The following is a 115343-nucleotide window of genomic DNA, read 5'->3' as shown; positions in this document are numbered from 1 at the left end:
ATGGGCGGCGTATCAACTCTTGTCTTACCCTCGCGGTGATGCACCAGGGCGCCGAGATCACCACCATCGAGGGACTCGGCCAGCCCGAGAATCTACACCCAATGCAGGCGGCCTTCATTAAGCATGACGGTTACCAGTGCGGCTACTGCACCCCGGGCCAGATCTGTTCCGGCGTGGCCGTGCTCGCCGAGATCAAGGCCGGCATCCCCAGCCACGTCACCGCCGATCTCAATGCCACCCTCCAGGTGACAGAGGCCGAGATCCGGGAGCGCATGAGCGGCAACATCTGCCGCTGCGGCGCCTATTCCAACATCGTCGAGGCGATGACCGAGGTTGCCGGGAGGCCCGTATGAAGTCCTTCACCTACGAGCACCCAAGCTCGCCCCACGAGGCGGCCGCCGCCGTCGCGCGCACCCCGAACGCGAAGTTCATTGCCGGCGGCACGAACTTGCTTGACCTGATGAAGCTACAGATCGAGACACCGGCGCACCTCGTCGACGTGAACGGCCTAGGCCTGGACACCATCGAACCGACGCCCGAGGGCGGCCTCCGGGTCGGTGCCCTGGTGCGTAACACGGATCTGGCCGCCGATGCCCGGGTCCGCAAGGACTACGCCGTGCTCAGCCGCGCGCTCCTGGCGGGCGCGTCGGGCCAGCTGCGCAACAAAGCCACCACCGCCGGCAACTTGCTCCAGCGGACCCGCTGCCCATACTTTTACGACACGGCCCAGGCCTGCAACAAGCGCCAGCCCGGCTCTGGCTGCTCGGCCCTGGACGGGGTCTCGCGCCAGTTAGCGGTGATCGGCGGCAGCGAGGCCTGCATCGCCACCCACCCGGGTGACATGGCGGTGGCTATGCGGGTGCTCGACGCTACCGTCGAGACCGTGGATGCCAACGGCTCATCGCGAAAAATCCCGATGGCGGAATTCCACCGCCTGCCCGGCGACCGGCCCGAGATCGACACGACCCTCAAGGCCGGCGAGCTCATCACCGCCGTTACCCTGCCGAAGCCGTTGGGCGGCACGCATGTCTACCGCAAGGTCCGCGACCGGGCCTCCTACGCATACGCCCTCGTCTCGGTCGCTGCAGTGCTGCAGCCGGACGGCACGGGTCGGGCAGCATTCGGTGGCGTCTCGCACAAGCCATGGCGCGTCGAGGCGGCAGAGGGTGATCTGCCACGCGGCGCCAAGGCCGTGACCGACAAGGCCTTCGCCGGGGCCAAGCCTACTCACCAGAACGCCTACAAGCTGAAGCTCGCCGAGCGTACGCTCATGGCGGCGATCCACGAAGCGAGGGCCTGAGCCATGAAGTTCGACACCCCCGCAGGCCAGAACCCCATCGACCGTCTTAAGGTCGTTGGCCAGCCGACCGACCGGATCGACGGCAAGTACAAAACCACTGGCACCGCGCCCTACGCCTACGAACGCCATGACGTGACGCCGAGCCAGGCCTACGGCTACGTGCTCGGTGCCGGCATTGCCAAGGGCCGCATTCGCGGCATGGACACCTCCATTGCCAGGACGGCCCCAGGTGTCCTCGCCATCGTGACGACGCTCGAAACGCCCCGAATGGAACGGGGCACAATGAACACGGCCTACTTGTTCGGCGGCGACCAGGTTCAGCACTACCACCAGGCCATCGCCGTGGTGGTGGCCGAGACCTTCGAGCAGGCCCGCGCGGCCTCCTTCCTGATCACGGTCGATTATACCCCTGAAACGGGGAAGTTCGACCTGGCCGCCGAAGCGAAGTCTGCGAAGCCGGTGAAGGGCGACAGCGGCGAGGGCAGCGGTGGCAACGGCGAGGAGCGTGTCGGTGATTTTGAGGGTGCCTTCGCAAAGGCACAGGTCACGTTCGACGAGATCTACGCGACCGCCGACGAGAGCCACGCGATGATGGAGCCGCACGCGACCGTCGCGGCATGGGAGGGCGACAAGGTCACGCTCTGGACCTCGAACCAGATGATCACCTGGGCCCATGAAAGCATGGCCAAGACCCTTGGTATTCCGAAGGCGAACGTGCGGATCGAATCTCCCTACGTGGGCGGCGGATTCGGCGGCAAGCTGTTCGTGCGCGCCGACGCGGTCCTCGCGGCGCTCGGTGCCAAGGCGGCGGGACGGCCGGTGAAGGTCGCACTGACCCGTCCCCTCATCGCCAACAACACCACCCATCGGCCCGCCACTATCCAGCGCGTGCGCATCGGGGCGACGAAGGACGGCACCATCACGGCCATCGCCCACGAGAGCACCTCCGGCAACCTGCCCGACGGCGATCCCGAGACGGCGGTGAGCCAGACGAAGCTTCTCTACGCGGGCGCCAACCGGCTCACGGCGATGAAGCTCGCACTCCTCGACCTGCCCGAGGGCAACGCGATGCGCGCGCCCGGCGAGGCTCCGGGCCTGATGGTCCTGGAAGTCGCCATGGACGAGATGGCAGAAAAGCTAGGGATCGACCCCGTGGAGTTCCGCGTTCGCAACGACACCCAGGTCGACCCCCACGCCCCGGATCGCCGCTTCTCGCATCGTGACCTCGTCGGGTGCCTCAAGCTGGGGGCTGTTAGGTTCGGTTGGGCGAAGCGCAATGCCAAACCTGGCTCCGTCCGGGACGGGCAGTGGCTCGTTGGTGTCGGGGTCGCCTCCGCGTTCCGCAACAACATGGTGATGAAGTCCGGCGCACGCGTTCGTCTGGATGAACAAGGGACGGTCACGGTTGAAACCGACATGACCGACATCGGAACGGGTACCTACACCATCATCGCCCAGACGGCCGCCGAGATGATGGGCGTCCCGCTGGACAAGGTCGTGGTGCGGCTGGGGGACTCCGATTTCCCCGCCTCGGCGGGATCGGGTGGCCAATGGGGCGCCAACTCCTCGACGTCCGGGGTCTACGCGGCCTGCGTGAAGCTGCGCGAGGCCGTGGCGCAGCGTCTTGGCATCAACTCGGCCGACGCAGTCTTCGAGGACGGCCAGGTCCGCTCCGGAAACCGCGCAGTGCCGCTCGGCGAAGCGGCGCGGGGAGGGCTGACGGTCGAGGACGCCATCGAGTTCGGCGAACTCTCTAAGACCTATCAGCAATCAACGTTCGGAGCCCATTTCGTCGAGGTGGGCGTCGATGTCCACACGGCGGAGATCCGGGTCCGGCGCATGCTTGCGGTCTGCGCCGCCGGTCGCATACTCAACCCGAAGTCGGCCCGCAGCCAGGTCATTGGCGGCATGACTATGGGTGTTGGTGCTGCGCTGATGGAGGAGCTTGCGGTCGACACTAAACGCGGCTTCTTCGCTAACCACGACCTCGCCGGATACGAGGTGCCGGTACATGCCGATATCCCGCACCAGGATGTGATTTTCCTCGACGAGGTCGATCCAATCTCTTCGCCGATGAAAGCCAAGGGCGTGGGCGAGCTCGGCATCTGCGGCGTCAGCGCGGCGGTGGCAAACGCCGTTTACAACGCGACGGGTATCCGGGTGCGGGAATACCCGCTTACCCTCGACAAGTTCCTTGACCGCATGCCCGACGCAGCCTGAGCTACGGGGAACGGCAGGGACAATGTACGGATATGCGACCTTGTTCGGGCTCGCCTCCGTAGCCGGAATGCACAGCATGTCGGCTTGTGCCGCAGTGACGTGGGCCACCTCGGAGGGCGGGACACGGGGCGCCTCGATCCCGGCCGGCGCGGGAGCACGAGCCATTGTGACGACACTGCCGCGTGGTGAGATGGCAAGGGACAAGATGTCGTTCCCAGCGGATTGCCGCATCCCGCCCTCGTTCGCATTTCGGCTCGCAATCGGCGGATGAGCGTTGGTCGGCCGTCAATCGTCACCCAGGACCGGGGCCCAGGCCGACGCCGTCGCGGGTACACGTATCGGCCGAGCGGCCCGGGGACCGGACTCGCGCAAGTTCCCTGGTCGTGCCCAGGGGCCTTATCGAAAATGCCGCTGCCATAGGGCTTGCGGTTCTCGTCGTTTCTACGGCCGAACGGCATCATGAGCCTATCAGTGCCTATCCCGAAGCTCGTAGTTGGTAAGGCCTTGATGCCCCACTGTAAGGATTCATAGAGACCATCGCGGTCGAAGATGCCCCATCGTGTGGCCGTCATGATGCGGCATGCCGGAACCCGCGTCGCATCTAACCGTGGTGGCTCGCCCGTCCATCGATCTCACGGCCGGATGGCACGCCCCTTCGACGATAGGCCCACTAGGCTGGCCGCCTGCGAACCATCTGCCGTGCCGGAACGGAGAACGGTACGGGCGCCAGGACAGTCCGCCTGCTTCCGGGCGGTCAATTGGTTAAGTAGATCTTATTAGTCGGCCGAAGCTGACCCTTCTCAGACCTTAGGAACGTCCGCTACCGGGCTATTCAATTTATCAGATGGCTATGAAGGGAATGGACAGCTTTCTGCTCATCCGCTTTCAGGCGGATGATAGGCTAATTAAACGTTGGAGGAACCAGTATGCCAATGGTCAAGCTCGCGCCACGCATCCTGCGGGAAACATTCACATCCTGGTAGCGGCCGAGGCAGCTGCCCGTTATCCGTTTGGGCCGAAACCGCGCTTAGGCGGGGATCTTCGAACCGTCCCAAGCGAAAACGCTGCCGGAGTCGGCCGCGCTTAGGCCGTTCAACACGCGCAGGAGATGAGCCGCGCTCACTTCGGGCGAGAAGACGCCGTCGGCCGTCGGGTCCGGCCGGAAGGGCCGCGACAGGCCGGAGGCGACCGTGCCGGGATGCAAGCCCACGACGATCGCCTCCGGTCGGCTTCGGGCGACCTCGATCGCGAGCGTTCGCAGGATCTGGTTCAGTGCCGACTTTGAGGCACGGTAGGTATACCAGCCGCCAAGTCGGTTGTCGCCGATCGATCCGACCCGCGCCGACAGGGCCGCGAACACGCATCGCTCCCGTCGCGCAAGCAGGGGCACGAAATGCTTGGCGACAAGCGCAGGGCCGATCGTGTTGATCGCGAAAATGGTGGCCATCGCGGCGGGGTCGAGCGCCCTGACCGTCTTCTCAGGCGAGACGCCCGCCCTGTGAAGAAGGCCGGTAGCGACGATAACCAGACCCACCGGTCCGGCTTCGCCGACCCTGGCCGCCGCCGCAGCAACCGTTGTCTCATCGCTCAGGTCGATCGGGAGGGGTCGGACACCCGCGGGAACAGATGGTCCCGAGCGTGAGAGCGCGAAGATCGGCGCGTAGGCTTCGCCCTCGGCGAGCGCGCGGACCACGGCCCCACCGATGCCGCCGGACGCACCGATGACAACCGCGCTGGTTGGGCGTGAAGCGGTCAAGGCGCGGCCTCCCGGTCAACGGCGGAGCCTCGGCGCCCTCGGCGAAAGATCAGACTGAGGTTATTGGCCAGCATCGTGATGCGCTCTGCCAGATGAAGATCATGCGCTTTTGCAGCAGCCACGACCGCCTCGATGTCGCGGACCCCCCAGGAGGCATTCCTCGCGCGCAGGCTGTTGTCGAACGTGGCGTTGCTTGGCGCGGTGTGCGCGCCATGCTCCCGGAAAGGACCGTAGAGGTACAACACACCACCCCCCGCTAGCGCCGCTTCTGCGCCAGCCATCAGCCCGATGGTCGCATCCCAGGGTGCGATGTGGATCATGTTGATCGCGACGACCGCGTCCACCCGCGGCACCGGCCACGGCTGACGAATCGCATCGGTCGCCAACGGCGACCGGATGTTGGCCAGCCCGGAGGCGTGGGCATGGGCGACGATGCTGCGACGGGCCACTTCATTGGGATCGCTTGGCTGCCAGTCGAGGGCGGGCAGCGCACGGGCGAAATGGACGACGTGCTCGCCCGATCCGCTCGCGATCTCGAGCACGAGACTGCTGGGCGGGAAGACGCGTTCGAGGACCTCGGCGATCGGGGCGGCGTTGCGGGCCGCGGCCGGCGAGAACAAAGCATCGCGCATGGGTCACTTCTAAGCGCGGCCGATGCCGAGTGCATGCCTTTCGTGGCAGCACGCCTACTTCGGGGAAAAGACGCGTCTTCAGCCCATAGCGCGCAGCTGCGGCGCGGGCCGATCGCGATGAGATGCTGATGGCTCCTCAAACGGAGTTCAATCATGACTTCGACCAACGACACCACCCGCCGACCGTGGAATCTCGGCCGCCTCATCGGCCCTAAGCCGCCGTTAAAGCCCGAGCTCATCTATTCGATCCGCACTCTCCTGCAGCACGAGAGCCGCACGCGCGACCTCGCCTTGTTCAACACCGCCATCGACAGCAAACTGCGTGGCTCCGATCTCGTCCGCCTGCGCGTGGCCGATGTCCATCTCGGCGACGGCGTCCGCCTGCGCACCACCATCGTCCGGCAGAAGACTGGCCGGCCTGTACCCTTCGAGCTGACCGAGACTACCCGTGAGACCCTCGCGGCTTAGCTCAATCTGCTTCTATAGTAACAGATGAGTTGCGCTTTGAGATAAATTTGGGGATAATCTTGCGACGCGATTTCTGCGGGAGTTAATTCAGGAGCCGCCGAATGTTTCGCTCTTCAGCTCTCGCATTCCTGCTTCTGACCAATATCGCTGCACTGGCTGGCGAGCTTCCGCGCTACAACGTGGAAGCCACGTGTCGCGCCGCTCCGAGCCTGGAGGTTGGTGACCGGAACACCGACCAGACCTGCGTGCGTGATGAGACGCAGGCCCGCACGCAACTCGGGCAGCAATGGGCCGGCTTCGATGAGAAGCGCCGCGACCAGTGCATCCAGGAGGAGAGTATCGGGGGCACGCCAAGCTACGTCGACCTGCTGACTTGCCTGCAAATGTAAGCTGGCTCGCCCTCCCAAGGAGCACACCGGCACCGAAGCGCACTGACGGGAGGGGACATGTCTACCTGGCTCTTCGAAGAAGTCGCTCCAGCGACGAAGCCCAAGACCTGCTTGGGCATGCGCTACATCCCCGGCGGGACGTTCCGCATGGGATCGGACAGGCACTTTCCGGAGGAAGCACCGGCACACCGAGTGACGGTGGACAGCTTCTGGATCGACGAGACCCCCGTTACGAACCGGCAGTTCAAGACGTTCGTTCAGGCCACCTCCCATCGTACCGCCGCCGAGATCACGCCGGATCCCAAGGACCATCCCGGCGCGATGCCGCACATGCTCTACGCCGGCTCGCTCGTGTTCGTACCGCCTGACCTACCAGTCGATCTGCGGCTCTGGGGCGAGTGGTGGACCCTGCTCAAGGGGGCCAACTGGCGACGTCCCTACGGCCCGAAGAGCAACATAAACAGCCTCGACAACCATCCCGTGGTGCACGTGACTTACGCCGACGCACTCGCCTATGCGCGGTGGGCGGATAAGGACCTACCAACCGAGGCTGAATGGGAGTTCGCCGCCCGCGGCAGCCTCGACGAAGCGGAGTTCGCCTGGGGCGAGGTCTTCACTCCGAACGGGCAGCATATGGCCAACACCTGGCAGGGTCAGTTCCCCTGGCAGAACCTGGCGCAGGACGGCTTTGAGCGCACCTCGCCGGTCAAGGCCTTCCCACCTAATGGGTACGGCCTATACGACATGACCGGCAACGTCTGGGAGTGGACGAGCGACTTCTACACCGATCGTCACTCGGCCGACGCGCCGAAGGCCTGCTGCATACCGACAAATCCGCGCGGTGGCCCGGTCGAGCGAAGCTACGATCCGAGCCAGCCCGAGAGCCGGATCCCCCGTCGGGTCCTGAAGGGCGGCTCGCACCTGTGCGCGCCCAACTTCTGCAGCCGCTACCGACCGGCAGCGCGCCTTCCAGAGCCCGTCGATACCTCCACGAGCCATGTCGGCTTCCGCTGCATCATCAGGGAAAGGAGCGTTCCATGACCCGTGACAAAGCATTTACGCCGGGTACCGTAGGCCGAAACCGCAAGCGGTCCATGAGGGCGGCGCTGATCGGGGCGACGGCCTTGATCACGACGATGCCGGCGGTGCCGACCTTCGCCCAGGCGCCGCAGCAACAGAGGCCCAACATCCTCCTCATCGTCTCAGACGACACCGGCTATGGCGACCTCGGACCTTATGGCGGTGGACAGGGGCGCGGCATGCCGACGCCGAACATCGACCGCCTCGCCGATGACGGGCTGACCTTCTTCTCCTTCTACGCCCAGCCCAGCTGCACCCCGGGGCGCGCCGCGATGCAGACCGGGCGCATCCCCAACCGCAGTGGCATGACCACGGTCGCGTTCCAGGGTCAGGGCGGTGGCCTGCCTGCGGCCGAATGGACGCTCGGTTCAATGCTGAAGCAGGGCGGCTACAAGACCTACTTCACCGGCAAGTGGCACCTCGGCGAGGCGGACTACGCGTTGCCCAACGCCCAGGGCTACGACGTGATGGAGTATTGCGGCCTCTACCACCTCAACGCCTACACCTACGCCGACCCGACCTGGTTCCCCGACATGGACCCCGAGCTTCGAGCCATGTTCCAGAAGGTCACCAGGGGGGCGCTGTCGGGGAATGCCGGCGGGACGGTGACCGAGGAGTTTAAGATCAACGGCCAGTACGTGAACACGCCCGTGCTGGACGGCAAGGAGGGCGTCGTCGGCGTGCCCTTCTGTCCGACGTCAGCACCTGTGGGACAGATTGAGGGTCTTCACGAACGGAGGATGGCTGGTTCATCGTAGCCCCTGAGGAGCGAAGATGAAGCAGACATCCGGACCGGCCAAGAAGCCGGTAGAAGCGGTGATCAAGGACATCCGTCGGGCCACACGTCGGCAGTTCTCGTCCGAGGAGAAGATCCGCGTGGTTCTGGAAGGCTTGCGTGGCGAGGACAGCATCGCCGAGTTATGCCGACGTGAGGGGATCGCCGCCTCGATGTACTACGGCTGGTCCAAGGAGTTCCTGGAGGCTGGCAAGAAGCGCCTGTCGGGCGATACGGCTCGTGCGGCCACCACGGATGAGGTGCGGGATCTACGTCGCGAAACGGGGGCGCTGAAGGAGGTCGTAGCTGATCTCGTCCTGGAGAACCGTCTGCTTAAAAAAAGCATGAGCGGGGCTGGGGGCGACGAGGCATGAGGTACCCGGCCCCCGAGAAGCTGGAGATCATCCGACTCGTCGAGCAATCCCACCTGCCGGTGCGTGCCACCCTGGACAAGCTCGGCATCACGCGCTCGACGTTTTACCGCTGGTACGACGCTTACCAGCGCGGCGGCCCCGAGGCGTTGAGCGACCATCCCTCGCGGCCGAGCCGGGTCTGGAACCGCCTACCTGCGGAGATCCGCGAGCAGATCGTTGCCCTGGCCTTGGAGCAGCCTGAACTCAGCCCGCGTGAACTGGCGGTACGCTTCACCGACGAGCGGGGCTACTTCGTCTCGGAAGCGACCGTCTACCGGCTGCTCAAGGCTCAGGACCTGATCACCAGCCCGGCCTATATCGTCATCAAGGCCGCCGACGAGTTCCACGATAAGACCACCGCTCCCAACCAGCTTTGGCAGACGGACTTCACCTATCTGAAGGTCGTTGGCTGGGGCTGGTACTACTTGTCGACCGTATTAGACGACTTCTCGCGCTACATCGTCGCCTGGAAGCTGTGCACGACGATGCAGGCCAGCGACGTCACCGCCACGCTCGACCTGGCGCTGGGTGCGGCTGGACTCGATCAGGCGCGGGTGATGCAGCGGCCCCGCCTGCTCTCCGACAACGGGCCGAGTTACGTCGCCAGCGACCTGGCTGACTGGCTCGGCATTCGGGGCATGACCCACATCCGCGGTGCGCCATGCCATCCTCAAACGCAGGGCAAGATCGAGCGTTGGCATCAGACGCTCAAGAACCGCATCCTGCTCGAACACGCCTACTTGCCCGGCGAGCTGGAGACGCAGGTTGCCGACTTCGTCGAACACTACAACCATGCCCGAGCCCATGAGAGCCTGAGCAACCTCACGCCCGCTGACGTCTACTTTGGACGCGGCGAAGGGATCCTGGCCGAGCGCGAACGCATCAAGCGCCAGACCCTGATGGATCGCCGCTTGCGCCACCACGCGCAGGCCGCCTAACCTCTCACCCCAGATGGACCAGAACCTCCGCTCCTGAACACCGCAGACTGTCCCAAATCATCTGACGACGGACAAGCGCGGGCAGACGCGCCGTCATCGCGCCGCGACGGGTTGCGCGACCGCCTCCTCGGCACGGGGCACGTGGTACTCGGCCAGAATCGCGTCGATCTGCTGGCGACGCCCGGCGAGGGACGCGCCGACTTCCTGGCGGAGCGCCTCGTCCTCCCGACGCAGGCCCATGACGATGTCGAAGACCATCGGACGCATCGGGCCGTCGATCAGCGGCGAGACCGGTGTGACTCGCAGCCGGACATCGGATCGCGCCGCGAAATACCCGGCCATCGGCCCCCAGGCGATCGCCACATCGATCTCGCCCTTCGCCACAGCGTCGATGATCCGAGCCGGCGGGTTGGGCTCGGCGTAATCGCCGGTCAGCACGAAGCCGCGGACGTTGTCGGTGAGGCCGCGCCGGGCGAGGGCTAGGCCGGGCGGAGTGGTCGCCGCATCGTTGCCGGCCAGCTGCACCCCGATCCGGAGGCGGGCCAGGGTCGGGTCGTCCAGGGAGGCGACCGCCGGCCCATCCGCACGCGACACGAAGACGTAGGCGGAACGATAATATGGCCGCGTCGGACGCAGTCCCCCGAGCCCCACCGGCATGCCGGGAACGAGATCGCATGTCCCGGCGCGGATCGTGTTGCGCAAGAAACCGCGCCGCTGCGCCCACCACGTATAGGCGACGGTCGCCTTCAGATCCCTGGCGATGAGTTCGACGATGCGGTTCTCGAACCCTTCACCGCGCTCGTTCGAGAAGGGCAGGTTGTTAGGATCCGCGCAGACCCGCAGCTCACGCGCCTGTGCGCCGGATGCAGCAACCATCGCCAAGCAGCACAGGAGGGCTGCCCCGCTCTTATGGAAGGGCGAAATCATAGAGCATTCCCCCCTTGGTGGTGGCCTCCTTGAGGTCTCGCATGGCGTTGAGGAAGCCGAGGGCACCGGTGCCGTCGCGCGGGTCGAGATCGGCGGAAACGACGACGCCCGGCCAGCCTCCGACGCCGGACAGGATCGCCACGTGCTGGCGCCCGTCCGGACCCCGATAGGTGGTCGGCTGCCCGATGATCCCGGAGCCGGTCTTGAACTGCCAGACGACCTCGCCCGTCCTGGCGTTCACGGCTTTGAACCAGCCGTCCATGGTCCCGTAGAAGGAGACGTCGCCGGCGGTGACGAGGGTTCCGCTCCAGACCGGGAAGTTTTCCTTGATCGACCAGGCCGCACGTTCGTTGGCGACGTCCCAGGCGGTGTAAACGCCCCGGTGGCCACCGGGCCCCGGCTTCATCCGCGTCTCGGAGCCGAGATAAGGCGTGCCGGCGATGTAGTTCGCCTGCATGTGCTCCTCGTCCATGCAGAGATTGGTATGCGGCATGTAGAGGAGGCCGGTCTTGGGAGAGTAGGCCGAGGGGCTCCAGTCCTTGGCACCGGAGGCGTTGGGGCAGATGTCGCGCATCACCTTGCCCATCTCGGGCTTCTTCTCGGGAATGTATTGCAGACGACCGGTTTTCAGATCGACGCCCGTCGTGGTCGTGATGGCGTGGAAGGGCTTTGCCGAGAGAACCTCGCCGGTCACCCGGTCGAGGATATAGACGTAGCCGTTGCGCTCCGGCCGGACGAGCACCTTCCTGGGCTGCCCTTGCCAGGTCATGTCGAGCAGGATCTGCTCGTTGATCCCGTCCCAATCGTAGAGATCGTGCGGGCTCCACTGGTAGAACCAGCGCGCCTGACCCGTTTCCGCCTCGCGCGCGAAGATGCCGGACGTCCACTTGTTGTCGCCGGGCCGCTGGTCGGCGTTCCAGGGACCGGGATTGCCGGTGCCGTGATAGAGGAGATCGAGATCGGGGTCGTAGGAGAGCCACCCCCAGACCGTGCCGCCGCCCTGCTCCCAGGCCTGGGGCGGCCACGACGTCACCCCGAGATCCTGGCCCTTGTCCATGTCGTAAAATGGCTTGAACGCAGGCCCGATCAGCACGTCCTTGTCCGGCCCCGTATTGAAGGCCTTCCAGGCGACCTTGCCGCTTTGCTGGTCGAGCGCCTGGATCCAGCCGCGCACACCGAATTCGCCGCCCGAATTACCGACGAAGACTTTGCCCCTGGCGACGAGAGGCGCCATCGTCATGGTCTCGCCGATGTGGATGTTACCGACCTTCGTCTTCCACGCCTCACGCCCGGTCTCGGCATCGACCGAGACGACGTTGCCGTCGAGGGTGTTGAAGAAGACATGGCCATCCGCGAAAGTCGGCCCGCGATTGACCACATCACAGCATGCGACGCCCTGGGCCGCAGCCTCGGGCTTCGGATTGTACTGCCATTTCAAGGGCGCGCCCGGCTTCGTCAGGTCCAGCGCGTAAAGGATGTTGGGGTAGGGCGAGAGGACGTACATCGTCCCGCCGATCACGAGCGGTGACGATTCCTGACCGCGATTGACGCCCACCGAGAAGGTGAACGTGACGCGCAGGTTTCCGACGTTCTGCGGCGTGATCTCGGAGAGTTCACTGTAACGGGTGCTCGCGACATTCTTGGCCGGCATCGTCCATTGGCCGTCTTCGGGAGGCGCTGCGGACGAAGGCGGAACCGGAAATACCTTGGCGGAGCCACTCGGTTGAGCCGATGCGATCGTACCCTGGGCTGATCCAGGCGTCCCCGGCGTCCAGAGGGACACAAGAAGCAGAGCCGAAACGATGCACCTGTTCACTTCAAACTCGCGGGTCTCACGGCGCAAAGAGTATGAGAGATCCTTATGAACGCTGATATTATAGCCTGCATTGACCTTGGTTAATGCCGTTGATGGCGTCTGGAAGGCACCGCTCTCGATTCGCCGGCTCGACGGAGGGCTCCTTCGTGAAGGCCGCTCCATCCGGTAATCCGGTCCGGCCCGCCATGCTGGGTGCCAGATACAGATAGGTGGGATCGAACCCGACGAGTTCGCTCAAGGCTCGCCAGTTCTCGATGACGAGTTCATTACCGGCCAAAGAAATCAGGCCGCGGGCTCTCAAGTCTCGCAGGACCTGACCGGCATCGCCCGCCGTGAGTCCGGTGGCATCGGCAAGATCTCCCGTGGTCAGGGGAAACCTGCAGCGACCATCCTGCGCCAAGTCGATGGCGGTGAGCTTCGTGTAGATCTCACAGAGCAGATGGGCGATCCGCCCCGTCGAGGAGCGTCGGCCGATATTGACCATCCATTCGCGGAGGATCGCAGCGTCGAGCAGAGTATCCCGCCAAAGGGCCGCCGCGATGGCAGGAAAATGCTCTGTCAGACCACGCAGAGCGTGATGGGGAATGAAGGCAACCGTGCATTCCGTCAGGGTGCCGAGGTTATGCTCCATCGCCGGCAAATGGAGCTTTTGTAGATCGGGGATATCACCTGGGAGATGCAGGGACAGGATCTGTCGCCGACCGTCCTGCAGGGTTTTGAAACGGCACGCCCACCCGTCGAGGATGACGGAGCATTGCGATGAACCGTGACCCTCGGACGTGATCTCCTGGCGAGCAGCGAGGCGGCGGTATGTCCTGGGTAACCCTTGGATGGCATGGCGCTCATCCTCGGACAAAGTCATGACATTCATGAGCTTGCGGATCAGCGGCATCGGATCACTGGCGGTTTTGACGCTCGACGGAGCGCCGCCTCTGCCACCCGCGGAGAGACAGCGAGCCTGCACGCACGACCACGCACCGTCGGCGGACAATCTCTACCGACTATCACCCCCGATCCGGCCGAGCGTTAAAATAGATTGGCATCCGCGCAAAATCATCCCTCAACAATGATAAGAACATATTTTAATAAGTGTTGTCGTCATCGAATTTTCGTCGCGCAACCCGTCTCGGTCGCGAGACTCTGCGATGGTCGACAGGGCGCACGATCCTCCATCGCCCCTTTCGTCATACGGGCGCCAAATCAGGGCTTCCTCCGTCACGCGGCATACAACGACATCTCAACGTGACAGCATTCGTCGCCACCGATCTTTTACCAAGCTTCGCCGCGCCGATTGATTCAGGTTGTTGTTCTGCCCCCCGCACCTCCGGAGAATGGCGTTACTTCTCGTGGGCAGGGCTCGGCGATGGCCTGCGATGGAGCCGTGAACCCCTCTCGAATGTGCGGCGACAATGGGGAATCGAGCGGCGCGGCGCGTATCGGGGGTAACTTTCAGGACGGATGACGGGATGACGATAGCATCACCGGTGAGCCGGGATACTTGCCTCGATTGCCTCGTGATCGGCGGTGGTCCGGCAGGATTGACGGCGGCCTTGTACCTGGCCCGATTCGAACGCCGCTTCCTGGTCGTCGATTCCGGTCAGGCGCGAACGTCCTGGATCCCGACGAGCCACAATATTCCGTTCTTCAGCGCAGGAATATCCGGCCCGGAGATCCTGATCCGCCAGCGCGAGCATGCTTTCCGGTTCGGTGCGAAGATCGTCGACGGGACGGTCACGAAGCTGGAAAGACACAACGGCCGTTTCATCGCTACGGTCGAGGGCGGGGGCGCCCAACACCAGATCCGCGCGCACCGCGTGCTGCTCGCCACGGGTGCCGACGACATCGAGCCGAACCTGCCGGACCTGCCCAACGCGATCCGGCGCGGGCTCGTGCGGTATTGCCCGATCTGCGATGGCTACGAAGCGAAGGACAAGCGGATCGCCGTCATCGGCTATGGCGATCGCGGCCTCGGCGAGGCCGTCTTCGTCGCTCGAACCTATTCCCGGGACGTCACCCTCCTGACCCTCGGCCAGGGCATGGCGCTCGACGCGCGCCAGCGCGAGCAGGTGGAACAACATGGGATCACGGTGGTGCACGAGCCGGTGCTCGGCCTCGACATCGGGGACGGCCGGATCACCGTGCTGCGAACGGCGGACGGCGCGGAGCACCGTTTCGAGGTGCTCTATTCGGCCCTGGGTTTGACGATCCGCTCCGAACTCGCCCTCGCCATGGGTGCGCGCCATGACGGGACGGGCGCCCTGATCGTCGACGAGCACAACCGGACCACGGTGCCGGGTCTCTATGCGGCCGGCGGCGTGGTGCGGGGCCTCGATCAGGTGGTCGTCGCCATGGGCCACGGAGCCATTGCGGCCACCGACATCCACAACCGCTGCGAATTGCCGACCGAAGAAGAAGCGGATGGCGGCGCAGCGGTCTCTGATTGAGCCTCCCGTCGGAGGTCGCGATCCGGCCCCTCAGGCGGGGCTCGGCGCGGCCAGTTCATGGCCCGCCGACGGGCGCGCTCGCCCGTCGCGCCGCGACACCTCCGCATCGATCCGTCGGAACGTGGCCAAAGCCTGCCCGACGATCTGGTCCATGTTGTAGTAACGATAGGTCGCCAGGCGTCCGACGAACCAAACCCTCTGCTCTTCCAAGGCTCGGCGCTCATACCGCTTGTAGAGCGCGTGATGCTCGGGGCAGGGGATCGGATAGTAGGGTTCACCCTCCGCGACCGGATATTCGTAGGTCAGCGCAGTATGAGCGTGCTGCTGCCCCGTGAGATGCTTGTACTCGGTGACGCGCGTGTAATCCTCGGTCTGGGGATAGTTGACCACGCCGACGGGTTGGTGCCAGGGCACGTCTCGCGTGACATGCTCGAAGCGCAGGCTGCGATAGGGCAGCGGGCCGTAGCAGGTGTCGAAGAAGGCGTCGATCGGTCCCGTGAAGATCGTGCGGCAGGCCCGCACGGAACGGCTGAGGCTCCGGTAATCGGTATCGAGAGCCAGGGTGATGTTCGGATGATCGAGCATGGCGGTGAACATTGCCGTGTAGCCATGCTTCGGCATCGCCTGATAGATGTCGTTGAAGTAGCGGTCGTCTCGGTTCGTCCGTGTCGGCACGCGTGCCGTCACGGATTTGTCGAGCTGTGAGGGATCGAGCCCCCATTGCTTGCGCGTGTAACCACGGAAGAACTTTTCGTAGAGTTCGCGCCCAACTGTGGAGACAACGACATCCTCCGCCGTCCGGATCTCCTCCACCGGCTCCGCCCGTGCCGCGAGCCACGCTTCGAGCTGTGAGGAATCGAGATCGAGCCCGTAGAGCCGGTTGATCGTGTCGAGGTTGATAGGGATCGGTACGCGCTGGCCATCTACCTCCGCGAGTACACGGTGCTCGTAGGGGCGCCACGCGGTGTAGCCTGAGAGATAGTCGAACACGGATTTCGCGTTGGTGTGGAAGATATGCGGCCCGTATTGGTGGATCAGCAAGCCATCTTTATTCAGGCAATCATAGGCGTTGCCGCCGATGTGGTTGCGCCGGTCGACGAGGAGGACCCGCTCGTCGCGCTCCCGTGCGATCCTCTCGGCCAGGACACTGCCCGCGAAACCCGCTCCAACGATCAGCCAGTCATACATCGCTTTCAAGCCCTCATGCAGCGGCCCGACGCCGTCGCCCGGGCGGCGGCGTGGAGAGGCGCGCGACAAAGTGGAAAAGGAAGATCAGGCCGTCTCGCGGAGCGGCGGAGAATAGGAAGCAAGTATCGGGATGCCCAGGGCGGCCATGATTTTCGCCTCCATGTCGGCCCAGGTCCGCTCCCAGGAACCGCCCGCGAGGCGAGTATCGACCTGGGTGAGCCAGGGCTCTCGCGGGCGCGCCATCAAGGCTTCGGCTGCGAGGACGGCCTGGATCGGCGTTTCGGCAATCTCGACGAGACCGATCTCGCCGTAGCTGCGTACCACGTCGACGATCGGCGTCGAGACGACCGGCAGTCCGGCGGCCAGGAACTCCGGTGTCTTCGTCGGGCTGATGAAGCGTGTCGAGGCGTTGAGGGCGAAGGGCATCAGGCCGAGATCCCAATGCGCCAAGTAGTCCGGAAGCTCGGCGTAAGACTTCGGCCCGAGCCAGTGGATGTTCGGCCCTCTCGGCAATCCGGCCGGATCGATCTTGACCACCGGACCGAGAATGACGAACTGCCAGTCCGGCCGCAGGTCGGCAAGTTCGGCGAGGAAATCGGCGTCGAAACGTTCATCCACGACGCCGAAGAACCCCAGGCGCGGATGCGGGATCGCAGCCTGATCGGCAGGGTCAGCCGTGACGCTTCCCCGAGCGCGGGCGAAATGCGCCGCATCGACCGAGGACGGGAAGCAATGGATGTTCGGATGCCGGTCGCATTTGGCGGCATGGAGGCTATGCCCGCCGGTGAAGACGAGGTCGGCTTGTCCCAGCAGAGCCGTCTCCTGAGCGACCAGCGTATCCGACGCACCCTTGAAGGCCGACAGCTCATCCATGTTGTCGTAGAGCGTCAGATCGCGCGGTAGTTCGGAAGTGAAGGCGATGGCTGCCGGCGTATAGTACCAGAAGATCCGCGTCGTATGGCCGAGGGCGTCCAGTTCTTGTGCGAGGAGGCCTTGCAGGATCGAGACGGCCTCATGTGCATCCGCGGGATCGATGACCGGGACGAGGAGCTGCAGGGACGGCCCAATCCGCTTGCGATCCAGCCGCGCTACGGCTCCCGCCTCGAAGATGGGCTCCTCGACGAAGACGACATCGAACCGTTCGGACGCATGGCTGAGAAGATGCTGTGGACGCTGCCAGACGAAATTCCAGCGTAGATGTGAGAAACAGACCAGCAATGGGCGAGCATCGCTCTGCGACGCACCCCGATACTCGAAGTCGAGGCGCGAATGCCGCAACGTCGGGATCGCATTGATGGCGGAAAGTCCCTGTCCAATAGATGAAGGCGGCGTCGGTCCAGCTTCTTGCTTCACAGATAAATTCCCTCCTCAACTCCGCCAGCAATCGCTCAAGCGAAGCAGCACAGGCAGATCAGGATCAATAAAAAACCAATATTTTCAGCTAAACATGCCGTCTATCGCATAAGTTAATGATATTACCGTGGCCGATGCATATTATTATTCGAATAACATGTGACATCTTTTCAAATATCGGGTCATGATTAGTATGAAACCCGACAAATGCCTAAACTGGCGGTCGCGGATTGGACGATGAATTCATCAGCCGCACCCCTTGAACTGTGGGGTGGTTTCGAATGTACGGTTGCCCGGATTCAAGACCGGTTCCGCGATCAGATCCGCGAGACCGGCCATCGCTGGCGCATGGGGGATATCGATGCCGTCGCGCGGCTCGGAATCCGTACCCTGCGCTATCCTCTTCTGTGGGAGACGGTCGCCCCGCATGATCCGGATGCGCGGGATTGGTCCTGGCACGACGCGCGGCTGGCCCGCCTGCAGCGCCACGGCATCGTCCCGATCGTCGGCCTGCTTCATCACGGTAGCGGCCCGCGCTACACCAGCCTCCTCGATCCGGCCCTGCCTCGCCTGTTGGCGGATTATGCCGGCTCGGTCGCCAAGCGCTTCCCCTGGCTACGCGACGTCACGCCGGTCAACGAACCGCTGACCACGGCGCGATTCAGCGGTCTCTACGGCCATTGGTACCCTCACCTGCGCAGCGAGGCCGTTTTCCTGCGCATGGTCGTCAACCAATGCAAGGCGACCCTCCTCGCCATGCGGGCGATCCGCCGGGTGATCCCGGATGCCCGCCTCGTCCAGACCGAGGATATCGGGCGGACCTTCAGCACGCCCGCCCTCGCCAACCAGGCGGCCTACGAGAACGAGCGACGCTGGCTCAGCCTCGATCTCCTCTGCGGGCGGGTCGATCCTACCCATCCCTGGTTTCGACGCCTCATCGATCATGGCGTCCCGTTGGACGATCTGGCCCTTCTCGGCGAGGGGGAAGGTGCGCCCGACATCATCGGTGTGAACCATTATCTCACGAGTGAGCGCTATCTCGACGGTCGGCTCGGCGCGTACCCGAAGGATCTGCGGGGCGGAAACGGCCGCCAACGCTACGCCGATGCGGAGGCCGTACGCGTCGCTCTCTGCGACGGCGGTACGGGTCCCGCCGCCCGCCTCACCGAGGTCTGGCACCGCTACCGCACCCCCATGGCGATCACCGAGGCGCATCACGGTTGCAGCCGGGATGAACAACTGCGCTGGCTGGCGGAGCTTTGGAATGCCGCCACGGCTCTCCGTGTGAAAGACATTCCGGTCAAAGCCGTGACCCTATGGTCCCTCATGGGAGCGGTGGACTGGAACAGTCTGCTCGTCGCCCGGGCCGGAACCTACGAGCCCGGCGCCTACGACATCCGGGCACCGCTGCCCCGCGCGACGGCCTTGGCCAAAGCCGCGGCATCGCTCGCGCGCACGGGACGGTTCGATCATCCGGTCCTCGACATGCCCGGCTGGTGGCGCCGACCGTCGCGCTATTACGACAAGCCCGTCGACACCCCTACAGTCGCCCATTCGGAGCGGGCCAGGCCTGTCCTGATCCTCGGTTCCGATGGCGCGCGGGCGCGCGGGCTGGCTCGCATCTGCGAGGAGCGTGGTCTCCGTCACATCGGCGCTCCGGCCGCGTTCGGAGAGGTCTCGGCCCTCGCCGAACTGATCGCCCTGCACGGAGCCTGGGCGGTGATCGACGCCACCGGCCTCGATATTGATGCGGCGGCAAGGCGTTATCCCGGCGGTACGCTTCTCGTCGATGCCGGCCGGGCAGGGCGGGTCGCCTCAGCCTGCACCTCAGCGGACATTCCACTCCTGGTTTTTTCCAGCGACCGGGTTTTCGACGGCAGCCTCGGTCGCCCCGCCTGCGAGGCCGATCCGATCAGGCCCGAGGGCCTCTATGCGCAAAGCGTCGCCGAGGCCGAAAGGCGCATCCGGTCCCACGCCCCGCGCGCCTTGATCGTGCGGCCCGGCCTCGTGTTCGATGCGCCCGAACCGGCCAGCGGATCGGAGCAGTTTCTCGGAGCCCTCGGGGAGAGCGGCGGAAGACTGCCCCGGCCGACCGAGATCCTGTCCCTGAGCTACCTGCCGGATCTCGCCCATGCGGCGCTGGACCTCCTCATCGATGGCGAGGCCGGGCCCTGGCATCTCGCCAATCGCGGTGCGGTCCTGCGAGACAGCTTTGCCGCGGAAATCTCAAGCCTTCTGTCGAGTCCTGCGCCGCCTGCCATCCAGGGTGGAGCGCCGACCACCAACCGAGCCCTGACGAGTTCACGGGGCCTCCTCATGCCGACCCGGATCAGCGCCATGCAGCGCCTTCGCGACGCCCTCGGCGCCACTCCGCCGCTCCCCGCGCGCCAGGCCGCGGAATGACCGGCGCCGTGAGCGTGTTCCGCGAGGAACCGGCATGCGGGAGGGCGCGCGCGATCACCCCGACGCCGTTTCTCGGCGGGTTCGAATGTTCGACCCATCGCCGCGCCGATGGACGCCGCCTCGATCTGATCGCCGCCACCGGCCACGACATCTGGGCGGCCTCCGATTACGCGGCCTTGCGCGCTCGCGGGCTGGGCGGTGCCCGCGATGGCCTGCGTTGGCACCGGATCGAGGTCGCCCCTGGCTGCTACGACTGGTCGAGTGCCCTGCCGATGCTGCGGGCGGCCCGCGACAGCGGCCTGCGGGTGATCTGGGACCTCTGCCATTACGGCTGGCCCGACGACATCGACATCTGGTCGGATGCCTTCGTTGCCCGCTTCGCCGCCTTCGCCTCCCACGCCGCACGGGTCGTCGCTGCCGAGACCGACGGGACACCCGCCTTCTGTACCGTCAACGAGATCTCGTACTGGGCCTGGGCAGGAGGCGACGTCGCCCGCATGGCGCCCCTGGCGCTGGAACGGGGGCCGGAGCTGAAGCGACAACTCGTGCGAGCCTCCATTGCCGCGACGAGGTCCATCCGGGAGGTCGTGCCGGACGCACGCTTCCTCCATGCCGAACCCCTGATCCATGTGATTTCCGGGCATCCCGAGGGCGAGGCGGCCGCGAACGCCTACCGGAGCGTGCAATACGAAGCTTTGGACATGGTGAGCGGACGCCTCTGTCCGGAACTCGGCGGTGATCCTGGCTGCCTCGATATCGTCGGCGTGAACTTCTATCCGGACAACCAATGGGTCCATGGCGGGGGGACGATCCCCCTCGGGCACCACGCCTACCGGCCCCTGCGCCACATGCTGGCCGACGTGCATGCCCGGTTCGCACGCCCCATTCTGGTGGCCGAGACGGGCGCCGAAGGCAGCGCCCGCCCTGCCTGGCTGCATTACGTCTGCGGCGAGGTCCGGGCCGCCCGCCGAATGGGCGTTCCGGTGGAAGGAATCTGCCTCTATCCGGTCGTCGACTATCCCGGATGGGACAACGAGCGGCCCTGCGCGGTCGGTCTGTTCTCGACGCCCGATCCCGATGGACGACGGTCCTGCGACCCGGACTTCGCCGCGGAACTCGCCCGCCAGCAGGGCCTGTTTGCGGACATATCAGGTACCTCATGACGGACGCTCCCTTCGTCTCCCCACACCTGTCCGGTCCCGGCCGGTTCATCCTGCATCACATCTCGCGCTGGCGTTGGCATTTCGGCCTGCTCTTCGCCCTCGTGATCGCCTCGGCGGCCTGCGGCGTCGGCCAGCAATACGTGCTCAAGCGGTTCGTCGATGCGATGACGCTGCCATCCGACGCCGCGTCGGCCGTCACCGGGGTGCTGATGCTGTTTCTCGGCCTGATCGCCGCCGAGAGCCTGCTCGCCCGGCTGACCGGTTGGCTCGCCTGCCGCACGACGGTCGGGGTCGGGGTCGGCCTGCGCCTCGAGCTCTTCGACGAACTCAGCGCGCAATCGATGCGTTACTTCGCCGAGAACCTCGCCGGTTCCCTCGGTCAGCGCATCACGGCCACGGCCGGCAATTTCGGAGCGCTGATCAACACCCTGATCTGGCGGATCATTCCGCCGCTCGTGGATGTCGGCGGGGCCGTGATCATCTTCTCCACCATCGACCTCGCGCTCACGGCGGCCCTCCTCGTCTTCGTCACCGCCGTGACCCTTGGCCTGATCGTGTTCGGGGAGCGCGGCCGGCCGATTCATCGGGCCTATTCTGGGGAGGCGGCGACCGTGGCCGGCGACCTCGTCGACACGATCACCAACATGTGGACGGTCAAGGCCTTCTCGGCGCGCCGCCGCGAATGGATGCGCCTGCGGACCGGCTTCGAGGCCGAGGCCGCCGCCCAGCGACGGAGCTGGATGTATCTCGAGATTGCCCGTCTCCTTCACGACCTCGCCCTCTGGGTGATGGCGGCCGGCATCCTGACCTGGGCGATCGTTCTATGGGGGCGAGGGCAGGCGAGCCCCGGCGACATCGTGATGGTCGCGAGCCTGACCTTGCGCATCCTGCACAGCTCGAAGGACATGGCCCTCTCGCTCGTGGACGTGGCGCAGCAATTCGGCTTCATCGAGGAAACCCTGGCGGTCATCGCCAAGCCCCGGACGGTCCGCGACGCGCCGGGCGCTCCCGCCCTGCTCTGCAGCGCCGGCCGGATCGAATTGCGGGATGTCTCCTTCGCCTATGGACTGGGCGCGCGCGCGCTCGACGGTGTCAGCCTGACCATTCCGGCCGGGCAGAAGGTCGGGATCGTCGGCCCTTCCGGCGCGGGCAAGTCGACGCTGATTCAACTCCTGCAGCGCCTGCACGACGTGCAAAGGGGGGCCATCCTCATCGATGGGACGCCCATCGACTCCATCACGCAGGATTCGCTTCGCGACGCCCTCGCGGTGGTGCCCCAGGACATCAGCCTCCTCCATCGCAGTGTGATGGAGAACATCCGCTTCGCCCGCCCGCATGCCGACGACGCGGCCGTCTTCGCCGCCGCCCGGGCCGCGGCCTGCGACGGTTTCGTCCGGCGCCTGCCGCAGGGCTATCACACGATCGTCGGCGAGCGCGGTGCCAAGCTCTCGGGCGGCCAGCGTCAGCGGATCGGCATTGCACGCGCCTTCCTGAAGGATGCTCCGATCATCCTGCTCGACGAGGCGACCTCCGCCCTCGATACCGAATCCGAGATGGCGATCCAGGCCGCCCTGGTGCGGATCATGCGCCACCGGACGGTCGTCAGCGTGGCCCACCGGCTCTCCACCCTCACGGGTTTCGACCGCATCCTCGTCATCGACCAGGGCCGTGTGGTCGAGGATGGCAGCCCCGCCTTCCTGCGCCACGCCGGCGGCGTCTTCGAGCGGATGTGGCGGCTGCAGGCCGAGGGACTTCCCGACGACCGCCATGACGCCGGCGATGCCGAGGCGGCGGTGGCGGAACACGCCCATCCCGCCTGATAACCAGTCTCGGTGAGGTCCGGCGGACGGGCCTCGACAAATCAGGCTCGTCCAGGCGCTGTGAGAGCCGGATCGTCGAACGCCGACCGGTTCGGGCTCCCTGTCGCTCAGATCAGCATCCAGAGCAAAAGGTCGGCCGCGATCGCGGTCACGACACCGAGCGTGAGGCCGAGGCCGAACTGAAGAGCGGCTATGATGGGACGGTCGCCGTTCACGTCCTGTCCGAACTGCTGCGTGGTTGCGGGATCGGGCGCATGGCCGAGCGGCGGTGGACTTAATGATGCTTCGGCGCGGAATGGGTCTGCGGCATCATGTTGTGGTTCATGTTGTTCATGATCCAGATCGAGCCCCCGAACAGAAGGATGACGATCAGGACGCCGAAGGCCAGGGCCATCACGTTGTTGGTGTTGTCCGGCCCGGTGGTGATGTGCAGGAAGAAGACGAGGTGGACACCCATCTGGGCGATGGCGAAGACGAGGAGCGCCACCGGAATGGCCGGGGCCCAGACGAAGTTGGCACGCAGGATCGCGAAGGACGCGGCGGTCAGTAGCGAGGCCAGGACGAGCCCGATGAGATAGCCGCGCAGGCCCTTGCCGATATCCTCCCCGCCGAACTCGTCCCCGGGCGCGGTGTCCGTCTCGTGGCGATTCTCGGCGCTCATGCGATCGACCCCATCAGGTAGACGACGGTGAATACGGCCACCCAGACGATGTCGAGGGCATGCCAGAACAGGGAGAAGCACATGACCCGGCGCAGGATGTCGGGCCGGAAGCCTTTGGTGGCGACCTGCGCCATCATGGTGAGGAGCCACAGGAGGCCGGCGAAGACGTGCAGGCCGTGGCAGCCCACGAGCGTGAAGAAGGCCGAGAGGAAGGCGCTGCGGGTCGGCCCCGCGCCCCGATCGATGAGGTCCGCGAATTCCCGGAGTTCAAGGGCGAGGAAGGCCGCGCCGAACAGGAACGTCACCGCCATCGCGGCCTGGAACATCAGGTGCCGCTTGGCCGTGAGCGCCAGGCCGGCGACGCCGCAGACGAAGCTGGAGACCAACAGGAAGGCGGTCTCTATCGCGACGTTGTCGAGGTCGAAGAGCTGCGCCCCTGTAGGGCCGCCCGCGGTGCCCGTCTGCAGCACCGCGTAGGCCGAGAAGAAGGCCGCGAACATCACGATGTCGCTGAGGAGGAAGATCCAGAACCCGTAACCGACGACGATCCGCTTGGGAGAAGGGCCGCCGGTTCCCCGGCCCGTGGCCGTCGCGTGGCCTTCGCCCGACCGGGCATGGTGGCCGAGATGGTGAGGGTCCGTCCGGATCCGGGCCTGTGCCGGGAGAGCGAGGCCGTCCGTCATGCGGCTCTCCGCCGTGCGTTTTCCAGGGCCTGCATCCGGGTCGCGCGGTTGGCGCGGTTGATCCGTGCGACGCGGTCGGCCGGGATCTCGTATTCGAGCCGGTCGCGCCAGGCGAAGACCACGAAGGTCGCGAAGGCGCCGGCGATTCCGAATCCGGCCAGCCACCAGATGTGCCAGATCATGGCGAACCCGATCAGCGTCGCGAAGAAGGCGCAGATGAAGCCGGTGGGGCTGTTGAGCGGCATCTCCACCGGCTCGTAATCCGGCTCCTCGCGCAGGCGCGCCTGCTCGCGGGCCCGCTGCTTGATGGTCCAGTAGGCTTCCTCGCCCTCCACCCGGGGCATCACCGCGAAGTTGAACACCGGCGGCGGTGAGGCCGTCGCCCATTCGAGGGAGCGTCCGTCCCAGGGGTCGCCGGTGAGGTCGCGCAGGCTCTCCCGCCGCCGGATGCTGACCACGAGCTGGACGATCTGGCAGATCACCCCGATGAGCATCACCGCGACGCCGAAACCGGCGATCAGGATCCAGGGGCGCCAGCCTTCGATGTCGTAATGCTGCATGCGGCGGGTCATGCCCATCAGGCCGAGCACGTAGAACGGCGTGAACACGATGACGTAGCCCGCCACCGAGAACCAGAACGCGACCTTGCCCCACCATTCGTCGAGCTGGAAACCGAACGCTTTCGGGAACCAGTAGGTGTAGCCGGCGAACGCCCCGAACAGCACGGCGCTGACCATGACGTTGTGGAAGTGCGCCACCAGGAACATGCTGTTGTGAAGCACGAAATCGGCGGGCGGGATCGCCAGGAGGACGCCGGTCGCACCGCCGACCACGAAGGTGATCATGAAGGCGAGCGACCACAGCATCGGGGTCGTGAGACGAATCCGGCCGCCATACATGGTGAAAAGCCAGTCGAAGATCTTCACGCCGGTAGGCACCGCGATGATCATCGACGTGATGCCGAAGATGCCGTTGACGTCGCCCCCCGCGCCCATCGTGAAGAAGTGGTGCAGCCAGACCATGAAGGCGAGGACGAAGATCGCCATGGTGGCGCCGACCATGGAGCGGTAGGCGAAGAGCGGCTTGCCCGAGAAGGTCGAGATGACCTCGGAGAAGATGCCGTAGGCCGGCAATGCGAGGATGTAGACCTCCGGATGCCCCCAGGCCCAGAAGAGGTTCATGAACATCATCGAGTTGCCGCCGGACTCGTCCGTGAAGAAGTGGAAGCCGAGGTAGCGGTCGAGGGTGAGCATCGCGAGCGTCGCGGTCAGGATCGGGAAGGCCGCGACGATCAGGAGGTTCGAGGCGAGCGAGGTCCAGCAGAACATCGGCATGCGCAGGTAGCTCATGCCCGGCGCCCGGATCTTCAGGATCGTGGTCACGAGATTGACGCCGGACAGCAAGGTGCCGATGCCGGAGATCTGGATCGCCCAGAGATAGTAATCGACCCCGACGCCGGGTGAGTAGGTCGTCTCGCTCAAGGGCGGCGAGGGCCACCAGCCGGTGCGGGCGAACTCGCCGACGACCAGGGATATGTTGACGAGGAGCGCCCCTGTCGCCGTGAGCCAGAAGCTCACCGAATTCAGCGTCGGAAATGCGACGTCGCGCACGCCGAGCTGCAAGGGGACGACGAAGTTCATCAACCCGACGATGAACGGCATCGCGCCGAAGAAGATCATGATCGTGCCGTGGGCCGAAAAGATCTGATCGTAATGCTCGGGCGGCAGATAGCCGGGGGATTGGTAGGCCAGCGCCTGCTGCGTGCGCATCAGGATCGCGTCCGAGAAGCCGCGGATGAGCATCGCCAGGGCCAGGGCGCAGTACATGACGCCGATGCGCTTGTGATCGACGCTGGTGATCCATTCCCGCCAGAGATACGGCAGGTGTCCGCCGATCACGATCCAGGCCAGGACGCCCAGGACGAGGAGGGCGACCACGCCGGAGGCGACGAGGGGAAGCGGCTGGCTGAGGGGAATGGCCTCCCAGGTGAGCTTGCCCAGCATGTCTACGATCCCCCCTTGGGCCGGACGTTCGGCGGCGCACCGTCCGCTTTCTCAGTCGGCCCCGGCCCCGGAGGGACGGTCTGATCGACGATTCCCTGAAACAGTTCGGGATCGATGTCGCCGAAGGTCCGGGGCCTGTCCGCGACGCTCTGCTGGGCCAGCACGCCGTAGGCCGCCTTGTCGAGGCTCGAACCGGCGCCCCGGGCCGAGGCGACCCATGCGTCGAAACCGGCGGGCGAGACCGACTTCATGGTGAAGTTCATGTCCGAGAAGCCGTCGCCGCTGAAATGGGTCGACAGGCCGAGATGGTCGCCCTCGCGGTCGGCCAGCAGGTTGAGCCGGGTGACCATCCCGCGCATCGTGTAGATCATGCTGCCGAGGCCGGGGACGAAGAACGAGTTCCAGACGCTGCTCGAGGTCAGGTGGAACTGGATCGGCGTATCGACGGGGACGACGAGCTGATTGACCGCGGCGACGCGCTGTTCGGGGTAGATGAACAGCCATTTCCAATCGAGCGACACGACCTGGACCTGGATCGGCTTCTTGTCCGAGCGGATCGGAACGGCCGGATCGAGATCATGGGCGCCAATCCAGGCGATCCCGCCGAGGAAGATGATCGTCAGCAACGGGATCGACCAGACCACGAGTTCGATACGCCCCGAGAAGGCCCAGTCCGGCCGGTAGCGCGCCTTCGGGTTCGATTCCCGGTACCACCACGCGAAGATGACGGTGGCGATCATCGTCGGCACGATGATCGCCAGCATGATGACCGTCGCGATCAGCAGGATGTTGTTCTCTGCGGCGCCGATGGGTCCCTTGCTGTCGAGGATGCTCGGCTGGCAGCCCCCGAGGAGGAGACCTATTCCGATGGCTGGTGAGGCGGCACGGATGCGCCGTCGGATCGTCGGCGAAGGGAGCTTCGCCATCATGCGCATGCCGCTGAGTCAGCCAACGATCAGCCTCGTCCTTGCCGGAATTCAACGAAGACTTGCGCAGTTCAATCAGGCATACAACAACATGGGTTGAGGCCAAATGAGTGCTGCTAAGTATTTGAATTAACCCTCATTACTTTCGTCGACGCCGGATCAGATCGTCGTCGGGGCGATGCCGTGAGCGAGGCCCGGACGCCGGTCGGTCCCGGCAAGATGTCGCGAGACACCCCCGTCATCCCGGCGCGTGACCGAGCGGCAGCGGGGCCCGCCGGCCGCAGCCCACGACGGAACGTCGCGCGGCTGCGGCGGTCTCTCGCCGCCCTTACCCGTCGAAGGTCGCGATGCTCGGGGGGCTTGGCTGGGAAGCGGGGTGGGGCCGCCCTCAACCGGAGGCGTATTCGAGCTGAGGCGCCAGCACGCGGGCGTCATCGGCATGCAGGGTGACCGGGATGGTCTTGGCCGCCGGAGTCTTGCTGCCGATGGCATAGTGCCAGATCGGCATCAGCACGTTGCATTCCGGATAGTAGCCACCGATGCAGCCGATGGGGATGTCGTAGGCGACCACGAGCATGTCGGAGAGCCGGCGATCGATCCCGTCATCGGCGACGGTCTTCAACGTCACCGCCTGTCCGATCTTCAGCCCGAGCCTGTCGATGTCCGAGCGGTTCATCAGCACCACTTTACGGGTATTCTTGATGCCCCTGAAACGATCGTCGTAGCCGTAGACCGTGGTGTTGAACTGATCGTTCGAGCGTAGCGTCATCAGGCGCAGGACGCCGTGACCGACGTCGGGCATGTCGGCGTCCTCGTCCAGGCCGGTCGGCGTCACGAGGTTCGCCCGGCCCGTATCCGTATGCCATTCGCGCTTGTTCGCAGGCAGGTGACGCTGGAAGCCGCCCGGCTCCCACATGCGCCGCTCGTAATCCCAGAAAGAGTCCGGCAGCGTCTCTGTGATTTCCTTGCGGATCTCGGCGTAATCCTCCTGATAGGCGTCCCAGCGCACGCGCGGATTAGGCTCCAGCACCCGCCGGGCCAACTCGCAGATGAGACGGACCTCGCTGATGAGGTGGGGCGAGGCCGGGCGGCGCAGGCCCCGGTTGCCGTGAATGCAGGCGGAGGTGTCCTCCATCGAGAGGACCTGCTGCCCCGCTTTCGTCTCGTCGATTTCCAGGCGGCCGATCACCGGCAGGATGTAGCTGACCGCGCCCGGTAGCAGGGCCGATCGGTTGAGTTTGGTGATCACGTTGACGGTGAGCCGCAGGCGGCGCCAAGCCGGCTCCATCTGGCCGTGGTCGGGGATGGCCCGCACGAAGTTCCCGCCCAGCATGAAGAAGGCCTGTACCTCGTCCTTCAGGATCGCTTCGCAGGCCTCCACGGTGTTGTAGCCGGCCTCTCGCGGTGGCTCGAAGCCGAACTGTTCGCCCAGCCGGTCCAGGGGAAAGAGTTCGGGCTTCTCGGTGATCCCCACCGTGCGCTGGCCCTGCACGTTGGAATGTCCGCGAATTGGGCAGATTCCGGCACCCACGCGGCCGAGATTACCGCGCATCAACAGGAGGTTGACCAGCATCCGCACGGTCTCGACCCCGGCCCGGTGCTGGGTCAGCCCCATGCCGTAGACGCCGATCACGGCGTGCGATTGGCAATAGACGCGCGCCGTTGCTTCCATATCCGCGCGGTGGAGGCCCGAACGGCGCTCCAACTCGTCCCAGTTCTGGAGGCGAAGCCAGGCGGCGAAAGTCTCGAAGCCGTGGGTGTGCTCGGCGATGAAGGCCTCGTCCAGCACGGCCGGGCCGCCCGCTTCCCGTGACGCCTCGTGCGTGTCCAGCACCGCCTTGCAGATGCCCGCCAACGCGGCGAGATCGCCGCCAGCCTTGACCTGGTGATACTGCGAGCTGATCCGGGTGTCCTTGCCGGTCAGCATCTCGGTCGGCGATTGCGGGTTCAGGAACCGTTCCAGCCCGCGCTCCCGCAGCGGATTGTAGGTGATGATCGGAACGCCGCGCTCGCTCGCCTCCTGCAGCGGGTGCAGCATGCGGGGAGCGTTGCTGCCCGGGTTCTGGCCGAAGAACAGGATGCAGTCGGACTTGCCGAAATCCTCCAGGGTCACCGTCCCGACGGCCTGTCCGATGCTGGCGGGCAGCGCCACCGAGGTGGTCTCGTGGCACATGTTGGACGAGTCGGGCAGGTTGTTGTTGCCATAAAGCCGGGCGAAAAGCTGGTACAGGTAGCTCGCTTCGTTCGACAGGCGGCCCGAACTATAGAACACCGTGCCCTTGTGACGGTCCTCGACTGCGCGCAGCTCCTGGGCGATCTCCTCCAGGGCATGCCCCCAGGAGACGGGCACGTACTTATCGCTGGCGGCGTCGTAGCGGAGCGGGTGTGTCAGGCGGCCCGGCTGTTCGAGGTGAAAATCGTCCCAGCCCCGAAGTTCGGTGACGGTGTGCTCGGCAAAGAACTTCGGCGTGCAGCGATGTGCGGTCAGCTCCCAGGCGACCGCCTTGACGCCGTTCTCGCAGAACTCGAACGGCAGGGGGCTCGCGGGCTTCACCCAGGCGCAGCTGTTGCACTGGTAGCCGTCGACCTTGTTGTGGCGGGTCAGCGCGATCGGCACGCTCGCCAGCACCCCTTCGCGCCGCAGGATGTTGCCGACGGAGCGGGCCGACCCCCATCCCCCTGATGGAAGGCGGTACGGCTTGTAGGTGGGCTTATCCAATGAACGATCTCCGTGCCAATACAGCTGCGGGAACATCGGCCGTCTCGTCAGGTTCTACGTCCGGCCCATGCATCCATGTATAGTTGCAAAATCAGGTGCGGCATTATCGGAGGTTACGATGATGATTGATCGAGATTACCTTCTAAAGAAGCCGGCTGGACCGTCGGCGCCGAAGTTTTTCTTGGATACGACCATCGTGCCGCTTGTCGCAAATCTCGCCGGTGGCTTCGAAGTCGCCTTGGATCGCTCGGCCAGGCGCATGGGAGTCAGACCCTCACGGATCCTGGCAGGGGCAATGAGCCTTGCCGCATTGGGTACTCTTTGTCTGATGCGCCGGCGCGGCGCGACCCGTCATCCTATCGCGACAGCAATGAAACCTGCAGCCTGCGATGTATAAGCTTGGACTTATCGGGTTTGGAGGGGCCGTGGGGCCGGAACACCGAGCAAGCTTCTGCGCCAACGGGCCGGTCCGGTCTCCCGCAACGTCCAGGCTCCGTCGGATACTGGGACTAGATTCAGACTGAGGTCCAAGCCGTGGCCACCTGACCCAGAGTAGAGAGCAAGGCGCAGGTCGGCCGCGACTTTGCCTCCTGATGACATGCGATCAGGACCGGAATTCGTTCTGGTCGCGATCGTGTTTGGGCCGGGCTGCAAGCGCGCTCGGGCGGAGCTCATCGCGGCCAGTGCGACGGCGGCGCTTATCATGTGCGACCTGCCCCGGTCTTCCCGAAAGCCGGTTCCCACCGTTCGCGTCGATGCTGTAGACGGGCAGGCATGACATCCGCCCCTCTCGTCCGCTTCGCGCCCTCTCCCACGGGGTATCTCCATATCGGCAACGCCCGTCCGGCGCTGTTGAACGCTTTGTTCGCGCGGGCGCATGGCGGGCGCTTCCTGCTGCGCCTCGACGACACCGACCGCGAGCGCTCGACGGAGGAATTCGCCAACGCCATCGAGGAGGACCTCGCCTGGCTCGGCATCGTGCCCGATCTCTTCGCCCGCCAGTCGGACCGCTCCGCCATCCACGATGCGGCGGCCGAGCGCCTGAAGGCGGCGGGCCGGCTCTATCCCTGCTACGAGACGCAGGAGGAACTCGAGCGTCGACGCCGGCGCCAGCTCGGCCGTGGCCAGCCGCCGATCTACGACCGCGCCGCGCTCAGCCTGACCGATGACGAGCGCGCGGCCTTGGAGGCCGAAGGGCGCACGCCGCATTGGCGCTTCAAGCTCGACGCACGCACCGTCGCCTGGGACGATCTCGTGCGCGGGCCGGCGCATGTGGATTGCGCTTCCCTCTCGGACCCGGTGCTGATCCGCGCCGATGGCAGCTACCTCTACACGCTGCCCTCCGTGGTGGACGATGCCGAGATGGGGATCACCCATGTCATCCGCGGTGAGGATCACGTCACCAATACCGGCGTGCAGGTGCAGATTTTCGAGGCCCTGGACCAGCCGGTGCCGATCTTCGGCCACCACAACCTGCTCACAACCGCCGACGGCGAAGGTCTGTCGAAGCGCCTCGGCCACCTCTCTCTCCGGGGCCTGCGCGAGGCGGGCTATGAACCCGGCGCGGTGCGCTCGCTTGCCGTACTCACCGGCTCGGCCGAGGCGGTGCGCGCGGTGCCTAACCTCGACGAACTCGCCGCCCTGGTCGATCTCTCCCACATCTCGCGGGCGCCGGCGAAATTCGATCCGCAGGAACTCGACGGGCTCAATGCCCGCCTGATCCATGCCATGCCGTATGAGGAGGCACGCGAACGCCTCCTCGGAATGGGCATCCCCGAGGAACGGGCGCAGGCGTTCTGGGCGGTGATCCAGCCCAACCTCACCAAGGTCGGGGACGCCGCCGAATGGTGGCGGATCGTGGCCGGGGAGGTGACGCCGGTCATCGCGGATGCGGGCTTCGCCGCTGCCGCCCTGGACGTGCTGCCGCCCGAGCCCTGGGACGGCCAGACCTGGAAGGCCTGGACCAATGCAGTGAAGGAGCGGACCGGCGCCAAGGGCAAGGCCCTGTTCATGCCGCTCCGCCTCGCGGTGACAGGGCTGGAGCACGGCCCGGACCTCTCGGGCCTGCTGCCCCTCATCGGCCGGGACATTGTGGCGGCGCGGCTCGGCGGTCGAGGCTGACAGAATCGGCTCGAAAAGCGGATCCCGCTTCTTAGACCAAGCGGCGCTGATCCCGACCGATGGTCGTCTTCAGCGCGTTCGGCGGACGCCCGCCGCCGCGCAGTCACGCGGGCGGCCGACGATGAGTTCTCCTCATCGTCGGCCGGTCTCAGACCGATGCCGGTCGGCCTCATACCCCCTCCGGTCGGTCGCTTCGGTCAGGTTGGCCGGAGCCGGCTCCCTCTCCCGTGTGGGAGAGGGGACCCGCGCTCGCCAGACACCGAGTGCAGCAGCCGGAGACGGCCTCAGGCTGCTCTTACGCTGGCGAGGAAGCGGCGGACCTCGGCGTTCAGGTGCTCGGATTGGCGAGAGAGCTCGCCCGCCGAGCCGAGCACTTGGGATGCGGCGGCCCCCGTCTCTTCGGCGGACCCCGCGACGCCCGAAATGTTGCTCGTCACTTCGCTCGTTCCCGTCGCGGCCTGGGCGACGTTGCGGACGATCTCCTGGGTCGCGGCCCCCTGCTGCTCCACCGCCGCGGCGATGGTGGTCGCCACCGAATCGATCTCGCGGATGCGGGCCGTGATGGAGGCGATGGCCGAGACCGCCTCGTCGGTCGCCCCCTGGATCTGGGAGATCTGACTGGAGATGTCCTGAGTCGCCCGCGCCGTCTGGCTGGCCAGTTCCTTGACCTCGGTGGCCACCACGGCGAAGCCTCGGCCGGCCTCTCCCGCGCGGGCTGCCTCGATGGTGGCGTTGAGGGCGAGAAGGTTGGTCTGGGCCGCGATGTTCGAGATCAGTCCCACGACGTCGCCGACGCGGGAGGCCGCCTGGGACAGTGTCTGCACCAGGGCCGCCGTCCGGTCGGCTTCCGAGACGGCGCCCTGTGCGAGATCGGCCGATCCGCTGACCTGCCGTCCGATCTCCTGGACGGAAACGCCGAGCTCCTCCGCCGCCGCCGCGACGGTGTTGACGTTGGTGGCGGCTTCTTCGGCGGCGGCCGCCACGGTCATGGATTGGCTCGCCGTTTCCGTGGCGGTGGAGGTCATGGTCTGGGCAGTGGCCTGGAGTTCGGTCGCCGAGGCCGACACCATCTGGATGATGCCGCCCACGGCGCCTTCGAAGCTGTCGGCCATGGCGATCATCGTGCGCTGGCGCTCCGCCTGGGCGACCTCCTCGGCGAGACGCCGGATGTCGGCTTCCTCGGCGGCCTTCCGGGCGACCATGGCCTTGATGCCTTCCACCGCCTTGCCCACGGCGCCGATCTCGTCGCCGCGCTTGGCCTCCGCGATCTCGGCGTCGATGTCGCCCTTAGCCATCCGCTGCAGGACGAGGACGAGGCTCGCCAGCGGACGGGTGATGCCGAAGGTGACGATGAGGCCGGCCAGGATCGCCGCGACCGTGAGGCCGAGGGCCGCGGTGGCGATCAGGCGCTGAATGGTCTCGGCCACCTCCGCTTCGAGGGCGCGCTTGCCGGCCTGCATTTCCTCCGTGATTCGCTGGGTGCGCTGCTCGATCAAGCCGTTCAGTTTCGTCCGAGCCGGCTGGCCTTCCTGCTGCACGACCTGCAGCGCCTTGGCGATCTCGTTCTCCAGGGCTAACGCCGTCGAACGGCGTAGAATGTCAAAATACCCCTCGGCCAGCTGCCGGACGTCCTGGCCGATCTTGCGACGTTCCGGGGTATCGGCCAGGAGGATCAGCCTGTCGATATGCTCGATCGTCGTCTTGGCGGCCTGTTCATACCGATTCTTGTAATCGGCAATCTTTTCCGGCCGCTTCTCCAGCAGGATGTTGCGGCTCAGCAGTGCTGCTTCCGCGAGCTTGAACTGAGCCCGCAGATAGACTTCCTGGCGAACGGACAGAACGTCGGCGTAGGTCTTTGTCTGTTCCGCGACGCTGTTCAGGGCCATGCGCGAATAGAAAACCAGCCCGACCGCCATCATGCCCATCAGAGCAAGCGGGACGGCGATCTTCAGCATCACGCTGGCTTGCCTAACGACTTTCATCTCGAACTCCGGAATAATATCTGCCCAGACGCAGAATGTTGCAAATCAATCTTACACAAATTCATATAAATATAAGCTTGAGATCGAATTATTGGAGGAAAGATCGTTGATATTCGTATTGACTAAGCAAAAGCGGGTGAAATACCGCTCGAACTGAAGCGATCATGCCAGATCCCAAGATCGGTATGCGATATGACTTAGATGTGATGCGAGCAATCTTGCGGTTCGGGTGAACGTCATCGAGCGGAGCTTGGCATTGAACAGAGATCGCGGGGGCTTGCCCGTGAAACGGCGGCACGGTCCGTCGCGCCGACTGTTTTCAGGTCGGCACGGCGCTCTCGTGCTCGATCCGGGTATACGGCCGAGATCGACGGCGACCCGCTCCTGACCGGCAGGACGGCGCCGGTGGCCCCGTCCCGATCCGGCGCGGCTCGGGTTCAGTCACCTCCGCCGACCGCCTTCGGCACGAGCGCGTCCCGTTCCCGGAGGAGATGTCTCACGAGCCGTTCCGCCGCCTGGCCCGGCGGTCGGCCCGCCGGGCGGATCAGCAGCGTCTCGATGGGCAGGCGTGGCCGGAACGGTCGCAGCACGATGGGCAGGTTCGCGAGCGCGCGGGCGGGAAGCGGATCGACGATGGCGATCCCAAGTCCTTCGGCGACGAGGCCGCAACGCGCCGCCGTGTACTGAGCCATGAGGCCGAAGCGTGGGACGAGGCCGATCGCCGCGAAGGACGCTTCGATGGCCTGTTGGAACACCCCCGTCGCACCCGCGATCAAGGGCTCTTCGGCGAGATCGCCCACCTCGATCACCCGCCTGGCCGCGAGGGCGTGCCCCCGGGGCAGGGCACAGACCGCGTCGATGGCGAGGAAGGGCTCACAGATCACCCCCGAATAGCCGGAACGAGGCCGCACGAGGCCGAGGTCGCATTGCCCGGAGGCGGCCCAGGACCAGATCGTCTCCGGCGCGGGCACATGGACCGAGACCCGGATGCCCGGGGATTCCTCGCTCAGCCGCCGGATCGCCCTCGGCAGCAGCCGCGAGGCCAGTGACGGTTGGCAGGCGACGCGCAACGGACCCGTGCCGAGGTCGCGGATCTGGCGGGCCGCCTGGGACAGATGGTCGAGCCCCGCATAAGTCCGCTCGACCTCTCGGGCGAAAGCCTCACCCTCCTGCGTCGGCAACGCGCTGCCATGGCCGCGCACGAACAGGGCGAAGCCGAGATCGGCCTCGAGCTGCGCCATCGCGCGGCTGACATGGGGTTGCCCGATGCCGAGAGCCGCAGCGGCCCGCGTCATCCCGCCATGGCGCAGGACGGCGCGGAAGAGATCGAGATGAGCCGGGTTCATCATGCCTGTTTCGCATGGATATCGAAGAGGTAAGCATTTGACGGCATGGGCGCGGGATGATTGTCAAGCCGCCTAAGCCGGGTCCTGTTCGATCCCGGGACACCAACCGGGACGAGACGACGCGATGCAGCGGAATGCGGCGGGGTGGGGCAACGGCCTCGTGGGCGTCATCATCTTCAGCGCCTCGCTGCCGGCGACGCGGGTGGCGGTCGACGGGTTCACGCCGCTCTTCCTGACCTCGGCGCGGGCGGTGATCGCGGCCCTGCTCGGCGCGACGATGCTTCTCGCCCTGCGTCAGCGCCGTCCCGCAATCGGCGACTTCGTTCCGCTCATCATCGTCGCCCTTGGCGTCGTCGTCGGTTTTCCCCTCCTGACGGCGCTGGCGCTCCAGCACATCACCTCTGCGCATTCCATCGTGTTCATTGGCCTCCTGCCGCTCGCCACCGCCATCTTCGGCGTGATCCGGGGCGGTGAGCGTCCGAGCCCAGCCTTCTGGTTCTTCTCCGGCATCGGCGGTCTCACGGTGGCGGGCTTCGCGCTGTTCCAAAGCGGGGGCGGCTCGCTCACCGGCGACCTCCTGATGGTCGCCGCGATCGTACTCTGCGGCCTCGGCTACGCGGAGGGCGCTACCCTGTCGCGTCGCCTCGGCGGGTGGCAGGTCATCTCCTGGGCCCTGGTCCTGTCGTTGCCGGTCATGGCCGCCATCGCCCTGATGAGCCTGCCCTCGGCATGGAGCGATATCGGCCTGCCGGCCTGGATCGGCCTCGCCTACGTCTCGGTCTTCAGCATGCTGGTGGGGTTCGTGTTCTGGTATCGCGGGCTCGCTTTGGGCGGCATCGCCGGCGTCGGGCAGCTGCAGTTGCTGCAGCCGTTCTTCGGCCTGGCTCTCGCGGGATTGCTGCTCCACGAGCCCGTCGCCCCGAGCATGCTGGCCGTGACCGGCCTCGTCGTCCTCTGCGTGGCGGGGGCCAAGCGCTACGCCTGAGCGCGCCCGCGGCTTTGGGGGAGGGGCCCCGCCCTGGAGGTCAGGCGATCCGCGACACCAGGATCTTGTCCACGCGGCGACCGTCGAGATCCACCACTTCGAAGCGCCATCCCGCGATGTCGCAGGTCTCGCCCGTCTCCGGCAGGCGCTGCAGCTTGGCGATGACGAGGCCGGCAGCGGTCTCGTAGTCGCGGCTCGATTCGAGCTTGATGCCGAGCTGGTCGGCCATCTCGTCCACCGGCATCCAGCCGGCGATGAGCCAGGACCCGTCCTGGCGCTGCACCGCCTCGGGTTCCGAATCCTCGGAATGGAATGCGCCCGCGATGGCGTCGAGGATGTCGGCCGGCGTCACGAGCCCGTCGAAATGGCCGTATTCGTCATGGACCAGGGCCATCGGCACCTCCGCCGCCTGAAGGGCCGTGAGTGCGTCGAGGGCGTCGAGCGTATCGGGCAGGACGGGGGCGCTGCGGATATAGGCGCGCAGGTCGAACCGCTCGTTCTCGATGAGCGCTTTGACCAGTTCGCGCACCTGCACGACGCCGAGCATGTTGTCCGGGTTGCCCTCGCCGACCGGGATGCGCGAATGCGGGCTCGAGACCAGCATGGCGCGGATCTCCTCCGGCGCCTTGTCGAGGTCGATCCAGTGGACGTCGGTGCGCGGGGTCATGACGCCCCGCACGGCGCGGTCGCCGAGGCGCAGCACGCCGGCGATCATCTTGCGCTCGTCGGTCTCGATCACGCCCGCCGTCTCGGCCTCCGCGACGATGGTGCGAATCTCCTCTTCGGTCACCGCGCTGGCGCTGGAGGCTTCCTGGCCGAACAGCCGGAACACCGCGCGCGTGGAGGCGTCGAGGAGCCAGACCGCCGGAAGCGCGATCCGCGAGATGAGACGCATCGGGCGCGCGACGAAACAGGCGATGCCTTCAGGATCGCGCAGGGCCACGTGCTTGGGCACCAATTCGCCGATGATCACCGAGAGGTAGGTGATGATGGCGATGACGATCCCGTATCCGAGAGGATCGGCCACGGGTTTCGACAGGCCCGCCTCGAATAGGATTTCCGTGAGGCGCTCGCCCAGGGCCGCGCCGGACACGGCACCCGACAGGATGCCGACGAGGGTGATGCCGATCTGGACGGCGGAAAGGAAGCGCCCCGGATTCTCGGCGAGGGTGAGGGCGGCCTGGGCGCCGGGCCGGCGGGCCTCCACCATCATCCGCAGCCGCGACTTCCGCGACGAGACGACGGCGAGTTCGGACAGCGCGAAGGCCCCGTTGAGGGCGATCAGAGCGACAGCGACGGCGAGCTCGAACACGTTCGGTTCCGTAAGCCGGAGCCGCTTGGACCAAGCGAGCCGGACTTCCTCAGTTGTCGGCGATCGCTCGCCTGTTGCCCTGTCGGCGGCGATTGCTCGCCTGTCGCTCCGGTGAGCGACGACGATCGCCTAGATGGGCCGTCGCGGCGGGCGGGTCAACGGTCGTGGCTGGAGGATGTGGCCGGGACGAGGGGCGGCAGGCGCGAAAGACGGAGCGCGATGGCCAGCGCGAGCCCGTAAAGCCCGCCGAAGAAGGCGACGACCCCCGTCCACCCCGCATGATCGAAGAACCAGCCTCCCGCCGTCCCGAGCACCGACGAGCCCAGATAATATAGGGACAGGTAGACCGAGGAGGCCTGCGCCCGGTCGCGCAGGGCGCGTCGCCCGATCCAGGAACTCGCCACCGAATGGGCGCCGAAGAAGCTCACCGTCACGACGACGATGCCGGCGATGATGACGGGAAGGTGCTCCGACAGGGTCAGCAGAATACCGACGATCCCGAGCAGGATGGCGAGCCACAAGACCCGGCGGCGTCCGAGCCGGCTGGCGATCTCTCCGGTCACCGCCGAACTGAACGTGCCGGCGAGATAGACCACGAAAATCGCGCCGATGGCCGACTGGCTCAGGTTGTAGGGCGGATCGAGCAGGCGGAAGCCGATGTAATTGTAGACGCTGACGAAGCCGCCCATGAGCAGGAACGCCTCCGCGAAGAGCCAGGGCAGGCCCGGATCGCGGAAATGCTGGCCGAACGTGCCCGGCACCTGGCGCCAGCGCATCCGGTTGGCGAGGAAGCGCCGCGACGGCGGCAAACCGCGCCAGAACAGGATGGCGGCGATGAGCGCCAGGATTCCGATGGTCCCGAGACCCACGCGCCAGGACAGATGATCGGTCATGATGCCGGCGATCAGCCGCCCGACCATGCCGCCCATCGCGTTGCCGCCGATGAGGAGCCCCATGGACAGGCCGATGGCGCGGGCATCCATCTCCTCGCTGAGATAGGCCATGGCGACGGCCGGCAGGCCGCTCGCCGCCAGCCCGGTGAGCGCGCGCAATGCCAGGAAGCCATGCCAGCTCGGCACGACCACGGCGATGAGGGTCAGGATCGCCGACGCGAAGAGGGAGGCGACCATGATGGGTTTGCGCCCCCACACTTCGGAGAGCGGGCTGACCACGAGGAGCGCCAGGGCCAGCATCGCGCAGGGGAGCGACAGCGACAGGCTGCTCTCGGCCGGGGAGACGTGAAACTCATCGGCGAAGACCGGCATCAGCGGCTGGACGCCGTAGAGCACGGCGAAGGTGGAGAAGCCTGCGGCGAACAGAGCGAGGGTGGTCCGACGAAAGATCGGCGTTCCCGCCGTGATCAGGCGGTCGCTCTCCTCGGCCATGATCGCCGGTCTCCTCGATGTCGCGCGCTCGCGGGAGTGTTGGAGAAGCACGGAACGGCGCGGGCCGCACCCCTCTTTCGAGACATGCGGCCCGTGACGTCACGACAATGCAGCTAAGCCGACTTACTTGGGCGGAGCGTCCGCAGCCTCGCCCTGCTGCTGGATCAGCGGGGTGATGCGGCGCACCGTGACCCGACGGTTCTCCCGCGAAGCGTCCTGGGTGTTCACCTTCAGAGATTGCTCGCCATAGCCCTGGGTGGTCAGGTTCTCCGGCGGCACCTGGAAGTTCTGGCTGAGTACCGTCGCTACCGACTGGGCGCGACGATCCGAGAGCGACAGGTTGTCGACCTCGCTGCCCACCGCATCGGTGTAACCCTCGATGAGGAACACTTCCTGCGGGTTGGCCTTCACCGCCTGGTTGATCGCCGCCGCAATGTTGCCGAGCCGCGAGGCCTGATCGGGTGTGACGTCGAACGATCCGGTATCGAAGGTGATCGTATCGATGTCGACGCTGCGCATCCGTGCCCGCAGCTGCGGGCTGTAGCGCACCTGATCGAGCGTGTAGCGGCGGTCCACCGCCACCACCGGCGGGGCGGACAGGGCCTCGTAGACCTGCCGCTCGTCGGCGCCCTCGTAATTCACCACGTAGCGCTCGCGGGGGATGCGGATGTCCGGCGGCGGCAGGTCGACGACATCCTCGTAGATCGGACGCTGGGGACCGCCGAAGCCGTTGTCGATGATCACGACCTCGCGGCCGTCGCGGAAGCGGCGCGAACGGCGCACGAGGCGGCCGTCATCGTCCACCACGGTGACGATCTGAATGCCGCCCGGACGGTCGAGATAGGTGATCGTGTCGCCGCCGCGGCGCTCGCTGCGGTAGGCACCGCGGTCGAGGTACCGGAAGCGCTCGTTCTCGTCGTGACGGATGAAGTAATTGTCGCGGTCCCGCACGATGATGCGGCCCGGCTCGCGGATATAGGTCCGGCCGCCCTCGTTGAACTCGCGCCGGTCACGGCGGACTTCGTCGTAGCTGCGGACATCGTTGCCGCGGAACCCGCCCTCGACATAGCCGGGCCGGCCTGGACGGTTGAAGACGTCACGGCGATCCCGCTCGTCCTTGCGCTCGAACGCTTCGCGGCGTTCACGGTCGCGGCGCTCGATCTCGCTGCGCCGATCGGAATCGCCCGCTGCCGGGGTGCGGTCGGTATTTCCGGGACGGTTGGGCGTGCCGGGCCGGTTGTCGTCCGACGTGCCGCGCCGGTCATCCGGGCCGCGCCGGTCGTCGGAGCCACGCTTGTCATCGGAGCCACGCCGATCGTCAGGGCCCCGCTTGTCGTCCCCGCGCCTGTCGTCACGGTCGTTCTTGTCCTGCGCCTGACCCGGCGGGACGAACGGCTTTCCCGGAACCCCGGGACGGGCATTCGGAGCAGGCTTCGCGTCCGGCGCCTTGGTGTCAGGAGTCCTGGCATCCGGCGCCTTGGTGTCAGGCGTCTTGGCATCCGGCGTCTTGTCCGGTCCGGTGCGGCGGCCTGGCTCGGGCTTCTCGTTCCGGTCCGGCCTTTCATTCCGGTCCGGCTTGTCTCCACGCTCCGGCCGGTTCTCCCGGTCGGGCCTCTCGGCGCGCTCCGGCTTGTCGCCGCGCTCGGGTTTGGCGCCCGTATCGGGTTTCTCGTTCCGGGCAGGACGGTCCGGGCGGGCGGGACGATCGGGTGTCGCGTCGCGCTCGGGAGTGGCGGGGGCACGCTCGCGGGGAGTCGGAGCCTCCTTGGGCGCCGGACGGGCCGGGGCCGGGTCCGCATCGCGCTCGCGCGCGGCAGGAGGGGTCGGCCGTTCGGCCGGCGCACGGTCGGGCTTCTCGGGACGCTCAGGGCGCGCGGGCCGCTCGGCCGGGGCACGCTCCTCGCGGGCAGGGGGCTTCTCCTGGCGCGGCTCGGGACGTTCCGCCCTCTCAGGACGTTCGGCGCGCTCGGGACGTTCGGCCCTCTCAGGACGTTCGGTGCGCTCGGGCCGCTCCACTTTCTCAGGCCGCTCCGCCCGCTCGGGACGCTCGGCTCTCTCGGGCCGGGCCGCGCCGCCACGGGGAGCATCGCCGCCTCCGCGCGGATCACCGCGCTCGGCTCCGGGACCTGCCTGCGCGAGCAGCATCACGCCCGGCCCACCATTGTCGGGGCTGGCCGAAAGGGGGCCCGATAGGATCAGGGCCGGCAGCATGGTGCCGGTCAGAAAGAGCAGGCGGAGGTTCCGCATGGATGGTCACTCACAAAGGTTGATGTGGCCATCGGAACCGAATGGAGCCGGGATGGTTCCAAATTCATTCCCGGATCATTCGCCCGTACTCTGCCGCCCTGCGCGGCCTCAAAGTTGTGGCAGGCAGGGAAAACCGTTCACCGTCAGCGAGTTGCGCCCATGACGCTATGCGCGATCGGCGCCCCCATGGGGGAATGCTCCCTCGTTGGTTCGGCGTTTCGGCGATGGCCTCTAGGGCGCTATCGACCGAGCCGGCGTCGCGATCATGTTCGGCGCGATAATGCGGATATTGGCGCGCTCTTCGCCGCTAGGGGGGGGCGTCTGAGCCGTGGCTCCGTCGCGAACCGAGCCGGATTCGGACAGGATGGCCCCGTTCCGGGTCGCCGCATCGGCGGCGATGGCGGCCACGGTCTTGTCCGCGCGGCCCGCGAGGGTGACGCGTACCTTCGGCCGCGACATGGCCTCCGCCTGCATCGGCGTCACGAAGATGTCGCCCTTGTGCCGGACGAGCATGCTCTCGGCCTTCACCAGGGACTGAGCCCAGGTCTGGTTCGCCTTCTTGCACGAACAATCGGGCGTGAAGCTCTTCTGGAACTTGAACGCGTTGGCGAGGGAGACATAGGCACGGCTGCCCTTGATCGACGCGGCCTGTTTCAGGCCGTCATCGCCATGAGGCATCGAATAGGCCACTGCCTCTGTGCCGGGGCAGAGAGCCTGGCACAGTTCGTTGGCCCCTTCGCGACCATCGGGCAGATTGTTCATCGGGAAGTAGGCGCCGTCGCAGGTCCGGACACAGACGACCTGCGCCCCGCCCCGTCCGCGCTGCTCGCCCGCGGGGCCGTCCACGACCTTCTGCCCGGTCTCGGCGCAGGAGGATGCAATGGCCGCCGTGAGTTGACGCCGCCGGGCGGCGGTGACTTCGCCGTTCTCCGCGCCGTACCCGGCCTGGAGCGCTCGGATGCGCTGCTCCACCGCGCCGCATTGCGGGGGGCGCGAATCGAAGAACAGGAACTTGCCGCCCTCGCAGCTCAGCGTCCGGTAATACGCCTCCAACCGGCCGATCTCGTTCTGCAGGGCGCGGGCGGTGTTGGCGCCGTCGCTGAGATTGGCGAGCTCGTAGCGGTATCGCTGGCACTGGGCGTTGGGAGCCTGTGCCTGCACGGCTGTCCCGAACGTGATGGCGGCCATGGCGGCGCCGAACGTTGCGACGAGCTTGCGGATCTGTGGAGGGATCAGCGGCATGACCTGTCAGGAACGGGTGTGAAGCTGGGCGGTTCCGTCCCTCGGACAGGGTACGGAAGAGCGCTTTAGCAAAGGTTGTCTAACCGCCCTCGCGAGAGCGGGACAGTGTTCCCACATGCCCATCGACAAACTTGAGGGGAATGGTGTGATGATGTGTCTTCGGAGTCTCACAAGCAGGGCGGTGGCTGTGGGGTTGGCCGGGCTGGCGATGGGCGGAGCGGTGGCCCGCGCCGACGATACGGACCGGATCTTCGACAAGTCCACGGTGTGGCGTCCGCTCACCCCCAACGACAAGTTGGTGGTCTACGGCATCGACGACCCGGAGGTCTCCGGCATCGCCTGCTGGTACACGCAACCCGAGAAGGGCGGCATCAAGGGCACGCTCGGCCTCGCGGAGGACGTCTCCGACATCTCCCTCGCCTGCCGGCAGGTCGGGCCGGTGGCGTTCAAGAACCCGAAGGACAAGCTGAAACAGGGCGAGGTGGTCTTCAGCGAGCGACGGTCGCTGATCTTCAAGTCGATGCAGATCGTCCGCGGCTGTGACACGAAGCGTAATACGCTGATCTACATGGTCTATTCCGACAAGGTGATCCAGGGTTCGCCCAAGAACTCCACCACGGCGGTGCCGCTGATGCCCTGGGGCACCACCGACGCGCCGCCCCGCTGCGGCGATTTCTTCAAGAGCTGATCCGGCTCCGGAGGCGGCGCCGGCATCGGGCCGGGCCGCCTCGAACGAGCGGGATCGATCCTTGCGGATCAGTCCTTGCCGATCAGTCCTTGCAGGTGATGCGGATCGGCGGCTCGACGGGCTTCGGCGCGGGCGGCTGATCGATGGTGCCGGTATAGTCCTCGGGAGCGGCCACGCCGAAGGAGCCGGCGACGGCGAAGCCTTGCGCCTCGCACCAGGCATCGGCCACGACCTGTCCGCAGGAGCCGCTGCCCGCCACCAGGCATTCACCGACGCCGTAACCCTCGCCGGCGGGAATCAGGAACGTCTTCTCCACCTGACCGGGCACGCGGGCCGGCTTCTCGCCGTCATCGACGGCCAGGGCAGCGGAGGAAATGAGCGCAAAGGCGCAGAGAGCGCCGAGACCGGCAGCCGAGCGTCGCATGGGCAAGACCTTGATGACGGGATCCGCGAAAGGCTGGATTCACCGAATGGGAGGATTCGCGTTTGGGAAAATCTCAGCCTCGTCGGTAAACAAATCCTTTCCGGATCGTCGCGACCTTGACCGAACCTCTCCCGGCGTCGTTCTCGAATTCATCACCGTTTTGGGGTAGCCCAGTTGCTCGGCAGGGTCCGTCGCCTCCGTGCAACACGCAGGGAGCTTGGCATCCGGCCCGTCCGATCACCTCGTTTCGGGGGCACGTGCCTCGCGAATCGTAAAAGTTGATCGGTTCTCGGGATTTAGGGCATGGGGACGGGCGGCCTCCACAGGTGGCGGCACGGTCGCGTTCCAGGGTTACGAAAGACGGTTTCATGGCGCCGATGTTGCGGCTCTACAACACCCTGACCCGCGAGAAGGCGCCGTTCGCGCCGATCGATCCGACGCATGTGCGGATGTATGCCTGCGGGCCGACGGTCTACGACGCGGCCCATATCGGCAATGCCCGGCCGATCATCGTCTTCGACCTGCTGTTCCGGCTGCTGCGCCATCTCTACGGCGAGGCGCATGTCACCTATGCCCGCAACGTCACGGACGTAGACGACAAGATCAACGCCCGCGCGGCCGAGCGCGGCATCACCATCCGCGAACTCACCGACGGGACCCTCGCCGCCTTTCACGGCGATATCCGCGACCTCGGCGTGCTGATGGCCGAGGATGTGAACGTTCCGGGCGAGCGCCCGCGCTTCATCGAGCCCCGCGCCACCGACCACATCACCGAGATGCACACGATCATCGAAGGGCTGGTGGCATCGGGTCATGCCTATGTGGCGGAAGGCCATGTGCTGTTCGACGTGCCTTCGATGCCCGATTACGGCGCGCTCTCGAAGCGGCCCCTCGACGAGATGGAATCCGGCGCGCGGGTCGAGGTCGCCCCCTACAAGCGCTCGCCCCTGGATTTCGTCCTGTGGAAGCCCTCGAAGCCCGGCGAGCCGTCATGGCCCTCGCCGGCCGGCATCGCCGAGCCGGGGCGGCCGGGCTGGCACATCGAGTGCTCGGCCATGTCGTGGAAGCATCTGGGCAAGACCTTCGACATCCATGCCGGCGGTCTCGACCTGATCTTCCCCCATCACGAGAACGAGGTGGCCCAGTCGCGCTGCTGCTTTTCGACGGACGTGATGGCCCATGTCTGGCTCCATAACGGCTTCCTCCAGGTGGAGGGGCAGAAGATGTCCAAATCGCTGGGCAACTTCGTCACCCTGCGCGAAGTGCTGAAGGATTGGCCCGGGGAGGTCGTGCGCCTCGCCATGCTGAAGACGCATTACCGCCAGCCCATCGACTGGACCGTGCGCGGGCTGGAGGAGGCGGCGAAGATGATCGACCGCTGGTACGGCATCGTCGGCGACGTGACCGCCGGACCCGAGGCGCCGGCCTCGGTGGTGGAGCCACTCCTCGACGACCTCAACACCGCCGCCGCCCTCGCCGAGCTGCACCGCCTCGACGACCCGGCGACGCTGAAGGCCGGTGCGGGCCTGCTCGGCCTGCTCGCAGGCACGAAATCCGCGCGGGAGGATAAAGCCATCGCCGCTGCCGGCGTCGACGTGGCGGCCGTTGAGGCCGCGATCGAGGCCCGCCGCGCCGCCCGCGCCGCCAAGGACTGGCCCGCCTCTGACCGCGCCCGCGACGCCCTCGCCGCCATGGGCGTCACCGTGAAGGACAACAAGGACGGCACCACCACTTGGACGGTGTCGCCATGATCGCCCCCTCGGACCGGAAGCTCATCGTCGTGGCCGATGCGGGGCCTCTGATCCGGCTCGCCGCAGCGGGCATCCTCGATACGCTGCGCGGTCTCAACCGGCGGATCGTACTGGTGGACCGGGTCGAGGAAGAGGTGGTCGGTGACCTCTCCAAGTCCTTTGCTGCCGAGATCGCCGCCTGGATCGATGGCCTCGGCGAAGCCGCGCTCCGGGTCGAGACCGTGGTCGGCATCGGTGTCGCGGCCCTGCGCGCCCGGCCGCGGACTCCAGCGGGGGATGCCTTGCGCAAGTCAGCCCTGCGCGATTCCGGCGAGCAGGCTCTGCGCGAGTTCGTGGCGCATTGGCAGCCGACCGAGGCGAGTTCGGCGGTCGTGCTCTACGAAGATCGGAAGGTCGCGACCCTCTTCCTCGACGTGGAGTTCCCCGTGACGCTGATGACGACACGCGCCCTCGTGGCGACAGTGACGCGCTGGGGCGTCAATCAGGACGCGATCGCCGCCCTTGAAGCCATTTCCGGTCTCTATGACATGAAGCCGGCCCTCGTCGGTGAGATCGACCCGAGCCAGCCCGGCGACCTGCGGACGTTGCCGCAGCCGATGCCACCGTTCCGAACTTGACCGGCCGTCTCCCCGCCCTTGTTTGACGGCATGAACCTATACCGGTTCGTTCCCCGTCGAGAGAGACCCCAGATCCCCCCTTCGGCAGGAAAACCGACCCAGAATAGAAAACATACTTTCATCTAAGCTGCCTGAGATGCAAGGATGGCGGCATGACGAACGAACGCTCGGCACATGCGCCCTTCGAGGTTTCGGAGGGTCTTCGCGAGATCGGGCAGGCCATCAGGGCCGCGCGGTTGCGCCGACGTCAGCCCGCATCCGACCTCGCGTCCCGCGTGGGGGTCTCCCTCCCGACCTTGCGCAAGCTCGAGAAAGGCGATCCTTCGGTTTCGCTCGGCGTCTTCGCCAGGGCCGTCTGGACTCTCGGCCTGTTCCCGGCCGTGCGGCGCGCGGTCAGCCCCGAGAACGACCACCTCGCCGCTTCCATCGAGACCAGCCGCCTTCCCAGCCGTGCGCGTCGCCCGCGCGACGTGAACCTCGATGACCTCTGACATCTATGTCCATGTCCGCCGCGAGGACGGGGCCACGGACCTCGTCGGCCGCTACCGGCTCGTCATGCCGGCGGCCGGTCGGTCCTATGGCGAATTCGCCTATGTCGGGTCCTGGCTGAAGAACAGTCATGGCCGGGCTTTCGCCCTGGACCCGGAACGCTTGCCGCTTCAGCCGGGGCCATTCAGGAGCACCATCCGTGGCCGACTTCCGGGCGTCCTGGCGGATGCCACTCCGGACCGTTGGGGGCGACGGCTCGTCGAACATCGTCGGCCTCACGATTCTCCCCCGATGATGCCGTCTGACTGGTTGCTCGCCCCCGGGGATGAGCGCGTCGGCTGCCTCGCCTTCTCCGAAACCCCGGCTCCCCCGTCACCGCGTCCGGGCTACGCGGCCACGGCCGATCTCGACGGCATCGCGGACGGGTTCGAGCGTCTCGAACGAGGCGAGGCGGTCGAAGGGCTGGCGGCCCACCTCTGGACGGCGGGCATGAGCATGGGGGGCGCCCGACCGAAAGCCGTCATCGAGTACGAGGGGACCTTATGGATCGCCAAGTTCCAAAGGCGGGACGACACCTACGACCAATGCAGCGCGGAGCACGCGACGATGCGTCTGGCATCCCGTTGCGGGATCGACGCCGCCGAAACTCGGGTTCTCGCCGTCGGGCCTCGCAAGGTCGTCCTGGTGAAGCGCTTTGACCGCGATGCGGCCCCCTACCACCCGACATGCCACTACATGAGCGGATTGACTGCGCTCGGATTGGAAGAAACCTCCGATTCCGGTTCCTACCCCGACCTCGCCATGTTTCTCCTCCGGCACGGGGTGCGTCACGTGTCCGACCGCCATGAACTGTTCCGCCGCATGGTGTTCAATGTCCTGTGCGGCAACCGGGACGATCACCTCAAGAACCACGCCTTCTTCCGATGCGGCGACGGGTGGCGGTTGTCCCGGGCCTTCGACGTGGTCCCCCAACCGGATATGGATCCCCAGCAGGCCATCGGCGTCGGTCGATCCGGGAGCTACCCGACCACCGGCAACTGCCTGACGCGGGTCGAGGATTTCGACCTCTCGCGGGACGAGGCCCGAGACATCGTCGCCACCCTCGCCATCCGCATGCGCTCCTGGCGTGCCGACTTCGTCGCCGACGGAGTCGACGATGCCACGGTCGAGCGGCTCGCACGCGCATTCTCGAAAGACCTCGACTGACCTCAGGCGCGGCGGGATTCCGCCGAACGCGCTGAGGACGACCATCGGTCGGGATCAGCGCCGATGGATGCAAGTCGATCTCAGCGAGGACCGACACGAGGTCCGGGCTTATCTTCCCGTTCCCGGGATAACCCGCCTCAGCGACAGGGCCGGCCCGGATGACAGTTCGGGTTCCCGCCCGATGGCGGAGCCTGCCTCTGCTGGCGCTGGGCCGCCTGCTGTTGCTGTTGCTGCTGCATCATCTGTTGCCGCTGGGCGGCTTGTTGCTGTTGTTGCTGGGCCTGCATCTGCTGACGCTGCATCATCTGTTGTTGCTGGTGCATCTGCTGGCGCTGGGCCTGTTGCTGCTGCTCCATCTGCATGCGCTGTTGCTGGCGGGCCTCCTGGATCTGAAGCCTCTGCTGCTGGCGTTGCAGGGCATCGGAATCCGGGCCGCGTCGCGGCGGCTGGCCGGGCACTTCGCGATTGGGGTTGGCCGGCTCCCGTCTGACGCGCTCTGGGCCGTTCGGCTCGAAACCCGACCGGGCCACTCTATCGTGCCCCGGACGCCCCTCGCGGGCGCGGTCGACGAGCGGCTGGTCGAGGGCGGGACGCAGCTGCGGTCGTTCGGCATTGGCGGCGGCGCGGGCCGCCTCCCGGCGCTCGATCCGTTCCCGGCGCAAGGCGGCGCGGTCGGCGGGATCGGCGTTGCCGCGCCCGGCTCCGGGGCCGGCGGGGTTCACCGCATCGGGCGGGGCACGACGGTCGATGGCGGCCTTCCGGTCCGGCCCGGTCTTGCCGTCCCCCGGGCGCACGCGGTCGGGCGGTCCGCCGACGTCGCCGGACGGGCGCGTGTTCGCGACCGGCCTCGGCTCGGGCAAAGCCTTCGGGGCCGGCCGTGCGGCGCGCGGATCTGGGGTGCTCAATGCGGGGAGCGGGCGGCCGATGCGGGGATCGTTCGGTCTTTCGTCGCGGGCGCCCGGCTGCAGGCCGGGGCGGTCGCGGCGAGGGCCGTCGGCGTTGTCACCGGCGTCGTGACGGCCGGTGCGGTGCAACAGGGAGGGCGGCAGCGCCACTCGGGCGGCGAGTGCCGCCGCTCCGAGACCGGCGGCACCGCCGATGAGGGCCGCCGCCGAAGGTCCGCGCGGCCGCTCGATGACGCGCCGGTTGATCTCGTTGATCACCACCGTGTTGTGGATGTTCCGGTAGATGACGTTGTCCGGCGGCGCGACGATGTAGGCGGGCGCGCTGACATGGGCCGGGACCGGCTCGAAGAGGGGGACGGGGAGCGCGAACAGCTCGTCCTCGGGCGGCGGGGGCGCGATGTCGACGATATAGGCCGGACGGGGTGCCAGCACGCCGGGGGGCGGCGGGGGCAGGGCATAGGCCGGGTCGTCGAAGGCGACGACCTGCCGGTCGAAATAGCTCTCTTCCTCCGGCGGCGGCGGGGGCAGGTCGAAGGCGAGTGCGGTGAAGGCTTCGGACGGACGCGGCGGGGCGGAGAGACGGGCGAGGCGGCGGCGCGCATCCGCCGCGTGCGGTCCGCGCGGGTAGCGCGAGAGGTAGGACCAGTAGGCGTCCTGCGTGCCGGACGACAGGGCGCGACGCCAGGTCGTCGCCTCGCGCCGGGCGGCCAGGATGGCGCGCACGCGCTTGGCCATCGGGTCGTCGGGATAGGCCCCGAGAAAATCCTGGTACCCCTGCAGCGTGTCGCGCTCGACCGCCACCGAATAGGCGTCCCGCGCGCCGATGTCGCCTAATGGGCGGTCGCGGAGGGACGCGATCGGCTCGGGCTGCGCCTGGGCGGGCGCGTCGACATTGCGCTCGAAGAACACGAACGGTGCCTCGATCCGGGCGTCGTCCCAGGGCATGGCCGCGCCCTTGGTGGTCTCGTTCACCCGCAGGCGCACCCGGTCGAAGAGCACCGCCGGCTGGAGGCCGCCCTCGCGGATCATCTCCACCAGGGCCTGCGCATAGGCGCCATAGGCCCCCGTCTCGCCCGGCGCCACGGTGCCGGGCGCCGCGTTGTAGGCGATGAGGCTACCGGGTTCGGCCTCTACCAGGGCGAGACCGCCGGCGAGCGGTTCGCCCGTCTTCACGAACGGGTTGGCGCGGGCCGCGTCGAGCACCACGAACCGGGCCTTCAACGGCACGGTGGAGAGGCGCTTGATGTAGTCCGACATGCGCAGGGCCGCGACGGGGACGTCGACGGCGGTGGCAATGCGGGCATCCACCGGGGCGAAGAAGGTCTCGCCCTCGAGCTGTAGGCCGTATCCGGCGAGATAGACGAAGGCCACCGTGTCCGGCCCCGTCGCCGCCGCCTTGTCGAGGAAGTCGCGCAGGGCTTTGCGCAGGGCATCCTCGTCGAGGTCGCGCGCCCCCACCACGTCGAACCCCGCCGCCTGCAGCGTCTGCGCGATGAGGCCGGCATCGTTGGCGGCGGTGGCGATGGGCGCCCCCTCATAGGCGCCGTTGCCGACCACGAGGGCGATGCGCGTCTCGGCCTGCTGCGCGGTCGCCGGAACGGAGATCAGCAGGGCGGCGAACAGCGCCGCGAAGACGGCGACGCATCGAGACAGGACCATCGCCGGGAACCTCCGCTGCATCACGCTGCGAGCGACATCATACGGAGCATCGCGGACGACCAGAACGCGAGCCATCCCACAATCGTGCAGAAGGGGACCCTCGTCCAGGGATGACCGGAATCGGCCTTACCAAATCCTCGCTGCGAGCGGCCACGATCGCGACGCAGGGATGCGCCTGTCCGCCGGGCCGGTGATCGAAGGTCTGCGTTCGATGTCCGCTCTTACTCGGCACGATCGATCGGTGCCCGGAGTGCTTTCGCCACCCTCGGTGACGTTCCGGCGGCACTTTCCATCACCGAGCCGACCGTTGTGCCGAATGTCGTGTTCCTTATCGGCCCACGCGTCCTTTCAACGTACGACATTGTCGGTCATGGAAGTCTTCGCTAGGCAGAGGGCGTCGCGCTTGGTACCGTTTTTCAGAAAAATATTTACTTATATACTACAATTAACGTCTTTAATTTGTCGATAAGAAATAGTTTGGAGCTTTTCCAGATAGTAGTGGAATTACAACAGGTGTTTAAGAACTTGATTACGCCAACTCATGATGGATGAGGCGTGCTTGTAGCGAACAGCTTTGTCCTTCTACAGATCTCGATGCCGGCCAAGACATGCCGAGACTTGAGACGACGACATCATGAATAAGCTAAAAGAAGAATTATATTGCAGCACAGTGCTGCGCCCGCTCGTCGTCTTGAAGATGACGACCATCCTGGCGATCGGTGTCGTGCCGTTCTCCGGTGCGCGAGCCCAGGTGCTCCCGGCCGAGCAGGCGGTGGTGTTGTCGGAATTGTCGGTGATCGGCAGTGGCGAACGGGCGAACGGCCCCGTCACCGGCTACCGGGCGAGCCGTTCCGCGACCTCGACCCGGACGGACACCGCCCTGCGCGACTCTCCGCAATCGGTCCAGGTCGTGCCCCGTGACGTGCTCATCGACCAGCAGGACGTCCGCCTGACCGATGCGCTCACCAATGTGAGCAATGTCCAGCCCGCCGGCACCATCCAGGGCCGGTCCGACACCTATGTGCTGCGCGGCTTCAACACGCAGACCTACGCGATCGACGGCGTGCTGCTGAACCCGGCTAACACCTTCCAACCGACACAGCGCGACCTCGCCAATGTCGAGCGCGTGGAAGTGCTCAAGGGCCCCACCTCCGTTCTCTATGGCAGGGGCGATCCCGGTGGCCTGATCAACATCGTGACGCGCCAGCCCATGCTCACGCCCTCCGCAGACCTCACCCTGCAGGGCGGGTCTTACGCATTCCGGCGGCTTCAAGGCTCGGTGACGGGGGCCGTTCCCGGGACGGAAGGGCTCGCCGCCCGCTTCAGCTTCGCCACGCAGGACGACCCCACCTTCCGGGATTTCGGTGGCCCTTCCAATTCGCGCCATTTCTTCGCGCCGTCCCTGCTGTGGACGCCCGATGCATCGACGCGAATCTCTCTGAATGCCGAGTTCTCGCGCCAGCACAGCCAGTATGACGAAGGTCTCACGGCTTTCCAGGGCCGGGTGCCGCTGGACAATATCCGCCGTTACTACGGCGAGTCATGGTCCCGGTATTACGGAGAATCGAACTCCATCACCCTGCGGGCCGAGCATGACGTCAACGAAAGCCTGACCCTGCGGCAGGTGATCAACGGTCAATGGGGCCAGTTCGATGTGTTGGCCACCCGCGCCACCGGGGTGAGCGCGAACGGGGCGTCGCTGACGCGGCGTCTCTCCGAGGTCGAGTCCATCTACAACTCGATCGACAGCCAGACGGAGGCCGTCGCCCGTTTCGACCTGTTCGGCTTCCGCCACACGGCCCTGTTCGGCGTCGAAATCGTCGACGGCTACCGTCATCCCTATACGCAGCAGGGGACAGCAAGCGCGGTTTCCTTCCTCAACCCGATCCGGGGTTCGATCCCGCAGATCGGAACGCTCGCCCTCCAGAGCGACCTGCGGCAGAACCTGTTCATGGTCGGCACCTACATGCAGGACCAGATCGAGCTGGCCCAGGGGCTGCAACTCGTCCTCGGCGTCCGTGTGGATACGGCCAACCAGCTGTATTTCCAGCGCACCCTGACCAACAACACCGTGCCTCCGACTCAGGACGTCACCGGAACCTCGCCGCGCGTCGGCCTGGTCTGGCGGCCGATCGAGCCGCTCACCGTCTATGGAAGCTACACGACCTCTTTCACCCCACAGACCGCCAACGTCATCGGTGGCCTGACGCCGGCGCCGGAGACCGGCGAGCAGGTCGAAATCGGCACGCGTGTCGATCTTATCCCTGATCGCCTCACCCTGAGCGCCGCCGCCTTCCGGATCGTTCGGGCGAACGTCGCCGCGGCCGACCCAATCAATACCGGCTTCTCCATCATCACCGGCGAGCAGCGTTCGCAGGGCGTCGAGGCCGACATTGCGGGCGAGATCCTGCCCGGATGGAGGATCATCGGCGGTATCGGCTATCTCGATGCGAAGGTGACGCAGGATACGACGATCGCCATCGGCAACCGGCTCCCGGCTGCCCCAACCTTCAGCACCAGCCTGTGGTCGACCTACCAGTTCCAGAGCGGCCCGATGCGGGGCTGGGGCTTCGGCGGCGGCGTCACCTATGTGGGCGAGCGCTTCGGCGACATCACCAACAGTTACAAGGTCGGCGCCTATGCACGCCTCGACGCGACATTGTTCTACGAGATCGACCCGACATGGCGTTTCGCCGTGAACGGCCGCAACCTCACGGATCGCCGCTACATCGAGCAGCCCTTCAATCAGTTCAACAATCTCCCCGGCGCACCGCTCACCGTCCTCGCCAGCGTGACGGCCCGCTACTGAGGTAAGGCTCGCTGTCTGCCGCAAGTCACACCTCGCGCCCGGCCGGTCGCGGGATGTGACGCGGTGCGGCGACCGAGATCGGTGGCCCCATCACCGGCCCCGGCAGGGCCGATCCCGCCCGTGGCGCGGCGGTCTCCTGCGACGGGGGGCCTGATGCCGTCGCGCCTATTGCTTGCTCGCCTATTGCTTGGCGCGATTGATCAGCGCCTGGAGCGCTCTCGCCACGGGCTCGGTGACGTTCTTGCGGTACTTCTTATGAACGAGCTGGCCGTTGTGATAAATGTCGTGCTCGACATAGAGCCGCTCGCCATCCCACCGCACCACATTGTCGGTCTCGGAGGTCTCCGTCACCCCGAGATCGTCGCGCAGGGTGATGTTGCTGGGCTGTGTCAACATATCGGGTCCTTTCAAGCGTTTCCGGTGCATCGGGCGCGTGGGATGCGGCTTTGTCCCGTGGATGGCGGAGCGGGCTTTGCGAAAACGGTCCGCGCAATGCCGGTGAACCGGGCTGTCCCTCGCCGAGCCGCCATGGCACGCACCTCACCCATCCGGCCCCGACACCTTGTTGTCCCTCCGGCGGGTCGCACGGCTGCAACCCACCGTCGTTTCGCCGATCTTACGGAGCGGCGGCGTTCGATGCCAGCACGAAGCCGGCCTCCATCGCTCAACGCACGGTCACCTGGTTCTTGATCCGCTCATAGGTCGACCGGCTGAGGACGCGTTTCGAGAGAAGCTGATCCACCGAGGCGTAGGGCCTGCGCTGGGTGATGGCGCGGCCGATCATGCCGCCACCCTTGAGGCCGTTGAGTTCCGCCACCGAGGCGGTGTTGAGATCCACCACGGAGACCGCCGCCGGCCCCGCATTGTCGATGGCCTGCTGCGTTTCCGACGGGGTCGCGTTCAGCGGAGGGCTCTCGGCCAGGGGCGCCACGGGGCCGCCATAGGGGAGGGGGGGCGGGTTCAGTGTGGAATTCCCCGTTCCTTCCGGCGAGCCGGCCGGTGCGGACTGCCGGGGCAGCGGCCGGATCGGCGAGGGTGGCAGGACGGAGGCTGGTGGGGCTTCCTGCGGGGCGGCGGGTGCCGGTTCCGCGCGAGGTTGCGGCGCAGTCGCTACGGTTCTCGGTGGGCTGGCCTTGGTCGGCTCGGTGCGCTGCACCGTCGGCGCGGGGGGCGGAGCGTCGGCACCCTGCGGCCAGAAGGCCTGGACCAGACCCGCCAGCGCCGCCGCCGCGACGAAGAGCACCACCACCCGTAGAAGAGTCGAACCGCTGAGCATCCAACCCGCCTCACGCGCACAATGCAGGCGAGATTCTAACATGGGACACAAAGCAAAGTCTTGCCGTCATGCCCGATGTCCTCAGGCGTGTGCACAATGAAGCGGATCGACTGAGCCCGCCGGTCGCCTCAGGCCGTCGCGCCGACACCGCGTGGGAAGCTTATCGTGCACCCTACGACGCATCGACGGGCGCGGTCGCTCCCGTCATGGTCCGCCGCGATGTCCACCGCCTCCCTCGCCCCCTTGCTGAACCGGTTCGTCGTCGAGCGCGTGGGCGCCCTGCGCTACCTGCCGGCGCTGTTTCGCCTCGTCTATGCCGCGAGCCCGCGCCTGCTGATGGCGAGCATCGCTCTGCGTCTCGCGCGGGCGAGCCTGCCGGTGCTGATGCTCTATCTCGGCAAGCTCATCCTCGACGCCATCGTCGCCGAACATGCCCGTCCCCATCCCGCCGGAACTGGCATCGCCGGCTGGATGGCGGACCCGGCCCTCGCCCGATTGGCCGGTCTCGTGGCGGTGGAGCTCGGCCTCGCCATCCTGTCCGATCTGCTCGGGCGGCTGAGCACCCTCACCGATGGGCTGGTCGCGGACCGCTACGCCAATGCCGCCACCCTGCGGCTGATGCGCCACGCCGCCGCCCTCGACCTCGAGCAATTCGAGGACAGCGCCCAGCAGGATCGGCTCGAACGCGCCCGCCGGCAGGTGACCGGGCGCTCCAACCTGCTGTTCCAGCTCTTCGGGCAGGGGCAGGACCTCATCACGCTCGTCGCCTTCGGGATCGGTCTGGCTGCCTACGCTCCCTGGCTGATCCTGCTGCTCGCCGGCTCGCTCGTCCCGGCCTTCCTGAACGAGCTCTACTTCAACCGGCAGGGCTATCGCCTCGCCTGGACCCGCACCCCCGAGCGGCGGCAGATCGACTATCTGCGCTATCTCGGGGCCAGCGTGGAATCGGCCAAGGAGGTCAAGCTCTTCGGCCTCAACGCCTATATCGCCGAACGCTACCGGATCGTGGCCGCCAAGCTCCTGGACGACAACCGCTCCCTCGCCATCCGGCGGGCCGGCTGGGGCGGACTCTTCGCAGCCTTGGGCACGCTCGCCTATTACGCGGCCTATGCCACCATCGTCTGGCGCACGGTGGCGGGCGCCTTCTCCATCGGCGACCTCGCCTTCCTCGCCGGTTCGTTCCAGCGCCTGCGCAGCCTGATCGAGGGCCTGCTGCTCGGCTTCTCGCAGATCTCCTCGCAGGCGCAGTATCTCGAAGACCTGTTCTCGTTCTTCGAGGTGGTGCCGCTGATCCGCTCGCCGGAGCGGCCCGTGCCGTTCCCGCAGCCGATCACCGAGGGCATCGTCTTCGAGGAGGTCGGGTTCCGCTATCCCGGCACCGAAACCTGGGCGGTCCGGTCCTTGAGCTTCCGCCTCGCCGCCGGGGAAGTGCTGGCCCTGGTGGGCGAGAACGGGGCCGGCAAGACCACGATCGTCAAGCTCCTGACCCGGCTCTACGACCCCACCGAGGGCCGCGTGCTGCTCGATGGCCGGCCGCTCTCCGATTACGACCTCGACGACCTGCGCGCCCGAATCGGCGTGATCTTCCAGGATTTCGTGCGCTTCGATTTCACCGCCGCGGAGAACGTCGCCGTCGGGCGCATCGAGGAGCGTGAGGACGCCGCCCGCATCGCCCGCGCCGCCGGGCGCAGCCTCGCCGACGGCGTGATCGAACGCCTGCCGCTGGGCTACGACCAGCCGCTCGGCAAGCGCTTCGCCGACGGTGTCGACCTCTCGGGCGGCCAATGGCAGAAGATCGCGCTCAGCCGGGCCTATATGCGCGAGGCCGAGATCCTGATCCTCGACGAGCCCACCGCCGCCCTCGACGCCCGCGCCGAGTTCGAGGTGTTCCAGCGCTTTCGCGATCTCAGCCGTGGCCGCAGCTGCGTGCTGATCTCGCACCGCTTTTCCACCGTGCGCATGGCCGACCGCATCCTCGTCCTCGACGGGGGCAAGGTCATCGAGGCGGGAACGCACGAGGAACTCCAGGCGAGAGGCGGGCGCTACGCCGAATTGTTCGAACTGCAGGCCGCCGGCTATCGCTGAGGCGCCGGCGGGTATGCTTCCGCGACAACACAGGGGCGACGCGACCTCCCGCGCGGCCCGAGGGCGTTGCATCTCGTCTCCAGAACCATCATTGCACGAAACAGATTTTCGGGCCGTTCGGCTTGCCCTCCCCTGGATGAGGCGAAGTCGAAGAGTCGGCAGTTCGACACCGTCCGTGATCGTCCAGACATGAGAATAGAGATATGAAGACGCGCGCTGCGGTCGCGTGGGAGGCCAAGAAGCCCCTCACCATCGAGACCATCGACATCGAAGGCCCCAAGGCCGGCGAAGTCCTCATCGAGTTGATGGCCACCGGCATCTGCCACACCGATGCCTATACCCTGTCGGGCCTCGATTCCGAGGGCAAGTTCCCGGCGATCCTCGGCCACGAGGGCGCGGGCATCGTCCGCGAGCTCGGCGCCGGGGTCACGGACCTGAAGGTCGGCGACCACGTCATCCCACTCTACACCCCGGAATGCCGCAGCTGTAAGTCCTGTCTGTCGCAGCGCACCAACCTCTGCACCGCGATCCGCTCCACGCAGGGCCAGGGCGTGATGCCGGACGGCACCTCGCGCTTCTCCTGCGTTTCCACCGGCGGCAGCCCGGGCGGCTCGAACAGCCTGTTCCACTACATGGGCTGCTCGACCTTCTCGAACTTCACGGTCCTGCCGGCCATCGCGCTCGCCAAGATCCGCGAAGACGCTCCCTTCGACAAGATCTGCTACATCGGCTGCGGCGTCACCACCGGCATCGGTGCGGTGATCTACACCGCCAAGGTCTGGCCCGGCGCGAACGTCGTGGTGTTCGGCCTCGGCGGCATCGGCCTCAACGTTCTCCAGGCCGCCCGGATGGTCGGTGCCGACAAGATCATCGGCGTCGACATCAACCCGGACAAGCAGGAGATGGCCCGCAAGTTCGGCATGACCCACTTCATCAACCCGAAGGAGGTCGGCAACGATCACGTCGTCGCGGCGATCCTCGACGCGACGAATGGCGGCGCGGACTTCTCGTTCGACTGCACCGGCAACGTCCACGTCATGCGCCAGGCGCTGGAATGCTGCCATCGCGGCTGGGGCGAATCGATCGTCATCGGCGTGGCCGAGGCCGGCAAGGAGATCTCCACCCGTCCGTTCCAGCTCGTCACCGGCCGCGTCTGGAAGGGCTCGGCCTTCGGCGGCGCCCGCGGCCGCACCGACGTGCCGAAGATCGTCGACTGGTACATGGAGGGCAAGATCAACATCGACGACCTGATCACCCACACCATGCCGCTCGAAGACATCAACCACGGTTTCGACCTGATGCACGAGGGCAAGTCGATCCGCTCGGTGGTGGTTTACTGATCCCATCGAGACGAAACGCCTGGACCCTCCCCCCTCCGCGGGGGAGGGTGCCTGCGGAGCAGGCGGGAGAGGGGCCCCCTCTCCGGATACGGCGCTCCCCTCTCCCGACCCTCGCTGACGCGAGGCCCACCCTCCCCCGCAGAGGGGGGAGGGAAGAGCCCGCACCGACCATCGCCCATCAGGAGATCACCGCATGGAAACCATCTCGAAGGCCCGCGCCCATGGCGGCATGCAGGGCGTCTACAAGCACGATGCCAAGACCACCGGCTGCCCCATGACCTTCGCGGTGTTCGTGCCGCCGCAGGCCGAGAACGGCCCGGTGCCGGTGCTCTGGTACCTGTCCGGCCTCACCTGCACCCATGCCAACGTCATGGACAAGGGCGAGTACCGCCGCGCCGCCGCCGAGCATGGCGTGATCATCGTGGCGCCGGATACCAGCCCGCGCGGCGCGGATATTCCCGACGAGGCCGGCAACTGGCAGTTCGGCTCGGGCGCCGGCTTCTATGTCGACGCGACCGAGGCGCCCTACGCCACCAATTACCGGATGTGGAGCTACGTCACCGAGGAGCTCCCCGCCCTCATCGCCGAGAACTTCCCGGCGGACATGTCCCGCCAGGGCATCTTCGGCCACTCCATGGGCGGCCACGGCGCGCTGACCATCGCGCTCACCTATCCCGACCGTTTCAGGTCCTGCTCGGCCTTCGCGCCCATCGCCCAGCCCTCCACGGCCGGATGGTCGAAGCCCGCCTTCGAGAAGTATCTCGGGACCAACGAGGCGGCCTGGCGCGCGCATGACGCCACCGCGCTGATCGAGGACGGCAAGCGCTTTTCGGAGTTCCTCGTGGATCAGGGCACGGCCGACAGCTTCCTCGATGACGGCCTGCGGCCCTGGCTGCTCGAAGAGGCTTGCAAGACAGCCGGCATCCCGCTGACCCTCAACATGCGTGAGGGCTACGACCACTCGTACTACTTCATCTCGACCTTCATGGCCGACCACATCGCCTGGGCCGCCGCGCGTCTGAAGTAAGGCATCCACCACGCACTCCATCCCCGGCCAACCGCGCCCGGGGATGGGTCCATCGGCCGTCGTCCGAGACGGGCCGCACTCCGCCACGCAAAGCGTCGCGTCGAGAACGGGCCCCGGCCCTCATCCGGTTCCACCGCTTCGATCCGCTGGCTCACGCCCCGATCCCGTAGCGTTCCTGCCTGTGACATCTCCGGCAGGCTGAGTGCGCACAAGCATTACAACCTGCGCGGCCTGTGTCGAAGCAGCAACGGCGAACGACGAAGAGTGTTCGGTATCTTGCCACCGACCGAGCCGAAAGCTACGGCGGAAGGGCGAATACATGTTGTATTACAGTAGTTTATCATAATTCTAAAGAACACTGCAGGCCACGTCTCGCCACTTGCGCGAGCCCGTTCTGCTGCCCGTCATCCGGAGCCAGGCCGTCCATGCCGTCGTCCCCATTCGCCCGTTCCGCCGTCCTCGCGGCCGGGGTGTCGATCACGGTGCTCGCCCTGACGGGAGCCGGTTCGGCACAGGAACGGGCCGTGACCCTCGACACGTTGAGCGTCGAAGGGTCGGGCGCGGGGAACGGCACGGGAGGGGGGAATGGCCGCGGCGCGCCAGAGACCGCCCGTGGCCCGGTGGACGGCTACGTCGCCACTCGCAGCGCCACTGCCACCAAGACCGACACGCCGATCATCCGCACGCCGCAATCGATCAGCGTCGTCAGCGCCGATCAGATCAAGGCACAGGGCTCCCAGACCCTGTCCGAGGCCGTGCGCTACACGCCGGGCATCTACGCCAACCAGTTCGGCCCGGACACGCGCCTCGACTGGTTCCTGATCCGCGGCTTCTCGGCCACGGAATCCGGCCTGTTCCGGGATGGGCTCCAGCTGTTCCAGACCGGCTTCGCCAATTTCCGCATCGACCCGTTCGGCGCCGAACGCATCGAGCTGCTGCGCGGCCCCGCCGCCACCCTTTTCGGCGGCAGCCCCGTGGGCGGTCTCATCAACATCGTCTCGAAGCGGCCGACCTTCACGCCCCTGCGCTACCTCGAACTCGGCGGCGGCTCGTTCAGCCAGCGCTACGCCGCCTTCGATCTCGGCGGCCCGGTGGATGAGTCCGGCCACTGGTTCTACCGCCTGACCGGCCGTTTCCAGAACGGCGACGCCCAGGTGAATTTCGCGCCGGAGGACCGCTACTACATCGCCCCGAGCTTCACCTATAAACCCGACGGCGCCACCACCTTCACGGTGCTGACGAGCTTCCAGCGCGACGAGACCGGCGGGGCCGGCCAGTTCCTTCCGTATTTCGGGACCGTGCGCACCAACGCTTCCGGTCTCAGGATCGACCGCAAGCTCAACGCCAGCGATCCGCTGGTGGACCGCTACACCCGTAACCAGGCCAATCTCGGCTACGAGTTCGAGCACCATGTCGACGACGTCTGGACCGTGCGCCAGAACTTCCGGTTCTCGTTCACGGAAGTCTCGGATTCCCGCTACGTCGCCAACGGCTACAACAATGCCGCCCAGACGGAGTTGGCCCGCTACGGCTTCCTGACGACGCCCCGCGCCGGCATCTTTACCGTCGACAATCAGGCCGAGGCCCGGTTCAACGATGGAACGTTCGGGCATACCGTGCTGATGGGCCTCGACTACAAGCGCTACAGCTTCTCGGACAACCAGGCTTCGACCTTCCCGGCCCCGTCCCTGAACATCCTCGCTCCGCGATACTTCCAGGCCGCCGCGGCGCCCGCCCCCTATCGCGTGCTGAACCAGCAGCTCCAGCAGGTCGGCCTCTATGCGCAGGACCAAGTCGCGCTCACCGAACGCCTGACCTTCCTCATCGGCGGTCGCCAGGACTTCGTCGACAACAACATCGACAGCAAGATCCCGGCCGGGACATCGACCCAGATCAGCGAAAGTGCCTTCACCGGCCGGCTCGGCCTCATCTACAATCTCGATAACGGGCTGGCGCCCTACGTGACCTATGGGACATCCTTCAATCCGACGCCGGGCGCCGACGCGCAAAACCGGCCGTTCAAGTCGGAGACGGGCGAACAGGTCGAGATCGGCGCCAAGTTCCAGCCCGTCGGCTGGAACACGCTCTTCACCTTCGCGGCCTTCGATCTCGTCCGCAACAACACGCTGACGCCGAACCCGGTCAGCCTCTTCACCAATCTTCAGATCGGTTCGGTGCGCTCACGCGGCTTCGAACTCTCGGCCACGGCGACCCTCGCCGAAGGCCTGAACCTCACGGCCGCCTATACGCTCTACGGTCTGCGCACCATCGAGGGGACGGACCTCGATCTCGGCAAGGTCCCGGTGGGCATCCCGCAGACCCTCGCCTCGCTCTGGGCCGATTACACCATCCCGGTCGGCACCTTCAAAGGCTTCGGCTTCGGTGGCGGCGTGAACTATGTCGGCCAGTCCTACGCGGACGTCGCCAACACCCTCGTCGTGCCCGAATACGTGACCTTCGACGCGGCGGTGCATTACGATTACGCCGGATGGCGCGCCGCCGTGAACATGATCAATGTCGGCGACAAGCGCTTCGTCTCGTCCTGCTCGTCCGCGACAGCCTGTTTCTACGGCACGCAGCGCAAGATCGTCGCGAGCGTCTCGTACAAGTGGTGAGCCCGCCCCTCCTGCGATGAGGGACGTTTCGATCCCGATGAGCCAGGCTCATCGGGATTTTTCATTCGCCGGTCAGGACTTGGTCGGCGCCCAGATGCCGAGCGCCGAGGCATCGACGGCGCGCGGCAGCAGGCCCTCGGCACGGAACGCATCCGCGATGGTCTGTTGCTCGGCCAGACCGTCCCGGGTCACCGGCTCCACCGCGTAGGTGCGGCGGGCATTGGCCTTCGCGACGATGGCGGGATCGAGCTTCCACAGCGCGCCGAGGCGGTTCGCGGATTCGTCCGGGTTGGCCTTCACCCAGGTTCCGGTGTCGCGCAGCTTGGCGAAGACGATGTCGAGGATGTCGCCGTGCTTGGCCGCGTACTCGTCCGAGGCGAGGTAGTAGCGCTTGTAGAGCGATAGGCCGGTTCCGTCCTTCAGGACGCGGGCGCCCGTCTGCAGTTCGGCCGCCGAGAGGAACGGGTCCCAGGCGACCCAGGCCTCGACCCCGCCGCTGGCCAGCGCCGTGCGCCCGTCGGCCGGGGTGAGGTAGGCGGGCGTGATCGCCTTGAACGGAAGGCCTTCGGCCTTCAGGGCGGCGAGCAAGAGGTAATGCGCGCCGGCGCCCTTCGTCACCGCGACCTTGCGGCCCTTCAGGTCCGCCACCGTCTTGATGGGTGAATCGGCCCCCACCAGGATGGCCTGCGCGGCGGGGGAGGCGGCCTCCTGCGCCACATAGGTGATCCGCGCATTGGCGGCCTGGGCGAAGATCGGCACCGTGTCGGCCACATCGGCCGACAGGTCGATCTGGCCTGCGTTGAGCGCTTCCATCACCGGCAGGCCGCTGGTGAATTCGTGCCAGGTGAGCCCGACCTTGAGGGGCTCCAGCGCCTTCTCGAGGCTGCCATCCTGCTTCAGCAGGGCGATCAGGGTCGAGGATTTCTGGTAGCCGATGCGCAGCGTCCTCGGCTCGGCGGCGAGCACGCGTCCTGGAGCGAGGGCGAGAAGACTCAGCGCGGCGGCGGCCCGCAGTGCGTGGCGACGATGGATCATGGGACGGCGTCTCTCGGTATGGCGCGAAATCAGGGATGCTTGTGGATCGGGTCGACCCAGTGGACCGTCTCGGGGCGTTCCACGGGTTCCACATCGGTGATGTTGACCACCACCGCCTCGTTGTCGGAGCGCACCAGGACGCAGTTCAGGGGCTGGTCCGGATCGGCGTTGATCTCCTGGTGCGGCACGTAGGGCGGCACGAAGATGAAGTCGCCGGGTCCGGCCTCGGCCACGAATTCCAGCTTGTCGCCCCAGCGCATGCGGGCGCGGCCGGAGACCACGTAGATCACGCTCTCCAGCGCCCCGTGATGGTGCACGCCGGTCTTGGCGTCGGGGGCGATCGCCACCGTGCCGGCCCAGATCTTCTGCGCGCCGACGCGGGCATGGTTGATCGCCGCCTGCCGGAACATGCCCGGCGTCTGGGCGGTGTTGGAATCGAGCTTGTCGCCGGGGATCACCCGCACGCCGTCATGCTTCCAGCGTTCGGCGGCGGGCGCCGCCTCGTGGTCATGCGCGTGGTCGTGGTCGGAATGGGCATGATCGTGGCTGTGGTCGGAAGGGTCGTGCATGGGTCCGGTCCTCGGCGGCGGTCTGTTCAACGTACCGCGATCGCGGCCGGTTCGAAGCTCCGATCGAGGATGATGTCGGCGCGCGGTGCCCGCGCGGCGGGGATCAGCCCGGAACGGACATAGAGGTCGATGTTGCGCTGCTCGTCGGCGATCACCGCGTCGTCGATGGGCACCGCCCGATATTCCGCCCGCGAGAACCAGCGCAGGGGTACGGCCTCCGGCAGGCCGATGAGCTTCGACCAGACCGCCGCGTAGGGCGCGGGATCCTTGAGCGCCCATTCGCGCGCGCTCACGAGGCGCCGGCCGAAATCGGCGAGCTGCGCGCGCTTGGTCTTCAGGGCGGCGTCGCTCGCCACCGCGAAGCTCAGGCCCGGCGTGATGCCGTTGCCGTCGCGCACGACACGGGCGAGGTTGGCGAGTTCGGCCGTGGAGGTGTAGGGCTCCCAGGTCGCCCAGGCATCGACGCTGCCGCCCGCGAGCGCGATCTTGGCATCCGCCGGGGGCAGGAAGCGCAGGGTCACGGCATTGGCCGGCAGGCCCGCCTCTTCCAGCGCGGCCAGCACCACCTGATGGCCGATGGAGCCGCGATTGGTGGCGATGCTCTTGCCCTTCAGGTCGGCCACCGTCTTGAACGGTGAATCCTTGGCGACGAGGATCGCCAGGCCGTCCTGCTTGTTGCGGAAGGCGACGAAGGCCTTCACCGGAACCCCGGCGGCGGCCGCGAAGGTGAAGGGCGCGTCGCCGACGCCGCCGGCATCGATCGCCCCGGCATTGAGGGCTTCGAGAAGAGGGGCTGCGGCGGGAAACTCGCTCCATTCGAGCCGGTAGGGCAGGTCGGCGAGGACGCCGGCCGCCTCCATCAGGGCGCGGGCATTGCCGCGCTGGTCGCCGACGCGAAGCACCGTCTCGTCGGCGCGGGCGATGCCGGCGAACGCCAGCACGGCGAGGAGAGTGATAAGAGCGCGCATCAGGCTGCCTCCGCCCGCTCGCCACGCCGGGCGAGGAGCCGCTTGAAGGTGGGGATCAGGTCACGGCCATACGCGATGGCGTCTTCCAGCGGGTCGAACCCGCGGATCAGGAAGGTCCGCACCCCGAGGTCGTGGTAATCGAGAAGGGCGTCGGCCACCTGCTCCGGCGTGCCGACGAGGGCGGTGGAATTGCCCGAGGCGCCCGTCTCTCGGGCAATGGCGGTGTAGAGGCGCTTGTCGAGGCGCGAGCCCTGGGACGCCGCCGCGAGCAGGCGGCGCGAGCCCTCGTTCTCCGGCACCGGCGCCGGCCCGAGACCCCTGGCGGCGCGGGTGGCGCGGGTGCGGGCCAGGATGTCCTCGGCCCTGGCCCAGGCTTCCTCCTCCGTCGCAGCCAGGATCGGCCGGAACGACAGGCTGAACCGGGGATCGCGGCCATGGGGGGAAGCCGCCGCTCGCACGCGGGCGATCGCCTCCCGGACCTGATCGAGGCTCTCGCCCCACAGGGCGTAGGTGTCGGCGTGACGCCCGGCGACAGTGATGGCGGCCGGGGAGGCCCCGCCGAAGAAGACCGGGATGCCGCGCGGGTCCACCGGCTTCACCTCGGAGAAGCCCCGCTCGATCCGGTAATGCGCGCCGGCGAAATCGAACGGCGCTTCGGCGGTCCAGACCTGCCGGGCGATGGTGAGGAATTCGTCGGTGCGGGCGTAGCGCTCGTCCTTGGTGAGGTGGTCGCCGTCCTGTGCCAGCTCCCTGTCGTCGCCGCCGCTGATGGCGTGGATGGCGACGCGCCCGCCGGTCAGCTGGTCGAGGGTCGCGAATTGGCGCGCGGCCACTGTCGGCGCGGTGAATCCGGTGCGATGGGCGATCATCAGGCCGATCCGGTCGGTCACCGCCGCGATCTGGGCGGAGAGCAGCAGCGCGTCGGGCTGGGTCGCGTAGAAGGCCACCAGGATACGGTCGAACCCGCCCCATTCATGGGCCTGGGCGAGCAGCCGGAGATAGTCCCGGTCGATGGCGGGGCCCGAGGCCGCATGGGTCTCGGAGGTGTAGCGCGGGGCGGCGAAGCCGATGAATTCGACGGCGTCCGGCGACGGAAAGCTCATCGCGATCTCCTTGGGTCCGTAACGGGGAAGGGGTCAGAGGCCGAGGGCGGCGCGACCGGCGGCGATGCGGACCGCGTCTTTCTGCGGCCAGTGGATGCGCCCACACAGGACGTCGCGCAGGTGCCGCTCCAGCGGGTTCGCCCGCGACAGGCCGGGATTACCGGCGAGTTCGACGGCGCGCTGCACCAGCTGGATCGCGTTCTCGGTGACGGTGGTCTTGAGGAAGCCGGATTCGGCGACCGAGGGGCAGGCGCCTCCGTCGACATCCGCGGCGAAGCTCCGGATCAGGCGGGCATTCACGGCGAGCAGTCGCTCGTTCTCGCCGATGGCCTCCTGGAAACGCGGCAAGGTCGCGAGGCTCTGGCCGAGGCTTCCGGGCTTGCGGTTTTTCGCGAAGGCAATGAACCAGGCCTGGGCCGAGCGCGCGACGCCGTCATAGAGGGCGGAGAGCATCGCCGTGCTCCAGGCCTGCTGCTGGAGATCCGGCTTGCGCCAGCCCTCGGGCGGCCGAAGGTCCACCGCATGGTCGGCGGGCACCGCCACATCCTCGAAGATCACGTCGTGGCTGCCGCTGGCGCGCAGGCCGAGATGGTCCCAGGTCTCCTCGATCCGCACGCCATCGGAGGCCATCGGCACCAGGATGTTGCCGATGCGCGGCTCCGCCTCATCGGTGCGGACGAAGACGAGGCCATGGGTGAGGGCCGGGCTGCCGGTGGAATAGATTTTTCGGCCGCTGATCAACCATCCGGTGGAGGTCGCCCGAGCCACCGTCTCCGGCATGCCGCCCCTCGAGGGGGTTCCGAGTTCGGGCTCGACCCGCAGGGCGTTGATGAGCGCGCCGTCCTTCACCGCCGCGCGGCCGAGCCCATCGGCGATCGCCAGGGGCCAGCTTTCGTCCGGCGAGGCCGCGCGCGCATGGATCAGCCCATGCTGGAGAAAGTGCATGGTGAGCACCAAGGCGGTGGAGGGCTCGCCTCGCGCCAGGGTGCCGATCACCATCGCGGCCTGCCCGAGACCGGCGCCGGCGCCGCCCAGCCTGCGCGGCACGGTCAGCCCCGGCAGGCCGGCATTCCGGCAATCGGCGATGTTGTCATGCGCGAATCGACCGGCGCGGTCGTGACCGTCGGCCCGTTCGGCGAAAAGCCGGGCGAGCCCATCGGCGGTGTCGCGCAGAGGCGGGGAGAGGATCATTCGGAAAAGACAGGATTCTTCGGACGCGTCGGATCGCCGGGCTCACGGAATACGCCGCGAAAACCCCTCACCAAGTGCCGCAATGGTCCTGCCGAAACCCCGCCCTGTCAACGGGAACGTTCTTTTTTAAGGACGAAGGATCGGAGAAGGCTCTTGCCGTTCATCCGTCCCGATAGCGAAAGTCCTTTCCCGTTGGCTCAAAACAGAGGGGGAATGCGAATCTCACCCCCGGTCGGCCTTCATCCGTCCGGCGCTCGTTCGGGTCGGTTCGTTCGACAAAACAAACGTTTCTGCGGCTCGGCGCGGCGGCTCGATCTCATCGCGATCGTAGAGGTCGGGGCTGGCGGCGGAGGCGAACTTGGCGAATTCCCAGCCGTCGATCCAATCCAGTCGGTCGGTGGAATCCTCGGCGCCCGGGGCGTGATCGATGGTCTGGCCCTGCCCGTAGGCTTCGAAACCCATCCAGTAGAAATCCGGCGTCTCGGCGGTCGTCACGGCATTCTCCCTCTCCGGGACGGTCATGCCATGGGACGGGCCGCGCCACATCCTCCGGATGGGGTAGCGCGGTGATTGGTATCGGTCGGGCGTATCGAGATTCAGACGACAACGCCCTCGCGGGCGAGCAGGGCGCGCTTGCGTGCGACGCCCCAGCGGTAGCCGGAGAGCGACCCGTCCGAACGGACCACCCGGTGGCAGGGAATCGCCACGGCGATGGAATTCGCACCGCAGGCCAGCGCCACCGCACGGCTCGCCGCCGGAGCGCCGATGGCGCGGGCGATCTCCGCATAGGTCGCGGTGGTGCCGATGGGGATCTTGCGCAGGGCGTCCCAGACCCGCTGCTGGAAGGCGGTGCCGCCGATATCGAGCGGCAGGCCGAGATCGCGCGCGGGCGTCGCGACGAACCCCACCACTTGGGCCATCCAGGCCTCGAAAGCCGCGTCGCCACCCAGCAGGTCGGCCTTCGGAAACCGATCCTGCAAGTCGCGGGATAGTTGGTCGGGATCGTCTCCGAGCAGGATGGCGCAGATTCCCTTGACTGTCGCCGCCACCAGGATGGCGCCGAGGGCGCATTGGCCGATCCCGAACCGGATCGCGACGCCTTCGCCGCCCCGGCGGTAGGTCTCGGGCGCCATGCCGAGGCGGTTCGTCGCCTCCGCGTAGAAGCGACTGGGTGAGGCGTATCCGGCCTCATAGATCGCCTGCGTGACCGACGCTGCCCGGCTCAAGCCCGAGGCGAGAGCCTCCGCGCGTCGCGCCGCTGCGTAGGATTTCGGCGTCACGCCGGTGACCGTCTTGAACACCCGGTGGAAATGGAACGTGCTGAGACCAGCGGACTTCGCCAGTGCCCCGAGGTCGGGCAGGGTTTCGGATTCGTCGATGAGGCGGCAGGCGCGGGCGACCGCCTCCGCCCGGCGCGCGGCGAGGCTGGGCGCGTTGGGGAGGCAGCGCTTGCAGGCGCGAAAGCCGGCTGCTTCCGCCTCGGCGCAGGTGGCGTGAAAGCTCACGTTCTCGGGTCGCGGCGCGCGCGCTGCGCAGCTCGGCCGGCAATAGATCCCAGTGGTGCGCACCGCATAGACGAAGCTGCCATCGGCGGCCGCGTCGCGGGAGGCGAGGGCGGCCCATCTCGCAGCGTCGCCGCCTTCGAGGCGGCATCCTGCAGGATCGGCGATAGATGGGACGTCCGGGCGGGGCATCGGTTCGGGGGCGGACACGGCGTCGATCTCCTGATCGGGCGACGACGGCGCGGGCCGCCGCTTCAGGCCATCATACTGGCGCCGAGGCTCGCCGGCCGCATCCCGGTTCTTGCTCCCGCTTTCGTCTCCTTGGTTCAGGCCGTCCTCGGCGCGCCGACGGGGGCGGCTTTCGCACGCTTGCGCGTCTGGAAATGCGCGACCTTGTGGGCGACCAGCGCAAACAGCCCTGCGAGAGCCACCATGGCGGCATCGAACCAGAGGAAGCCCGGATCGTGCCGCAGCAGGGCGCTCGGCGACGGCGCGGCGGCGGCCAGGAGGTCCGCCAGCGCCACGGCGAGGAACAGGATCGCGGTGACGACGGCCATCTCCCGCCAGGCGGCGCGGTGAGGCCGGAACAGCGGAACCACGCTCATGACGATCCAGGCGCCGAAAAAGGCCCGGACCTCCCAGTCGAGGCGGCCCTCAAGGCCGGGAGGGAGCACGCGGTTGGTGAGGAAATACACCGCGATCGCCGCCGGCAGGCCGATGACGGTACCGATATTGAGGGCCTGCACCACGCGAAGGCCGAGAGACGGGGCCTCGCCGGGTTTCGGCAGCCGGGCGACGGACCACAGGATCAGCCCACTCGCCACCATGACGCATCCCATCAGGCCGCAGAGGAAGAACAGGATGCGCAGAGCCGGCCCGGCGAAATGAGCCTCGTGCAGGCCGACCATGGTGGTGAAGGTCTTGGCCGCCGGCTTCAGCCCGCCCTGCAGGATCTCGACGATCTCGCCGGTGGTGCCGTCGAAGGCGATCTGCGGATGCTGGTGGGCGAGTCCGTGCGGCTCCTCGAAGATCGCGATCACCGTGGATCGGGCATCGCCCGGATTGACGATGGACAGGCGCTCCAGCGGCTCGTGGATCGTCGCCACGGCGCGGGCGACCATCGGCCCGATCGGGGCCAGGGTTCCGGGCTGGCCGAGGGGCGGGCGCTGGGCCGTGATCTGGGCGGTCTCGGCGTAGAAGCGCGTCGCATCGCCGTTATACGCGGCAGTGACGCCCCAGGGCATGTAGATCATCGCCAGGGTGACGATGCCCGTATAGGTGATCATCAGGTGGTAGGGCAGCGCCAGCACGCCGGTGACGTTGTGCGCGTCGAGCCAGCCGCGCTGGGCCGACTTGTCCCGGCGCAAGGTGAAGAAATCGGCGAAGATCCGGCGATGGGTGATGATGCCGCTGATGAGCGCCACCAGCATCACCATCGCGCAGATGCCGACGATCCAGCGCCCCCAGAGCGGCGGCATGTGCAGCTCGAAATGGAAACGGTAGAGGAAGTCGCCGCCCCTGGTCTTCCGGAAGGTCGCCGGCTCCCCCGTCTGCCCGTCGAGCTGGACGATGTTCGGGGGCGTGCCCGGCTTCGTCCGCCAGAACAGGTCGATGATCGGCCGGTCCGGCTGCGGCAGGCCGATGGACCAGGACCGCGCGCCCGCGGCATGGTCCTGGAGATGGGCGAGCCCGATCTCCGCCGCGCGGGCGAGGTCGGGGACCGGCTCGGCCCGCGCCGCCTGCCTCAGCTCCGGCTGCATCCAGGCCGTGATGTCGGTGCGATAATAGCTCGCCGTTCCGGTGACGAAGACGGCGAACAGCACCCAGCCGACCACGAGGCCGGACCAGGTGTGCAACCAGGCCATGGATTGGCGAAGGCCGTTCTTCATGCCGCATATCCTTCTGGCATGTCGTTCTCAAGCGGTCTCGGTCGAGGCACCGACGGGCGCGCGGCCATTCTCTACCAGCGATACCGGAGCGTCGCGAGCACGGTGCGCGGTGCGCCGTACCAGCACCAGGCCTGGAAGGCGCAGGATTGCACGTAGGTCTCGTCGAGGAGGTTCTGGGCGTTGACCTGCAACTGCATGCCCTTCAGGCTCGGCGACAGGTAGCTGAAGTCGTAGGACGCGACGGCATCCACGACGAGGTTCGCTGGCACCTTGAAGCTGTTGGCGGCGTCGCCCTGCGAGCCGCCGAGATAGCGGAACCCGCCGCCGAAGCCGAGGCCGGCGAACATGCCCGTGCGGACCTGATAGTTGCCGAACAGGGAGATCGTGGTGTCCGGCACCTGGATCGGGCGCAGGCCGACGAGGCCCACGGTCTGGCGGGTCGTCTCGTTCAGCGTCGTGCCGGTGCCGGCGGAGTTGATGGCGTCAATGAGGGAGAAGCCGCCGACGACGGTGAGGTTCTCGGTGACGTTGGCCCGTGCTTCGAACTCGACGCCCTGAACGCTGACCTCGCCGTTCTGAATTGAGAAGCGCGGACCGTTGGCGATATCGGGAGACAGCGAGTTCTGGCGCTTGATGTCGAAGGCCGCCGCCGTGAGCAGGATGTCCGTGCCGGGAGGCTGGTATTTCACGCCGGCCTCGAACTGCCGGCTGGTGATGGGATCGGGCAGGCGGCCGAAGCTCGGGTCGCCGGTGAAGATCTGCCCGGAAAATTGCGGCTCGAACGCTTCCGAATAGCTGACATAGGGAGCGATGCCGCTGTCGAAGAGATAGAGCAGGCTCGCCCGGCCCGTGAAGGCTTCGCTCGGCGCGTCCTGATCGCTGACGAGCTGACCCGCCATGTCCCGGGTCGGGCCGCTCTGTCTCACCCAATCGTAGCGTCCGCCGAGGGTCAGGGTCAGGCGGTCGACCTTGACCTGATCCTGGAAGTAGATCCCGGTCTGGTGGGAGGTGATGTCGGAATAACCCGAGAAGGCCGGGAAAGAGATATTGGTCAGTCCGTAGACCGGGTTGAGCACGTCGAGGCTCTGGGGGACTGTCGGGAACGGTGTGCTGAACGTCTTCGTATAAAGCGTCTGGTGGTCGAGCCCGACGAGGACGGTATGGGCGAGCGGGCCGGTCTGGAAATCGGCCACGATGTTGTTGTCGTTGGTAAAGGCGTCGATGGCCACGTTGGTGCCGCCGATGGCCCGATTGAGGAATCGGCCACCCCAGGCGAGGTTGTTCGTGGTGGCGTCGTAGAGGCTGCGGTAATCGCCGAGGGTGCGCAGGAAGCGCCCCGACGAGTGGACGCGGATGCCCTCGTCGAAACGGTGATCGAAGATGTAGGTCGCGGAAGCCTGTGTCCGGTCGGAGCGCTCGATATTCGGGTCGCCGTCATAGAAGTTGCGCGGCAGGCGGCCGAGCGGTCCGTTGGCGACACCGAAATTCGACGGGAACAGCGTCCCCTTGGCGGGCAGGGCGCCGTAATAGCCGGAATAGGGATCGCGCTGGTACAGGCCGATGACCGTCAGCGAGGTGTCGGCGGACGGACGCCACGTCACGCTTGGGTTGATGAAGCTGCGCTCGATGGAGGTGGTCTTGGCCGGGCCATCGGCGTTCCAGCCCGCCGCGATGATGCGGTAGGCGAACTGGTCGGCCAGCACGCCGTGGCCCTCGATCGGGCCGCCGACATCGACGCCGCCGCGCACGGTGTTGTAATCCCCGCCCTGGATGAAGATTTCGCCGTGGCGGACGAAGGACGGAACTTTGCTAACGAGGTTGACGATGCCGCCCGGGCCCGATTGCCCGTAGAGGACCGAGGCCGGTCCCTTGATGATGTCGACGCGCTCCAGCCGGAACGGATCGACGGACGGGCCAGCGTCACGGCTGCTCGGCAGGCGCATGCCGTCGAGGAAGAGGGGAGCCGTGAAGCCGCGGATCAGGAACTGTTCGAGGCGGGTCGAGCCGGAGCCGCCGCGCTGCTCGGTGGTGACGCTCGGCGTGTAGCGCAGAGCCTGGTTGACGGTGAGAGCGTTCTGATCCTCGATCTGCTTTCGAGAGATGACAGAAATCGACTGGGCCGTTTCAAGAATAGGCGTATCCGTCTTGGTGCCGACGACGCTTCGCGTGGCAGTATAGCCGCGCACTGGACCGACGGGACCGCCGGCATCCGCGCCGGATGCGCTCGGACGTCCCGCGACACCATCGACCGACAAGGTATCGAGGGTCACCGCGTGGTCCGCGCCCTGCGCCATGACTGGTTTCGACAGTACAGCCAGTACCGCCACGCTCGATAGCAGGGCAAGGATGATTGGCGCGCGAACGGACGACATCGCAGAATGGCCGCGATAATTGAGCGAGGGCTGATGCACAGCGAAACCCGATTTGCCAGGATTTGACGAATTAGAAGCGTTGCAAAGAAAGACTGCTCTCTAATTCGTGTTGTGAAATCATCTGGCAAAGAAGCTATTCTGCATGCAAGTGCTATCTTCTAGAACTGTTTTAGATAAAAACTCCGATTTTATAATAGGTTACTCCTTCGCGGACGGCGTCGGCAGACGATTTTACCCTTCGCGATGGCGCTTGGCGTGAATCTCGCCCGCCCGCGCGGCGCAGTCCCGCAATGGAAGCATGGCCGTTCTGCCCTCCATTCTGGTGTGGATCGCGAGCGTGGCGAGGCGATCGACCCGCCCCGTGGTGGTCCCACCCGCACACAGACTAGCCATCGGGCCATGCGTACGAACGAGCAGGAATTTTAATCCGTGGTATATTGTATGCCTTGAATTTTGATGCATGATGGAGGGGGGATTCCACGGCACACCCAAACAAGAATGGATTCAGGGATGGAACGACAGGACGCACCATCCGCCAAATGGCGACAACTCGCCTTCGGCGTTCTCTGCATGGCGATGATCGCCAACCTGCAATATGGCTGGACGCTCTTCGTCGATCCCATCGACGCCAAGTTCCACTGGGGCCGCGCGGCGATCCAGTTCGCCTTCACGATCTTCGTCGCCACGGAGACATGGCTGGTGCCGGTGGAAGCCTGGTTCGTCGATCGCTACGGCCCGCGCATCGTGGTCTGTTTCGGTGGGGTGATGATCGCGCTGGCCTGGCTCATCAACTCCCAGGCCTCGTCGCTGTGGATGCTGTACGGCGCGGCGGTGATCGGCGGCATCGGGGCCGGGTCGGTCTACGGCACCTGCGTCGGCAACGCCCTGAAATGGTTTCCACATCGGCGCGGCCTCGCGGCCGGTGCCACGGCGGCCGGTTTCGGCGCGGGCGCCGCGGTGACGGTGGTGCCGATCGCCAAGATGATCGCCAGCAGCGGCTACCAGGACGCCTTCCTGTATTTCGGCCTCGGCCAGGGCGCCATCGTGGTCCTGCTGTCGTTCCTGTTGCGCAAGCCGTCCGTCGCCGTGCCGATCCAGCGCAAGAGCCTGCGCCTGCCGCAGACCAGGGTCGACCGCACGCCGCGCGAGGTGGTGCGCACCCCCGTCTTCTGGGTGATGTACGCCATCTTCGTGATGGTGGCCTCGGGCGGCCTGATGGCGGCGGCGCAGATCGCGCCCATCGCCCATGACTTCCGAGTCGCCGACGTGCCCGTCAGCCTGTTCGGCCTGCAGATGGCGGCGCTGACCTTCGCCATCTCGCTGGACCGGATCTTCGACGGGTTCGGGCGTCCGTTCTTCGGTTTCGTCTCGGATACGATCGGGCGCGAGAACACGATGTTCATCGCCTTCGCGACGGCGGCGGCGGCGATCGTCCTGCTCCTGAGCTACGGCACCAACCCGCTGGTCTTCGTGTTCTCGACGGCGATCTATTTCGGTGTCTTCGGTGAGATCTACTCGCTCTTCCCGGCCACCTGCGGCGACACGTTCGGCTCCACCTTCGCCACCACCAATGCCGGCCTGCTCTACACCGCCAAGGGGACGGCCTCGTTCCTCGTGCCGGTGGCGAGCGTCATCTCGGCAACCTACGGCTGGTCGGCGGTGTTCTCGATCATCATCGGGCTGAACGTGGCGGCAGCGGCGATGGCGATGTTCGTGCTCCGGCCGATACGGGCGCGCTACCTCGCGCAAGGCCCGGCGCTGGCTTCGGACACGATCGAAGAATCCGGCCCCGCCCGCCTCGCGCGGACACCGGTCTGATCCGTCCGGATCGCGTCACCGGTCCGGCCTCAGAAGACCCGGCCTCCTCGGGGAGGGGGCGGGAATACCCCCGCCCCCTCGAGGATCGTCATGCACCTTCCCGCCATCCTGGCGCTCCAGACCGTTCCCTTCGCTGGCCTGATACTGGCCGGCAAAGAGGACAAGGACCTGTTCACGGTCGTCTACATCGCGGCCCTCGGGCTCATCCTGGCCCTCGACTTCCTGCTCGGCGGCACGTTCGAGATCGCCACGGCCTTCGGAGGCGGGGTCCGCTAGGGACACCCGCGCCCGGCCTCTCTCGGGAACGCCGCTCCCGAGTGGATGGGCGATGGTCCGCGTCCGATTCCCATCGGGTCAGGCGGCGCGGATGGTCGAGAGGAAGCGAGAGACCTCCGCGCCGAGATGCTCGGACTGGCGCGACAGTTCGGAGGCGGCGGACAGGACCTGTCCGGCTGCCATCCCGGTTTCCTCCGAGGCCTGCGCCACACCGGCGATATTGCCGGTCACCTCGTTGGTGCCTGCCGATGCCTGGGCGACGTTGCGGACGATCTCCTGCGTCGCCGCGCCCTGCTGCTCCACCGCAGCGGCGATCGAGGCCGCCATGTCGTCGATCTCGCGGATCCGCCCGGTGATTCCGCCGATCGCCATCACGGCCTGAGCGGTGACGGCCTGCACCTCGCCGATCTGGCGGCCGATCTCTTCGGTCGCCTTGGCGGTCTGGGCGGCGAGGGCCTTCACCTCGCTCGCCACCACCGCGAAGCCCCGCCCCGCCACGCCGGCGCGCGCCGCCTCGATCGTGGCATTGAGCGCCAGCAGGTTGGTCTGGCTGGCGATGGTCGAGATCATGCCCACCATGTCGCCGATCCGGGCCGACGTGGTTTGCAGGGCCTGGACCAGATGCACGGTCTGGTCGGCCTCGCCCACGGCCGATTGAGCGAGCATGGCCGAGCCGGACACCTGGCGACCGATCTCCTGCACCGACGAGCCCAATTCCTCGGCGGCTGCCGCGACCGTGTTGACGTTGGTGGCAGCCTCCTCGGCGGCGGCCGCGACGGTGGAGGACTGAGCCGCCGTCTCGTGGGCGCTGGCAGTCATCTGCTGGGCAGTGGCCTGGAGTTCGGTGGCCGATGAGGACACGGTCCCGACGATACCGCCGACGGCACGCTCGAAGCCGTCCGCCAGCTCGATCATCGTGCGCTTGCGCTCGGCCGCCGCAGCCTCGTCGGCCCGACGCTTGATCTCGAATTCCTCGGCGGCCTTGCGGGCGACCATGGCCTTGATGCCCTCGACGGCCTTGCCGACGGCGCCGATCTCGTCACCGCGGGCGGCTTCCTTGATCTCCGCATCGATCTCACCCCGGGCCATGCGCTGGAGAACGCCGACGAGGTTGCCGAGCGGGCGGGTGACCTGCGCGATGATCGTGTAGACGCCGTAGGCAACGGTGAGCGCGGCGAGACCGAGCGCGGCCAGCAAGGTGAGCCGCGTCCAACCGGACGTCGCCTCGGAGCGCCGGTATTCCGCCTCCGCCTCGCGCACCTGCAGCGTGGCCAGTTTCGTCAGCATCGGGTTGGTGGCCTGCAAGCCTTTCAGCAAGTCCGCATGCGTCGTCTCGAATTCCGAACCGTCCCCGGCAGCGATGCGCTTGAGGATCTCGGCCATGACGACGCCGTTTCCGTCGATCCGCCCCTGCAGGTCCTTGGCGAGGGTGTCCTCTTCCGGTGTCAGGTAGGTCGCCAGATAGGCCGACCATTGCGTGGTGATGTTCGAAAGGTCGCGCTCGATCTTCTCCCTGGCCTGGGCCGGCTCGATCTGCCGGCCGCGCAACGCGCGCGAGACGTTGGTCAGGTCGTCATAGGAATCCCGGATGACGATGAATTGCCGGAGGGGGATGACACGATCATCGAAGGTGGTTTTGAGGCTTTGGCTGCTCCAATGCAGTGCAAGGTTAGCAATGCCTGAAGTTGCGAGGAGAAGCAGGCCGATACAAGCCAGAAGTGCTACAAGCCTCAGCTTGATCGTCATCTTCATCAGTAATGCTTTCAAACTATGCAGATGAGATGTCGCGAATCCATAAATGGGTCCACGTCCCATCATTCAAGACGCTTAATCTTTATGCAAAGTGCTTATAATCTTCTAAGAACTACCGTTCAGGCGACGAACAATTAGTCTTCTGCGTCAATTTGGCGTCACGGAAAAACAGCGTCGGCACAGCCTGACGCCGTCTCCTTTCGAGCATGCGACAGCGGGGATCGAAGAGGACCGTCACGATACCGATCGAGGACCTGAACGACGCCTTTCGGGCGCCGCTCAAGCCGCGGTGGTCAACGGGTTCGGCGCGACATCGGCCCCGCTCGCGGGCGCTCGGCAACGGGCGAGCCCCAGGCGGCGCACCGGTCTCGCTCAGATGGGCTGGTAGGTATGCTCGTCCGCCGGGAAACGGCCGGCGCGGACTTCTTCCGCATAGGCTTCCACCGCGCCCTCGATCTGCCCGCGCAGGGAGCCGAAGCGCTTCACGAATTTCGGCACCCGGTCGCTCAAGCCGAGCATGTCTTCGAGGACGAGGATCTGGCCGTCGCAGGCGGTGGAGGCGCCGATGCCGATGGTCACCGTGGTGATGGAGGGGTTCGTGGCGATGGCGCGGGCCACCGGCTCGACGATGCCTTCGAGCACGATGGCGAAGGCTCCCGCATCGCTGATCGCCTGGGCGTCCTGCATCAGCTTGCGCTCGCCCTCCTCGCCGCGTCCCTGCACGCGGAACCCGCCCATCGTGTTCACGGATTGCGGGGTGAGGCCGATATGGCCCATCACCGGAATGCCCCGCTCCACGAGAAAAGCGACGGTCTCGGCGAAACGCGCGCCGCCTTCCATCTTGATCGCGCCGGCGCCGGTCTCCTTCAGCACGCGAGCGGCGCTCATGAAGGCCTGCTGCGGGCTCGCCTCGTAGGAGCCGAACGGCATGTCCACGACGATGAGGGCCCTGGAGGTGCCGCGGATCACGGCCTGCGCCTGGACGATCATCATCTCCAGGGTCACCGGCAGGGTCGTCTCCATCCCGTGCATGACCATGCCGAGGGAATCGCCCACCAGGATGAAGTCGCAATGAGGGTCGAGGATGCTGGCGGTATGGGCGTGGTAGGCCGTCAGCGCGATGATCTTGGCGCCTTCGGCCTTGCGCTTGGCGAGGTCCACGGCACGGATGCGGCGTGACTCAACGACTTGCGACATCGATCTCAACCCGGTTTCGCCGGCGGCGCGAAGGCCGGAGGCATGTCGGGGATGTCTATACGCTCGGCATGCTGAAATCACCCGTCGTGATGACGGTCTTCGACGCTTGTAGGGTAAAGAACTGGAGCGGCTGACCGATATCCTGCTGACGATATGGCGATGGCGTCGCCTGTCGTCGCAACCCTTGCCGGGCGTTTCCTCCCTAGACGTCGGGCCGTCTCCGGTGCCTTTATTCTGCCACAACCGGAGCCTTGTCAACGGGCTACTTCGTTTCATAAGCCCCTGACGTTGCTGATTTCGTCGGCTTTCTTCGCCGCTCAGCTCAGTGTCGCTTGGTATACCTTAAAAACGGGTGGTCAGAGCTGTCAGCCAGTCCGGCGAGGCCGAGACGAGAGCCGTCTCGAGACGCTTGTCGAGCCCGGTCAGAATCGCTGATCCAGTGAGGACGAGAACGATTCCGAGCGCTGCTTTGAGGCCCGCGCCGGCCCGCATCATCCGCGACCGCCACGCCATCAGCACCCGGCGCGACAGCAGGCCGAGGCCGAGCAGGGGCAGGGCCGCGCCGAGGCCGAAGACCAGCATGGTGAGGGCGACCTCGGCGAGATCCTTCCCCTGCGCGGCGAGGAGGGAGGCGGCACCCAGGGTCGGCCCCACGCAAGGGCTCCACACTGCGCCGAGCAGAAGACCGACGGTGAACTGGCCCGCGAGGCCGGTGGTCGCGATCCCGCCGAAGCGTCGCTCCAGCCGGTCGCTCAGGGGTCCGCCCGCGGCGGCGAGACGGACCTGCAAGGCGGGCACGATGAGGACGATTCCGACGAGAACGAGCAGGAGCGCCGCCGCCGGGCGGAGCACGTCGCCGTCGATACCGAGGCTGAACCCAACGGTCGCCACGAACAGGCCGAGCGCCACGAAGGACAGGGCGAGCCCAGCCGCCAGGGCCGCCGGCCCCAAACGATGCTCGGAGGCCGCGGCCCCCAAAACGATGGGAAGTAGCGGCAGCACGCAGGGAGAGAGAATCGTGAGCAGGCCGGCGAGGAAGGCGAGGCCCAGGGACGTATTCATGTGAGGGACGTATTCATAGAAGGGACGCATTCATGGAAGGGACGTATGCATGACAGGGATGCCCGCTGGATTCCCGGCGCCGCTCTAAAGGGCCTTCTCCACCAGGGATTCGATCCATTCGCCCTGCGTCTCGCCCACGGAGCGACCGACCTCCTCGCGTCCCTTGAAGACGATGAGCGTGCTCTGCATGCGCGCATCGAACCGGCGCATCAGTGCCTTCTGCGTGTCGAAGTCGATCTCGTAGATCGCCAGATCCTTGAAACGCGGCTGTTCGGAGAGAGCCTTCAGGAGAGGCCGCTGCGCCTTGCAGATCGGGCACCAGGGGGCGGTCACCTCCACGACGATCGGCCGGCCGGCACCTTGAGCGGCTGCGAAGGCCGCCTCGTCGAACGGTTCGGCGGCGAGGGTCTCGCCGGCGATGGCGAGAAGGGCCGTCGTGAAGAGGAGGGCGCGACGGCTGATCATCGGGAATGTCTCGACAGTGAGGTGTAGGCGGCTTGAAGCCGGCCGCGTCACCGAGGCTGGTTACGTCGGTAACTGCTGCTCTATCGCTGGGCCGAGACCCGAATTGGGGTTCATGTCACCTGACCCATGGAAACGTACAAACTGGCTTTGATACCCAAGTCGTCATTCCGGGCTCGCCTTCGGCGCCCCGGAATGACGGTGTGCCCTGTCCATCGTCATGCCGAACCCCTTGACCCGAGTTCGGGCGCTGCCTCGCCGGCGGGCGACTATCTCTGTGCCTCGCCGGCGGGCTTGGCGGCCCAGGCGGCATCGACCTTCAGGATCGTGGTGTCGTGCCTGTCCTGCCAGCCCTCGACCCCGTCGGCGAACCAGTAGACGCGGGTATAGCCGTTCTGGAGCAGGCGCTTGCCGGCATTCCAGCTGCCCCAGCATTCGGGATGGCAGAAGGTGACCACCGGTTTCGTCTTGTCGCCGCCGGTGAGGTCGGCGACGCGGGCGAGGAACTGCGCCTCCCGCGCCGGGGCCATCGGCGCCGCGCCCGCGCCCGGCATCCAGACGCTGCCGGGAATCGAGCGGTGGGCGGGCAGCCAGGGCCGGTCGGTGGGAAAGCCCACCGGCTTCTGGTCGGCCATGGCCACATCGATCATCACCGGTTTCTCGGCGGCGACCAGCCTGTCCAGGGCGTCGATATCGACCACTGTCGCCCCCGTCAGGGTCTTGGGGGTGTAGGCCTTCGGCGGCCCGGTCCAGAAGCCTTCGGGCTCCGGCACGTTCACGGGTGAATCGGCGGGGCTCGCCGCCCAGGCCGGGGCGCCCGACAGGACGGCAAGGGCGATGGAGGCGGCTCCGAACAGTCGGATCATGCGCGGCATCCTCATCGTCAGTTGCTCGGGGTCGGCGTGTTGAAGCTGTGTTCCCAGCGGCTCTGCTGGTTGTCCGTGGCCACCACCTTGATCGGACCCTTGGCGTCGGGCGCGAGGGCGAAATTGATCACCGGGTTCGACGCGATGGAGATGTCGCCGTTCATGGAGAAGACGAGCTTGCCGTTCGAGGAGACGTCGAGCTTGTTGATGTAGCGGGCCGGCGTGTAATCGCGGGTGATCTGGTTCATCTGCATCCCGCTGAAATTCGGGTGACGGACCATCAGCGTCGCCTCCGTCGGCTTGCCCTGGCCGCCCTCGGCGAACTTCATCTTCATGTCGCCGGCCCCCTTCAGGGCCTCCTCGTCGCTCATCCCCATGGGGGCGGAACAGCCGCCCGAGGCTTTGACGAACTTCACGGCCTCGTAGAGCTTGCCGTCCTTGGTTTCGGCCACGGCATGGACGTTGGTGTAGTTGTTGATCCGCACCCGGAGCTTCACCTCGCTCGGGTCGGCGGCGGGGCCGAAGGTGATGTGGGCGGCATAGGGCGAGGGATTGTCGTCGATGATGAGATGAACGGCGGCGATCCTGTCCTTCTCCGGCATCATCAGGGTGATCGGCACCAGGGAGGCGTCGAGGGCGCGCGGCGGGGCGTCGACCTTGATGAGCGCATCGGTCGGTTCGATCGTGCGGTCGCCGAAGATGGATTTGGAGATGTCCCGCCAGCGCTCCAGCCGCTCCGCATCGGTGTCGCTGGAGCCGGCGGCGAGGGCGGAGCCGCCCATCAGCATGGCGGCGGACAGGCACAGGGCGGCGGTGAAGGACCGTTTGGTCGCGGAGATCGGTGTCGGCGCGTAGGTGGTCATGGCGTCTCTCCTCGTCGTGATGATGTGGCGCTGGCTCATTCCCACTCAAGCTCCTTGTAGGCCTGAGTGACGTTGCGGCCGTTATAGGTGTCGAACAGGACCCATTTCTCGCGCTCCGACTGGCCGATACTGTCGATCGCCTTGTCGATGGGTTGATCGGCGGCGATGGCCTTGCGGGTCTCGTCGCGGAGCACCGTGAGGTAGCGCGTCAGGTCGGCGAAGGCGGGCGCGGCATCGACCAGGGTCGGGCCATGGCCGGGCACGGCCTTCGTCGCACCCAGTCCGGTCAGTGTCTCGACCTCCTTCAGCCAGCCGAGCAGGCTGCCGTCGAGGGACGGGACCCGGGTGACGAACAGGAGATCGGCCGGGAACAGGATGCCCGTCCGGGTATCGACCATGGAGAGGTCGCAATTGGTATGGGCGGTGCCGTGGGCGGTGAAGCGCAAGCTCCGTCCGCCGAGGTCGATCTCGGCCGTGTCGGCCACCTCCATCGTCGGGTACACCACCAATCCGGCCTTGTCGGCCCCGAGGATTTCCACAAGGCGCGTCCTGTAGAAGTCGCCGCGCGAATCGAGGGCGGACCGCAGGGCGTGGTGGCCGATGAAGACCGGCCTGTCCTGCGCGAAGGCCTGCGCGCCGAAGCAATGGTCGGGATGGACATGGGTCAGCACCACGTGGCTGACCGGCTTCGACGTGCGTTTCCCGATCTCGGCGCGCAGCCATTTCCCATCGGCGAGGCTGCCGCCCGACTCCGTCACGAGCACGGATTTTTCGCCTACGATGAAGCCGATATTGGCGATGGCGTCGCCGTTCTCGGGTGTCGCCTCGGCATCGAGGCCGCGCCGCATGAAGATGCCCGGCCCGACTTCGTCCATCGGGAAGGATTCCGCCGCCCGGCCGAGGCTCGGCAGGCAGCACAGGCACAGCCCGCCGAACAGAGCGGCGCGGCGCGTGGCCAAGCTCCGCAGAGGCTGCGGGTTCATGGCATATCCTGCGAGGATCGCCCGGCGAAGCGACCTTTCATGAATTATCCTCCCATTTTTATGGCTACCATCTAGTAGGTAGATTTTTGCTGCCGTCAACGGCATAAGTGCTGACGCGCGGAGTTGCGCATCACGCCTTCGTGCCTCCCTCCCCGGTTTCGCGAAGCCCCCGACCATGATCGACCGACCATGAGAGACACCAGAGCGGAGCTGCTGGCCCAGGCCGAGATCCTGGTACGGGGCCGGGGCTATTCCGGTTTCAGCTACGGCGACCTCGCCGAGGCGGTGAGCATCCGCAAGGCGAGCATCCATCACCATTTCCGCACGAAGACCGACCTCGCCCTCGCTCTGGTGGAGGCCTACGACGCCCGCTACGACGCGGCGCTCGCCGCCATCGTCGCGGCCCAGCCGGACGCGATCGCGCGGATCGAGGCGTATGGCCGGCACTATCTCACCGGGGTCGAGGATGGGCTCGGCTGTCTCTGCGCCGTGCTCGCCATCGAGAGGGACACGCTGCCGGACGCGCTGCGCGCCGAGCTCGCCCGGTTCTTCGACAAGCACATCGCCTGGCTGGAGCGGGTTCTGGCCGAGGGGTGTGCCGACGGGAGCCTGCGCCCCGGTCTCGATCCGGCCGCCACGGCCCGGATGGTGGTGGCGACCCTGGAGGGCGCGCTCATGCTGGAGCGGCTGCTCGCCGGATCGGCCGGCTTCCGCCTCACCCTGGCGGCGTTGTGCGAGAGTCTCAAGCCAGCTCGGACGGGGTGAGGAAACGCCCTTTCATCGCAGGGCGATGATACAATATAACAGGCGCCACACAGCCAACGCGGCCGATTACGCGAACCTGAAGAGCCTTGCATGTCCGACAGCCCGACACCCGCCTCCTCGAAGATCCCCGTGACCGTGCTCACCGGCTATCTCGGAGCCGGCAAGACCACGCTGCTCAACCGCATCCTCACCGAGAACCACGGCAAGCGCTACGCCGTCATCGTCAACGAATTCGGCGAAATCGGCATCGACAACGACCTCGTCATCGGCGCCGACGAGGAAGTGTTCGAGATGAACAACGGCTGCGTCTGCTGCACCGTGCGCGGCGACCTCATCCGCATCATGGACGGGCTGGTGAAGCGGCGCGGCAAGTTCGACGCGATCATCGTGGAGACAACCGGCCTCGCCGACCCGGCGCCCGTGGCCCAGACCTTCTTCATCGACGAGGATGTCGGCGCCGCCGCCCGCCTCGACGCGGTGGTGACGGTGGCCGACGCCAAGTGGCTGGCCGACCGCCTCAAGGACGCGCCCGAGGCCAAGAACCAGATCGCCTTCGCGGATGTGATCCTGCTCAACAAGGCGGACCTCGTGGAGCCCGCCGATCTCGACCGCGTCGAGGGCCTGATCCGCTCCATCAACCCCTATGCCAAGGTCCACCGCACCAGCCGCTGCGACGTCGCCCTCGATCAGGTGCTGGACCGCAACGCCTTCGACCTCTCGCGCATCCTCGATATCGAGCCCGACTTCCTCGAAGAGGGCCACCACCATCACCATGACGACGAGATGCAGTCCGTCTCCGCCAGGATCGACGGCCCGGTGGACCCGGAGAAGTTCATGCCCTGGATCTCGACCCTGACCCAGGTCCAGGGGCCGGACATCCTGCGCTGCAAGGGCATCGTGGCCTTCCCGAACGAGCCTCAGCGCTTCGTTTTCCAGGGGGTCCACCAGATCCTCGACGGCGACCTCCAGGGGCCGTGGAAAGAGGACGAGGCCCGCGTCTCCCGCGTCGTCTTCATCGGCCGCAAGCTCGACCCTGAGGCGATCCGCGAAGGATTTTACGACTGCAAAGCGGCCTGACGGGCTTTGTCCGGAATCGAACCGATCGGGGGCGGGCGCATTGTCCGCCTGTCTTCCTTTTGTCCGGATGTCCCGATGACCCTGCGGCTCGCCTTCGCGTCCCTCCTCGTGCTGACGGTGGCGGCCCCCCTCGGGAGCGTCGCGTTCTCCACGCCGGTCGAGGCGAAGTATTCTATGGATCGCGAGAAGCGCTTCGGCGGCCTCTGCAAGCCGCCGCTGAAATTCGCGGCCGGGACCTGCGTCAAGCGGTGCCCCGCCGGCTATCGCGATACCGGCCGGGGCTATTGCCGTTTCAAGAACATGAACCGCTGAGATCCCGCCGTCATATCGATGAAGCGGCCTTGACCGAATCGGCGAGGTCGCGGCGGGATACGCTCACGTCTCGTCCATCGGAAACCGCCATGATCTCGCGTCTCGCCCTTCGCGCCGCCCTGTTGCTCGCCGCTTCCCTCACTCTCGGTGGAGAGGCGATGGCGGGTCCGGCACAGGATTACGAGTTCCGGCCGCGGAGCGTCCGCAATGCCTGCCGCCCGCCGCTTAAATTCGCGGCCGGCGCCTGCGTCCGCCGCTGCCCCGCCGGCTACCGCGACAACGGCCCCACCTGCGGGTTCAAGTCGATGAGGCGGTAGCGCGGCGCGTCCCGCCACGACCCAGGTTCGGCGACGCATGGCTGTCGTTCAGTCGAGCGTCGTGAAAGACTTGGTTTACCATTCCGGCACAGGATCGAATCCGAGCCGGCTTGATGCTGCCGGCGGCTGTCGGCTGCTCTTTCCGGGCGCCGTAAGGCTCACGGAGAGCGACGCCCCATGATGTCCCGCGCGGAACGCACGCCCCTGACCGACTGGTGGTGGACCGTCGATCGCGGCCTGCTTGCCGGCCTCACCGCCCTGATGGTGGCCGGCCTCGTCTTCCTCATGGGCGGCGGACCGCCGGTGGCCGAGAAGATCGGCCTGCCGACCTTCCACTTCCTCAACCGCCAGGCGATGTACCTCGCCCCGACGATCCTCATCATCGTCGCGGTGTCGTTCCTGTCCCTGCGCCATATCCGCCGCGTGGCCCTGGCCACCTGGATCGTCGGCGTCACCCTCTGCATCCTCGCCGGCAAGTTCGGACCGGAGATCAAGGGCGCGCATCGCTGGATCCAGTTCGGCCCGTTCGGCCTGCAGCCCTCCGAATTCGTGAAGCCGGCCTTCGTGGTCGTCGCCGCCTGGGCGTTCTCCGAAGGCGCGCAGCGCCGTGACATGCCCGGCGGCCTGCTGGCGATCCTGCTCCTGCCCGTCACCATCGTGCCGCTGATCCTGCAGCCGGATTTTGGCCAGACCATGCTGATCACCATCGTCTGGTGCTCGCTGTTCTTCGTTGCCGGCCTGCACTGGTTCTGGGTCGCGGGCCTGGGTGTCGCCGGCCTCGTCGGCGTCGGCTTCGCCTACCAGTTCCTGCATCACGTGCGCGAGCGCATCACCCGCTTCCTCGACAAGGATTCCGGCGACAGCTTCCAGGAATACTGGGCGCGGGAATCGTTCAATTCCGGCGGCTGGTTCGGCACCGGCCCGGGGGAGGGCGTGGCCAAGCGCCACCTGCCCGATGCCCATACCGACTTCATCTTCTCCGTCACCGGCGAGGAATTCGGCGTCATCGTCTGCCTCGGCCTCGTCTGCCTCTTCGCCTATATCGTCATGCGGGGGCTGAAGCTCGCCCGCCGCACCGACGACACCTTCTCGCGCCTGGCCATCACCGGTCTCACCACCCTGTTCGGCCTGCAGGCCTGCATCAACATGGCGGTGAACGTGCGGCTGATGCCGGCCAAGGGCATGACCCTGCCCTTCGTCTCCTATGGCGGCTCCTCGCTGATCTCGCTGGCATTGGGCATGGGCTTCCTCGTGGCGCTCACCCGCAAGCGGCCGCGCATGTCGACCCTGAGCCAGAAGCCCCCGGGCACTGCGCCCGCCACCGTCGCCGGAGTGATGCGGTGACCGTGATGACGCCGACGATCCTGCTCTGTGCCGGCGGCACGGGCGGTCATCTCTTCCCCGCCGAGAGCCTCGCCCATGCCCTGCGCGCGCGGGGCGTCCGCGTGGTGCTGGCCACCGACGCCCGCGTCGATTCCATCGCGGGGGAGTTTCCGGCCTCTGAGATTGTCACCATCGCCTCGGCGACGCCGTCCGGCCGCTCCATCCTGAAGCGGGCGGGGGCGCTCCTCACCCTCGGGCGCGGCTTCGGCGTGGCCGCGCGCGAGATCCGGCGGATCAACCCGGCCGCCATCGTGGGCTTTGGCGGCTATCCCACCGTGCCGCCGGTTCTCGCCGGGCAGATCCTGCGTGTTCCGACCATCCTGCACGAGCAGAACGCGGTGATGGGGCGCGCCAACGCCTTCCTCGCGCGGGGTGCGCGCGCCATCGCCACCGGCTTCGCGGAGGTGCGTGGCATCCCCCTGAAGGCCACCGCCCCGCGCACCCATACCGGCAACCCGCTCCGTCCCGCCGTGCTCGCCGCCGCGCGGACGCCCTACCCGCCCGTGGGCGAGGCGGATGAGCGCCATCTGCTCGTCTTCGGCGGCAGCCAGGGCGCGGCGGTGATGGGGCAGGTGGTGCCGAAAGCCATTGCGCAACTGCCCGCCGACCTTCGGGCGCGGCTGATGCTGGTGCAGCAGGTGCGGGCCGAAGACCTCACCGAGGTCCAGAACCTCTACCTCTCCCTCGGCCTCGCCGGTCTCGAGACGGCGCCGTTCTTCAAGGACCTGCCGGCCCGCATGGCCCGCAGCCATCTGGTCGTCGGACGCTCCGGCGCGTCCACTGTATCGGAACTCGCCGCGATGGGGCGGCCGTCGATCCTGGTGCCGTTGCCCGGCGCCCTCGACCAGGACCAGGCCGCCAATGCCGCGACGCTCAGCCGGATCGGCGCGGCGCTCGCCATCCAGCAGAGCGCCTTCACGCCGGATCGCCTCACGGCCGAGCTCCTCGACCTGTTCACCGATCCGGCAAAATTGACCGCGGCGGCCGCAGCCGCCAAAAGCGCGGGCATCCACGACGCCGCCGAGCGGCTGGCCGATGTCGTCCTCGAGACGGCGGCCCGCACCTGATTCCGAGCCGGGGCGCCCTCACGCGCTCCGCGACACGACGAGACTGAGTCACACCATGAAGCTGCCCGACAAGCTCGGCCCCATCCATTTCATCGGCATCGGCGGCATCGGCATGTCCGGCATCGCCGAGGTCATGTCGAATCTCGGCTACACGGTGCAGGGGTCGGACGCCAACGACAACGCCAATGTGCGGCGGCTGGCCGAGAAGGGCATGAAGACCTTCATCGGCCATGCCGCGCAGAACGTGGAGGAGGCCGCCCTCGTGGTGGTCTCCACGGCGATCCGGCGCGACAATCCCGAGCTCATCGCCGCCCGCGAGCGCCGCCTGCCGGTGGTGCGCCGCGCCGAGATGCTGGCCGAGCTGATGCGCTTCAAATCCTGCGTCGCCATCGCGGGCACGCATGGCAAGACCACGACGACGTCGCTGGTGGCGACGCTGCTCGATGCCGGCAACCTCGACCCCACCGTCATCAATGGCGGCATCATCAACGCCTACGGCACCAATGCCCGCATGGGCGAGGGTGAGTGGATGGTGGTGGAGGCCGATGAATCCGACGGCACCTTCCTGAAGCTTCCCGCCGACGTCGCCATCGTCACCAATATCGACCCCGAGCATCTCGACCATTTCGGCTCGTTCGAGGCGGTCAAGGACGCGTTCCGGCGCTTCATCGACAACATCCCCTTCTACGGCTTCGCCGTCATGTGCATCGACCATCCGGTGGTGCAGGACCTCGTGGGGCATATCGAGGATCGCCGCATCATCACCTACGGCGAGAACCCGCAGGCCGATGTCCGCCTCATCGACGTGGACCTGCGCGGCGGCCAGAGCCGCTTCCGCGTCATGATCCGCGACCGGCGCCCCGGTTTCCGCATGGAGATGGAGGATCTGGTCCTCCCCATGCCGGGCAAGCACAATGCGCTCAACGCCACCGCGGCCCTCGCCGTCGCGCACGAGCTCGGCGTCGAGCCGGAGGCGATCCGCAAGGCACTGGCCGGGTTCGGCGGCGTCAAGCGCCGCTTCACCAAGACCGGCGAGTGGAACGGCGCGCTGATCTTCGACGATTACGGACACCATCCGGTGGAGATCAAGGCGGTGCTGAAGGCCGCCCGCGCCTCCACCGAGGGCAACGTCGTCGCCATCGTCCAGCCGCACCGCTACACCCGGCTCGCCTCGCTGTTCGACGATTTCTGCACCTGCTTCAACGATGCCGACACGGTCATCGTCGCCCCCGTCTACGCGGCCGGCGAAGCCCCGATCGAGGGCATGGACCGCGACGGCCTCGTCTCGGGCCTGAAGTCGCGCGGCCACCGCGACGCCCTCGCCTTGGAGCGCACCGAAGACCTCGCCGGCCTCGTGGCCACCCGCGCCAAGCCCGGCGATTACGTCGTGTGCCTCGGCGCCGGCAACATCACGCAATGGGCCTACGCCCTGCCGGGCGAATTGGCGGCGTTGCAGGGGTGAGGATGGGATGCGTGCCGGCGATCCGAGACGAACGGGATTTCGCCGGCATCTGAGACGGGAGCAGACCGATGCGGAGCGCCGTCTCTGGCATCACCTTCGCGATCGACGCCTCGCAGGCTTCAAGTTCACGCGCCAGGAGAGCATCGGCCCCTACATCGCCGATCTCGCCTGTCGCGAAGCGAGGCTCATCGTCGAGGCCGATGGCGGCCAGCATGCGGATAGTCTGCCGGATCGCGTTAGGGATGCGTGGTTGTCTGCGAGGGGCTATCGCGTCCTGCGCTTTTGGAATGCTGAGATCATGAACAACATCGCTGGCGTCATGGACACGATCCGAGCCGCTTTGCCCCCCTCTCCCCGCTTGCGGGGAGAGGGTCGCGACGACCTCGTCGTCGGCGCGACGAGCCCGCAGGGCGAGGGTGAGGGGGCGATTCCCGGAGAGTCATTTCCAGTGGCGCCCCCTCACCTTCGCTCCGCTCGCCTCGTCCCCGACAAGGGGGACGAGGCCCTCTCCCCGCAAGCGGGGAGAGGGGAGGTGCTCCCATGACCGCCTTTCCCGACATCACCCCCGCCATCCGCGCCGCCGCGCCCGCCCTGCGTGGGCGGCTCTTGGCGAATCCGTCGCTCGCCGACCTCACCTGGTTCCGCGTCGGCGGGCCGGCACAGGTTCTGTTCACGCCGGCCGATGAGGAGGACCTCGCGCACCTCCTGGGCGCCCTCGACCCGGAAACTCCGGTCACCGTGATCGGCCTCGGCTCGAACCTGATCGTCCGCGACGGTGGCATTCCCGGCGTCACGATCCGGCTCGGCGGCAAGGCCTTCGGTTCCGTGGAGATCGACGGCGAGACCCTGCGGGCCGGGACCGCGGTGCCGGACATGCGCCTCGCCAAGGCGGCGGCCGAGGCGTCCCTCGATGGGTTGGCCTTCTTCCGGGGCATTCCCGGCTCCATCGGCGGCGCGCTGCGCATGAATGCCGGCGCCCATGGCGGGGAGACCACCGACGTGCTGGTGGAGGCGCGCGGCATCGACCGCATGGGCAAGCTGCGGTGCTTCACCCATGCGGAAATGGGCTTCACCTACCGTCACAGCGCCTCGCCCGAGGACGTGATCTTCACGAGTGCGCTGTTCCGGGGCCGTCCCGGCGACCGCCACGCCATCGAGGCCGAGATGGACCGCGTCACCGCCGCTCGCGAGGCGGCCCAGCCGATCCGCGAGCGCACCGGCGGATCGACCTTCAAGAACCCGCCGGGCGGCAAGGCGTGGCAGCTCGTCGATGCGGCCGGCTGCCGGGGGCTCACCATGGGTGGGGCCCAGGTCTCGGAGATGCACTGCAACTTCCTGATCAACCGCGACGGCGCCACCGCCGCCGATATCGAGGGGCTCGGCGAGGAGGTCCGCCGCCGGGTGCGCGAGCATTCGGGCGTCGAGCTGCATTGGGAGATCAAGCGAATCGGTGTCCCGGCCTCGACACCCGGCTAGAGGTGGCCCGAATCGCACGACGATTCTCGGCACAACGATTCTCGGAACCACGAGACCGTCTGCCGAGCAGAACCAAGGGCGAGCGCGTCACGGCCATGGCCAACGACGCGGCATCGGAAGGAATTGGAAATGTCCAAGCACGTCGCCGTCCTGATGGGCGGATGGTCCTCCGAGCGTCAGGTCTCCCTGAACTCGGGCAGCGCCTGCGCGGAAGCCCTCCAAGGGGAGGGGTTCCGCGTCACGCAGGTCGATGTCGGACCGGACATCGCCACCGTGCTCACGGAGCTGCGGCCCGACGTAGCCCTCAACGCCCTGCACGGCCCGGCCGGCGAGGACGGCACGATCCAGGGACTTTTGGAGATCTTGGCGATCCCCTACACCCATTCGGGCGTCCTGGCCTCGGCCCTGGCGATGCATAAGGAACGTGCCAAAACGATCATGAAGGCGGCCGGGGTGAGCGTACCGGAGGGGCTGATCGTTAACCGTCATGATGCCGCGAAGGCACACCCGTTAACTCCTCCCTACGTGATCAAACCCATCGCCGAGGGCTCCTCCATGGGCGTCATCATCGTCCAGGACGGTCGCTCCCATCCGCCCCAGATTCTCGCCTCGGACGAGTGGGTCTATGGGGAGCAAGTCCTTGCAGAGACTTACATTGCGGGCCGCGAGCTCACCTGCGCGGTGATGGGGGACAAGGCCCTCGGTGTCATCGAGATCAAGCCCGCCTCGGGGGAGTGGTACGACTTCGATGCGAAGTACGCCGAGGGGGGGTCGATCCACGTTCTCCCGGCAGAAATTAAACCAAAAATTTACCAGCGTGTCCAAGAGTTGTCGTTAACGGCGCATCAAGCACTTGGATGCCGGGGCATCAGCCGTGCGGACCTTCGATACGACGACACACCGGGTGGAACCGGTGCCCTCGTCGTCCTGGAGGTCAACACGCAGCCCGGGATGACCAAGACGAGCCTTGTGCCGGAGATCGCAGCCTACGCTGGCTTGAGTTTCGGTGAGCTCGTCCGATGGATGGTGGAGGACGCTACTCTGGGTCGTTGAACGCAGCCGGTCAGGCTGGCGTCGACGGAACCCCCGCGCCCGGTCCGGGCTCGCTCGTCGCCGGTCTGGCGGCGCGCTTGCCCCGGCTGGTACGCCCCTTCATGCGGTCGCGCCGTGCGCGGCTCGCCCAGCCGATCGAGCGGCGCATCCCGCGTCATGCGGGCACGCTGACCGTCACGGTGGCCTTCGCCGCCCTGTCGATCACCGGTTTCGTCGCCAGCGGCCGCTACGACCGCTTCGTGCTCGAGAACGGCCGTCCCTCCGACGTCCTCGCCCGCCTCGCCGGTTTCGGCGTCGAGCGCGTTACCATTTCGGGCATCTCCCGGCTCTATGAGCGGGAAGTGCTGCAGGCCGCCGGCATCGACGGTCATTCTTCCGTGGTCTTCCTCGACGTCGCCGAAGCGCGCCAGCGCCTCCTCGACGTGCCGCTGATCGCCAGCGTCTCGGTGCGCAAGGTCTATCCGAACGAGATCGTCATCAACCAGGTCGAGCGTGAGCCCGCCGCCCTGTGGCAGCGCAACGGCGAGATCTCGGTCATCGCCGCCGACGGCACCGTCATCGACGAGATGCGCGACGACCGTTACGCCGCGCTCCCCCTCGTGGTGGGTGAAGAAGCCAACGAGCGCCTCAAGGATTACCTCGCCCTCATCGAGGCGGCGGGCGATCTCGGCGAGCGGGTCAAGGCCGGCACCTACGTCTCCGGCCGGCGCTGGACCCTGAAGCTCGACGGCGTCGACATCCGCCTGCCCGAGACCGGGGCCGCAGAGGCCCTGGCCCGCCTCGCCAAGCTCGAGCGCGACAGCCGCATCCTCGAGAAGGACATCATCGCCGTGGACCTGCGACTGCCCGACCGGGTGGTGGTGCGGCTCACGGAGGAGGCGGCCGCCACCCGCGCCGAATCCCAGAAGAAGAAGCCGAAGGGCAAGGGGACAGAGACATGAGCCGTACGATTCGTCCGGCGCCTCTCGCGTCCCGCCAGCCCGCCCTTCCCGCCTCCTTCGCCCGGTAATCCGATGCACGCGCAACACGGCCTGACGCCGCGTATGAAACCGCTCTCCGCGCGCCGGAGCACCATCCTCTCGGTGCTCGACATCGGCACGAGCAAGGTCGTCTGCCTCATCGCCGAGCTCCAGCCGGCCGAGGCTCTCACCACCCTGCGCGGACGGACCCATTTCGCCCGCATCATCGGCATCGGACATCAGCGCTCTCACGGCCTCAAGGGCGGTGCCATCGTCGATCTCGAAGCCGCCGAAGGGGCGATCCGCCAGGCGGTCCACGCCGCCGAGCGGATGGCGAAGGTCGAGGTCCAGTCGGTCATCGTCAACATGTCCGGCGGCCGCCTCGGCTCGCAGCATTTCGAGGCGCATGTCGGTGTCCGCACCGGCACCGTCATGAGCTCGGATGTCGAGCGCGCCCTGGAGACGGCGAGTGCCCACGGCGTCAGCCACGGCCGGACCGTGCTCCATGCCCTTCCCACCGGCTACGCCATCGACGGCCAGGGCGCGGTCATCGACCCCACCGGGATGATCGGCGAGTCGCTCGGCGTCGACCTCCACGTGGTCACGGCGGAGGCGGCCGCCGCCCGCAACCTGATGCTCGCGGTGGAGCATTGCCATCTCGGCGTCGAGGCGGTGATCGCCACCCCCTACGCCGCCGGCCTCTCCGCCCTCGTCGACGACGAGGCCGAGATGGGCGTCTGCGTCGTCGACATGGGCGGCGGAACCACCAGCTTCGGCGTGTTCGAGGGCGGGCACCTCGTCCATGTGGACGCCCTGGCGGTGGGCGGCCACCACGTCACCATGGACATCGCCCGCGGCCTCTCCACCCGCGTGGTGGCGGCCGAGCGTCTCAAGACCCTCTACGGTTCGGCGATCTCCACCGCCTCCGACGAGCGCGACATGATCGCGGTCCACGGCGTCGGCGAGGACGAGGGCGACGCGCCGACCCACGTGCCGCGCTCGCACCTCGTGCGGATCATCAAGCCCCGGGTGGAGGAGATCGTCGAACTCGTTCGCGATCGTCTCCGCAACGCCGGCTTCGCCGCCCAGGCCGGCCGCCGGGTGGTGCTGACGGGGGGCGCGAGCCAGCTCGTCGGACTGCCGGAGGTCGCCCGCCGGGTGATGCAGGGTCAGGTCCGGATCGGCCGGCCGCTCGGCATCCGCGGCCTTCCCGAGGCCGCCAAGGGCCCCGCCTTCTCCGCCGCGGTCGGCCTGCTGGTCTACCCGCAGGTGGCGCATGCGGAACATTTCGAGCCGCGCGGGCACAGCGCCTTCGCGGGCACCGGAACCGACGGCTACATCCCCCGCGTGTACCGCTGGTTGCGCGAGAGTTTCTAGGAACGCCGGGACCGGTTGCCCGACGCCCCAGAAGGGGATCGGCGCCGGACCCGACACAAGCACATCGGCGGTCTCACCGAGAGGTCGTCAAATGAAACGTGAAAGGCACGAGAGGCTCGACACCATGGCCATCAGTCTGCAAGCGCCGGATATCCGCGAACTCAAGCCCCGCATCACCGTCTTCGGTGTCGGCGGAGCCGGCGGCAACGCCGTCAACAACATGATCGAATCGGGCCTCCTCGGCTGCGAGTTCGTCGTCGCCAACACCGACGCCCAGGCGCTCACCTCCTCCAAGGCCGAGCGCGTGATCCAGATGGGTCTCGGCGTGACGCAGGGCCTCGGCGCCGGCTCGCATCCCGAAGTCGGTTCGGCCGCCGCCGACGAGGTCATCGACGAGATCCGTGACCAGCTCTCCGGCGCCCACATGTGCTTCATCACCGCCGGTATGGGCGGCGGCACCGGCACCGGTGCGGCTCCGGTCATCGCCCGCGCCGCCCGTGACATGGGCATCCTCACCGTCGGCGTCGTCACGAAGCCGTTCCAGTTCGAGGGCGTGCGCCGCATGCGCACCGCCGAAGCCGGCATCCAGGAGCTCCAGGCCGCCGTCGACACCCTCATCGTGATCCCGAACCAGAACCTGTTCCGGGTCGCCAACGAGAAGACCACCTTCGCCGACGCCTTCGCCATGGCCGACCAGGTGCTCTATTCGGGCGTCGCCTGCATCACCGACCTGATGGTCAAGGAAGGCCTCATCAACCTCGACTTCGCCGACGTCCGCGCGATCATGCGCGGCATGGGCAAGGCCATGATGGGCACCGGCGAGGCCTCCGGCGAGAAGCGCGCCAACCGCGCCGCCGAAGCCGCCATCGCCAACCCGCTCCTCGACGACGTGTCGATGAAGGGCGCGCGCGGCCTGCTGATCTCGATCACGGGCGGCAACGACCTCACCCTCTACGAGCTCGACGAAGCCGCGACGCGGATTCGCGAAGAGGTGGATTCGGACGCCAACATCATCCTCGGCGCCACGTTCGACGAGAGCCTCGACGGCATCATCCGCGTCTCCGTGGTCGCCACCGGCATCGAGCCGGCGCTGATCACCGCGCATTCGCAGAACAACCCCGAGATCGTCCAGACCGAGCAGCGGATCGCTGAAGTGGCCGAGCGCCTGCGTGCGGAAGCGAGGGCCAGGGCGGCACAGCCCGCCCCCACCTTTCGTGCCCCCGGACAAGAGCAGCCGCTGACCGGCAACGCCCCCGCGCCCCAGGCGCCGGTCCAGCCGCAGGCTCCGCGCCCGGTGGCGTCCGAGCCGGTGGCCATGGCCCCCGAATCCGTGCGCATGGAAGCTCCCGCCGCCCCGATCGTTCACGACGAGGTCGTCCTGACCCAGATGCCGTCGCGGACGGCCGTGGCCTACGAGCCGGCTCCGGCTCCGGTCCAGGCTCCGGCCCCGGTGCAGCAGGCCGCCGGCCCGTTCGTGCCGCCGCGTCCGGCGGTGGCGGTGGCCCGCGCCCCGCGCATGCCGCAGATCCAGGATCTGCCGATGCCCGGCCAGGCTCAGCTTCGCGCCAGGAACGCCGTGGAGCCGGCCGAGCCGGCAGGGGATTCCAAGCGGATGACGCTGCTGCGCCGCCTTGCCACCGTCGGCTTCGGCGGACGCCGCGAGGAGGCCGAGACCGCCCCGCTGCCGCAGATGCGCGCGCCTGCCCCGCAGCCGGCGCCCCAGCCGGAATACGCCAAACGGGCACCCGTGGCGGCTCCTCCGGCCTACCGTCCGGCTCAGGGCAACCTCGATCCACAGGGACGTGTGGCCCCCCAGCCCCGTCTGATGGATGACGACCAGCTCGAAATCCCGGCCTTCCTGCGTCGTCAGGCGAACTGAAACGCCACGCTAAGCGTCCGTAGCGGTGTTTATGCAACAAGCCCGGGGTCTCAGGACCCCGGGCTTAACCTCGTTTTAAGTCCTTGTCCGAAAACGGTTATCCAGAACGTCTCCGGAAAGCGTGTCTGTAACAGAGCGTAAGAAAGCGTGATTTGGCTAACGCTTCGGGCCCCGCGTATACAATTTTTGGAACGAAAAAGGCGCGGCGGTTTCGCCGTCAGCGCTCGCAGGGGCTTCAAGCAGCGGACGGATCGCAGAGGCGGCGCAATCCCGTAATCCAGGGAGAGCGAGCCTGATCACGGCCGAGGGCTAGGGAATGCGGACGAACCAACAAACAACTCTCAAGGGCCCGGCCACGCTTCGTGGCATCGGCGTCCATTCCGGCAAGCCGGTGGAGATCACTCTCCATCCCGCTGCGGCCAATCACGGAATCTGCTTCCTCCGTACCGGAATGCCCACCGGTCACGACCGGCTCATCAAGGCCCACCACGCCTGCGTCTCCGCCACCGAGTTGTGCACCGTCATCGGTGACGTGGAGAGCGGTGCGGTCGCCACCATCGAGCATCTGATGTCCGCCCTCTACGGGCTCGGCATCGACAACGTCCTCGTCGAGATCGACGGGCCGGAAATGCCGATCCTGGACGGCAGCGCCCGCCTCTACGTCGAAGCCATCGACGCCATCGGCATCACCACCTGCGGGGCGCCCCGCCGCTGGATCAAGGTGCTCCGCACCGTCCGCATCGAGGTAGGCCGCGCCTTCGCCGAACTCTGCCCCATCGACCGCGGCTTCCGCCTCGACGTGGAGATCGACTTCGAGAACCCGGTGATCGGCCGCAGCCGCAAGGCGATGGACCTGAACCCCGCCTCCTACCGCCGCGAAATCGCCAATGCCCGCACCTTCGGCATGATGAAGGACGTGGAGCGCTACTGGAAAGCCGGCTTCGCGCTCGGCGCCTCCCTCGAGAACACCGTGGCGGTCGGCGACAACGCCGTCGTCAACCCCGAGGGCCTGCGCTACGCCGACGAGTTCGTGCGGCACAAGTATCTCGATGCCGTCGGCGACCTGGCCCTCGCCGGCCTGCCGATCCAGGGCGCCTACCGCTCCTATTGCGGCGGCCACCGGATGAATGTCGGCGTCCTCGACGCGCTCTTCGCCGACCGCGCCAACTACACGATCCTCGAAGCCGCCGGCGCCCGCCGCGAGACCTCCCGCCCGGAATTCGGCGTCGGTCTCGGCCTCGCCGCCTTCGCCAGCGACCTGTAACCTCTCAGCAACACCCTCGCTTCGATTGCGTCAGCCTCTCGGCCGCCGCTTTCACGCCCAAATCGGACGCCACTGGTAAAGCGTCCGTGACAAGAGGCGAGGTCGCGTGTGCCCCATAGAGGCACATGGGCCGTGGCACCGTGCCGTCAGCCGCTCGACCGACATTTGTATGGCTTGACGATGCGGCCCCCTTGCCGGGCGCATCTGTTGGGGGAACCGGAATGCGTCTCAACGATCGTAACCGCGGGGCGACGGCTTTCGTGCTCCTGGCGCTCTGCGGCCTCGGCCTCGGCGGCTGCGACACCCTCGACTCGATCAATCCCTTCGCCGAGAAGTACAAGCCCGAGATCATTCCCGACGTCCCGGCCGACAAGCTCTACAGCGAGGGCTTGGCCAAGATGGAGGACAAGGATTTCGAGGGCGCGTCGAAGAAGTTCGGCGAACTCGACAAGGCCTATGCCTATTCGGACTGGTCGCGCAAAGCGCTGCTGATGACGGCCTACTCGAATTACGAGGGCCAGAAATACGACGACGCGATCAACGCCTCGAAGCGCTACCTGCAGCGCCATCCGGCGAGCAAGGACGCGGCCTACGCCCAGTACCTGATGGCGATGTCGCATTATAAGCAGATCCCCGACGTGACCCGCGACCAGGACCGCTCCGAGAAGGCGCTGGCCGGTCTGCAGGAGCTCGTCCAGAAATACCCGACCTCCGAATACGCGGCCGATGCCAAGGCCAAGATCCAGATCACCCGCGACCAGCTCGCCGGCAAGGAGATGGAAGTCGGCCGCTTCTACCTGGAGCGCCGCAACTTCCCCGCCGCGATCAACCGCTTCCGCGACGTGGTGAGCAAGTACCAGACGACCCGCCACGCCGAGGAAGCGCTGGAGCGTCTGGTGGAGGCCTACATGGCGCTCGGCATCACCGCCGAGGCACAGACCGCCGCCGCCGTGCTCGGCCACAACTTCCCCGACAGCCCCTGGTACAAGGATGCGTTCGCGCTCCTCCAGAACGGTGGCCTGGAGCCGCGCGAGGAGAAGTCCTCCTGGCTCAGCAAGGTCTATCGCGGCGTCATCGGCCGCACCGCCGACGCCCGCTGAGCGCTCTACGCCGAAGCGGATACCGGTTCGGCGACAAACGAGCCCTAGCCGCTCGATCCGGCCCGCGACGACACGCTTTCGTTCGCGGGCCATTTTTCGAGTGAAGCCGCCGCCGCTTCGCCGTAAGACGTGGCCACCGTATCCAACGAGGCCAAACCCGCGGCATGCTGAGTCAGCTCGCGATCCGCGACATCGTTCTCATCGATAAGCTCGCCCTGAATTTCCGCGAAGGCCTCAGCGTCCTGACCGGGGAGACCGGCGCGGGCAAGTCGATCCTGCTCGACGCCTTCGCGCTGGCCCTGGGCGGGCGCGGCGATGGCGGCCTGGTGCGCCATGGCGAAGGGCAGGGCGGCGTCACCGCCGTCTTCGATGTGCCCCTCGACCATCCCGCCCGCCGCCTCGCGGCCGAGGCCGATATCGATACCGAGGGCGACCTGATCCTGCGCCGCGTGCAGATGGCGGACGGCCGTACCCGCGCCTTCGTCAACGATCAGGCCGTCGGCGTGCAGGTGCTGCGGGCGATCGGCGCCACGCTCGTGGAGATCCACGGCCAGCACGACGATCGCGCCTTGGCCGATCCCGGCACCCACCGCGCCATCCTCGACGCGTTCGGCGGCCTGCACGCGCCCCTGGCGGTGGTGGGGGAGGCGGCCAAGCGCGTGCGCACCGCCCGCTCCGCCCTGGCCGAGCATCGCGCCAGGGTCGAGGCCGCCCGCAAGGAGGTCGATTTCCTGCGCCATGCGGCCTCGGAGCTTGAAACGCTCGATCCCCAGGCCGGGGAGGAAACCTCGCTGGCCGAGCGCCGCTTGGTCATGCAGCAGAGCGAGAAGGTGGCCCGCGAGCTGACCGAGGCGATCGAGGCGGCGGGCGGCCCGAATTCGGCCGTGTCCCACCTCTCCTCGGCGATGCGCAAGCTGGAGCGGCGGGCGAGCCAGATCCCGGCCCTGGTCGAGCCCTGCATCGCCGCCCTGGATGCCGCGCTCGCCGCCCTCGACGAGGCCCATTCCGTCCTCGACACGGCGTTGCGCGAATCGGAATTCGATCCGCGCGAGTTGGAGCAGGTCGAGGAGCGGCTGTTCGCCCTCCGTGCGGCCTCCCGCAAGTATCAGGTGCCGGTGGACGACCTCGCCGCCCTGCGCCAGCGCTACGAGGCGGATGTGGCCGCCATCGATGCCGGCGAGGAGGCTCTCACTGGCCTGGAGGCGACCCTCGCCCAGGCCGAGGCCGCCTATGCTAAGGCCGCCACCAAGCTCAGCGAGGGGCGTCGCAAGGCCGCCAAGGCCCTCGACCTCGCGGTGAAGGCCGAATTGCCGCCCTTGAAGCTGGAGCGCGCCCGCTTCATCACCGAGATCGTCACCGATCCCGAATCGCGGGACCCGGCGGGCTACGAGCGCGTGGAGTTCTGGGCCCAGACCAATCCCGGAACGCGGCCCGGCCCGATGATGAAGGTTGCGTCCGGCGGCGAGCTTTCGCGCTTCATGCTGGCCCTCAAGGTGGTGCTGGCCGACAAGGGCTCGGCCCCGACCCTGATCTTCGACGAGATCGATACCGGCGTCGGCGGCGCCGTGGCCGATGCCATCGGCGCCCGCCTCGCCCGTCTCGCCGCCGGAGTGCAGGTCGTGGCCGTGACCCATGCTCCTCAGGTCGCCGCGCGGGCCGAGACGCATTTCCTCATTGCCAAGGACCCGGTGAAGGGCCGCGACCGGGTCGCCACCCGCGTCTCGCCCCTCGAAGCCCCGGCGCGGCGCGAGGAGATCGCCCGGATGCTGGCCGGTGCCACGGTGACCGACGAGGCCCGCGCGGCGGCGGCGCGACTTCTTCAATCCACGGATGCGTGAGGCGCGACCTTAACCTTTGGTTAACCATCTTCGCCGATGATGCGAGCACGACGCAGGGAATCTTAGCGAAACGCGTCGGCACATCGGGAGATCGCGTGATGGATCTGGGTGACGGTGAGACCGATCCCCGGCCTGTGAACGAAGCGGATGGGATGCCGATCCTGTCGAGTCCGACCCGTCACCATCTCGGTGGCACTCTTCGGGCGATCTACGAAGACACGTTCGACACGCAGCCGATCCCCGACGGTCAGATCGACCTTCTCCTGCGCCTCCGGCACAAGGAACGCGATCGCCGCCGCGTGGGCTGATCCCGTTCTCCGGAGGTCGCCGCTACCAGCGGCGAGCTCCCGGCATGCGCTGATACTCGGCGCCGCGGATCAGGGTCATCACCGCGTCGAGCTCCGCCAGCAGGGCGCGCTCGTCCTGGCCCGCCTTCTCCACTTCGCCCGGATCGGTCCCGAATTGCCGGCGCTGCTGGGCGAAAGCCAGGTCGCGTTCGAGGTCCTCCCTACGCTCGTGCAGGGCGAGGAAATCGGCATCGCCATCACCCCCGGCGGGTGTCATGCTCGATTCGTTCTCCAAGATGCTGACCTTCCAGGACGGCTGGCGAGACGGGCTGCTCCGTCGTCGACATCGCCGAATCGTATAACGCACGAGCCCGTCAAACCGTGCCGCGCTCGTTCGAGCCCCGGTCCATACCGTGTTTTCCCCCTGTCCTACAGCGCTTGAGCGGTCGCCGGCCGGCTCCTGTCATCGATCTGTCATGGCTCCGTCATAGAGCCAGCATGATCGGGCGGGTAACGGTGCGCTGCAGCAGGATTGCTCTTGCAGCGCGGCACGCACAGCGCCCGGACAGATTACGGAGAGCCACCGTGAAACCCTTCCACTTCGCCCTCGCCATTGGGCTCGCGACCGCACAGTTCGGCGCCGTCGCCCAGGCCGCCGACATCACCGGTGCCGGCGCGACCTTCCCCTTCCCGGTCTATTCGAAATGGGCTGAAGCCTACCGCAAGGATACCGGCACGGGCCTGAACTACCAGTCCATCGGCTCCGGCGGCGGCATCAAGCAGATCCAGGCCAAGACCGTCGATTTCGGCGCCACCGACGCCCCGCTGAAGGGCCCCGCCCTTGAGAAGGACGGCTTCGTCCAGTTCCCCACCGTCATGGGCGGCGTCGTCACCGTGGTGAACATCGCCGGCGTCGAGCCGGGCAAGCTCAAGCTCACCGGCGAACTCGTCGCCGACATCTACGCCAACAAGATCACCAAGTGGAGCGACCCCAAGATCGCTGCCCTCAACAATGGCCTTAAGCTCCCCGACGCGCCGATCACCCCGGTCTACCGTTCGGATGCCTCCGGCACGACCAGCATCTTCACCACCTATCTCAGCGCGGTTTCCGAGAGCTGGAAGAAGGAATTCGGTGCGGCCACCACGGTCAGCTGGCCCGCCGGCCAGGGTGGCAAGGGCAACGAGGGCGTCACTGCCACCGTCAAGCAGGTCGCGAACTCCATCGGCTACGTGGAATCGGCCTACGCCAAGCAGAACAAGCTCAGCTACACTCTGATCCAGAACAAGGCCGGCAAGTTCCCGGCCCCGGATGACAAGGCGTTCCAGGCTGCCGCCGCCTCCGCCGATTGGAAGGCCGCTCCCGGCTTCGGCATCTCCCTCGTGAACCAGGCCGGCGACGAAGCTTGGCCGATCACCGCGGCCACCTTCATCCTCGTCTACAAAGAGCCGGCCGACGCCGCCAAGTCCGCGGAAGTGCTCAAGTTCTTCGATTGGGCCTACAAGAACGGCGACAAGCTCGCCGTCGATCTCGACTACGTGCCGCTGCCCGACAACGTCGTCGCCCTCGTCCACAGCGAGTGGAAGGAAATCAAGGGCAAGGACGGCAAGCCCGTCTTCTAAGGCACGTCCTCACGGACCGAACCACCCTCTCAGGCCCGGCGAAAGCGTCGGGCCTGCTCCACGAGAAGACATGGCGACACACCTCGCCACCCGTCTCCCCACGCGATACGACCCCTCAAGGTGAAGAAGTAGACGTCGGATGGCCGCCTTGACTGAACAGATTTCGCTGGCCCGCACGGGCTCCCCCGCTCGCAAGAAGCCGGGCGGCCTCGGCGACCAGCTCTTCCGCGCCGCCTCCTACGCGTCGGCGCTGCTGGTCCTCCTCTTCCTCGCGGGCATCCTCGCCTCGATCGCCTATGGTGGCTGGCCGGCCTTCGCGGAATTCGGCCTCGGCTTCATCACCTCCAGCTCCTGGAACATCGGCCAGGAGCAGTACGGCGCTCTCGTCGCCATCGTCGGCACCCTGGTCTCGGCCGTCCTCGCCCTCCTCATCGGCGTGCCGATCTCCATCGGCATTGCGGTCTACCTCACGCAGCTCTGCCCCGGCTGGGCGCGCAAGCCCGTCTCGATGACGATCGAGCTCCTCGCCTCGGTGCCGAGCATCATCTACGGCATGTGGGGCCTGTTCATCTTCGCGCCGCTCTTCGCCCATTACGTGCAGATGCCGGTCTCGAGCGTAGTGGAGGGCATGCCCATCGTCGGCACGCTGTTCTACGCCCGCGTCCCCTCGGGCGTCGGCATCCTCACCGCCGGCATCATCCTGGCGATCATGATCGTGCCCTTCGTCGCCTCGATCACCCGCGACATGCTCGACCAGATCCCCACCGTGCTGCGCGAGAGCGCCTACGGCATCGGCTGCACCACCTGGGAGGTCGTGCGCCACGTGCTGGTGCCGCAGGCCTCGGTCTCGATCATCGGCGCGGTCATGCTCGGCCTCGGCCGTGCGCTCGGCGAGACCATGGCGGTGACCTTCGTCATCGGTAACGCCAACCGCCTCTCCGGCTCGATCTTCGATCCCGGCTCCACCATCGCCTCGCGCATCGCCAACGAGTTCAACGAGGCCGACGGCCTGCAGCTCAACTCGCTGATGGCGCTCGGCTGCATCCTCTTCATCATCACCTTCATCGTCCTGATCATCGCGCGCCTGCTCGTCCGGCGCGTGAAGGTCGCCTGACCCCGGGAGCCCGAATCATGGACGCCGTCACCACTCTCCCCACAACCGCGGCCCCGGCGCATGTCAGCCGGGTCCGGTCGAGCCGCCGGGTCGCCGACAAGCTCCTCATCGTCGGCAGCACCGTCGCCACGCTGATCGGTATCGTCGTGCTGGGCTCGATCCTGCTCATGCTCATCGTCGAGGGCATGAAGGGCTTCTCGCCGCTGCTCTTCACCGAGCCGACGCCGGGCCCGGGCTCCGAAGGCGGCGGCATCGCCAACGCCATCCTCGGCAGCCTGGTCCTCACCCTCATCGGCATCGTCATCGCGACGCCGGTGGGTGTCATGGCCGGCACCTATCTGGCCGAGTACGGCCGCAACTCGAAGCTCGCCGACGTGATCCGCTTCCTCAACGACATCCTGCTCTCGGCCCCCTCGATCCTCATCGGCCTGTTCGTCTACACGCTGATGGTGCGGCCGATGGGGACCTATTCGGGCTGGGCCGGCGGCGTGGCTCTCGCCATCATCGCCACCCCGGTGATCGTGCGCACCACCGAGGACATGCTGCGCCTCGTGCCCTCGACCCTGCGCGAGGCCGGCGCGGCCCTCGGTGCCCCGCCCTCCATCGTCATCAAGAGCATCACCTGGCGCGGCGCCAGCGCCGGCATCGTCACCGGCATCATCCTGGCGCTCGCCCGCATCGCCGGCGAGACCGCGCCGCTGCTCTTCACCGCGCTCAACAACAACAGCTGGTTCTCGCCCAACCTCATGGGCGGCATCCCCAACCTTCCGGTGATGATCTACCAGTTCGCGCTCTCGCCCTACTCGAACTGGCAGCAGCTCGCCTGGGCCGGCGCCCTCCTCATCACCGCTACGATCCTCGCCCTGTCGATCGTGGCCCGCTTCGTCATCAAGAGCGAGCGGGCGCGCTGATCCCGCGCCCCCGTCCCACCCCGTTTTCGACAAGGACACGCATCCGATGAACGCCGCTCCCGCGATCACGCAGGCCCAGCTGACCGGTCGCCACCAGGCCGACGATCAGGCCCCCATCCGCATCGCCGTGAAGGACCTGAACTTCTATTACGGCTCGTTCCACGGCCTGAAGTCGGTCAACCTCAACTTCCACGACCGCCAGGTCACCGCCCTGATCGGCCCGTCGGGCTGCGGGAAGTCGACCCTGCTGCGGACCTTCAACCGCATCTACAGCCTCTATCCGGAGCAGCGTGCCGAGGGTGAGATCCTCCTCGACGGGCAGAACGTGCTCGATTCGAAGGTCGATCTGAACGAGCTGCGCTCGCGCATCGGCATGGTGTTCCAGAAGCCGACGCCCTTCCCGATGTCGATCTACGACAACGTCGCCTTCGGCTTGCGTCTCTACGAGAAGCTGCCCAAGGCCGATCTCGACGTGCGCGTCGAGGAATCCTTGCGCAAGGCCGCCCTCTGGGACGAGGTGAAGGACAAGCTCAAGCAATCCGGCATGGGTCTCTCCGGCGGTCAGCAGCAGCGTCTCTGCATCGCCCGCACCGTCGCCCAGCGTCCCGAGGTGATCCTGTTCGACGAGCCGACCTCGGCCCTCGACCCGATCTCCACGGGCCGCATCGAGGAGCTGATCGAGCAGCTGCGCTCGGAATTCACGATCGTTATCGTGACCCACAACATGCAGCAGGCCGCGCGCATCTCGCAGTTCACGGCGTTCATGTATCTTGGCGAACTGGTCGAGTTCGGCCCGACGACACGGATCTTCATGAACCCCGAGAAGCGCCAGACCCAGGACTACATCACCGGCCGCTTCGGCTGAGCCCGCCGGGGCCGCGTTCCGCGGCACCGGTCCCGATCCTATGCGATGCGGGCTGCCAGGGGCGGCCTCGGTCGAGGAGTGCGAGCATGCCCAACCACATCGTCAGTTCCTACGACACGGAACTGGAAAACCTGCGCCGCTCGATTTCCGAGATGGGCGGGATCGCCGAGAAGATGATGACCGATTCCGGCAATGCCCTGGTGCGCCGGGACGTGCCCCTGGCCCAGGCTGTCATCGCCGCCGACAAGCGTCTGGACGCGATCCAGCACGAGGTCGAGGAGCGGGCGATCCTGCTCATCGCCAAGCGCCAGCCGCTGTCCATCGACCTGCGCGAGACGGTATCGGCGATCCGCGTCTCGAACGATCTCGAGCGGATCGGCGACCTGTCCAAGAACGTCGCCAAGCGCGTGGTCGCCATCGCCGATCAGATCCAGCCGCAGAAGATCGTCATCGGCGTCCAGCATATGGGCGACCTGGTGCAGGAGCAGCTGAAGGACGTCCTCGACGCCTATGGCAGCCAGGACGTGAAGGCCGCCCTCGACGTCTGGGAGCGCGACGATTCCATCGACGCCCTCTACAACTCGCTCTTCCGCGAGCTGCTGACCTACATGATGGAAGATCCGCGCAACATCTCGTTCTGCACGCATCTCCTGTTCTGCGCCAAGAACATCGAGCGGATCGGCGATCACACCACCAACATCGCCGAGACGATCCATTATCTCGTCACCGGCACGAACGAGCTCGCCGAGCGGGACCGCCCGAAGAACGACGCGTCGAACTACGCTACCGTGTCGATGCCCGCCAGCGCCTGATCGCTGCCCCTGCCGGCCGCTCCAGCACACGCTCGGCGCGGCCGTCGCGTCCATCCGGGACGGTCGCCATCACCCTGAAAACATCCGCATGAACACGCGCATCCTGATCGTCGAGGACGAGGAGGCCCTCACTCTCCTCCTCCGCTACAACCTGGAAGCGGAGGGCTTCGTCGTTGATTCCGCCGCGCGGGGCGACGAGGCCGATCTGCGCCTTCAGGAGCAGGTTCCCGATCTCGTCCTGCTCGATTGGATGATGCCCGGCCTGTCCGGCATCGAGCTGTGCCGCCGCATCCGCGCACGGCGGGAGACCGAGCGGCTGCCGGTGATCATGCTGACGGCGCGGGGCGAGGAGGGCGACCGCATCCGCGGCCTCGGCACCGGCGCCGACGATTACATCGTCAAGCCGTTCTCGGTGCCGGAGCTCCTCGCGCGGGTGCGTGCGCTCCTGCGGCGGGCCAAGCCGACCCATGTGTCGGACCTGCTGGTGGCCGGCAATATCGAACTCGACCGGGTCAGCCACCGCATCCGCCGGCAGGGCCGCGAGATCCATCTCGGGCCCACCGAGTTCAAGCTCCTCGAATTCCTGATGCAGAGCCCCGGCCGCGTGTTCTCGCGCGAGCAGCTGCTCGACGGGGTCTGGGGCCACGACGTCTATATCGACGAGCGCACGGTGGACGTCCATGTGGGCCGCCTGCGCAAGGCGATCAACCGCCCGCGCCAGAGCGACCCGATCCGCACCGTGCGCGGCTCCGGCTATTCCTTCGACGAGATGTTCTCCACGGACGAGTGAGGCCACGGCCGGCTTCGCGCCGCTCAGTCCGGAAAGAGCGTCCCCATCGTGACGATGGCGGGTCGCCTTGCCTCCGGGCGATCCTCGCGAACCGATGCCATTCCGGCCGCCACGAGATAGCGCGTTCGATCTCGGACGTCTGTCCGTTCCGGCATGTGCTCGCCCCGGGGGGCTCAGGCATTCACCCATCTGGCGGGCAGCCTGAGTCCCCCTCTTTTTACAGGGGACGGGTGGCGGGCGCGCCTGTCGAATCTTCCTGGATAGAGGGAACAGCCATTGGGCAGATGTCTGAATCCGTCAGCCCTGGGGGCGGAAATCCGACGTTTGGTGCCCGCTGCCGGGCCCACTTTCGGCCCAACGTCGACGGATCCAGCGGCCGCCGCCATCCGCTGAGAGCGGACATTGATCATGGGCGGAAACGACCGCTCCGCTATGCGGTTTATCCGCTTTCGACGTCGCTACGTCACCTTGTCAGGTGACGTCTGGCTTCAACACCCGCGTGTCATACCAACCGAGACGACGGTCATCGGCGGATCGCAAGGTGAGTTGAGCGACCGGAGCCCCGACTTCACGATCGACCAAGCGAGACCGGCGATCGGTCGGCCCATAGAGATGAGCCTCCCCCCATTGTCGAAGCGCGACGATGACGAGGAACAGGCCGCGCCCCTTCTCGGTCAGGACGTATTCCCGGTAGGCGGTCCCGTCCGAGGCGGGCGCCGTCTCCAGAATTCCCCGTTCGGTCAGGTCGCAAAGGCGGGTCGCCAGCATACCCTTGGCGATGCCGAGACCATTCTGGAACTCACTGAAGCGCCGAACACCGTCGAAAGCATCGCGGATGATGAGGAGCGACCACCAGTCGCCAATGACATCGAGCGCGCGCGCAACCGGGCACCCGGCGTTCCAGAGGCTGACGCGCTTTGCCACGAAGGTACGCTCCCGTTCCAAACTGGTCTCAATTTAGAACTGGAATGGGCCGGGTACAAGTGGTCTCAAGATGAAACCAGATTGGGTTTCATCGACAGGACCGCCATGCCGCACGGAAGAGATGAGCGAACCTCTACCGAGCCGGAGGGGGCATTGCCCAGGACGACGATCCTGATTTTCGCCGTCGCCGCCGGCTTAAGCGTCGCGAACATCTACTGCGCCCAGCCCCTGCTCGATGCGATGGCGCAGGAGTTCGGCATCTCGCCTGCCGCGATCGGGCTCGTGGTGACCCTGACCCAGGTCGGCTATGGGCTGGGCTTGATCTTCATCGTGCCGCTCGGCGATCTCATCGACCGCCGTCGCCTCATCCTCGGCCAGGGGCTTCTGTCGGTGCTCGCGCTGGTGGCAGTGGCCACGGCCAAGTCCGGAGCGATCCTGTTCGCCGGCATGGCGGCGGTTGGGTTGCTCGCCGTCGTGGTTCAGGTCCTGGTCGCATTCGCCGCGACGCTCGCGACACCGACCGAACGAGGTCGGGTGGTCGGTACAGTCACGAGCGGCATCGTGATCGGCATCCTGGCGGCGCGCTTCGCGGCCGGGATACTGGCCGATATCGGTGGCTGGCGAGCGGTCTATCTGGTCTCCGCGATCCTGTCGCTCGCCCTCGTCGGCCTGCTCGTGCGCGTCCTGCCACGGCATCGGATCCCGGCCGGAACCGGCAGCTACGTCGCTGCACTTCGCTCGGTCCCCATCCTGTTCCTCAGCGAGCCGGTCTTGATGGTTCGGGGTGTTCTCGCGCTTCTGATCTTTGCGTCGTTCAGCACATTCTGGACCGCTCTGGTGCTGCCGCTCAGTGCGCCGCCCTTCTCCTACTCCCATACCTGGATTGGCCTGTTCGGCCTCGTAGGCCTGGCGGGAGCGATGGCCGCGACGGGGGCCGGGCGGCTCGCGGACCGGGGCCATGGTCAATGGACGACAGGAGCCACTCTCGTGCTTCTGCTCGTATCGTGGGCGCCGATTGCGCTACTACCGGTATCAATTCCGGCCCTGATCTTTGGCGTCGTCCTGCTCGATCTCGCCGTGCAGGCCGTTCATGTCACGAACCAGAGCCTCATCGTCTCCCTGCGTCCCGAAGCCAGCAGCAGGCTCATCGGCGGCTACATGGTGTTCTATTCAGTGGGCAGCGCCCTCGGCGCCGCTGCTGCGACGTCCATCTATGCCCGGGCTGGCTGGCCCGGTGTCTCGGCGCTCGGAGCGACGTTCAGCGCTGCGGCCCTGCTCGTGTGGCTGTTCACCTTGCGCGCGGTGCGGACATGTCGAACGTAACTCGGTGATCCAACCGGAACGGCAGCTCCATCCTCGAGCTTCGCGGAGAACGGCCGATCCGCTCACCACCCATCTCGGACACCCAGGGCGGGTACCAACCGTCAGAGTTTGACGACGACAGGGCGCGGGTAACGGAGGAGGGCGCTGGCTGCCGTCGATGCCGGTTCAGCGGTCGAAGCGGCGCATCGAACGGCTGTCCCGTTCGGCGTTGCGCCGAATCCTGTCATCGGCACGGGCCCGATCGCGCTGGACCGTCTCCATTCGCCGGAGCGTCTCCGTCTGCTCGCGATGCGCCCGCGCCAGGTCGCTCACCGCGTTCATCGCGCGCACCCGGTTCGCATCCTGTGCTCGTGCGTCGAAGGACCATGCCGCGAGAAGTAGGGCGACGAGGGCTGTGGTGGGGCGGGGCATCTGGCTGGGACCTTCGGGTGGGGGAGGGGCGGATCGAGCTTGCGGCTCAGCATGCACCATAGTGCGTTAAATGCAGGGCTTCGCAGGATATCGTGCATTCCATGCGCGGACTGCATGAGTGGTATTTGGCGTTTGGTATACCAGCTCGGCGGGCGGGCTGTCATACATGCTGCAACGCAAACGCAATGCCCCGAGGAACACCGATATGACCGCTCTCATTCTCACCGCCGTCGCTGTCGCCGCTGCCGCCAACATCTCCCTGGTGGCCTTCGTCGCCGATCGCCTGACCCCCACCTCGAACACCTCCACCATCACGGCGGGCGAGCTCGTTCTCGTCAACGACAACGCTCCCGAAGCCCTGAAGCTCGCGGCCTAAATCTACGCGCACGGCTCCAGCGGCACCGTCATCGGCCCCGCCTTACCAGGCGGGGCTTTTTCACGTCGCGTACCGCCATAAACCCCTGTCCCATGACGGTCGAAACGGGGGTCGCGTGGCGGTCGATCCGCCCGTCTCATCCGACGGATTTCGGGGCCGATGCTTCACTCTCCCGCGCCAGCGAGGCGGCCTCGGCGAACCGGGCGCGGACCGCCTCGCTCATCCGGCCGAGGCCCAGCTGCGCGGCCATCCGCCCCTCGACGCCGGGTGCCGGATCGAGGTCGCGGGCGAGGCCGGCGAGTTCCTGGAGCGGGATGTCGGCGGGCGCTCGCCCATCCCCTCGAGCCGGCCGGAACCTCACCGGCCCGGCGGGTGCCCCCCCCGGCCAGAGAACGATGCGCTCACCCTCGCTCGTATGGGGGCAGTGGGGATCGACGGCCGCTAAAGCGCGCTGGCGCAGGCGGGCCGTGATCCGGGCAAACCCGTGGGCGCGCAGCAAGCGCTCGGCGAGAATGTCAGCGAAAACAGGACCTTCGCGCAGGACCACCTCGCTCGCCATCGCCGCCAGCGTGGCCTCGTAAGCCACATCCTGGAAGCGCGCGGCATTGGGAGAGAAGCCCGACAGGTCGGCGGGTTGATAGAGGCCGGGGGGCTCCACTCGGGGGATATCGGGAGTGTCCGGCTCGGTCGCGACCGGCTCCGGCTTCGCCCTGTCGGCGTCGAGATCGGCCCGCAACGCCGTGTCGAGCCGGTCGAGGGCGCCTTGCGAATCGTTCCACCAATCGGTGCTCCAGACCCGGTGGATGCGCCATCCGAGATCGGTGAGCACCCAATCGCGCAGTCGGTCCCTGTCCCGCGCCGTCGCCGCCCGGTGATAGGTCGCCCCGTCGCATTCGACGCCCGCGAGGTAGCGCCCCGGAGCGTCGGGATGGACGATGCCGAGGTCGATCCGAAAGGCGGAAACCCCGACCTGAGGTACGATTCTCCAGCCCCGTGCAGCCAAAGCCGCCATCACCGCGCCCTCTAACGGCGATTCGATGTCTCCCCCCGTGGGAGCGGCCGCCGTTTCGAGAGCGCCGGCACCGTGCTCGGCGAAGGCGAGGAAGTGCTTGAAATCACGCACGCCACGGGCGCTGCCACGGCCGAGATCCACCTGGTCGGCCCGCATCGAAGCGAAGACAACGAGCTCCCGCCGGGCCCGGGTGATCGCCACGTTGAGGCGTCGGTGACCGCCCTCGCGGTTGAGCGAACTGATCTGTCCGGTGATCCGGCCCGTGGCATCCGGCCCTGCCGCCACCGAGAACAGGATCACGTCGCGCTCGTCGCCCTGCACGGTCTCGAGGTTCTTCACGAAGACCGGCTCTTTCCAGATCCGCCCGTCGAAGAACTGCTCCAGCTCTGGCCTACCCCGCCTCTCGGCATCGAGCAGATTCTCGATCAGGCGCTGCTGCTCGCCATTGAAGGTGACGATGCCGAGCGAGCGCTCCTCCGCCGCGAAGGCGGGGTCCGAAAGGCGGGCGACCACCTCTGCCACCAGGGCGCGCGCTTCGGGCCGGTTCACCCGCGCCCCGCCGCGCTCGTAGAGCCCATCGGCCACGAGCTGGAGCCGCACCGCCCGGTCCTCGGTGACGGGGGAGGGGAAGGTGACGAGCCCGCCGCGATAATAGTGGCGGTTGGAGAAGGCGATGAGGCTCTCGTGCCGGCTTCTGTAGTGCCAGGCGAGGCGCCTTTGCGGCAGGTGCGCCGCCAGACACTCGTCGAGGATGCTCTCCTGATCGGCGACGTCGAGACCGTCCGAGATCTCGTCGACCCCGCGATCGCCCACATTGGTGGGCGGCAATTGTTCGGGATCGCCGACGATGACCACCTGCCGGCCCCGCGCGATGGCACCGATGGCATCCCACGGCGCGATCTGCGAGGCTTCGTCGAAGATGACAATGTCAAACGGCTTCGCCTCGGCCGGCCAATATTGGGCGATGGAGAGTGGGCTCATCATCAAGCAAGGCGTCAGGCGGGTCAGCGCGTTCGGCATCCGCGCGAAGAGCTGGCGCAGGGGTATGTGCCGGGCGCGCTTGGTAATTTCCCGCGCCAGCGTGCCCCATTCGGGATCGGTGCCGAAGGCGCCGGCGAGCGGTACGCCGCCACCGATGCGGGCACGCACCGCCGCCCCGGCGAGGCCGGAGAGCCGGGAATCTGCCTCGCCGAAGCCCCGGATCGCCTCTTCGTGGCGCTGGCCCATGAAGTCGCGCAGGCGGATGTCTTCGGTCGCCGCGTGGTCGATCCACCAGCGCGCATAGGCGCCCTCGAAGGCCGGGAGGATGGCGTCGTCCCTCAGCGTTCCCGCCTCGATCTCGGCGACGAGCGGCCCGAGCCCCGCCTTCGTCGCCGCGCTCGCTGCCACCTGCCAACCTGCCCAGGCCTGCGCTTTGGGCAGCGCCCTCCGCCAGCCTTCCGCAACGGCGAGGGTGCCGGCCACCCAATCGCCCTCCGTCTCCACCGGGCGGTCGGGCTTGGCCCTGCCGGCCAGACGCCCGAGCGTCTCGATCGCCTTCACGGCGGCGCTTCTCCGCGTCGTGAAATCCTCCTTTGCCAAGGCCAGGCTGCCGCCAGGTTCGAGCCTGCCATCCTCTGTGTCGAGGAACGCGGCGAGCCTCGCGCGGACGATGTCCGGGCCTCCGACGAGCGGCGCCATGGAGGTGATGACCGGTGCGAGCCGCGTCGCCCAGGCCATCGGAGCGCTGAAAAGGTCGGCGGGGGCCGCCGGATCCGACCAGGGATGCCCGAGTTCCACGGTGGCGCTCTCCAGAACTTCCGTCGGAGCGGGTCTTGTCGCCTGCAGGGCCTTGATCTCGGCGAGGGTGACGAGCTCTGGCCCGATATCCTCCGGTGCATTCCCTTGCGCGAAGGGGGCGAGCAGGTCGCGGACCCGGCCGAGGCGCCACCCCCGCAGGAAGAAGTTCGAGGCTTTCGCTTCGCGCCACTCGGCCAGCAGGCGGTCGAGGTCGTTGCCGAACACAGAGGAGGCGTAAGGGACGAAGAGCCGGGCATTCAGCCGGGCGAGCTCGTCCTGTCGGGTGCGACGCGCCTCGACGGCTTGGCGCAAGGCCGCGCCTTCGGGGCCGAGGAAGCGCAGGCCCATTCGCGCCTCCGGCCGGAACAGGGCAATGGCGAGGGAGGACAGCGCGCGCAGGCCGTCATAGGTCCGGCCGAGGGGCGTCAGGCCCATCGCCTCGGCGAGACGTTGGCCGGATGTCGCGAAGTCCGGCAGCGTGCGGGCGAGTTCGGGAACGGCCTGTTCCATCTCGGCCCGCCACAGGGGCGACCAAGCGATGGCGCCGATGCCCCGGAGGGGATGGTTCGCGATGTCCCCGACGATGGGGCGAAGGGCGGCAAGCTCACCGCACTGAACGCGCAGGTTATCCCGGTGGCCGGGCGCGGAGGTCGCGTCCTTCGGCCAGACGAGGCTGAGACCCTCCCGGCCGGCCTGCCGGTCGGCGATGACCCGCGCCATGGCCGTATGGGCGCTGAGGCCGTTCGCCCGTGTGGTGTGCAAGCTCTCAACCACGCCGTTCAGGCCCTCTCGGCGGCGCTGGAGATCGGTGGCCGCGTCCTCCCAGGGGACGTTCTCGCCGCCCCTCGCGGTCCAGGCCTCGCGTAGCTGCGCGATGACGTGCGTCTTCTGGGCCTTAGCCGCATGGACTTCGAGGCAGCAGGCGCCCAGCCCCACCGCGTCGAGGCGCCGGCGCACCACCGCCAGGGCGGCGCTCTTCTGCGAGACGAACAGCACCGTACGCCCGAGCGCCAGACAATGCGCGATCATGTTGGCGATGGTCTGGCTCTTGCCGGTGCCGGGGGGGCCGAAGAGCACGAAATCCTTGCCCGAGGCCGCCGCTAGGATCGCCGAGAGCTGAGAGGAATCGGCGAGCAGCGGTGCAAAGATGCCGGAGGGCGGATGCTCCGCGTCGAGACGTTCCGGCACGGGAAAGCCCATGCCGTCGCCGTAGGCCTGTTTCGGCGTGTCGAGGAGGTGGCGCACCACCGGGCTGCGCTTCAGGAGGTCCGTCCGCTCGCTCAGATCCTTCCACATCAGAAATTTGGTGAAAGAGAAGGCCGAGAGCACCACCTCGGTCGTGACCTCGAACCCCTTCAGGTCGCGGATATGGGTGCGCACGATACGCCAGACGGCCTCGACATCGATGCCGGATTCATCGCCCGGCAAGCCCTCGGCGAAATCTGGCATGTCGAGGTCGAAATCCTGGCGCAGCATCTCCAGTAGCGTCGGGTTGAGGCGCGCCTCCTCGTCGTGCCGGACGAGACGGAAGCCGGCGCGGACGCTCGCGCGGGTCAGGGCCGCCGGTACCAGCAGCAGCGGTGCCCGGGCAGGCGGCATGCCGTTGCCACGGGTCCAGGTGAGGAAGCCGAAGGCGAGGAACAGCACGTTGGCCCCGCCCTCTTCGAAACTGCCGCGGGCGAGCCGGAACAGGTCGGTGAGGCGCGCCTCCACTTCCTCCAATCCGACATCGACGGTGATCTCGCCGCGTTCCTGCCCCGACCCGTCGATTGGCGCCTCGGGGGCGGGCCGAGCGACGAGCCGGAAGGCACGGCCCGTCGTGAGGGCATCCTCGAAAGCGCCCGGCTCGGGACAATCGAGGGTCAGCGAGCCCTTGCCCGGTTTGAAGTTGAGGAGCTTGTTCCGCAGGGTCAGATCGAGGAGGCGTAGTTTCCAGGCTTCCAGCCGGTCGCGGGGCTCGCGACGGGGCAGATCGAGGCGGGGAGCGGGGAGATCCTCGACGAAGGACGGGGGCGCGCCGAGCGCCTGGACGAGCGCAGCCGCCATCTCCGGAGCCGGCGCCTGTGCGCCGGGCTCGCCCGTGTCGAGGGGAGAGATGCCGGATAGACGGGCGCGCCGCAGATCGAGGACCATCTCCAGGGGGGACTCGGCATCCACATCGATCAAGCGCGCGCCGGCCGCCACCGCATCCGCGAAACTCCCTGGCGGATCGGCGGTGAGTAGGGTGGTCTCGATCAGGATCAGTTCCTGCAGGTCACGGCGCTTCCGCAGGGACTGAGCGTCGTCGCCGACCCTTTCCGGCAGGGTCTCGTCCACGAGCCACAGCCCGAGGAGCGCGTGATCGCGGGTGAGGATCAAGAGCGGATTGAGCCCGGCCTGTTCACAGCAGGCCGCCCAGAGCAGGGTGAGGTCGAGGCACGTGGCGAGCCGCCGCTCGACGATGGCTCCGGGCTCGCGGACCTTCTGTCCCGACCGTTCGAAACTCGCGGGCGGCAGGATGTAGGTGATCCGCAGGGCCGCCATCGCCGCGTGGATCGCCTCCGCCATCTCCCAGGCCCTGGCCTTCCTTCCGCTGCGATAGCCGTCGAAGGCGGTGCTCCGCCTTGCCCGCTCCAGGATCGCGGCGGCGGAGCGCAGGATGCCGTCCACGGCCGGGTCGTTGGGCCTGACGAAGGCCGCGAGCAGTTCGGGCGCCGCATCCGCGCCTCCCCAATGGGAGGGCGGCAGGAGCCGCAGGTCGAACTCCTCTCGGGCTAACCCGCTCTCCTCGCCCGAGCTCATCAGTGTCAGCGTCACCGTACAGGGGCGGCTTTCCAGTAGTCCGGCCAGGATCGCTCCATCGATCCGCAGACCCGGTGCATCGATGCGCTGCACGCCCCCTGCGGTTATCCGCTGGATCGGCAGGGTGGTAGGTCGGAACAGCGGCGGCGTCGCGCTGATATGGAGGGTGACATCGGCGAGATCGGTATCACCGCCATTGGTCAGAGTGATGTCCCGGATGAGCGGAACCCCATTCTGCCAAGAGGCGACGCTGGCATGATCGACCACCGTGCAGGCGAGAGCACAACGCGTGCGGACCCTGTCGGAGGCCTCGAGCGTATCGGTCATCGCGCCCGGTTCTCCGTCACCGCCAGCGTTCTACAAGCGCGCCGCGCGTGCTCGCAAGCGCCGCCTGCCCGTCGCTCGCGTGTCTGCAGGCTCGTCCAGGCATTGTACTTGGAATCATTCCACAACATAGCGATTGCCCGGGGAAGACGAGGCTTTGTATAGCGTTCGGTGTTCGGCGTTTCAGCAAAGATGCCGACCGTCGTGACGCCGAGGCCATCGGTTCTGCTGGCGCTGCGTTGCTGAGCCCATTTGTCATTCGCTCCTCGACCGGGAGCGCCCGCTTCCTCGCAAACCGGGGCCGACCGCCGATGACGGATATGACCAAGCCGAGTATACCGCCATCGCAGGGTCGCTACCGCCTGATAGTGGCCGGCCGGACCCTCCTTGCGATCTTCGGCGGTTATGCCCTGGCGGCCGTTGCCACGGCCTTCTTGTCCCTGACCTTGCCCCTCGACCGTTCGGAGGCCGTTGCCGCCGCCACCCTGGCGAGCTTCGCGATCATGGCGGGTGCGGTGATCTGGGTCTTCTCCGCCCGCACCCTCGCCCGTGCGGCGATAGGGCTGGCGCTTCCGGCTTTGTGCCTGGGCGCCGGTCTCTGGCTCGCCCTCGGCAACGCGGTGCAGCCTGCATGAAGCAGAGTTTTCGCCAATCGATGGCATGGCTGCACACCTGGGCGGGGCTCGTGACCGGCTGGGTGATGTTCGCCGTCTTCGTCACCGGCACTGCCACCTACTACAAGTCCGACATCTCTCTCTGGATGCGGCCCGAATTACGCGCGCAGGCGGAATACGACGTGGTTCGCGCGACCGAACTCGGAGTCGCGTATCTCAAGGTCCATGCCCCAAAGGCGATGGCTTGGTATGTGGGCGTGCCGCAGCCCGACAAGCCATATATCGGTGCCTATTGGATGGTCACGCCGGACGGCGAGTTCGGAAAGGCTCTCCTCGATCCGAATACCGGCGCGCCGACAGAGGCCCGGGCGACACAGGGCGGTGACTTCTTCTACCGCTTCCATTTCGAATTGCAGATGCTCCCGGCAATCGGCCGCTGGATCGTCGGCATCTGCGCGATGGTCCTGCTCGTCGCCCTCATCAGCGGCATCGTCACCCATCGCCGGATCTTCGCCGATTTCTTCACCTTCCGGCGTTCGAAATCCGCCCAGCGCGGCTGGCTCGACGCGCACAAC

At 67.0% G+C, this 115343-nt stretch carries 94 protein-coding genes and 2 pseudogenes (2 of these 96 only partly in view); 54 read left to right on the top strand and 42 right to left on the bottom strand.

Features of this window, described 5'->3' with window-relative positions; translation table 11 throughout:
- The 3 genes in view from paoA to paoC are tightly spaced (at most 3 nt apart) and all read left to right on the top strand, a layout consistent with a single transcriptional unit that may run on beyond the window.
- Positions 1-353: the 3' portion of an aldehyde dehydrogenase iron-sulfur subunit PaoA gene (gene paoA / locus ACYQR9_RS01435; RefSeq protein WP_461228447.1), read on the top strand. It extends 241 nt beyond the left edge of the window; only the last 353 of its 594 coding nucleotides appear in the window; its start codon lies beyond the left edge, outside the window; the stop codon is at positions 351-353.
- The gene (locus ACYQR9_RS01430; RefSeq protein ID WP_461222260.1) at positions 350-1300 is read left to right on the top strand and encodes an FAD binding domain-containing protein; all 951 of its coding nucleotides are present in this window, start codon (positions 350-352) and stop codon (positions 1298-1300) included. Before paoA ends, ACYQR9_RS01430 begins: the two co-directional genes overlap by 4 nt.
- A 3-nt stretch (positions 1301-1303) precedes the next feature.
- Positions 1304-3520, top strand: a complete 2217-nt coding sequence (paoC, locus tag ACYQR9_RS01425) for an aldehyde oxidoreductase molybdenum-binding subunit PaoC (RefSeq protein WP_461228446.1) — start codon at positions 1304-1306, stop codon at positions 3518-3520.
- Positions 3521-4547: 1027 nt separating this feature from the next.
- Here the strand turns inward: paoC and ACYQR9_RS01420 are convergent.
- Positions 4548-5276 (bottom strand): SDR family NAD(P)-dependent oxidoreductase, encoded by a 729-nt coding sequence (locus tag ACYQR9_RS01420; protein ID WP_461228445.1) that lies wholly within the window; start codon positions 5274-5276, stop codon positions 4548-4550.
- Positions 5273-5908 (bottom strand): DUF938 domain-containing protein, encoded by a 636-nt coding sequence (locus tag ACYQR9_RS01415; protein WP_461228444.1) that lies wholly within the window; start codon positions 5906-5908, stop codon positions 5273-5275. Before ACYQR9_RS01415 ends, ACYQR9_RS01420 begins: the two co-directional genes overlap by 4 nt.
- Before the next feature lie 153 nt (positions 5909-6061).
- Between ACYQR9_RS01415 and ACYQR9_RS01410 the strand changes: the two are divergent.
- From ACYQR9_RS01410 to ACYQR9_RS01390, 5 genes and pseudogenes are all read left to right on the top strand, one after another.
- A pseudogene (locus ACYQR9_RS01410) lies at positions 6062-6373 on the top strand (integrase); the annotation flags it as partial.
- A gap of 104 nt (positions 6374-6477) precedes the next feature.
- Positions 6478-6765 carry a hypothetical protein gene (locus tag ACYQR9_RS01405; RefSeq protein WP_461228443.1) on the top strand — a complete coding sequence of 96 codons (288 nt, stop codon included), beginning with the start codon at positions 6478-6480 and terminating at the stop codon, positions 6763-6765.
- 57 nt (positions 6766-6822) lie between these two features.
- The gene (locus ACYQR9_RS01400) at positions 6823-7806 is read left to right on the top strand and encodes a formylglycine-generating enzyme family protein (protein WP_461228442.1); all 984 of its coding nucleotides are present in this window, start codon (positions 6823-6825) and stop codon (positions 7804-7806) included.
- Positions 7803-8534: pseudogene (locus ACYQR9_RS01395) on the top strand (sulfatase-like hydrolase/transferase); the annotation flags it as partial. The gene ACYQR9_RS01400 and the pseudogene ACYQR9_RS01395, both read left to right, overlap by 4 nt.
- Positions 8535-8619: 85 nt before the next feature.
- A protein-coding gene (locus ACYQR9_RS01390) for an IS3 family transposase (RefSeq protein WP_461227848.1) occupies positions 8620-9971 on the top strand; the annotation gives its coding sequence in 2 pieces (ribosomal slippage) (positions 8620-8956 and positions 8956-9971; 1353 coding nt in all).
- 93 nt (positions 9972-10064) lie between these two features.
- On the opposite strand, the gene ACYQR9_RS01385 is transcribed toward ACYQR9_RS01390, so the two are convergent.
- From ACYQR9_RS01385 to ACYQR9_RS01375, 3 genes are all read right to left on the bottom strand, one after another.
- Positions 10065-10898 (bottom strand): substrate-binding domain-containing protein, encoded by an 834-nt coding sequence (locus ACYQR9_RS01385; RefSeq protein WP_461228441.1) that lies wholly within the window; start codon positions 10896-10898, stop codon positions 10065-10067.
- Positions 10879-12636 (bottom strand): methanol/ethanol family PQQ-dependent dehydrogenase, encoded by a 1758-nt coding sequence (locus tag ACYQR9_RS01380; RefSeq protein ID WP_461229705.1) that lies wholly within the window; start codon positions 12634-12636, stop codon positions 10879-10881. Before ACYQR9_RS01380 ends, ACYQR9_RS01385 begins: the two co-directional genes overlap by 20 nt.
- A 136-nt stretch (positions 12637-12772) precedes the next feature.
- Complete coding sequence (locus tag ACYQR9_RS01375; RefSeq protein WP_461229704.1) at positions 12773-13576, bottom strand: Crp/Fnr family transcriptional regulator; 804 nt, start codon at positions 13574-13576, stop codon at positions 12773-12775.
- Positions 13577-14180: 604 nt separating this feature from the next.
- On the opposite strand from ACYQR9_RS01375, the gene ACYQR9_RS01370 reads away from it, so the two are divergent.
- Positions 14181-15158 carry an NAD(P)/FAD-dependent oxidoreductase gene (locus ACYQR9_RS01370; RefSeq protein WP_461228440.1) on the top strand — a complete coding sequence of 326 codons (978 nt, stop codon included), beginning with the start codon at positions 14181-14183 and terminating at the stop codon, positions 15156-15158.
- 30 nt (positions 15159-15188) lie between these two features.
- Here the strand turns inward: ACYQR9_RS01370 and glf are convergent, their stop codons facing one another.
- Together glf and ACYQR9_RS01360 are read right to left on the bottom strand one after the other, a co-directional pair.
- Positions 15189-16346, bottom strand: coding sequence for a UDP-galactopyranose mutase (glf, locus tag ACYQR9_RS01365; protein ID WP_461229703.1), 1158 nt, complete (start codon positions 16344-16346; stop codon positions 15189-15191).
- An 84-nt stretch (positions 16347-16430) separates the two neighbouring features.
- A complete protein-coding gene (locus ACYQR9_RS01360) occupies positions 16431-17624 on the bottom strand; it encodes a glycosyltransferase (protein ID WP_461228439.1) in 1194 nt (397 codons plus the stop codon).
- Between the two features lie 312 nt (positions 17625-17936).
- Between ACYQR9_RS01360 and ACYQR9_RS01355 the strand changes: the two genes are divergently transcribed.
- Genes ACYQR9_RS01355 through ACYQR9_RS01345 form a run of 3 tightly spaced genes read left to right on the top strand, consistent with a single transcriptional unit; the run spans position 17937 to position 23085 of the window.
- Complete coding sequence (locus ACYQR9_RS01355; RefSeq protein ID WP_461228438.1) at positions 17937-20102, top strand: family 1 glycosylhydrolase; 2166 nt, start codon at positions 17937-17939, stop codon at positions 20100-20102.
- 8 nt (positions 20103-20110) lie between these two features.
- Complete coding sequence (locus ACYQR9_RS01350; protein ID WP_461228437.1) at positions 20111-21265, top strand: beta-glucosidase; 1155 nt, start codon at positions 20111-20113, stop codon at positions 21263-21265.
- Positions 21262-23085, top strand: coding sequence for an ABC transporter ATP-binding protein (locus ACYQR9_RS01345; protein ID WP_461228436.1), 1824 nt, complete (start codon positions 21262-21264; stop codon positions 23083-23085). Before ACYQR9_RS01350 ends, ACYQR9_RS01345 begins: the two co-directional genes overlap by 4 nt.
- A 274-nt stretch (positions 23086-23359) precedes the next feature.
- Here the strand turns inward: ACYQR9_RS01345 and cyoD are convergent, their stop codons facing one another.
- Genes cyoD through cyoA form a run of 4 tightly spaced genes read right to left on the bottom strand, consistent with a single transcriptional unit; the run spans position 23360 to position 27241 of the window.
- Positions 23360-23746 (bottom strand): cytochrome o ubiquinol oxidase subunit IV, encoded by a 387-nt coding sequence (gene cyoD / locus ACYQR9_RS01340; RefSeq protein WP_461228435.1) that lies wholly within the window; start codon positions 23744-23746, stop codon positions 23360-23362.
- Positions 23743-24429: a cytochrome o ubiquinol oxidase subunit III gene (gene cyoC, locus ACYQR9_RS01335; protein WP_461228434.1), complete on the bottom strand. Its 687-nt coding sequence runs from the start codon at positions 24427-24429 to the stop codon at positions 23743-23745. Before cyoC ends, cyoD begins: the two co-directional genes overlap by 4 nt.
- The gene (locus tag ACYQR9_RS01330; RefSeq protein WP_461228433.1) at positions 24426-26432 is read right to left on the bottom strand and encodes a cbb3-type cytochrome c oxidase subunit I; all 2007 of its coding nucleotides are present in this window, start codon (positions 26430-26432) and stop codon (positions 24426-24428) included. The genes cyoC and ACYQR9_RS01330 overlap by 4 nt, the downstream gene beginning before the upstream one ends.
- 2 nt (positions 26433-26434) lie before the next feature.
- Entirely contained in the window at positions 26435-27241 is an 807-nt protein-coding gene (gene cyoA, locus ACYQR9_RS01325) for a ubiquinol oxidase subunit II (protein WP_461229702.1), read from the bottom strand.
- Here cyoA and ACYQR9_RS01320 point away from each other — a divergent pair.
- Positions 27162-27458 carry a hypothetical protein gene (locus ACYQR9_RS01320; RefSeq protein WP_244478161.1) on the top strand — a complete coding sequence of 99 codons (297 nt, stop codon included), beginning with the start codon at positions 27162-27164 and terminating at the stop codon, positions 27456-27458. The two genes, cyoA and ACYQR9_RS01320, sit on opposite strands and share 80 nt — an antisense overlap.
- Before the next feature lie 288 nt (positions 27459-27746).
- On the opposite strand, the gene ACYQR9_RS01315 is transcribed toward ACYQR9_RS01320, so the two are convergent.
- On the bottom strand, positions 27747-30113 hold the full coding sequence (locus ACYQR9_RS01315; protein ID WP_461228432.1) for an FdhF/YdeP family oxidoreductase: 2367 nt from the start codon (positions 30111-30113) through the stop codon (positions 27747-27749).
- Positions 30114-30851: 738 nt separating this feature from the next.
- Between ACYQR9_RS01315 and gltX the strand changes: the two genes are divergently transcribed.
- Positions 30852-32198, top strand: a complete 1347-nt coding sequence (gene gltX, locus ACYQR9_RS01310) for a glutamate--tRNA ligase (RefSeq protein WP_461228431.1) — start codon at positions 30852-30854, stop codon at positions 32196-32198.
- A gap of 284 nt (positions 32199-32482) precedes the next feature.
- Here the strand turns inward: gltX and ACYQR9_RS01305 are convergent, their stop codons facing one another.
- Complete coding sequence (locus tag ACYQR9_RS01305) at positions 32483-34180, bottom strand: methyl-accepting chemotaxis protein (protein ID WP_461228430.1); 1698 nt, start codon at positions 34178-34180, stop codon at positions 32483-32485.
- 437 nt (positions 34181-34617) lie between these two features.
- The gene (locus ACYQR9_RS01300) at positions 34618-35529 is read right to left on the bottom strand and encodes a LysR family transcriptional regulator (RefSeq protein ID WP_461228429.1); all 912 of its coding nucleotides are present in this window, start codon (positions 35527-35529) and stop codon (positions 34618-34620) included.
- Between the two features lie 121 nt (positions 35530-35650).
- Between ACYQR9_RS01300 and ACYQR9_RS01295 the strand changes: the two genes are divergently transcribed.
- The gene (locus ACYQR9_RS01295; protein WP_461228428.1) at positions 35651-36511 is read left to right on the top strand and encodes a DMT family transporter; all 861 of its coding nucleotides are present in this window, start codon (positions 35651-35653) and stop codon (positions 36509-36511) included.
- Between the two features lie 40 nt (positions 36512-36551).
- Here the strand turns inward: ACYQR9_RS01295 and ACYQR9_RS01290 are convergent, their stop codons facing one another.
- The 4 genes from ACYQR9_RS01290 to ACYQR9_RS01275 form a co-directional block, all read right to left on the bottom strand.
- Complete coding sequence (locus tag ACYQR9_RS01290) at positions 36552-37823, bottom strand: hemolysin family protein (protein ID WP_461228427.1); 1272 nt, start codon at positions 37821-37823, stop codon at positions 36552-36554.
- 155 nt (positions 37824-37978) lie between these two features.
- Positions 37979-39208 carry an MFS transporter gene (locus tag ACYQR9_RS01285; protein ID WP_461228426.1) on the bottom strand — a complete coding sequence of 410 codons (1230 nt, stop codon included), beginning with the start codon at positions 39206-39208 and terminating at the stop codon, positions 37979-37981.
- A 123-nt stretch (positions 39209-39331) separates the two neighbouring features.
- A complete protein-coding gene (locus ACYQR9_RS01280) occupies positions 39332-41455 on the bottom strand; it encodes an OmpA family protein (protein ID WP_461228425.1) in 2124 nt (707 codons plus the stop codon).
- A gap of 231 nt (positions 41456-41686) precedes the next feature.
- The gene (locus ACYQR9_RS01275) at positions 41687-42697 is read right to left on the bottom strand and encodes a DUF2865 domain-containing protein (protein ID WP_461228424.1); all 1011 of its coding nucleotides are present in this window, start codon (positions 42695-42697) and stop codon (positions 41687-41689) included.
- A 208-nt stretch (positions 42698-42905) separates the two neighbouring features.
- Here ACYQR9_RS01275 and ACYQR9_RS01270 point away from each other — a divergent pair, with 208 nt between their 5' ends.
- On the top strand, positions 42906-43385 hold the full coding sequence (locus ACYQR9_RS01270; RefSeq protein ID WP_461229701.1) for a CreA family protein: 480 nt from the start codon (positions 42906-42908) through the stop codon (positions 43383-43385).
- 82 nt (positions 43386-43467) lie between these two features.
- Here the strand turns inward: ACYQR9_RS01270 and ACYQR9_RS01265 are convergent, their stop codons facing one another.
- Entirely contained in the window at positions 43468-43809 is a 342-nt protein-coding gene (locus ACYQR9_RS01265) for a hypothetical protein (RefSeq protein ID WP_056434739.1), read from the bottom strand.
- A gap of 368 nt (positions 43810-44177) precedes the next feature.
- Here ACYQR9_RS01265 and cysS point away from each other — a divergent pair, with 368 nt between their 5' ends.
- The 4 genes from cysS to ACYQR9_RS01245 all read left to right on the top strand — a co-directional run bounded on the left by cysS (position 44178) and on the right by ACYQR9_RS01245 (position 47872).
- Positions 44178-45560 (top strand): cysteine--tRNA ligase, encoded by a 1383-nt coding sequence (cysS, locus tag ACYQR9_RS01260; RefSeq protein ID WP_461228423.1) that lies wholly within the window; start codon positions 44178-44180, stop codon positions 45558-45560.
- On the top strand, positions 45557-46177 hold the full coding sequence (locus tag ACYQR9_RS01255; RefSeq protein WP_461228422.1) for a hypothetical protein: 621 nt from the start codon (positions 45557-45559) through the stop codon (positions 46175-46177). Before cysS ends, ACYQR9_RS01255 begins: the two co-directional genes overlap by 4 nt.
- Positions 46178-46329: 152 nt before the next feature.
- Positions 46330-46668 carry a helix-turn-helix domain-containing protein gene (locus ACYQR9_RS01250; protein ID WP_027170965.1) on the top strand — a complete coding sequence of 113 codons (339 nt, stop codon included), beginning with the start codon at positions 46330-46332 and terminating at the stop codon, positions 46666-46668.
- The gene (locus ACYQR9_RS01245; protein WP_461228421.1) at positions 46658-47872 is read left to right on the top strand and encodes a type II toxin-antitoxin system HipA family toxin; all 1215 of its coding nucleotides are present in this window, start codon (positions 46658-46660) and stop codon (positions 47870-47872) included. The genes ACYQR9_RS01250 and ACYQR9_RS01245 overlap by 11 nt, the downstream gene beginning before the upstream one ends.
- A gap of 137 nt (positions 47873-48009) precedes the next feature.
- Here ACYQR9_RS01245 and ACYQR9_RS01240 read toward each other — a convergent pair whose 3' ends face one another.
- The gene (locus tag ACYQR9_RS01240) at positions 48010-50436 is read right to left on the bottom strand and encodes a caspase family protein (protein WP_461228420.1); all 2427 of its coding nucleotides are present in this window, start codon (positions 50434-50436) and stop codon (positions 48010-48012) included.
- Between the two features lie 697 nt (positions 50437-51133).
- On the opposite strand from ACYQR9_RS01240, the gene ACYQR9_RS01235 reads away from it, so the two are divergent.
- On the top strand, positions 51134-53245 hold the full coding sequence (locus tag ACYQR9_RS01235; RefSeq protein WP_461229700.1) for a TonB-dependent siderophore receptor: 2112 nt from the start codon (positions 51134-51136) through the stop codon (positions 53243-53245).
- A gap of 180 nt (positions 53246-53425) precedes the next feature.
- Here the strand turns inward: ACYQR9_RS01235 and ACYQR9_RS01230 are convergent, their stop codons facing one another.
- Together ACYQR9_RS01230 and ACYQR9_RS01225 are read right to left on the bottom strand one after the other, a co-directional pair.
- Entirely contained in the window at positions 53426-53641 is a 216-nt protein-coding gene (locus ACYQR9_RS01230) for a hypothetical protein (protein WP_018041891.1), read from the bottom strand.
- A gap of 268 nt (positions 53642-53909) precedes the next feature.
- The gene (locus ACYQR9_RS01225; RefSeq protein WP_056434609.1) at positions 53910-54521 is read right to left on the bottom strand and encodes a ComEA family DNA-binding protein; all 612 of its coding nucleotides are present in this window, start codon (positions 54519-54521) and stop codon (positions 53910-53912) included.
- A 219-nt stretch (positions 54522-54740) separates the two neighbouring features.
- On the opposite strand from ACYQR9_RS01225, the gene ACYQR9_RS01220 reads away from it, so the two are divergent.
- From ACYQR9_RS01220 to ACYQR9_RS01205, 4 genes are all read left to right on the top strand, one after another.
- Positions 54741-56606: an ABC transporter ATP-binding protein gene (locus ACYQR9_RS01220; RefSeq protein WP_461222311.1), complete on the top strand. Its 1866-nt coding sequence runs from the start codon at positions 54741-54743 to the stop codon at positions 56604-56606.
- A 203-nt stretch (positions 56607-56809) separates the two neighbouring features.
- Positions 56810-57946 carry an S-(hydroxymethyl)glutathione dehydrogenase/class III alcohol dehydrogenase gene (locus ACYQR9_RS01215; protein ID WP_461228419.1) on the top strand — a complete coding sequence of 379 codons (1137 nt, stop codon included), beginning with the start codon at positions 56810-56812 and terminating at the stop codon, positions 57944-57946.
- A 193-nt stretch (positions 57947-58139) separates the two neighbouring features.
- Complete coding sequence (gene fghA, locus ACYQR9_RS01210; protein WP_461228418.1) at positions 58140-58973, top strand: S-formylglutathione hydrolase; 834 nt, start codon at positions 58140-58142, stop codon at positions 58971-58973.
- 425 nt (positions 58974-59398) lie between these two features.
- A complete protein-coding gene (locus ACYQR9_RS01205) occupies positions 59399-61588 on the top strand; it encodes a TonB-dependent siderophore receptor (protein WP_461228417.1) in 2190 nt (729 codons plus the stop codon).
- A 72-nt stretch (positions 61589-61660) separates the two neighbouring features.
- On the opposite strand, the gene ACYQR9_RS01200 is transcribed toward ACYQR9_RS01205, so the two are convergent.
- The 9 genes from ACYQR9_RS01200 to ACYQR9_RS01160 all read right to left on the bottom strand — a co-directional run bounded on the left by ACYQR9_RS01200 (position 61661) and on the right by ACYQR9_RS01160 (position 72217).
- Positions 61661-62623: an aliphatic sulfonate ABC transporter substrate-binding protein gene (locus ACYQR9_RS01200; protein WP_056434594.1), complete on the bottom strand. Its 963-nt coding sequence runs from the start codon at positions 62621-62623 to the stop codon at positions 61661-61663.
- 29 nt (positions 62624-62652) lie between these two features.
- A complete protein-coding gene (locus ACYQR9_RS01195) occupies positions 62653-63192 on the bottom strand; it encodes a cupin domain-containing protein (protein ID WP_056434591.1) in 540 nt (179 codons plus the stop codon).
- A 26-nt stretch (positions 63193-63218) separates the two neighbouring features.
- Positions 63219-64160, bottom strand: coding sequence for an ABC transporter substrate-binding protein (locus ACYQR9_RS01190; protein WP_461228416.1), 942 nt, complete (start codon positions 64158-64160; stop codon positions 63219-63221).
- Entirely contained in the window at positions 64160-65263 is a 1104-nt protein-coding gene (locus ACYQR9_RS01185) for an LLM class flavin-dependent oxidoreductase (protein ID WP_461228414.1), read from the bottom strand. Before ACYQR9_RS01185 ends, ACYQR9_RS01190 begins: the two co-directional genes overlap by 1 nt.
- Positions 65264-65296: 33 nt before the next feature.
- A complete protein-coding gene (locus tag ACYQR9_RS01180) occupies positions 65297-66454 on the bottom strand; it encodes an acyl-CoA dehydrogenase family protein (protein WP_461228413.1) in 1158 nt (385 codons plus the stop codon).
- Positions 66455-66676: 222 nt separating this feature from the next.
- Positions 66677-66949: a hypothetical protein gene (locus tag ACYQR9_RS01175; RefSeq protein ID WP_461228412.1), complete on the bottom strand. Its 273-nt coding sequence runs from the start codon at positions 66947-66949 to the stop codon at positions 66677-66679.
- 101 nt (positions 66950-67050) lie between these two features.
- Positions 67051-68148, bottom strand: coding sequence for a bifunctional DNA-binding transcriptional regulator/O6-methylguanine-DNA methyltransferase Ada (gene ada / locus ACYQR9_RS01170; protein ID WP_461229699.1), 1098 nt, complete (start codon positions 68146-68148; stop codon positions 67051-67053).
- Between the two features lie 134 nt (positions 68149-68282).
- Entirely contained in the window at positions 68283-69845 is a 1563-nt protein-coding gene (locus ACYQR9_RS01165; protein WP_461228411.1) for a PepSY-associated TM helix domain-containing protein, read from the bottom strand.
- Positions 69846-69916: 71 nt separating this feature from the next.
- Complete coding sequence (locus tag ACYQR9_RS01160; RefSeq protein WP_461228410.1) at positions 69917-72217, bottom strand: TonB-dependent siderophore receptor; 2301 nt, start codon at positions 72215-72217, stop codon at positions 69917-69919.
- A 510-nt stretch (positions 72218-72727) separates the two neighbouring features.
- Between ACYQR9_RS01160 and oxlT the strand changes: the two genes are divergently transcribed.
- Positions 72728-74035 carry an oxalate/formate MFS antiporter gene (oxlT, locus tag ACYQR9_RS01155; protein ID WP_461228409.1) on the top strand — a complete coding sequence of 436 codons (1308 nt, stop codon included), beginning with the start codon at positions 72728-72730 and terminating at the stop codon, positions 74033-74035.
- Between the two features lie 90 nt (positions 74036-74125).
- Entirely contained in the window at positions 74126-74311 is a 186-nt protein-coding gene (locus tag ACYQR9_RS01150; protein ID WP_056434567.1) for a hypothetical protein, read from the top strand.
- A 78-nt stretch (positions 74312-74389) separates the two neighbouring features.
- On the opposite strand, the gene ACYQR9_RS01145 is transcribed toward ACYQR9_RS01150, so the two are convergent.
- From ACYQR9_RS01145 to ACYQR9_RS01115, 7 genes are all read right to left on the bottom strand, one after another.
- Positions 74390-76063, bottom strand: coding sequence for a methyl-accepting chemotaxis protein (locus ACYQR9_RS01145; RefSeq protein WP_461228408.1), 1674 nt, complete (start codon positions 76061-76063; stop codon positions 74390-74392).
- Between the two features lie 372 nt (positions 76064-76435).
- Positions 76436-77260: a 3-methyl-2-oxobutanoate hydroxymethyltransferase gene (gene panB / locus ACYQR9_RS01140; RefSeq protein WP_461228407.1), complete on the bottom strand. Its 825-nt coding sequence runs from the start codon at positions 77258-77260 to the stop codon at positions 76436-76438.
- A gap of 342 nt (positions 77261-77602) precedes the next feature.
- Positions 77603-78322, bottom strand: a complete 720-nt coding sequence (locus tag ACYQR9_RS01135; RefSeq protein WP_461228406.1) for a cytochrome c biogenesis CcdA family protein — start codon at positions 78320-78322, stop codon at positions 77603-77605.
- Positions 78323-78406: 84 nt separating this feature from the next.
- On the bottom strand, positions 78407-78787 hold the full coding sequence (locus ACYQR9_RS01130) for a thioredoxin family protein (RefSeq protein ID WP_461228405.1): 381 nt from the start codon (positions 78785-78787) through the stop codon (positions 78407-78409).
- 266 nt (positions 78788-79053) lie between these two features.
- A complete protein-coding gene (locus ACYQR9_RS01125; RefSeq protein ID WP_461229698.1) occupies positions 79054-79659 on the bottom strand; it encodes a rhodanese-like domain-containing protein in 606 nt (201 codons plus the stop codon).
- Between the two features lie 8 nt (positions 79660-79667).
- Positions 79668-80513 carry a quinoprotein dehydrogenase-associated SoxYZ-like carrier gene (locus tag ACYQR9_RS01120; protein WP_461228404.1) on the bottom strand — a complete coding sequence of 282 codons (846 nt, stop codon included), beginning with the start codon at positions 80511-80513 and terminating at the stop codon, positions 79668-79670.
- A 35-nt stretch (positions 80514-80548) separates the two neighbouring features.
- Positions 80549-81496 (bottom strand): quinoprotein relay system zinc metallohydrolase 2, encoded by a 948-nt coding sequence (locus ACYQR9_RS01115; protein WP_461228403.1) that lies wholly within the window; start codon positions 81494-81496, stop codon positions 80549-80551.
- Positions 81497-81685: 189 nt separating this feature from the next.
- Between ACYQR9_RS01115 and ACYQR9_RS01110 the strand changes: the two genes are divergently transcribed.
- The 17 genes from ACYQR9_RS01110 to ACYQR9_RS01030 all read left to right on the top strand — a co-directional run bounded on the left by ACYQR9_RS01110 (position 81686) and on the right by ACYQR9_RS01030 (position 99133).
- Positions 81686-82261, top strand: coding sequence for a TetR/AcrR family transcriptional regulator (locus tag ACYQR9_RS01110; RefSeq protein WP_461228402.1), 576 nt, complete (start codon positions 81686-81688; stop codon positions 82259-82261).
- A 90-nt stretch (positions 82262-82351) separates the two neighbouring features.
- Positions 82352-83338, top strand: coding sequence for a CobW family GTP-binding protein (locus ACYQR9_RS01105; protein ID WP_056434552.1), 987 nt, complete (start codon positions 82352-82354; stop codon positions 83336-83338).
- 75 nt (positions 83339-83413) lie between these two features.
- Positions 83414-83650: a hypothetical protein gene (locus ACYQR9_RS01100; protein ID WP_461228401.1), complete on the top strand. Its 237-nt coding sequence runs from the start codon at positions 83414-83416 to the stop codon at positions 83648-83650.
- An 89-nt stretch (positions 83651-83739) separates the two neighbouring features.
- Positions 83740-83967: a hypothetical protein gene (locus ACYQR9_RS01095; protein ID WP_207413432.1), complete on the top strand. Its 228-nt coding sequence runs from the start codon at positions 83740-83742 to the stop codon at positions 83965-83967.
- A 177-nt stretch (positions 83968-84144) separates the two neighbouring features.
- A complete protein-coding gene (locus tag ACYQR9_RS01090; protein ID WP_056434546.1) occupies positions 84145-85311 on the top strand; it encodes an FtsW/RodA/SpoVE family cell cycle protein in 1167 nt (388 codons plus the stop codon).
- Positions 85308-86417, top strand: coding sequence for an undecaprenyldiphospho-muramoylpentapeptide beta-N-acetylglucosaminyltransferase (gene murG / locus ACYQR9_RS01085; protein WP_461228400.1), 1110 nt, complete (start codon positions 85308-85310; stop codon positions 86415-86417). Before ACYQR9_RS01090 ends, murG begins: the two co-directional genes overlap by 4 nt.
- A gap of 55 nt (positions 86418-86472) precedes the next feature.
- Positions 86473-87879, top strand: a complete 1407-nt coding sequence (gene murC, locus ACYQR9_RS01080) for a UDP-N-acetylmuramate--L-alanine ligase (RefSeq protein ID WP_056434542.1) — start codon at positions 86473-86475, stop codon at positions 87877-87879.
- A gap of 7 nt (positions 87880-87886) precedes the next feature.
- Positions 87887-88423 carry an endonuclease domain-containing protein gene (locus tag ACYQR9_RS01075; protein ID WP_461228399.1) on the top strand — a complete coding sequence of 179 codons (537 nt, stop codon included), beginning with the start codon at positions 87887-87889 and terminating at the stop codon, positions 88421-88423.
- Complete coding sequence (gene murB, locus ACYQR9_RS01070) at positions 88420-89355, top strand: UDP-N-acetylmuramate dehydrogenase (RefSeq protein WP_461228398.1); 936 nt, start codon at positions 88420-88422, stop codon at positions 89353-89355. Before ACYQR9_RS01075 ends, murB begins: the two co-directional genes overlap by 4 nt.
- 129 nt (positions 89356-89484) lie before the next feature.
- Positions 89485-90408 (top strand): D-alanine--D-alanine ligase, encoded by a 924-nt coding sequence (locus ACYQR9_RS01065; protein WP_461228397.1) that lies wholly within the window; start codon positions 89485-89487, stop codon positions 90406-90408.
- Entirely contained in the window at positions 90375-91349 is a 975-nt protein-coding gene (locus ACYQR9_RS01060; RefSeq protein WP_311276641.1) for a cell division protein FtsQ/DivIB, read from the top strand. The genes ACYQR9_RS01065 and ACYQR9_RS01060 overlap by 34 nt, the downstream gene beginning before the upstream one ends.
- 72 nt (positions 91350-91421) lie before the next feature.
- Positions 91422-92744, top strand: coding sequence for a cell division protein FtsA (gene ftsA / locus ACYQR9_RS01055; protein ID WP_056434532.1), 1323 nt, complete (start codon positions 91422-91424; stop codon positions 92742-92744).
- A gap of 124 nt (positions 92745-92868) precedes the next feature.
- Positions 92869-94623, top strand: coding sequence for a cell division protein FtsZ (ftsZ, locus tag ACYQR9_RS01050; protein WP_419951374.1), 1755 nt, complete (start codon positions 92869-92871; stop codon positions 94621-94623).
- 316 nt (positions 94624-94939) lie between these two features.
- Positions 94940-95887: a UDP-3-O-acyl-N-acetylglucosamine deacetylase gene (gene lpxC, locus ACYQR9_RS01045; protein ID WP_461228396.1), complete on the top strand. Its 948-nt coding sequence runs from the start codon at positions 94940-94942 to the stop codon at positions 95885-95887.
- A gap of 221 nt (positions 95888-96108) precedes the next feature.
- The gene (locus ACYQR9_RS01040; RefSeq protein WP_419951375.1) at positions 96109-96987 is read left to right on the top strand and encodes an outer membrane protein assembly factor BamD; all 879 of its coding nucleotides are present in this window, start codon (positions 96109-96111) and stop codon (positions 96985-96987) included.
- 164 nt (positions 96988-97151) lie between these two features.
- Positions 97152-98825, top strand: a complete 1674-nt coding sequence (gene recN, locus ACYQR9_RS01035; RefSeq protein ID WP_461228395.1) for a DNA repair protein RecN — start codon at positions 97152-97154, stop codon at positions 98823-98825.
- 98 nt (positions 98826-98923) lie between these two features.
- On the top strand, positions 98924-99133 hold the full coding sequence (locus tag ACYQR9_RS01030; RefSeq protein ID WP_056434523.1) for a hypothetical protein: 210 nt from the start codon (positions 98924-98926) through the stop codon (positions 99131-99133).
- Positions 99134-99155: 22 nt separating this feature from the next.
- Here ACYQR9_RS01030 and ACYQR9_RS01025 read toward each other — a convergent pair whose 3' ends face one another.
- Positions 99156-99389 carry a hypothetical protein gene (locus ACYQR9_RS01025; protein WP_056434520.1) on the bottom strand — a complete coding sequence of 78 codons (234 nt, stop codon included), beginning with the start codon at positions 99387-99389 and terminating at the stop codon, positions 99156-99158.
- A 308-nt stretch (positions 99390-99697) separates the two neighbouring features.
- Here ACYQR9_RS01025 and pstS point away from each other — a divergent pair, with 308 nt between their 5' ends.
- The 6 genes from pstS (at position 99698) to phoB (ending at position 105224) form a co-directional block, all read left to right on the top strand.
- The gene (gene pstS / locus ACYQR9_RS01020; protein ID WP_461228394.1) at positions 99698-100732 is read left to right on the top strand and encodes a phosphate ABC transporter substrate-binding protein PstS; all 1035 of its coding nucleotides are present in this window, start codon (positions 99698-99700) and stop codon (positions 100730-100732) included.
- A gap of 139 nt (positions 100733-100871) precedes the next feature.
- Positions 100872-101846, top strand: a complete 975-nt coding sequence (pstC, locus tag ACYQR9_RS01015; protein WP_056434516.1) for a phosphate ABC transporter permease subunit PstC — start codon at positions 100872-100874, stop codon at positions 101844-101846.
- A 17-nt stretch (positions 101847-101863) separates the two neighbouring features.
- Positions 101864-102757: a phosphate ABC transporter permease PstA gene (pstA, locus tag ACYQR9_RS01010; protein ID WP_419951378.1), complete on the top strand. Its 894-nt coding sequence runs from the start codon at positions 101864-101866 to the stop codon at positions 102755-102757.
- A gap of 46 nt (positions 102758-102803) precedes the next feature.
- Positions 102804-103622: a phosphate ABC transporter ATP-binding protein PstB gene (pstB, locus tag ACYQR9_RS01005; protein WP_056434512.1), complete on the top strand. Its 819-nt coding sequence runs from the start codon at positions 102804-102806 to the stop codon at positions 103620-103622.
- 86 nt (positions 103623-103708) lie between these two features.
- Positions 103709-104434 carry a phosphate signaling complex protein PhoU gene (gene phoU, locus ACYQR9_RS01000; RefSeq protein ID WP_056434510.1) on the top strand — a complete coding sequence of 242 codons (726 nt, stop codon included), beginning with the start codon at positions 103709-103711 and terminating at the stop codon, positions 104432-104434.
- 88 nt (positions 104435-104522) lie between these two features.
- On the top strand, positions 104523-105224 hold the full coding sequence (phoB, locus tag ACYQR9_RS00995; RefSeq protein ID WP_056434508.1) for a phosphate regulon transcriptional regulator PhoB: 702 nt from the start codon (positions 104523-104525) through the stop codon (positions 105222-105224).
- Between the two features lie 471 nt (positions 105225-105695).
- On the opposite strand, the gene ACYQR9_RS00990 is transcribed toward phoB, so the two are convergent.
- Positions 105696-106148, bottom strand: coding sequence for a winged helix-turn-helix transcriptional regulator (locus ACYQR9_RS00990; RefSeq protein WP_461228393.1), 453 nt, complete (start codon positions 106146-106148; stop codon positions 105696-105698).
- A gap of 105 nt (positions 106149-106253) precedes the next feature.
- On the opposite strand from ACYQR9_RS00990, the gene ACYQR9_RS00985 reads away from it, so the two are divergent.
- A complete protein-coding gene (locus ACYQR9_RS00985) occupies positions 106254-107471 on the top strand; it encodes an MFS transporter (protein WP_461228392.1) in 1218 nt (405 codons plus the stop codon).
- A gap of 165 nt (positions 107472-107636) precedes the next feature.
- Here ACYQR9_RS00985 and ACYQR9_RS00980 read toward each other — a convergent pair whose 3' ends face one another.
- A complete protein-coding gene (locus ACYQR9_RS00980; RefSeq protein ID WP_461228391.1) occupies positions 107637-107882 on the bottom strand; it encodes a hypothetical protein in 246 nt (81 codons plus the stop codon).
- Positions 107883-108087: 205 nt separating this feature from the next.
- Between ACYQR9_RS00980 and ACYQR9_RS00975 the strand changes: the two genes are divergently transcribed.
- A complete protein-coding gene (locus tag ACYQR9_RS00975; protein ID WP_461222337.1) occupies positions 108088-108258 on the top strand; it encodes a hypothetical protein in 171 nt (56 codons plus the stop codon).
- A 136-nt stretch (positions 108259-108394) separates the two neighbouring features.
- On the opposite strand, the gene ACYQR9_RS00970 is transcribed toward ACYQR9_RS00975, so the two are convergent.
- Complete coding sequence (locus ACYQR9_RS00970; protein WP_461228390.1) at positions 108395-114157, bottom strand: DUF3320 domain-containing protein; 5763 nt, start codon at positions 114155-114157, stop codon at positions 108395-108397.
- Positions 114158-114465: 308 nt separating this feature from the next.
- Between ACYQR9_RS00970 and ACYQR9_RS00965 the strand changes: the two genes are divergently transcribed.
- Positions 114466-114789 carry a hypothetical protein gene (locus ACYQR9_RS00965; RefSeq protein WP_056434500.1) on the top strand — a complete coding sequence of 108 codons (324 nt, stop codon included), beginning with the start codon at positions 114466-114468 and terminating at the stop codon, positions 114787-114789.
- On the top strand, positions 114786-115343 hold the beginning of the coding sequence (locus ACYQR9_RS00960; RefSeq protein WP_461228389.1) for a PepSY-associated TM helix domain-containing protein. 960 nt of this gene lie beyond the right edge of the window; only the first 558 of its 1518 coding nucleotides appear in the window; its start codon is at positions 114786-114788; its stop codon lies off the right edge, out of view. The genes ACYQR9_RS00965 and ACYQR9_RS00960 overlap by 4 nt, the downstream gene beginning before the upstream one ends.

It is taken from the genome of Methylobacterium sp. CM6241 (assembly GCF_054817845.1).
Note: the sequence above shows the minus strand (reverse complement) of the source record. Positions and strands in the feature narration are given on the sequence as shown.

Excerpts from the sequence above, each read along its gene's own strand:
- ACYQR9_RS01430 (WP_461222260.1), top strand. The coding sequence starts at position 350 with ATGAAGTCCTTCACCTACGAGCACCCAAGCTCGCCCCACGAGGCGGCC.
- paoC (WP_461228446.1), top strand. The coding sequence starts at position 1,304 with ATGAAGTTCGACACCCCCGCAGGCCAGAACCCCATCGACCGTCTTAAG.
- ACYQR9_RS01415 (WP_461228444.1), bottom strand. The coding sequence starts at position 5,908 with ATGCGCGATGCTTTGTTCTCGCCGGCCGCGGCCCGCAACGCCGCCCCG.
- ACYQR9_RS01405 (WP_461228443.1), top strand. The coding sequence starts at position 6,478 with ATGTTTCGCTCTTCAGCTCTCGCATTCCTGCTTCTGACCAATATCGCT.
- ACYQR9_RS01400 (WP_461228442.1), top strand. The coding sequence starts at position 6,823 with ATGTCTACCTGGCTCTTCGAAGAAGTCGCTCCAGCGACGAAGCCCAAG.
- ACYQR9_RS01385 (WP_461228441.1), bottom strand. The coding sequence starts at position 10,898 with ATGATTTCGCCCTTCCATAAGAGCGGGGCAGCCCTCCTGTGCTGCTTG.
- ACYQR9_RS01375 (WP_461229704.1), bottom strand. The coding sequence starts at position 13,576 with ATGACTTTGTCCGAGGATGAGCGCCATGCCATCCAAGGGTTACCCAGG.
- ACYQR9_RS01370 (WP_461228440.1), top strand. The coding sequence starts at position 14,181 with ATGACGATAGCATCACCGGTGAGCCGGGATACTTGCCTCGATTGCCTC.
- glf (WP_461229703.1), bottom strand. The coding sequence starts at position 16,346 with ATGTATGACTGGCTGATCGTTGGAGCGGGTTTCGCGGGCAGTGTCCTG.
- ACYQR9_RS01355 (WP_461228438.1), top strand. The coding sequence starts at position 17,937 with ATGAATTCATCAGCCGCACCCCTTGAACTGTGGGGTGGTTTCGAATGT.
- ACYQR9_RS01345 (WP_461228436.1), top strand. The coding sequence starts at position 21,262 with ATGACGGACGCTCCCTTCGTCTCCCCACACCTGTCCGGTCCCGGCCGG.
- cyoD (WP_461228435.1), bottom strand. The coding sequence starts at position 23,746 with ATGAGCGCCGAGAATCGCCACGAGACGGACACCGCGCCCGGGGACGAG.
- cyoC (WP_461228434.1), bottom strand. The coding sequence starts at position 24,429 with ATGACGGACGGCCTCGCTCTCCCGGCACAGGCCCGGATCCGGACGGAC.
- ACYQR9_RS01330 (WP_461228433.1), bottom strand. The coding sequence starts at position 26,432 with ATGCTGGGCAAGCTCACCTGGGAGGCCATTCCCCTCAGCCAGCCGCTT.
- ACYQR9_RS01315 (WP_461228432.1), bottom strand. The coding sequence starts at position 30,113 with ATGTTCCCGCAGCTGTATTGGCACGGAGATCGTTCATTGGATAAGCCC.
- gltX (WP_461228431.1), top strand. The coding sequence starts at position 30,852 with ATGACATCCGCCCCTCTCGTCCGCTTCGCGCCCTCTCCCACGGGGTAT.
- ACYQR9_RS01305 (WP_461228430.1), bottom strand. The coding sequence starts at position 34,180 with ATGAAAGTCGTTAGGCAAGCCAGCGTGATGCTGAAGATCGCCGTCCCG.
- ACYQR9_RS01300 (WP_461228429.1), bottom strand. The coding sequence starts at position 35,529 with ATGATGAACCCGGCTCATCTCGATCTCTTCCGCGCCGTCCTGCGCCAT.
- ACYQR9_RS01295 (WP_461228428.1), top strand. The coding sequence starts at position 35,651 with ATGCAGCGGAATGCGGCGGGGTGGGGCAACGGCCTCGTGGGCGTCATC.
- ACYQR9_RS01285 (WP_461228426.1), bottom strand. The coding sequence starts at position 39,208 with ATGGCCGAGGAGAGCGACCGCCTGATCACGGCGGGAACGCCGATCTTT.
- ACYQR9_RS01280 (WP_461228425.1), bottom strand. The coding sequence starts at position 41,455 with ATGCGGAACCTCCGCCTGCTCTTTCTGACCGGCACCATGCTGCCGGCC.
- ACYQR9_RS01275 (WP_461228424.1), bottom strand. The coding sequence starts at position 42,697 with ATGCCGCTGATCCCTCCACAGATCCGCAAGCTCGTCGCAACGTTCGGC.
- ACYQR9_RS01270 (WP_461229701.1), top strand. The coding sequence starts at position 42,906 with ATGGGCGGAGCGGTGGCCCGCGCCGACGATACGGACCGGATCTTCGAC.
- ACYQR9_RS01265 (WP_056434739.1), bottom strand. The coding sequence starts at position 43,809 with ATGCGACGCTCGGCTGCCGGTCTCGGCGCTCTCTGCGCCTTTGCGCTC.
- cysS (WP_461228423.1), top strand. The coding sequence starts at position 44,178 with ATGGCGCCGATGTTGCGGCTCTACAACACCCTGACCCGCGAGAAGGCG.
- ACYQR9_RS01255 (WP_461228422.1), top strand. The coding sequence starts at position 45,557 with ATGATCGCCCCCTCGGACCGGAAGCTCATCGTCGTGGCCGATGCGGGG.
- ACYQR9_RS01250 (WP_027170965.1), top strand. The coding sequence starts at position 46,330 with ATGACGAACGAACGCTCGGCACATGCGCCCTTCGAGGTTTCGGAGGGT.
- ACYQR9_RS01245 (WP_461228421.1), top strand. The coding sequence starts at position 46,658 with ATGACCTCTGACATCTATGTCCATGTCCGCCGCGAGGACGGGGCCACG.
- ACYQR9_RS01240 (WP_461228420.1), bottom strand. The coding sequence starts at position 50,436 with ATGGTCCTGTCTCGATGCGTCGCCGTCTTCGCGGCGCTGTTCGCCGCC.
- ACYQR9_RS01235 (WP_461229700.1), top strand. The coding sequence starts at position 51,134 with ATGACGACCATCCTGGCGATCGGTGTCGTGCCGTTCTCCGGTGCGCGA.
- ACYQR9_RS01230 (WP_018041891.1), bottom strand. The coding sequence starts at position 53,641 with ATGTTGACACAGCCCAGCAACATCACCCTGCGCGACGATCTCGGGGTG.
- ACYQR9_RS01225 (WP_056434609.1), bottom strand. The coding sequence starts at position 54,521 with ATGCTCAGCGGTTCGACTCTTCTACGGGTGGTGGTGCTCTTCGTCGCG.
- ACYQR9_RS01220 (WP_461222311.1), top strand. The coding sequence starts at position 54,741 with ATGTCCACCGCCTCCCTCGCCCCCTTGCTGAACCGGTTCGTCGTCGAG.
- ACYQR9_RS01215 (WP_461228419.1), top strand. The coding sequence starts at position 56,810 with ATGAAGACGCGCGCTGCGGTCGCGTGGGAGGCCAAGAAGCCCCTCACC.
- fghA (WP_461228418.1), top strand. The coding sequence starts at position 58,140 with ATGGAAACCATCTCGAAGGCCCGCGCCCATGGCGGCATGCAGGGCGTC.
- ACYQR9_RS01205 (WP_461228417.1), top strand. The coding sequence starts at position 59,399 with ATGCCGTCGTCCCCATTCGCCCGTTCCGCCGTCCTCGCGGCCGGGGTG.
- ACYQR9_RS01200 (WP_056434594.1), bottom strand. The coding sequence starts at position 62,623 with ATGATCCATCGTCGCCACGCACTGCGGGCCGCCGCCGCGCTGAGTCTT.
- ACYQR9_RS01195 (WP_056434591.1), bottom strand. The coding sequence starts at position 63,192 with ATGCACGACCCTTCCGACCACAGCCACGATCATGCCCATTCCGACCAC.
- ACYQR9_RS01190 (WP_461228416.1), bottom strand. The coding sequence starts at position 64,160 with ATGCGCGCTCTTATCACTCTCCTCGCCGTGCTGGCGTTCGCCGGCATC.
- ACYQR9_RS01185 (WP_461228414.1), bottom strand. The coding sequence starts at position 65,263 with ATGAGCTTTCCGTCGCCGGACGCCGTCGAATTCATCGGCTTCGCCGCC.
- ACYQR9_RS01180 (WP_461228413.1), bottom strand. The coding sequence starts at position 66,454 with ATGATCCTCTCCCCGCCTCTGCGCGACACCGCCGATGGGCTCGCCCGG.
- ada (WP_461229699.1), bottom strand. The coding sequence starts at position 68,148 with ATGCCCCGCCCGGACGTCCCATCTATCGCCGATCCTGCAGGATGCCGC.
- ACYQR9_RS01165 (WP_461228411.1), bottom strand. The coding sequence starts at position 69,845 with ATGAAGAACGGCCTTCGCCAATCCATGGCCTGGTTGCACACCTGGTCC.
- ACYQR9_RS01160 (WP_461228410.1), bottom strand. The coding sequence starts at position 72,217 with ATGTCGTCCGTTCGCGCGCCAATCATCCTTGCCCTGCTATCGAGCGTG.
- oxlT (WP_461228409.1), top strand. The coding sequence starts at position 72,728 with ATGGAACGACAGGACGCACCATCCGCCAAATGGCGACAACTCGCCTTC.
- ACYQR9_RS01150 (WP_056434567.1), top strand. The coding sequence starts at position 74,126 with ATGCACCTTCCCGCCATCCTGGCGCTCCAGACCGTTCCCTTCGCTGGC.
- ACYQR9_RS01145 (WP_461228408.1), bottom strand. The coding sequence starts at position 76,063 with ATGAAGATGACGATCAAGCTGAGGCTTGTAGCACTTCTGGCTTGTATC.
- panB (WP_461228407.1), bottom strand. The coding sequence starts at position 77,260 with ATGTCGCAAGTCGTTGAGTCACGCCGCATCCGTGCCGTGGACCTCGCC.
- ACYQR9_RS01135 (WP_461228406.1), bottom strand. The coding sequence starts at position 78,322 with ATGAATACGTCCCTGGGCCTCGCCTTCCTCGCCGGCCTGCTCACGATT.
- ACYQR9_RS01130 (WP_461228405.1), bottom strand. The coding sequence starts at position 78,787 with ATGATCAGCCGTCGCGCCCTCCTCTTCACGACGGCCCTTCTCGCCATC.
- ACYQR9_RS01125 (WP_461229698.1), bottom strand. The coding sequence starts at position 79,659 with ATGCCGCGCATGATCCGACTGTTCGGAGCCGCCTCCATCGCCCTTGCC.
- ACYQR9_RS01120 (WP_461228404.1), bottom strand. The coding sequence starts at position 80,513 with ATGACCACCTACGCGCCGACACCGATCTCCGCGACCAAACGGTCCTTC.
- ACYQR9_RS01115 (WP_461228403.1), bottom strand. The coding sequence starts at position 81,496 with ATGAACCCGCAGCCTCTGCGGAGCTTGGCCACGCGCCGCGCCGCTCTG.
- ACYQR9_RS01110 (WP_461228402.1), top strand. The coding sequence starts at position 81,686 with ATGAGAGACACCAGAGCGGAGCTGCTGGCCCAGGCCGAGATCCTGGTA.
- ACYQR9_RS01105 (WP_056434552.1), top strand. The coding sequence starts at position 82,352 with ATGTCCGACAGCCCGACACCCGCCTCCTCGAAGATCCCCGTGACCGTG.
- ACYQR9_RS01100 (WP_461228401.1), top strand. The coding sequence starts at position 83,414 with ATGACCCTGCGGCTCGCCTTCGCGTCCCTCCTCGTGCTGACGGTGGCG.
- ACYQR9_RS01095 (WP_207413432.1), top strand. The coding sequence starts at position 83,740 with ATGATCTCGCGTCTCGCCCTTCGCGCCGCCCTGTTGCTCGCCGCTTCC.
- ACYQR9_RS01090 (WP_056434546.1), top strand. The coding sequence starts at position 84,145 with ATGATGTCCCGCGCGGAACGCACGCCCCTGACCGACTGGTGGTGGACC.
- murC (WP_056434542.1), top strand. The coding sequence starts at position 86,473 with ATGAAGCTGCCCGACAAGCTCGGCCCCATCCATTTCATCGGCATCGGC.
- ACYQR9_RS01075 (WP_461228399.1), top strand. The coding sequence starts at position 87,887 with ATGCGTGCCGGCGATCCGAGACGAACGGGATTTCGCCGGCATCTGAGA.
- murB (WP_461228398.1), top strand. The coding sequence starts at position 88,420 with ATGACCGCCTTTCCCGACATCACCCCCGCCATCCGCGCCGCCGCGCCC.
- ACYQR9_RS01065 (WP_461228397.1), top strand. The coding sequence starts at position 89,485 with ATGTCCAAGCACGTCGCCGTCCTGATGGGCGGATGGTCCTCCGAGCGT.
- ACYQR9_RS01060 (WP_311276641.1), top strand. The coding sequence starts at position 90,375 with ATGGATGGTGGAGGACGCTACTCTGGGTCGTTGAACGCAGCCGGTCAG.
- ftsA (WP_056434532.1), top strand. The coding sequence starts at position 91,422 with ATGCACGCGCAACACGGCCTGACGCCGCGTATGAAACCGCTCTCCGCG.
- ftsZ (WP_419951374.1), top strand. The coding sequence starts at position 92,869 with ATGGCCATCAGTCTGCAAGCGCCGGATATCCGCGAACTCAAGCCCCGC.
- lpxC (WP_461228396.1), top strand. The coding sequence starts at position 94,940 with ATGCGGACGAACCAACAAACAACTCTCAAGGGCCCGGCCACGCTTCGT.
- ACYQR9_RS01040 (WP_419951375.1), top strand. The coding sequence starts at position 96,109 with ATGCGTCTCAACGATCGTAACCGCGGGGCGACGGCTTTCGTGCTCCTG.
- recN (WP_461228395.1), top strand. The coding sequence starts at position 97,152 with ATGCTGAGTCAGCTCGCGATCCGCGACATCGTTCTCATCGATAAGCTC.
- ACYQR9_RS01030 (WP_056434523.1), top strand. The coding sequence starts at position 98,924 with ATGGATCTGGGTGACGGTGAGACCGATCCCCGGCCTGTGAACGAAGCG.
- ACYQR9_RS01025 (WP_056434520.1), bottom strand. The coding sequence starts at position 99,389 with ATGACACCCGCCGGGGGTGATGGCGATGCCGATTTCCTCGCCCTGCAC.
- pstC (WP_056434516.1), top strand. The coding sequence starts at position 100,872 with ATGGCCGCCTTGACTGAACAGATTTCGCTGGCCCGCACGGGCTCCCCC.
- pstA (WP_419951378.1), top strand. The coding sequence starts at position 101,864 with ATGGACGCCGTCACCACTCTCCCCACAACCGCGGCCCCGGCGCATGTC.
- pstB (WP_056434512.1), top strand. The coding sequence starts at position 102,804 with ATGAACGCCGCTCCCGCGATCACGCAGGCCCAGCTGACCGGTCGCCAC.
- phoU (WP_056434510.1), top strand. The coding sequence starts at position 103,709 with ATGCCCAACCACATCGTCAGTTCCTACGACACGGAACTGGAAAACCTG.
- phoB (WP_056434508.1), top strand. The coding sequence starts at position 104,523 with ATGAACACGCGCATCCTGATCGTCGAGGACGAGGAGGCCCTCACTCTC.
- ACYQR9_RS00985 (WP_461228392.1), top strand. The coding sequence starts at position 106,254 with ATGCCGCACGGAAGAGATGAGCGAACCTCTACCGAGCCGGAGGGGGCA.
- ACYQR9_RS00980 (WP_461228391.1), bottom strand. The coding sequence starts at position 107,882 with ATGCCCCGCCCCACCACAGCCCTCGTCGCCCTACTTCTCGCGGCATGG.
- ACYQR9_RS00975 (WP_461222337.1), top strand. The coding sequence starts at position 108,088 with ATGACCGCTCTCATTCTCACCGCCGTCGCTGTCGCCGCTGCCGCCAAC.
- ACYQR9_RS00970 (WP_461228390.1), bottom strand. The coding sequence starts at position 114,157 with ATGACCGATACGCTCGAGGCCTCCGACAGGGTCCGCACGCGTTGTGCT.
- ACYQR9_RS00965 (WP_056434500.1), top strand. The coding sequence starts at position 114,466 with ATGACGGATATGACCAAGCCGAGTATACCGCCATCGCAGGGTCGCTAC.